Source organism: Streptomyces sp. NPDC050610 (genome assembly GCF_040654875.1).
GTDB lineage: Bacteria > Actinomycetota > Actinomycetes > Streptomycetales > Streptomycetaceae > Streptomyces.
In genome coordinates, this window is sequence record NZ_JBFAIV010000014.1 from 1 (window position 1) to 115,009 (window position 115,009).

The following is a 115,009-nucleotide window of genomic DNA, read 5'->3' on the forward strand; positions in this document are numbered from 1 at the left end:
CCGCTCGCCCTGAATCCTGAAGGAACCCGGAACTCCGGCCCACAAATACACGGCAGCGTCCCGGACCCCCGCCCCTGCGAGCCCGCCGCCTCCCGCTCGTACTCGGCCGCGGCCGCTCCGGTGGGGGCGCGTCGGCGGGCCGGCCCCGGTTCGTACGGGCTGATGGACTTGGGCGGCTCGTCATCTTTTGGCTGTGGGTGATGGAGCCTGGGTCTGTGGGGGCGCTTAATCCTCTTGGAGGATCGTCACTTCTTGGCGGGTGCGGGGGCGTTGACCGCCAGGTTGCTCGCCATCGTGATGTACGGGCGGACGCCCGCCGTGGTCGGGTAGATGTCGGTCTTGTTGCGGTCGACGATGTCGCCGATGATGCGGCCGATGCGGATCAGCGGGGCGCCCGGGGCGAGGCGTAGGGACAGGTCCCAGACAGGGCTTTCGTCTGTGGCGCCGGCGCGGGCCTTGTGGACCTGTTCGTACGGGACGGTGAAGGAGAAGCGGGTCTCGTCGGCGACCGTGACCTCGGCGGTGAAGGGCTGGGCCGCGCTCTCGCCGCGGGGGGCGGCGGTCACGTGCGGCTTGCTGTCGGGGGCGAAGGCGGTGCCGTGCAGGGTGCCCTCGACGGTGAACGCGGCGGGCTCGGTGCGCAGGGTGCGGACCTCGGCGTGGGCGGTGCGCCGCCAGGCGCGCAGGGAGAGGTTGCCGTCGACCGTCGGGTAGGGGATGGCCCAGGTGAACGGCTTGCCGGGGTGGGGTTCCTTGCCCAGCAGGCCGCGGCCCTCGGCGTACTGGGAGGCTACGCGGCGCCGGGCGTTGTCGTCGGCCCGTACGACGTGCAGGTCCCAGCGGCCCTCGGCCAGGGACAGCTCGTGGGGGGTGAGGACGGCGGTGTACGGGGCGCCGACGTCGGCCGGGGCGGTGAGCGGGAGGGTGACCTTGTCGTCCTCGCCGCGGCGAGTGAGCGTGAGCTTGAGGTCCTCGCCGGTGAGGCCCTTGCGGGCGACGAGGACGACGATGTTGCCGTCGGCGTCGACGCGGGTGGACGCGGTGGGCCGGAGCGGCTTGCGGACTATTTCCTTGATCGCGCTCTTCACGGGCGCCGCGTTGCTCGTGGCGCTGCGGCGGAAGGGGCGTACGAGCTTGCCGGCGGTGCGGCGCAGCATGAGGGAGAGCGGGACCGGGGCGGGCTCGGGCTGCCCCTCGCCGCCGCGCAGCTCCTCTATCAGCCGTTCGTAGCGGGCGGCGATGTGCTCCGGCGCGTACCGCTCGGCGGCGACGCGGGCGGCGCGGCTCATGGAGTGCCGCAGGTCGTCGTCCTCGATCAGCTTGAGGAGGCCCTTGGCGATGGCCTCGGGGTCGCCGACGGGGACCAGGAGGCCGTCCTTGCCGTCGTCGATGATCTCGCCCGGCCCGTGCGGGCAGTCGGTGGCGACGACCGGGACGCCGCAGTGCATGGCCTCGACGATGGTCATGCCGAAGGACTCTTCGCGTGAGGTGACGGCGGCGATGGAGCCCTTGGCCCATTCGGTCTCGATGGGGGACTGGGCGCCCATGAGGACGATGTGCTCGTTCATGCCGAGCTGGTCGATCCGGGTGCGCAGGGCGGCGTGCTCGGGGCCGCGGCCGTAGATGCGCAGCTTCCAGTCGGGGCGCTGGGCGGCGACCTTGGCCCAGGCGTCGACCAGGACGTGGTACTGCTTCACCGGGATCAGCCGGCCCGCGGCGACGACGAGCTTGGCGCTGCCGTCGGAGGGCTCGATGTCGGAGGCGGGCACCCCGTTGGGGAGCGCGATGAGCTTGGTCTTGACGCCGGGGAACTCCGCGCGGTGGGTCGCGGCGTCCGCCTCGGAGACGGTGGTGTGCGCGTCCAGGCGGGGGATGGCGGCGTCCTGGGCGGCGCGGATGTTGGCCTCGTGGGTGCCGTAGATCCGGTGTTCCTGGCCGATGCGCAGGTAGCGGCTCTGGCCGTACTCGGCGAGGTAGATGACGAGGCCGGGGCGGGTGGCGACCACGACGTCGGCGTCGGTGCGGGCCAGGTGGTCGGCGAGGGTGCGGTCGGTCAGCGCGTTGAACTGGGCGCCGTTCGCCTCGACCGGCGGGATCAGCGCGGTGGGCTGCTCCAGCAGCGGGTCCTCGGCGATGTTGCCGGCCACGTCGGGGCGCTTGTCCAGCAGGGAGACCAGGCGGACCTTGGGGTGCAGGGGCAGCCGGGGCGCGGCCTGGGTGCGGTAGACGGAGACGATCTCCACGTCATGGCGGGCCGCCAGGGCCGCGGCGACGTTGAACGTCGAGCGGATGGTGCCGCCGATGCCGTAGGCGTTCTGGATGAGGAAAGAGATCTTCATAGCGGTGGATGCGCGGCGCGGTGTCTTCGCGAGCGCTTTCCCTCCCCCTGGGCTGGATATCCGTATCGTCCCATGATGACCGGAGCGATGCGGTTCCGCGTATTCCGATCCCCAGGGTAAAAGACTGTTCATGGGGAATTCGGTTGCATGTACGGCTCAATATGTGGCGAGGGTCACGTCTTTGACGTCGATGGTGAGGTCGTTCGCGGGGTCGAAGACCGGTTTCACGGCGACCGTGCCGCGCAGCGGGTGCCGCAGCTCACGGGCAGGGGAGACGTCGGTCCGCTTGCGGTCCACGTTGTCGCCCGCGAGCCGGCCGAGCGCGAGCCGCAGGGTGGCGGCCGACCCGGCGCCGGGCAGCCGCAGCCGCAGTTCCCAGGTGTCGTGCGAGGTGCCGCGCCGGGTGAGGAGCCGCTCGTAGGGGAGCGTGCACTCGAAGCGCCGTTCATCCAGAACGGTGACGGCCACGGCGACGTCGTACGCGTCGTCCTCCGGGGAGAGGGCGACGAGCGCCGCCGTGCCGTCGGCGGGCAGCGGCCCGGTGCGGCCGTGCAGGGTGCCGGTGAGGGTGACGGAGTCCGGGCCGGCGGCGATGCGGTCCAGCTCGGCGTGGTGCGGGCGGCGCCAGGTGCGCAGGGTCAGCGAGCCGGCCGCGGTGGTGTAGGGCACCCAGGCGGTGGCCGCGCCGTGCGCGTCGGTGACGAGGGGCAGGGTGAGCAGGCGCGCCTGCTCGACGAGGGCGGCGGCGACCCGGGCGCGCTTGCCGTCGTCGGCCCGCTCCACGTGGAAGTCCCAGCGGCCCTCGGCGAGCCGCGTCGTGGCCCGGTCGAGCGTCGCGGTCAGCGGGCCCTTCCCGGACGCGGGCGCGACCAGCGGCACGCTCACCCGCTCGCCCTCGGCCTTGCCGTCGGTGCCGCGCAGCCGCCCGACGAGGGCGAGGCGCTCGCCGGTCGCACCGCCGCGCGGGACGCGTACGGCCAGTCCGCCGTCGGGGGTCACGCGGGTGGACGCCTTGGGGCGCAGCGGCTTGAGCGGAGCCTTGGGCGCCGCGCTCGCGGCCTCGGCGGCCTGGGCGGCCGGTTCGGGCTTGCGGCGCAGCGGCCGTACGAGCCGGGCGGCGGCGCGGCGCAGGCCCAGGTGCGGCAGCGCGGAGGCCGCGGGGGCGGGCGGCGCGGGCGGTTCGGGGACCAGTTCGGGGCGCAGCTCCCGCACCAGCTCCTCGAACCGTACGGCGATGTGCTGCGGCGCGTACCGCTGGACGGAGGTGCGGGCGGCGGCGCCCAGCGTGCGGCGCAGCGTCGGGGCGTCGATGAGCTTGCGGACGGCGGCGACGAGGGCGGCCACGTCGCCGACCGGGATGAGGATGCCGTCGGCCCCGTCCTCGATGATCTCCCGGGGGCCGATCGGGCAGTCGGTGGAGATCACCGGGACGCCGCAGTGCATGGCCTCGACGATGGTCAGCCCGAAGGATTCGGCGTCGGAGGACGAGACGGCGATGGCGGCCTTCGCCCACTCCGTCTCGATGGGGGAGCGGGGGCCCATCAGGAACGCCCGGTCGCTGAGGCCGAGCTCGTCGACGAGGGCGCGCAGCCGGGCCCGGTCGGGGCCGCGGCCGTAGATGCGCAGGGACCAGTCGGGGTATTCGTCGGCGAGCTGGGAGAAGGCCCGTACGAGCAGGTCGAAGCGTTTTCCCTCGTCGAGCCGGCCGGCCGCGACGATCACCTTGGAGTCGCCGTCGGAGGGCTCGGTCTTCGGCGCGGGCACGACGTTCGGCAGGCAGCGCAGGACGGTCCCGTCCAGCGTCGACTCCGGCAGGTGCTCGCGGTGGGTCGCGGCGTCCTGCTCGGTGACGGTCAGGAAGGCGTGCATCTTGGGGATGACCGCGTCGTGGGCGGCGCGGACGGCCGGGACGTGCGAGGAGTACGTCATGTGCTCCTGGCCGATGCGCAGGAACGGGCGGTCGGCGTCGGCCTCGGCGAGGTAGACCAGCAGGCCGGGGCGGGTGGCGATCACGACGTCGGCGTCGGTGGCCGCGAGGTACTGCGCGACGCGCAGGTCGGCGAGGCGGGTGAAGACCCGCAGCGATCCCTCGGGGTCGGGCAGCCGGGAGCTGGGCTGGTGCTGGAGCTCGTCGTCGGCGTCGCAGCCCGGCGCGTCCTTGCGGAGGTCGATCAGCGGGGTGATGCGGACCTTGGGGCTGACGGGCAGGTGGGGGGTGTCCACGCCGCGGTAGACCGAGACGACCTCGACCTCGTGGCGGGCGACCAGTGCGCTCGCCAGGTTGAAGGTGGCTCGGATCGTGCCGCCGATGCCGTAGGCGTTGTGGATGAGGAAAGCGATCTTCATGGCGTACGGACGCGGGCCGCCCGATGGACGGCGCGCGGGCCCCTCCCTGACCGGAAACGGAACAACCGCTCGTGGCGGCGTGCGGTGGGGCGCTCGCTCCTTCGAGTGACCGAACTCTAGATGTATGAGTAAAGGACTTGTCAAGCGGAGTTGTGGGAAGTGGTGGGAATTGCCCTTATATCGGAAGCGGCGGGCCGCGGCAACCCGTGCGGACGGGCCTTCACCGCCCTGTGATAGCGATGGGAGCGCGACCGTTAGAAGGTAGAGGGGAAAAACCGAAGGTCCGTTCCCTTTTGCCGTTCCCTTTCCCAGGGGGTTCGCGACAGGATGTCCGCGTACCGGATGACGAGGGGGCAATGGCGTTGAAGGCATACAGGCCGATGGCCGTCGCGGCGGCTTCCGCCGCGGCCGCGCTGATGGCGGCCGGATGCAGCGGAAGCTCCGGCGGGGACGAACCCAAGCCGATGAGCGCGAAGCGCCTGGCCCAGGCGTCCCTCGGGGCGAAAGAAGTGAACGGCTACCAGATCGAGCGGGCCTCGGCCAAGAGCGCCGCCGGCGCGGGCAGCGCCAAGGCGGACCGGTCCGAGTGCCAGCCGGTGGCGGCGCTGCTGGGCTCCGCCCCGAAACCGAAGCCGGTCCGGTCGGTGGTCAACACCTTCGCCCGCACCGGGGACGGCAAGGACTACGAGGGCCTCCAGGGCATGGTCCGGGTGGCCGCGTACAAGGGCGGCGGCGCGAAGGACACGCTGGCGGACCTCCGCAAGGCCGCGGAGAGCTGCGGGAGCGGCTTCGGGATGAAGACGGGTGAGGGCGAGGAACAGAAGTTCAGCGCCGTGCAGCAGCTCGCGTCCCCGAAACTGGGCGACGAGTCCGCCGCGTACCGGCTGGTGAACACCTCCGAGAAGGCGCCGAGCCTGGTCGCCGTGGTGCGCACGGGCTCCACCCTGTCGATGTTCTTCGTGACGAGCCTGACCGACCCGCAGCGCGTCGAGATGCCGCAGGACCTGTTGAAGGCGCAGGTCGAGAAGGTGCAGAAGGCGGAGAAGGGGCACGCCACGGCCCCCAGCAGCGGGGACGTCGAGCACGGCGACGCGGGGGAGGCCGGGGACTCGCAGGACAGCTGAGCGGGGCGCGTTCCGGTGCTCTGCCTCCTGCGGTCCGGTTTTCCGGAGTCCCGCTTTCCGGCGCCCCGGCGCGGGCGGGCCGGGCGGCTACCGCGCGGCGGCCGCCGCGGCCGACGCCTGGGCCTCGCCGCGGGCGAGGACGCGCTGGAAGACGTACGTGGCCACATCCCGCCCCGCCTGCTGCGCCTCGGTGTCCGAGGCGGGCACGGACGTGCCGTTCGTGTAACCGGAGACCGTGAAGTAGGCGTAGCGGCCCTCGGAATTGGTGGTCAGCCGACAGGCCTTCCCCCGGCAGAACTTCGGCGCGTCCCCGCCCGCGAGTGAGGCGATGTTGCCCTTGGCCTGCTCCTTGGCCTTGTCCGCCGCGGCCTTGGTGTCGAAGACCGCGACGCCGGCGGTGACCGCGACGCCGCCCTTGACGTAGGTGACGCGGATGACCTCGCGGCAGCCGTTGCCGGTGAGTACGGACCCGAGCGCGCCCTGGGTGGCGGCGGCGCAGTTCGTGGTGGAGTCGGTGGCGGCCTTGGCGTACGTACTGCTGCCCCGGGCGATCTTCTTGCCGGGGAAGAGGGTATCCGCGGAGAGCGGCGCGGTGTCCTTCTTGGCGCTGGCGATGAAGTCGCGGGGGTCCGGCGGGGGCGGCGGCGCGACATCGGAGAAGGTCGGCTCGGGCGTGGTGGACGTGCTCGGCAGGTCCTGCGGGGCGGGCAGGCCGTTCGCGGGCTTGTCCCGGTGCGAACTGGCGACCGCGGTCGCCACGATCGCCGCGATGGCGGCCGTCGCGAGGGCGCCGCCGCCGAGCAGGAACCACTTGCGGCGCCGGCCGCGCGTCGCGGTGTCGTCGGCGAGCGCGGCCCAGTCGGGCGTCGGGCCCTGCCCCGGCGACTGGTCCGGCTGCCCCTGCTGGAAAGGCTGCCCCTGCTGGGGTGGCTGCCCCGGGTACGGAGACTGCCCCTGGTAGGGCGGCTGATCCTGATAAGGCGGCTGACCGGGCGGCCGGCCCGGCTGCTGCGGTGGCTGAGATCCCCCCGGGGCCTCGTACGGCCCTCCCTGCCCAAAGCTCATGGCGCGCATCCTAAGCGAGCACGGCCCGACCGCGCCCCCGTGCGGGCGGGGACGGCGCACGCCGCGCCTGCCGTGCCCCCCGGCCCGTAAAAGCGGTTGGTCGCGGCGCCGGGGAGCAGCGAGACTTCGGGGTTATGGGACATGTGGAAGCGGGACATCTGGAGTACTACCTTCCGGACGGGCGGGTGCTGCTCGGCGATGTCTCGTTCCGGGTCGGCGAAGGCGCCGCGGTGGCGCTGGTCGGGGCCAACGGCGCGGGCAAGACGACGCTGCTGCGGCTGATCGCGGGGGAGCTCCAGCCGCATGGCGGCGCCGTGACCGTCAGCGGCGGGCTCGGCGTGATGCCCCAGTTCGTCGGCTCCGTACGGGACGAGCGGACCGTCCGCGACCTGCTGGTCTCCGTCGCGCAGCCGCGCGTCCGGGAGGCGGCCGAGGCCGTCGACCGCGCCGAACACGCGATCATGACCAGCGACGACGAAGCCGCCCAGATGGCGTACGCGCAGGCGCTCGCCGACTGGGCCGAGGCGCGCGGGTACGAGGCCGAGACCGTCTGGGACATGTGCACCGTGGCCGCCCTCGGCGTCCCCTACGAGCAGGCCCAGTGGCGTGAGGTGCGCACCCTCTCCGGCGGCGAGCAGAAGCGGCTCGTGCTGGAGTCGCTGCTGCGCGGCACGGACGAGGTGCTGCTGCTCGACGAGCCCGACAACTACCTCGACGTGCCCGGCAAGCGGTGGCTGGAGGAGCGGCTGCGTGAGACGAAGAAGACCGTGCTCTTCGTCTCCCACGACCGCGAGCTGCTCGCCCGCTCCGCCGAGAAGATCATCAGCGTCGAGCCGGGCCCGGCGGGCAGCGACGTCTGGGTGCACGGCGGCGGCTTCGACTCGTACCACGACGCCCGCAAGGAGCGGTTCGCGCGCTTCGAGGAGCTGCGCAGGCGCTGGGACGAGAAGCACGCCCAGCTCAAGAAGCTGGTGCTCAGCCTGCGGCAGGCGGCCTCGATCAGCCACGAGCTGGCCTCCCGCTACGCCGCCGCGCAGACCCGGCTGCGGAAGTTCGAGGAGGCGGGCCCGCCGCCGGAGCCGCCGCGCGAGCAGGACATCACGATGCGCCTCAAGGGCGGGCGTACGGGCGTACGGGCCGTGACCTGCCGGCAGCTGGAGCTGACCGGCCTGATGAAACCGTTCGACCTGGAGGTCTTCTACGGGGAGCGGGTCGCGGTCCTCGGCAGCAACGGCTCCGGGAAGTCGCACTTCCTGCGGCTGCTCGCCGGTGACGAGGTGGCGCACACCGGGGAGTGGAAGCTCGGCGCGCGCGTCGTCGCCGGGCACTTCGCGCAGACGCACGCCCACCCCGAGCTGGAGGGGCGCACGCTGCTGGACATCCTGTGGACCGAGCACGCCCGGGACAAGGGGCAGGCGATGTCCGCGCTGCGCCGCTACGAGCTGGAGAAACAGGGCGAGCAGCGGTTCGAGCGGCTCTCCGGCGGCCAGCAGGCCCGCTTCCAGATCCTGCTCCTGGAGCTGTCCGGCACCACGGCCCTGCTGCTGGACGAGCCGACGGACAACCTGGACCTGGAGAGCGCGGAGGCGTTGCAGGAGGGGCTGGAGGCGTACGACGGCACGGTGCTGGCGGTCACCCACGACCGCTGGTTCGCCCGCGCCTTCGACCGTTATCTGCTCTTCGGCGCGGACGGGCTGGTGCGGGAGGTCCCGGAGCCGGTCTGGGACGAGGCCAGGGTCGCGCGCAAGCGCTGAACGCTCTGCGGGAGGTCCGATGCGTCAGGTCCCCCGCCGCTCTGGCCCTGGGCGGCCCCCGGGTCGTACGGTGGGGTGCTGGGCGTTCAGAGGTGCGGTTTTGACCCGCATGGGGGCGGCCCGGTATTCTGCTATTTCGTTATGCGTATTGGCTTGGTCGTTCTCACGCGAGGGGCCCTTACGCCGGTCCACCGGGCCGATGACCAGCGGCTGCTCTCGGGTTGCGTCCCCGCAGCGCCGCCAAGGCTGTCGTGATCGTCCGGGTGGTCCAGTACAGGACCCGTCCCCTCGGTCCTCGCGGACTCGGGGAGACCCCATCACTGAAGAAGCGAAGGCTACGACCGTGCGTACGTTCAGCCCCAAGCCCGGCGATGTCCAGCGCCAGTGGCACATCATTGACGCGCAGGACGTTGTCCTGGGCCGTCTGGCCACTCAGGCCGCGTCCCTCCTCAGGGGCAAGCACAAGCCGGTGTACGCGCCGCACGTTGACACTGGTGACTTCGTCATCATCATCAACGCCGACAAGGTGCACCTGTCCGGCAACAAGCGGACCCAGAAGATGGCCTACCGGCACTCGGGCTTCCCGGGTGGTCTGCGCTCCGTCCGCTACGACGAGCTGCTGGAGAAGAACCCCGAGAAGGCCGTCGAGAAGGCCATCAAGGGCATGATCCCCAAGAACACCCTCGGCCGTCAGATGCTGTCGAAGCTGAAGGTCTACGCGGGCGCCGAGCACCCGCACGCGGCCCAGCAGCCGGTCCCGTTCGAGATCACCCAGGTTCAGCAGGGCTAGTCCCGGCCACCGCCGACCAGCAGAAAGTATCTGAGGAGAATCGTGGCTGAGACCACCGCCGAGACGCCCGTCGAGGAGATCACCGAGGACTTCGAGGGCAACGCGACCTTCGAGTCCGAGGAGACCGAGTACACGAGCGAGTCTCTCGCGTCCCGCTTCGGCGACCCGCAGCCGGCCGCCGGCCTGGGCCGTCGCAAGAACGCCATCGCCCGCGTCCGCATCGTGCCGGGCACCGGCCAGTGGAAGATCAACGGCCGCACCCTTGAGGGCTACTTCCCCAACAAGGTGCACCAGCAGGAAGTCAACGAGCCCTTCAAGGTGCTCGAACTCGACAACCGCTACGACGTTGTCGCCCGTATCTCGGGTGGTGGCGTCTCCGGCCAGGCCGGCGCCCTGCGCCTGGGCGTGGCCCGCGCGCTGAACGAGGCGGACGTGGACAACAACCGCGCCACGCTGAAGAAGGCCGGCTTCCTGAGCCGCGACGACCGCGCGGTCGAGCGCAAGAAGGCCGGTCTGAAGAAGGCCCGTAAGGCCCCGCAGTACAGCAAGCGCTAATCACGCGGCTCACGCTGCTCCCGCCTGCGCCCCGGCGGCACTTTCCGTGCCGCCGGGGCGTTCGGCTATCGGCGGCCGGCGGCGTATACCTGGTCTTCGGGCCCCGGTCACGGGCCCGACACTTTCGCGCGCCATGCGCAGCACGCCTTTTCCCAGGGGGTCGGCCCCCGCACCCCCACGCAATCTCGGAGGACACCAGTGGGACGACTCTTCGGTACGGACGGTGTGCGCGGTGTCGCCAACGCCGATCTGACGGCGGAGCTCGCGCTCGGCCTGTCGGTCGCCGCGGCGCACGTACTCGCCGAAGTGGGCACGTTCGAGGGACATCGCCCGGTGGCGGTGGTCGGGCGTGATCCGCGAGCATCCGGGGAGTTCCTGGAGGCCGCCGTGGTGGCGGGCCTGGCGAGCGCGGGCGTGGACGTGCTGCGGGTCGGCGTGCTGCCGACGCCGGCCGTCGCCTACCTGACCGGTTCGCTCGGCGCGGACCTGGGCGTGATGCTCTCCGCCAGCCACAACCCGATGCCCGACAACGGCGTCAAGTTCTTCGCCCGCGGCGGCCACAAGCTCGCCGACGAGCTGGAGGACCGCATCGAGAGCACGTACCACGCGCACGAATCCGGCGAGCCCTGGCAGCGGCCCACCGGCGCCGGCGTCGGCCGGGTGCGCACGTACGACGAGGGCTTCGACAACTACGTCGCCCACCTCATCGGCGTGCTCCCCAACCGCCTCGACGGCCTCAAGGTCGTCATCGACGGCGCGCACGGCGCGGCCGCCCGGGTCTCCCCGGAGGCGTTCGCGCGGGCCGGTGCCGAGGTCGTCACCATCGGCACCGACCCCGACGGCCTCAACATCAACCACGAGTGCGGCTCCACGCACCTCGACAAGCTGCGCGCGGCCGTCGTCGAGCACGGCGCCGACCTGGGTGTGGCGCACGACGGCGACGCGGACCGCTGCCTGGCCGTGGACGGCGCGGGCGCGGAGGTCGACGGCGACCAGATCCTCGCCGTCCTCGCCCTCGCCATGCGCGACGCGGGCACGCTGCGCGAGAACACCGTGGTCGGCACCGTGATGTCCAATCTCGGCTTCAAGTTGGCCATGGAGCGCGAGGGCGTCCAGCTCGTGGAGACGGCGGTCGGCGACCGGTACGTGCTGGAGGAGATGAAGCGGCACGGCTACGCGCTGGGCGGCGAGCAGTCCGGGCACGTCATCGTCCTCGACCACGCCACGACCGGCGACGGGACGCTGACCGGGCTGATGCTGGCCGCCCGGGTGTCCGCCACCGGCCGTACGCTCACCGACCTCGCGGGCGTCATGGAGCGGCTGCCGCAGGTGCTCGTCAACGTGCGCGACGTCGACAAGTCGCGGGTCGCGACCTCGCCGGAGCTGGCCGCCGCGGTCGGCGACGCGGAGCGCGAACTGGGCGCCACCGGCCGGGTGCTGCTGCGCCCCTCCGGCACGGAGCCGCTGGTGCGGGTGATGGTGGAGGCCGCGGACATCGAGCAGGCCCGGACCGTCGCCAGCCGGCTGGCGGACGTGGTGAAGTCGGCGCTGGGGTAACCCCGCGACTGTCAGGCCGCGGCGCGCTCGCGCTGCTTCGCCCAGAAGAACTTCTGGGCCAGGAGCGTGAGCGTGCCGGCGAGGACGATCCCCGCCAGGTTCAGCAGCAGCTGCTGCACCGAGCCCCGCATCTGGGAGAAGTCGCCGTAGCCGAGCGCGACCGCGGCGTTGGCGGCGGCCGGCACGGTCGTCACCGAGATCGCGACGCCCACCAGCGCGCCGGACTTCGCGGACGTCAGCGAGAGCACCCCGGCGACCCCCGCCAGGAACGCGACCACGAACGAGAACAGGTCCGGCTGCCAGATGAAGGCGGTGTTCGGGCGCGCCGCCTCGACCTGGGCCTGGTGGAACAGGCCCGCCGCGTCCATGAAGAGACTGAAACCGGTCGTCAGCAGCAGCGCCGCCGCGAAGCCGACGACCAGCGCGATGAGCGAGCGCCACGCGAGGCGCGGGGCCCGCTGCACCAGCGCCGTGCAGATTCCGGCCAGCGGCCCGAACTCCGGGCCGACCGCCATCGCGCCGACGATCAGGATCGCGTTGTCGAGCACCACACCGCAGGCCGCGATCATCGTCGCCACCGTCAGGAACACCAGATAGGTGACCGACAGGGTGGACTCCTCGTGGGTGGCCTCCTCCAGGTGCTCCCACACGACGGCGTCCGCGCCCTCGCCCGGCGCCTCGTGCTCGGCCCGGTCCGCCTGCCGGGACAGCGTCAGCTCGACCTCCTCGACCGCGATCGAACCGCAGTCGGGGATGCCGATGGCGCGCAGCTCCTGGAGCAGCCCGTCCGCGGCCTCCCGCGCCACGTCGCACAGTACGACGTCGCCTTCGGGGGCGCGGGCCGCGCCGGTCAGCACGGCCAGGTGCGCGGTGCCGACCGTACGCTCCACGAGCCGCACCACCTCGGTGGTGCGGTGGGCCGGAATCATCATCCTGATGTGCAGCACTGCCGGGCTCCGGGGCTGGTCGGGGGGCGAGGGGTGAGGGGCGAGAGGTGGGGGGCGGGGTCAGAGCTTGCGCAGCGACAGCCGCCGCACCTTGTGGTCCGGGCCCTTGCGCAGTACGAGACTCGCGCGGCCCCGGGTGGGGGCCACATTCTCCAGCAGGTTGGGCTTGTTGATGGTCCGCCAGTTCCGGCGCGCGTAGTCGAGCGCCTCCTCCTCGCTGACCTGGGTGTACTTGCGGAAGTACGAGGAGGGGTCCTGGAAGGCGGTGGCCCGCAGCTTGCGGAAGCGGGTGTAGTACCACTCCTCGATGTCCTCGGGCCGCGCGTCCACGTACACGCTGAAGTCGAAGAAGTCGGCGAGCCCGACGCGGGTGCGGCCGTCCTTGCCGGGCAGCGCGGGCTGCAGCACGTTGAGGCCCTCGATGATGAGGATGTCGGGGCGGTGCACGGTCAGCCGCTCGCCCGGCACGATGTCGTAGATCAAGTGTGAGTAGACCGGCGCGGTCACCTCGTCCATGCCCGCCTTCACATCCGCCACGAAGCGGGTCAGGGCGCGCCGGTCGTACGACTCCGGGAACCCCTTCCGCGACATCAGGCCCCGCCGGTGCAGTTCGGCGTTGGGCAGCAGGAAGCCGTCGGTGGTGACCAGCTCCACGCGGGGGTGCTCGGGCCAGCGCGCCAGCAGCTCCCGCAGGAGGCGGGCGGTGGTGGACTTGCCGACCGCGACGCTGCCCGCCACGCCTATGACGAAGGGGGTGCCGGGCTGCGCGCCGTGGCCGTCGCCGGCGTCGCCGAGGAAGGTGTTCAGGGTGCCGCGCAGCTGGCTGGTCGCCCCTACGTAGAGGTTGAGGAGCCGGGAGAGCGGCAGATAGACGTCCCGTACCTCGTCGAGGTCGATGACGTCGCCGAGCCCGCGCAGCCGCTCGACCTCCTCGGCGGTGAGCGGCAGCGGGGTGTTCTCGCGCAGGGCGCTCCACTGGGCGCGGGTGAGGTCCACGTACGGGGTGGCGTGGTGGTGGCGGAAGTGCGAGTGACTCTGAGTGGGCGGCACGGGTTCATTGTGCGCGGGGGGAGCGGGCGGCTTGTGGGTGGGTGCGGGCGGTCGGGTGGAGGCGGCTCTCGGGGGGCTTTCGGGTGGGTCTCGGGTGGGTGCGGGGCGTCGGGCGGAGGTGGCTCTCGGGCGGGGTCGGGCGGTCGGGTGGAGGTGGCTTTCGGGTGGGTTTGTAGTGGCGGGCGTTGAGTGTGTCTGGGGCCTGTGTGACGCCTGTGGGGGTGCTGCGGAAATTCGGCCCCCAGACATTCGGTCCGCTTGTGTACATGTCGTGTACGTGCTCTGTACGTATTGCTGAGTCACCGTTACGTTCCAGGCTGCCGACCCGTACGACCTGGGGATTGTGTGTCTGTTCTGGATCTTGTGCTGCGTCGTGGAACCCGGTCGTCCGCGGGGCGTGAGGCCACGGAACGCGAGGAGTTCGCGCACCGCGTCTGCGGCGAACTGAGCGCGGAGCTGCCGGACGAGGACCTGGGCGAGGACCTCTCCGACGCGCTCGAACGCTACGAACTGGGCTCCAAGCCGCGCTGCGAGGAGGTCGAATACCTCGACCTCGTGCAGGACGCGATCGACCGGGTGGCGCGCGGGCACTGATCCGGCGGAGCGTCGCGGGGCGGGCCGGGCCGTACGCTGCCTGCATGTGCGGAATCGTTGGATATGTGGGAGGGCAGCCCGCCCTCGACGTCGTCATTTCCGGGCTGAAGAGGCTCGAATACCGGGGCTACGACTCGGCCGGGGTCACCGTCCTCGCGGACGGCCAGCTCGCGGCGGCGAAGAAGTCCGGCAAGCTCGCCAACCTGGAGAAGGAGCTGGCCGCCCGCCCGTTGCCGTCCGGCACCACCGGCATCGGCCACACCCGCTGGGCCACCCACGGCGCGCCGACCGACACCAACGCCCACCCCCACCTGGACAATTCCGGGCGCGTCGCCGTCGTGCACAACGGCATCATCGAGAACTTCGCAGCCCTGCGTGAGGAGTTGGCGGAGCGCGGGCACGCGCTCGCCTCGGAGACGGACACCGAGGTGGTGGCCCACCTGCTGGCCGAGGAGTTCTCCGCCGGCGGCGACCTCGCCGACGCCATGCGGCATGTGTGCCGGCGGCTGGAGGGCGCGTTCACGCTGGTCGCGGTGCATGCCGACGAGCCGGACGTGGTGGTCGGCGCGCGCCGCAACTCGCCGCTGGTGGTGGGCGTCGGGGCCGGCGAGTCCTTCCTCGCCTCCGACGTCGCCGCCTTCATCGCGCACACCCGCGAGGCCGTCGAGCTGGGCCAGGACCAGGTGGTCGAGCTGCGCCGCGAACAGGTCACGGTCACCGACTTCGACGGCGTGCCCGCGGACGTACGGGCGTACCACGTCGACTGGGACGCCTCGGCCGCCGAGAAGGGCGGCTACGACTACTTCATGCTCAAGGAGATCGCCGAGCAGCCGAAGGCGGTCGCGGACACCCTGCTGGGGCGGATCGACGCGAACGGCTCGCTCACCCTCGACGAGGTCCGCATGCCGGGGTCCGTACTGCGCGAGGCCGACAAGGTGGTGATCGTCGCCTGCGGGACCGCCTTCCACGCCGGAATGATCGCCAAGTACGCGATCGAGCACTGGACGCGGATGCCGTGCGAGGTGGAGCTCGCCAGCGAATTCCGCTACCGCGACCCGATCCTGGACCCGCGGACCCTGGTCATCGCCATCTCGCAGTCCGGGGAGACCATGGACACGCTGATGGCGCTGCGGCACGCCAGGGAGCAGGGGGCCAAGGTCCTGGCCATCTGCAACACCAACGGCTCGACGATTCCGCGCGAGTCCGACGCCGTGCTCTACACGCACGCGGGGCCGGAGGTGGCCGTCGCCTCCACCAAGGCGTTCCTGACCCAGCTCGTGGCCTGCTACCTCGTCGCGCTGTACCTGGGGCAGGTGCGCGGCACCAAGTGGGGCGACGAGATCGGCTCCGTCATCCGGGAGCTGTCCGCGATCGCCACCCAGGTCGACGAGGTGCTCGGCACCATGGAGCCCGTACGGGAGCTGGCCCGTTCCGTGGCCGCGGCCGGGAAGAACACGGTGCTCTTCCTGGGGCGGCACGTGGGGTATCCGGTGGCGCTCGAAGGCGCGCTGAAACTCAAGGAGTTGGCGTACATGCACGCCGAGGGGTTCGCGGCGGGCGAGCTCAAGCACGGGCCGATCGCGCTGATCGAGGACGATCTGCCGGTCGTCGTCGTGGTGCCGTCGCCGCGCGGGCGGTCCGTGCTCCACGACAAGATCGTCTCGAACATCCAGGAGATCCGGGCGCGCGGCGCCCGTACGATCGTGATCGCCGAACGGGGCGATGTGGCCGTGGCGCCCTACGCCGATCACCTGATCGAGATCCCCGCCACGCCGACTCTGCTCCAGCCGTTGGTGGCCACCGTGCCTTTGCAGGTCTTCGCGTGCGAGCTGGCGACGGCGCGCGGCAACGAGGTCGACCAGCCGCGCAACCTGGCCAAGTCGGTGACCGTCGAATGATCATCGGGGTCGGCATCGACGTCGCGGAGATCGACCGCTTCGACGCGGCCCTGCGCCGCACACCGGGGCTCGCGGCGCGGCTCTTCCTGGAACGGGAACTGCTCCTGCCGAGCGGGGAGCGGCGGGGACCCGCGTCGCTGGCCGCGCGCTTCGCGGCCAAGGAGGCTTTGGCCAAGGCGTTGGGGGCGCCTGCGGGGCTGCTGTGGACGGACGCCGAGGTGGTGACGGAGGCGAGCGGGCGGCCGGTGCTGTCGGTGACGGGGACGGTGGCGGCCCGGGCTGCGGAGCTGGGGGTGCGGGGGTGGCATGTGTCGCTGAGCCACGATGCCGGGGTCGCTTCCGCTGTGGTGATCGCTGAGGGGTGACGGGGGCGGCCGGGCCGCCGGGTCGCGGGGTGGCGGCTTGGGGCTGGTGCCGGGTGCCGGTCGTGGGTGCGGTAGTGGGCGGGTGCGGCTCGGTGGTGGGTGCGGGGGCGGCGGCTCCGGGGCAGGGGTCCGGGACCGCATATTTACGGGCCGGCCAGGGTGTTGCCAAGGCCGGCCCCTCCCGTAAGCCGACCCGCAAATACACGTCAGCGTCCCGGACCCCTGCCCCTGCGCCCCCGCCCCCTCCCGTCCGCGCCCCGCAGCCGGGGCCCGCAGCCGGGGCGGGGGTGGGGCTCGCCCCGCTCTTGGGGTGGGTGGGGGAGGTGGGGTGTCTGCGGCCTGGTTCTGGGGGCTTGTCCCCGCGTTGAGGGGTTCCTCCTGTACCCGTCCGTAGGGTGCCTTCCGTGTCTGTCCGCGGGGAGGACTGGGTATCTCCCCGTCCCTGGGGCGGTCGCGGGTTGGTGGGTTCGCGTCGTGGAGGTGGGGGCCGGGCATACCGTGGGTGTGAGGGGAGCGGTGATCCTATGACGACAGGGTTGGCCGACAACGTCAGGAAGTACCGGCGCGTGGCTGGGCTGAGCCAAGAGGCGTTGGCTCATGAGGCGGAGCTCTCGCCGGCCGTCGTGCGCAAGGTCGAGCAGGGCGGGGACGTCCGTGTGGAGACCCTGCACGCACTGGCCCGGGCCCTCGGCGTGACGACGTCGGCCTTGTTCGCGACGGAGGCCCCGCTGCCGGTCACCGGCGATGAGGCGAACCTGCGCCACCTCGTGGAACTGCGGAAGGCGTTGATGCCTCCGGTGGGCATCGCCGCGACGTTCTCCGATCACGGGGAGGCCGGGGAACTCGCCGTCCTGCGGCGGGAGGTCAAGGACGGGCACGCGCTCTACTACGCCGACCGCTATACATCTGTGGCGAAGAAGCTGCCCGGACTCCTGCGGGCCACGGAGGCGACCGTGGCGGCGTCGGACGGCGAGGAGCGGCGGGACGCGGTGGTCGTGCGGGCCCAGGCGCTGTTGCTGGCGGGCAAGTACCTGACGCAGGTCCGGCAGTACGACATGGCGTATCACGCGCTCGCCGAGGGAATCCGGCTCGCCCGAGAGGCGGAGCAGACGCTCACCGCTGCCACCGGGGTGGTCGGCATGTGCTGGCTGCTGCTGCGGCAGGACCGCTTCGACGAGAGCGAGCAGTTGGCCGCTGTCACGGCTGCGGACATGGAGCCGCGCATCTCGGATGCCGCCCCCGGACAGTTGGCCGTTTGGGGGGAACTGTCCCTGCGGGTCGCCGCTGCGGCCGTCCGCAACAACCGGCCCGATGTGGTCCGGGAGGCCCGCCGGATGGCGGGCGCGGCCGCGAGCGCCCTGGACGCGGAGCAGCAGGACTTCCCGTCCCATTGGGGGTCGTTCGGTCCCGTCACGGCGGAGCTGAAAGCAGTCGAGGATCTGTCGATCACGGGCGACGCGCGAGGGGTGCTCCGGCGCGCGGACGACGGCCTGCTGAGCCGGAAGGCCGTGCGCAACTACGGCAAGCCGACCGCCACCAGCTGGGACCGGCACCGGCTGGACGTGGCCAAGGCCCATGCGGCCCTCGGCTCCCACCAGGACGCCATGGCGGAACTGGACCAGCTCCGGCGCTCCTCGGGCGAGTGGCTGAAGCACCAGGCCATGGCCCGCTACATCGTGAGCGACATCCTCAGGTCGCGTAAACGGACCCTGACTCAGGAGATAAGGGAGATGGCGGCTCATCTGGGCGTGACCGAGTAGCCGCCATGGACCGTGGCGGTTCCGTCGCGCCAGGTAGCGAACCGCTGTTGCCCGTACGTGGTTTGAGGTGTTGGCCGCTCGTACGGTTTCTGTGTCCCGGCGATGGATGGAGTGGTGGGAGCCGATGGAGAGCGGTGGCAACCCGCAGGACGACAGCGACAGCGGGAACAAGCATGGGGGCGGTGGGTCGGATGAAGGGGGGAACACCAACGACGGGCAGGGGCCCGCGGACGGTCAGTAGATGAGTGAGCGGGAGGCGAACGGGGGCGGGGGCGCGGGGCTGGCCTCGGTGCTTGAGGGGAAGGGCGTGCTGTCGGCGGACTGGCGGCCCGCGTTCGACGCGGTGCCGCGGCACTGGTTCGTGCCGGATGTGATCTGGCCGGGGCGGGCCGGGATGAATCGGCAGAGTGACCGGGTGGTCCGTTCCGAGGAGCCCGATGTGTGGTGGGAGGCGGTCCAGCGGGACGCGCCGATCACGACGCAGTGGGACGACGGGGCGTACCGCGGGCCGGGCAAGGGCCGGATTCCGTCCTGTTCCAACTCCATGCCCAGCATGGTCTTCTCGATGCTCGACGCCCTGGCCGTACGGGACGGGCAGCGGGTGCTGGAGATCGGTACGGGCACGGGGTGGAACGCTGCCCTGCTCTCGCACCGGCTCGGAGCGGACCATGTGGTGACGGTGGAGGTGGATCCGGCCGGGGCCGAGGAGGCGCGGGGGCGTTTGGAGGCGGCCGGGTTCGCGCCCGTGGTGGTGGTCGGGGACGGGGCGCTGGGGTATGCGGAGGGGGGTCCGTACGACCGTACGATCGCCACCTGCTCGATCGGCCGTGTGCCCCGCTCCTGGGTCGAGCAGACCAGGCCGGGCGGGGTGATCGTCGCTCCCTGGGGGCCCGCGTACGGCGGGGAAGCGGTGGTGCGGCTCACGGTCGGCGACGACGGCAGCGCGTCCGGCCGTTTCACCGGGACTTCTGCCTTCATGCGGCTGCGCGAGCAGCGGGTGCGGCGCGTTCATGTGCGCGAGTACCTCAAGGGGCGGCCCTGGCCGGCTGACGGGGTCAGGTCCGTGACGGAGCTGTCGCCGGAGGGGGTGGGGGACTGGGCGCGGATGTTCGCCATCGGCGTCCAGGTGCCGGGGGCGTTTCCGTGGATGGAGGAGTATCCGGACGGTTCGTACACGCTGTGGCTCCGGGACACGGCCGTCACCTCGTGGGCCACGGCGGACTTCGAGAAGGGCCGCAGCCGTTACGAGGTGGTGCAGGCGGGGCCTCGGAGGCTGTGGGACGAGGTGGAGGCCGCGTTCCGGTGGTGGGAGGGGCGGGGGCGGCCCGGAGTCGGGCGGTTCGGGCTCAGCGTGGCGGGGGAGCGGGAGGTTGTCTGGCTGGACTCCCCCGAGACCCCGGTGCCCGTCCTGGAGACGTCAGGCCGTCACGTCCCGCCAAGCCGCCGTCAGAGCTGACGCGACCTCCACGGAGGTGATGGGGCGGGAGCCCAGGTGGCGGGCGGCGAGGCCGTGGAGGTAGGCGCCGGTGGAGGCGGCGTCGTGGGGGGAGAGGCCCGCGGCCAGGAGGGAGCCGGTCACACCGGAGAGGACGTCGCCGCTGCCCGCGGTGGCCAGCCAGCCGGTGCCGGTGGGGTTGGCGCGTACGGGGTGGGCAGCGGTGGCGATCAGGGTGGTGGAGCCCTTGAGGAGGGCGGTGGCGCCGTAGCGGTCGGCGAGGGCCCGTACGGACGACAGGCGGGAGGCCTCCACCTCTTCGCGGGTCGTGCCGAGGAGGGCTGCCGCCTCGCCCGCGTGCGGGGTCAGGACGGTGGGGGCCTGGCGGGTCCGTAGCCGGTCGGCCGACGGCAGTAGGTGCAGGGCGTCCGCGTCGATCAGGATCGGGACGTCCGAGGCCAGGACGTCGGACATCGCCTGGTGCGCGTCCTCGCCGTCGCCCAGCCCCGGGCCGATGATCCACGCCTGGACGCGGCCGGCCTTCTTCGGCGGGCCGGGCGAGACGAAGCATTCGGGGAAGCGGGCGATGACGGCGTCCGAGCCGGGGCCGACGTAGCGGATGGCGCCGGCGCCGCCGCGCAGGGCGCCCGCAACGGTCAGTACGGCCGCGCCCGGGTAGCGGGCGGAGCCCGCCACGACGCCGACGACGCCCCGCCGGTACTTGTCGCTCTCCGCGGCGGGGCGCGGCAGCAGCGCCGCGACGTCCGCGTGCTGGAGCGCCTCGATGTCGGGTTCGGGCGGCAGCCGCAGGCCGATGTCGACGAGGCGGAGCGCGCCCGCGTGTTCGTGTGCCGGATCGATGAGGAGCCCCGGTTTGTACGCACCGAAGGTGACCGTGGCGTCGGCGCGTACCGCCTCGCCCGTCACCTCGCCGGTGTCGGCGTCCACGCCGCTCGGCAGGTCGACCGCGACGACGGCGCCTGTCGCGGCCCGGATCAGGGCTCGCGCGTCGGGGCGGAGTCCGCCCTTGCCGCCGATTCCGACGATGCCGTCGACGACGAGGTCGGCGCGGGCCACGGCGTCCGCGCCGTCGGCCGCCGGCAGGGTTCGGCCGCCGGCGGCGCGCAGGGCGGCGAGGCCGCCGGGATGCGTACGGTCGGGGGCGAGCAGGACGGCGCTCACGCCCGCGCCGCGCCGGGCGAGCCGTGCCCCGGCGTACAGGGCGTCGCCGCCGTTGTCCCCGCTGCCGACGATCAGGGCGACGCGCGCCCCGTAGACGCGGTCGAGCAGGCCGGTGCAGGCGGCGGCGAGTCCGGCGGCGGCGCGCGCCATGAGGGCGCCGTCCGGGAGTCGTGCCATCAGCTCGCGTTCGGCGGCCCGTACCTTCTCCACGCTGTAGCCAGTCCTCATGGGCCCAGTGTCCGCGAACTCGGCGGGTGCGTCAGGGCGGCGGTTCCTTTCCCGCGGGTCGTCTGGGGAGCGGGCGGGCCGGGTACGCGGAGTGCGTGCCCCCACCACTCACCCGAACCGCAAGAAGATCTCCGGTGCGCTCCTGGGAGTGCTGTGCAGCAGAGCGGCCTGAGACACTGGCGGTGATGACTGAGACACAGATGCGCGCTCGTGCCGTTGTCGACCTGGCCGCGCTGCGGGAGAACGTGCGTGCCCTGCGGGCCCGTGCGCCCCGTGCCGAGCTGATGGCCGTGGTCAAGGCCGACGCGTACGGACACGGCGCGCTGCCCTGCGCCCGCGCGGCCCGCGAGGCCGGTGCGAGCTGGCTGGGGACCGCCACGCCGCAGGAGGCGCTGGCCCTGCGCGCCGACGGCGACCGGGGGCGGCTGATGTGCTGGCTGTGGGCGCCCGGCGACCCCTGGCGCGAGGCCGTCGAAGCGGACATCGACGTCTCGGTGAGCGGGCTGTGGGCGCTGCGCGAGGCGGAGGCCGCCGCCGTCGCGGCCGGCCGGGTCGCGCGCGTACAGCTGAAGATCGACACGGGGCTCGGGCGGAACGGCTGCCAGCCCGCCGACTGGCCCGCCCTGGTCGGCGCGGCGCGCGCCGCCGAGCGGCGCGGCACCTTGAAGATCACCGGCCTGTGGTCGCACTTCGCGTGCGCGGACGAGCCCGGCCACCCCTCCATCCAGGCGCAGCTCTCGGTCTTCCGGGACAGCGTCGGCCACGCCGAGGCGCAGGGCCTGGAGCCGGAGGTGCGTCATATGGCCAACTCTCCGGCGACCCTGACCCTCCCCGAATCGCACTTCGACCTCGTGCGGCCCGGGATCGCCGTGTACGGCGTCTCGCCGTCCGCCGAGATCGGCGCGCCCGGCGACTTCGGCCTGCGGCCCGTGATGACGCTGAGCGCCTCGCTGGCCAACGTCAAGCGCGTACCGGGCGGCCATGGGGTCAGCTACGGCCACAAGTACGTCACCCCCGGCGACACCACCCTCGCCCTCGTCCCCCTCGGCTACGCCGACGGCATACCCCGTGCCGCGTCCGGCACCGGTCCCGTGCTCATCTCGGGGAAGCTGCGCACGGTCGCGGGGCGGGTGGCCATGGACCAGTTCGTGGTCGACCTGGGCGGGGACGACGCGGAGGTCGGCGACGAGGTGGTGCTCTTCGGGCCGGGCGACCGGGGCGAGCCGACCGCCGAGGACTGGGCGCTGGCCACCAACACCATCGGATACGAGGTCGTCACGCGCATCTCCGCGCGCGTGCCGCGCGTCTATGTCGGTGAGAGCGATGCCACGGGGGGCAAAGCATGAGTGACGCGACGAGCGGCCCGGGCGCGGCCGCTGCCAGGGGACTGAACTGGGGCTGGAAGCGCGGCGCGGGAGTGGCGGGCGCGGCGATAGGGGTGGTCGCGGCGGGTGCGGCGGCGGGCGTCGCGCTGGAGCGGCTCACGGTCGGCCGCGGCATGCGGCGCCGGGCCCGCCTCGCGCTGGACTCCGCGGGCCCGTACGGGACGCTGCGCGGCACACCCGGCACGGCCGTCGCGGAGGACGGCACCGAGCTGTACTACGAGGTGGACGAGGTGGCGCCGGAGGGCGCCGCCGAGGGGACGGCGCTGCGCAGGCGGCTGTTCGGGCGGCGGTCGCCGCGGCAGCCGGTCACCGTCGTCTTCTCGCACGGCTACTGCCTCGGGCAGGACGCCTGGCACTTCCAGCGGGCCGCCCTGCGCGGCGCCGTCCGCGCCGTCTACTGGGACCAGCGCAGCCACGGGCGCTCCGAGCGCGGGCGAGGCCAGCGCGAGAGCAACGCGCCCGTCTCCATCGACCTGCTCGGCCGCGACCTGAAGGCCGTCATCGACGCGGCGGCGCCCGAGGGGCCGCTGGTGCTGGTGGGGCACTCGATGGGCGGCATGACGATGATGGCGCTGGCCGCGCAGTACCCGGACCTGGTCGCCGAGCGCGTCATCGGGGCCGCCTTCGTCGGCACCTCGGCGGGCAACCTCGCCGACGTCAACTACGGGCTGCCGGTCGCCGGGATGAACGCCGTGCGGCGCGTGCTGCCCGGCGTGCTGAAGGCCCTGGGCTCGCAGACCGACCTGGTGGAGAAGGGGCGGCGGGCGACCGCGGACCTCTTCGCGGGCGTCATCAAGCGCTATTCGTTCGGGGCGAAGGACGCGGACCCGGGGGTGGCGCGGTTCGCGGAGCGGCTCATCGAGGCGACGCCCATCGACGTCGTCGCCGAGTTCTACCCGGCCTTCGCCGAACACGACAAGACCGAGGCGCTGTGCGCCTTCGACAGCGTCCCCGTGCTCGTCCTCGCGGGCGCGGGCGACCTGATCACCCCCAGCGAGCACAGCGAGGCCATCGCGGCGGCGCTGCCCGACGCCGAACTGGTCCTGGTGCCGGACGCCGGGCACCTGGTGATGCTGGAGCACCCCGAGACCGTGAACGGCCGGCTGCTGGAGGTGCTGGCCGCGGCGGGCGCGGGCGAGGCGCTGACCTCGCAGGCCGCCTCGGGCGAGGGCACGGAGCGCGGCTGAGAGGGCCCAGGGGCTCCTCGCAGGGCTCTTTTACGGGCGCGGGCGGGCGTGCCGGTGCTGCCGCCGGGCGGTCCGGCGGCAGCACCGGCGCGCGTGCGGTCCTCGTGCCCGTACGAGCAGTGCGCACGGGGCGTACGGCTCCAGATCATGGCGCTCCGGCCCGTACCATCGGCCGTTATGAACGTCCCGCACACCGAGTCCGTGGCCGCTGCCGCCACCGCACAGATCACCGTCAAGACGCCGGAGCGCATGCGCGAGCTGGGCCGCGGCCTCGCCGCGCTGCTGCGCCCCGGCGACCTGGTGCTGCTCACCGGCGAGCTGGGGGCGGGCAAGACGACGCTCACCCGCGGCCTGGGCGAGGGGCTGGACGTGCGCGGCGCCGTCACCTCCCCGACCTTCGTGATCGCGCGCGTGCACCCGCCGCTGGGGGACGGCCCGGCGCTGGTGCACGTGGACGCGTACCGGCTGAACGGCGGCCTCGACGAGATGGAGGACCTCGACCTGGACGTCTCGCTGCCGGAGTCGGTGGTGGTCGTGGAGTGGGGCGACGGGAAGGTCGAGGAGCTGTCGGAGGACCGGCTGCACGTCGTCATCGAGCGGGCGGTGGGCTCCTCGGCCCCGGCCGCTTCGGGCGATGGCTATGACGGCGGCGACGGCGATGGCGACGGCGATGGCTATGACGACGGCGACGATGTGCGGGACGTGACGCTGACCGGGGTGGGCGCGCGGTGGGCGGGCGTGGACCTGGCGGCGCTGGGCGAGCTGGGGGCTTCGGCGGGCTGAGCCCGTAGGGCCCGGTGGCCGGTATGGCGGGTTCCGTAAGCGGGGTGCCGCTCACATTCCGACAAGCCGTCGGGAAGATGTTGCGCGCGCGGTGCCGCGCGTGGTCACATGGAGGCGTATAGAGCCGGTTAGGTACACCTAACCAAGACCTGTCCGCCCCAGCAGCCCCAGGAGGCATCCATGTCGGCCAAAGAGCCCGCAGCTGCCGTGGCAGCCCGGCGTGACGAGGAACGGCAGCCCACGATGAGCGACCTGCTGGCGTCCTGCGCCGCCGCCAGCGCCGTCTCGACCCCGCCGACGGCTCCGGAGTCCGCTGCCCCGGAGAAGAACTCGGCGACCGTTGAGACGGACGGCCCGGCCGAGGCCGGACCGCACGCCGCGTAGCCGGAGCGGCCCGCGCGGGCGCTCCCGGCGTTAGCCCGAACGGGGGAACCGTCCTACGGGACCACGACCACCTTCGTACCGGTCGTGGCGAACTTCCACATCGCGGCGCCGTCCGCCCGCTGCTCGCGCACCGCACCGGTCTTCTTCGGCGCGTTCGGATTCGGCGTCGAGCCGTCGATCGCCGCGCTGAAGCCGAAGACGATGCCGCCCTGCCCGATGTGGAACTGCACGATGTGCTCGACCGCGACGCCGTCCGAGCCGGTCAGCTGCGGCGTACGGCCCCTGGGCGGGACCTCGTACGTGCCCGGCTCGGGGCTCACCGAGCTCGGCGCCACCTCGAACGTCCGCGTCGCCTGCTCGTTCTCCCCCACCAGCCACACGCGCTTCGCCTTGAGCCCGTAGACGACCCGCAGCCCGGTGCCGGACGAGGCCGGAACGGCGGTGGACTTCTTGTCCTTGCCGCCCTTGTCCTTCCCCTTGCCCTTGTCCTTGGGGTGCCCGGACGGGGAGGAGTGCGCGGCGCCGGCCTTCGCCGGGTTGTCCGGCGCGGCCGATGCCTGGAAGGCGAGGAATCCGACCACGGCGAGTGCCGCCGCGGTGAGCCCGGCCACGACCGGCCCCGAGCTGCTGCGTGCCACGCTGCGCACCCTTTCGTCCTACGTACGACTTTGCGGCTGACCGTAGCACCCGGCCGCCGCGCCGCCGCGCCGTCGGCGTGCAGGGCCGCCCCGCCCACCCCGTGTGGGCGCGAGCCGGTCGGGAACCGGGGGCCGCGCCGCGCGCCGTAGGCTGTAGGTGTGCTGCTGCTCGCTCTTGATACCGCCACCCCCGCCGTCACCGTCGCGCTCTACGACGGGGACGGCGGCACCGTCGTAGCCCAGTCGAACCAGGTGGACGCCCGGCGCCACGGGGAGCTGCTGCTGCCCGCCGTCGACCGCGTGCTGGGCGACGCGGGCGTGGGGCTCGCCTCCGTGACCGGCGTCGTCGTCGGCGTCGGCCCCGGCCCGTACACCGGGCTGCGGGTCGGCCTCGTGACGGCCGCCTCCTTCGGCGAGGCCCTGGGAGTCCCGGTGCACGGGCTGTGCACGCTCGACGGCATCGCCTACGCGGCCGGAACCACCGGTGAGCTGCCCGGCGAGTTCGTGGTGGCCACCGACGCCCGCCGCAAGGAGGTCTACTGGGCGCGCTACGCCGACGCCCGCACCCGCCTCGGCGAGCCCTCCGTCGACCGCCCCGCCGACATCGCGGACGCGGTCGGCAGCCTGCCGGCCGTCGGCGCGGGCGCGCTGCTCTACCCGGACGACTTCGCGGACATACGGCCCGGCCTGCCCCAGCACCAGTCCGCCGCCGCGCTGGCCGCCCTCGCCGCCGAGAAGCTCGCCGCGGGCGAGGAACTGCCGGCCCCGCAGCCGATGTACCTGCGCCGCCCGGACGCCAAGGTGCCGGCCAACTACAAGGTGGTCACGCCCCGGTGAGCGCCCCCGCCGCCCCGGTGTCCGTGCGCGAGATGCGCTGGTGGGACCTCGGCCAGGTGCTGCCGCTGGAGCGCGAGCTGTTCCCGGACGACGCCTGGTCCAAGGGGCTGTTCTGGTCCGAGCTGGCGCACGCGCGCGGCCCGGGCGCCAACCGCCGCTACGTGGTGGCCGAGGACGCCGAGGGCCGCGTCGTCGGCTACGGCGGGCTCGCCGCCAACGACGGCACCGGCGACATCCAGACCATCGCCACCGCCCGCGACCACTGGGGAACCGGCCTCGGCGCGCGCCTGCTGACCGAGCTGCTCGCCGCCGCCACGGCCTTCGAGTGCCACGAGGTGCTCCTCGAAGTCCGCGTCGACAACGACCGCGCGCAGCGGCTGTACGAGCGCTTCGGCTTCGAGCCCATCGGCGTGCGCCGCGGCTACTACCAGCCCGGCAACGTGGACGCCCTCGTCATGCGCCTGCCCGGCCCGTCGCCGCGGGGCGGGGACGGCCCGGCCGAGCAGGGCGCCGAGAGCCGGGTCTGACGGCCGCGACGGAGGCAGCCGGCGGGGCGGGGGACGGAGGCGGAGACGGCCCGACCATCGGCTCGTCCGGGTGAACGAGGCTCTGTTCGGGGCTGGGTACCCTGGGCTGACGGCTCAGAATCGCGCCCATGGGAGAGAAAATGACTGCCAGCGCCCCCGAGCAGCCTCTGATCCCGCAGCCGCCCGCTACCGTCACCGCGCTGCGTCAGGCCATCGCCCAGATCGCTCCGGCCGCGCTGCCCGCCTTCACCCGTGAGCTGGACCAGGCCGCGGACCAGGCGAGGCAAGGCTCCGACCTCGCCCCACTGCGACGCTTCGCCACCCAGTGGGCCGCTTACGTGCAGATTCAGCGACAGCCGCGCGTCGCCGTGCGGCTTCGCGAGCTGGAAGACCTCACCGAGTCGGACGACGCTGCCCAGGCCCGCCGGGCCGCGGTCGAGATCGGGGGCATCCTCGACGACGCCTATGCCGCTGTCGCCCGGGCGGAACGTTGAGCACCGAAGCCTGGAGCTGGGAGTACGACCCGGACCGCGAACACGTCGCGGGAGGCGTGCCGGCCGAGATCGTGACCGAGGTCGAACGTCTCGCGGGCCAGCTCGTCGAACTCGCCGCTGTCGGCGTGGACGTCACGGACATGGGCCAGGGCCCTCGGGCCGGTGGGCTGCGCCGTATGGACGCCGCCGGCGGCTGGTTCCACTTCCTGGTCGCCCCGAGGATTCAGGTGATCATCATCGTGAAGATCGTTCCGCCGTTCGGGAGCCTTTAGCCGGCCCGGCCGGCTGTGACCAAGGCCCACGGATTCCGCTGTCGCCCGGGGCGCAGGCGTCAGGAGCGGTCCTCCGCGGATGCGACGGCGGCCTGTGTCCCCTCCGGTGCGGCGATCTTGAAGTCAGCGGCCAGGACCCGCATCACCTCGTCCGCGCCGGTCAGTTCCCGTTCCTTACGGGAGCCGTCCGGGGCGGTCTTCGCGAGCGTGCGGCCGCGCAGGGCCAGGTGGCCCTCCGGGGTGATGCGAAGGGCGGTCAGGGCGCGGGAGAAGGGGGAGCGGGGGTGGGTGGCCATGTACCAGTTCATCACCTCGATGTCCGTGTGCAGGACGGGGTCGAGGGTGAAGGCGTACTGGTCGGCCCACGCCCCGGCCTCCCTGGCCTGGAGGACCCACAGGCCCAGCGGTCCGTCGTGCTCCTCCCGCACCAGGCGGTGCGACTGCTCCCCGGCCCGGAATTCGGTGTCCTCGACGAGCGGAATCGCTTCGAGCAGACTGCCGACGCCGCCGAAGCCGACGTCGGCGACGTAGCGGTGTTCCTCACCGGGGACGCGGACGAGCAGCAGCATGTGGGTGCGCGGCCGTACGGCGACGGGGTTCCCGGTCCGCACCCGCGCCGTGAGCGGCGTGACGTGGAAGCCGAAGGACCTGAGCACCGCGGCGAACAGGGTGTTCTGCTCGAAGCAGTAGCCGCCGCGCCCGCCGCGCACGAGCTTCGCCTCCAGATCGGGCAGCGCCAGCGAGGGGGCCGAGCCGAGCACGGCGGCCAGGTTCTCGAACGGGATGCTGTGCAGGTGCGCGCTGTGCAGGGAGCGCAGCACGGCCGCGGTCGCCCGCCGCTCGCCGGTCCAGCCGGTACGGGCCAGATAGGCGTCCAGGTCGGGGCCCGGGGCGTCGTCGGGCGCGGTCGCGGTGGTCGTCGTGCTCGCGGGGGCGGAAGTCGGTGGCATGCGTACGACCGTACGGAAATGAGCGGCGGGGTGCGTCGGGCCGGGGTGGCGGCCGAGCGGTCCTGCGGGCCCAGGACCCCGGGTGAGCTGCCGGGTTGCGAGATGGCGAACGCGGTGGGTTAGCCTGCGATCACAGTTGGTGACGGCGGCTTCCCGGTCGCCTTCGCCGTGCGGCGCCAGGGAGTTGAAGCACGTGAAGGACCCGCAGATCGCAGAGCTCATCCGGTTCGTCCGCGAACACTCGCCGTTCTACCGCGAGTTGTACGCCGGGCTGGCCGACGACACGGCGGAGCTGACCGCGCTCCCGCTCATCCCCATGCGCGACTACTGGGCGGCGCACGGCCTGCGCGACAGCCGGGTGATGACCGGGCCGCACACGGACGGCGTCGTCTTCAACACCGGAGGCACCACGTCCGCGCCCCGGATCTCCGTCTACACCTGGGACGAATGGCGGTCGGCGGGCCGCCTGTTCGGCGAGGCACTGGTCGCCGCGGGGCTGCGCGAGGGCGACCGGGTGGCCAACCTCTTCTACGCCGGGCGGCTCTACCCGAGCTTCGTCTTCCTCTACGACTGTGTGCAGGACCTGCCGGTGCGCACCGTGCAGCTGCCGATCAGCGGCAACGCGCCGCTCGACTTCACGGTCGGCGTCATGCGCGACTTCGCCGCCACCGTCGTGGCCGCGCCGCCCACCTCGCTGTGCCGGCTGGCGACGGAGGTCGTCGGGTCCGTGGGCTCGCTGCCGGACGTGCGGCTGGTGCTGTTCGGCGGGGAGGCGTTCTACGACGATCAGCTCGCCCTCATCGCCCGCGCGTTCCCGGCCGCCGAGGTCCGCTCCGGCGGCTACGGCAGTGTGGACGCGGGCGGCCTGGGCGGCCCGGTCCCGGACGAGCCCGACACGCGGGTGCACGAGACCTTCCCGGACAAGGTGCTGGAGCTGCTGGACCCCGACACCGGCGAGGTCGTCGAGGAGCCGGGGCGGCCGGGCCGGGTGGTCGTCACCGACCTCACGCGGCGGCTGATGCCGCTGCTGCGCTACCCCGTCGGCGACCTCGCCGAGTGGGTCGACTTCCCCCGCCGCCGCTTCCGGCTGCTCGGCCGCTCCGGCGAGGAGGCCAAGGTCGGTACGGTCAACGTGGACCTGGAGGGCCTGCACCGGCTGGTGGCGGGCGCGGACGAGGCGGGCCGGGCCGTCGGCATGCAGGCCGTGGTGCGGCACCGGGAGGGGCTGGACGAACTCGTCCTGCGGCTCGCGGGGGCGAGCGGGTCCGGGGTGGACGGTGCGGACGGGGCCGAGGGGGCTGACGGGGCCGATGCGGCGGGCCGCGCCGACCTGGAGCGGGCCCTCACGGCGCGCGTGCACGTAGAGGACTTCGCCGAGACGCTGGAACTCGGCCTGATCCACCCGCTCGCCATCGAATGGGTCGCGCCGGACGGCCTCGCCAGCAACCCCCGCACCGGGAAGCGGCTCCGGCTGATCGACGAGCGCGTCGGCTGATACGGGGGCGTCGGTGGGTGCGGGGGCGTCGGCGGGCCCGGGTGTCGGCGGGCCCAGGCGTCGATGGGTGCGGGCGTCGGCGGGCCCGCGGAGGCTCGCGCGCTCGCGCCCGTACTCATGTTCGCGCCCATGTCCGTACTAGCGCCCGTATCCGTACATGTCAGTCAGCCCCCGCCGTCCGGCCGCCGCGGGTGACTGTTCGAACGCGAACTCCCCCTCCGCACAAAGCCGTTGGTCGAAGCCTTGGCGGCCCTGTCGCGCGGCCCGTCCGCGCCCGGCGGCTGTGACCTCACCCCCGCAGTGCTCGTTGCTCTCGTGAACACCGCAAGCGACGCCGCTTGCCCAGCGAACGGAGACGCACTCGTGACGACGCTCACCGCTGCCGGGGAGGAGATCATTCCGCTCACCTTCGGCGGCCTCGCGTACGAGGGGCGGATCGTGCACCGGCCGGGCGCCCGCCTGGCACCCGTGGTCCTGGTCGGCGGCGCCTTCCAGACCAAGGCGGGCTGGGGGCGGTTGGAGCAGGGGTTCCTGGCCGACGCGACCGTGATCACCATGGACCTGCCCGGCGGCGGCGACGCCGACCGGCTGCCGCCGGAGTGCGGCTTCGACTTCCTCACCGGCGCGCTCGACCACCTGCTGAGGTCGGTCGCCCCGGGCCCGGTCAACGTCTTCGGCGCCTCCTACGGCAGCGCCGTGGCCTACCGCTGGGCCCGGCTCCACCCCGAACGCTGCGCGCGGCTCGTGCTGTTCGGCACCATGGCGCAGATGACGGAGCACGTCCGCGCGGTGCTCCAGCGCACCCTCGACCTCGCGGAGCAGGGGCGCCACGAGGAGTTCGTCGAGCAGGTGCTGGACGGCCTGGTGTGCTTCGAGCCGGACGCCGCCATCACCCGCCGCAACGTCGTCATCCGCTGCCTGACCAGCATGCTCAACAACATGACGGCGGACGAACTCGACAAGTACCGCGACAACACGACCCGGCTGCTGGACTACACCGCCGACCCCGGGGGCGAGCCCGCCGCCGTCCCCACCCTGGTCGCGACCGGCGAGTACGACCCGCTGACGACGCCGCTGCTGAGCCGGGCGGCGGCGGCCCGCTGCGGCGACGCGCACTTCACCACCATCAAGGGCGCCGACCACATGGCCCACCTGGAGCGGCCCGCCGAGGTCGTCGACCTGGCCGTGCGCTTCTTCGACGGCCGGCCGCTGAGCGGCCTGGAGTACTGCGGCCCGGTCGAGTACTTCGGGCGTACGGGCCGCCTCGCCACGGTGCCGCCGGGGCGGGTCGCCGGGCGGTAGGGCGGGTCACCGGACGGTACGAGCGGTACGAGGGGTACGAGCGGTAGCGGTCGGCGCGGGCGCGCACGGCCCGTACGCGCCCCCCGGCCCCGCGCCCGTAGGCCCGTACGCGCCCGGCCCCCGCGCCCGTACGCGCCCGCGTCCGTACAACCCGTACGCGCCCCCCGCTACTTCTCGCCCTCGCCGCCGCCCCCGCGGGCGAGCAGCCCGTCGGTGATCGCGGTGATCTGGTCGGCGACGTCGTAGTCCTCCGTCAGCTCCTGCCAGCGGTCGGCGAGCGCGGTCAGCCGCGGCAGTCCGTCCGGGTCCGCCGACGCGGGGGCGGAGAGCATCTCGGGGAAGTACCGCCGGCGGCCGGGCTGTCCGGCGCGGCGGGCCATGGCCGCCTGGAAGACGAGTTCGCCGTAGACGTAGTGCCACAGCGTCCGGTACGCCCGTACGGCCTGGCGCTCGTCGAGTCCGCAGCGCATCGCCGAGTCGATGATCTCCTCGACCATCCACAGCGCGTGCCGGTCGGTGACGTCGCCGAGGCCGAGGATCTCCACGACCCACGGCATCCGCCGCAGCACGTCGTGCATGTGGACGGTGACGGCGATGAGCCGTTCGCGCGGGTCCGCCGGCAGTTCGGGGCGGGGCAGGGTGCGTGCGGTGCCGACGAGCACGTGCATCAGCAGCTCGTCCTTGTCCTGGACGTGGTGGTAGAGGGCCATCGGCGTGCTGCCGACCTCCTTGGCCAGCCGCCGCATGCTCAGGGCCGCGACGCCTTCCTCCTCCAGGACGCGGCGCGCGGTGGCGACGATCGTCTCCAGTTCGAGTCGGCGGGGCCGCCCCACGGCCCGTTTGCCCTGTTCCTTCGCCACGTCCGTCGCCACTTCCTTCGTCACGGGCCCATTCTCTCAGCGGCTATTTTTATACGCGTATAGTAATGTCGATGGCAGAGAGATCCGCGGACAGACGCGCGGACCTGCGGAGTGGTTCCACGAGGTGGGACGGAAGGGGACGGCGTGAGCGACGAGGCCCGGCAGACGCGCTGGCTACTGGTGGTGGCGCTCACCGTGCAGTTCACGGTGGCGCTCGACATGGCGGTGGTGAACGTCGCGCTGCCCGACATGAAAGCGGACCTCGGCTTCACCGCCGAGGGCCTCCAATGGGCCGTGAACGCCTACGCGCTCGCCTTCGGCGGCCTGCTGATGCTCGGCGGCCGGCTCACCGACATAGCCGGGCGCCGGCGCACCCTGATGGCCGCGCTCACCCTCTTCGGCGTCGCCAGCCTCGGCGGCGGCCTGGTGTGGTCGCCCGGCGGGCTGATCGCCGCCCGCGCGGCCCAGGGCGTCGCGGCGGCGGCCCTCGCGCCCGTCGCCCTCGCCCTGATCACCGTCACCTTCCCGGCCGGGCCGGCGCGGTCGCGCTCGCTCGGGCTGTGGGGGATGGCCGGGGCCGCGGGCGGCGCCATCGGGGTGCTGGCGGGAGGGGTGCTGACCGAGGCCGCGGGCTGGCGGACCGTACTCCTGGTCAACGTGCCGATCGTGGTGTTCGCCTACGCGGCGGCCCGCCGTTCGGTCCCGGCCGACCGGCGCACCGGCCCGCCGCCGCGGCTCGACGCGGGCGGCGCCCTGCTGATCACGGTCGGCATGACGCTGCTGGTCCTGGGGGTCGTACGGACCGAGACGTACGGCTGGGGCTCCGCGATGACGATCGGCACGCTCGCGGTCGCGGCGGTGCTGCTGGCCGCGTTCGCCGCCGTCGAACTGCGGGTGGGCCAGCCGCTGCTGCGGATGGGGCTGCTGACCCACCGGCCGGTGCTGGCGGCCAACCTGTTCATGCTGCTGCTCGCGTCCGGGCAGTTCGCCGCCTTCTACTTCTCCTCGCTCTACATGCAGCAGGTGCTCGGCTACGGAGCGACCGCCACCGGCGTCGCGTTCCTGCCCTTCTGTGTCGGCCTGGTGGCCGGATCGATCCTCGCGCCGCGCCTCATCGCCCGGCTCTCGATGCGCTGGACGCTGGTCGTCGGCGGGGCGCTGGGCGCGGCCGGGTTCGCCTGGCTGGCCGGCGCGGTCGGCGTCGACGGCGGCTTCGCCGACTCGATCCTCGGCCCGTTCCTGCTCGCCAGCTTCGGCATCGGAATGTGCTTCGTGCCGCTGGGCACGGCCGGGACCGAGGGGGTCGCGGCCGCGGAGGCGGGCATGGCCTCGGGGCTGCTCAACAGCTCCCGGCAGATCGGCGGTTCGGTGGGGCTGGCCGCGCTCGTCACCGTCGCCGCGGGCGCGACGGGCGGCAGCCGCGCCGAGGCGCAGGCCAACGGGTACGCGACGGCCTTCGGGGTGGGCGCCGCGCTGCTGGCGGCGGCCGCGCTGACGGCGCTGCTGCTCCCGGCGCGTACGGGCGCGGAGAGTACTCGTGCGGCTGAACCGGCGTCGGGGGCGGGGCCCGGGGGCAGGGGCGAGGCCGGTGGCGGCGGCGGATCGCCGGTGACCGAGTCCGGTTCGACCGTGACCGAGTCCGGTCCTGGTCGCGACGGAGCACAGGAGGGCGCGCCGCGCTGAGCGTATTCTTGACTTCGGACGAAGCGAAGTCAGGGCTCACGCGGAGTTCCGTGGTGGGCCGCGCGTACGGGGAGGGCGGTCTCGCAGATGCACTGGTTCTGGTGGGTGTTCATCTTCTTCGCCCTGGGCGGTTTCACCAAGCTCGCGGACACCGCCCGTACCGCCTTCCGCACCCGCCACGAACGGAAGCTGGAGCTGCTGGAGTCCGGGCGGCGCGAGCGCCAGGCGGAGCGGCAGGCCGTCGAGGCGGCGAACAAGCAGCCGGAGCCGGTCTGCGGCTGCGGGCACCACCTCGCGAAACACGACAAGCAGGGCAAGTGCCATGAGACGGTCGAGGTTCCCGTCGCCTGGGACGCGGAGAAGAAACCCGTGCAGTACGAGCCGGGCGTGTGCAACTGCCAGCAGTACGTGGGCCCGCAGCCGCTGACGACGCTCTACGCGCAGGACCTGACGGACCTGGCGTAGCTGGCGGCCGGTGCGCTACGCGCAGGACCTGGCGGACCTGACACGGACCTGGCGGACCTGACGTAGCGGGCGGCCGGCGCGTCGGGCCTACTCGCCGGCGGGCCGGCCCAGCAGCATGGCGGGCGCTCCGGCCACCCGGGTCAGGAAGATCACGCAGGAGTTCGGCCCGGAGGGCTTGAGCTTCTTACGCAGTTCCTCGGGCTCGATCGCGGAGCCGCGCTTCTTGACGACCACGACCCCGATGCCGCGCTCGCGGACGATCGCCTTCAGCTTCTTGAGGTTGAAGGGCAGCGCGTCCGTGATCGCGTACGCGGTGGCGAACGGCGTCGGCCGCAGCTCGTCCGCCGTCACATAGGCGATGGTCGGATCGATCAGCCGGCCGCCCACCTGCCGCGCGACGTCCGCGACGAGATGGGCGCGGATGACCGCGCCGTCCGGCTCGTAGAGGTACGGGCCCACCGGGCCCGGCTCGGGATCGGGCAGCCCCGCGCCGCGCAGGGCGTACGGGCCGGGGAGCAGCGTCGCCGTGCGCGCGCCCGGCGCCTCGGCGCCGAACCAGAGCACGGCCTCCTTCACATCGCCGCCGTCCGAGATCCACTCCGCCTCCGCCTCGGCGGGGATGATCTCGTGCGGAATGCCCGGCGCGATCTTGAGCGCGGCGTACCGGGCGTTGCGCGCCGCCCCGACGGCCCAGGACAGGGGCGGCGAGTACGCCTCCGGGTCGAAGATGCGGCCGCGGCCGCCGCGTCGGGCCGGGTCCACGAACACGGCGTCGTACCCGGACGTGTCGACGTCGGCGACGTCCGCGCGGCGCACCTCGATGAGGTGGCCGAGGCCCAGGGCGGCGGCGTTGGCCCGTACGGCCTCGCAGGTCGCCTCGGACTGGTCGACGGCGAGCACCGAGATGCCGGCCCGCGCGAGCGCGATGGCATCCCCGCCGATGCCGCAGCACAGATCGGCGACGCTCCGCACCCCCAGCTCCGCGAAGCGCCGCGCACGGTGCGCGGCCACGGAGGCACGGGTGGCCTGCTCGACGCCGCCCGGCGTGAAATACATCCGGTACGCGTCCTCCGCCCCGAACTTCGCCACCGCCCGCTGCCGCAGCCGCGCCATCCCGAGCGCCGCCGAGACCAGTTCGGCGGGGTGATCGCGCCGCAGCCGCGTCGCTGTCGCCAGCTCCTGAGCCGGGTCATGATCACGCAACGCGTCGAGCAGCCCCTGCCCCTCATCAGTGAGCAGCGAGCCCAAGGCGGCACCACCGCCGGACGGATCAGAAGCGGAATTCAGTACAGACACCCGCCCATTCTCCCCACCCCACCCGCCAACCGCACGAGCCCCCGCACTGCGGCCTGCCGCTTGCGGCTTGTGCGGCGGGTGAGGGCAAGTGCGCCAGCCCGTCCGATGCGCGGGGGCGGGCGCCCGTCTGTCTCAGCCCGCCCGACGCGCGCGGCGTGCGCCCCGGCCTGTCCGGCGCGTGAGCGCCCGTCTTTCAGCCTGCCGGTGCGCGGGGCTGGCCTCCCGGGCTGTCCGGTGTGCGAGCGCCCGTCTTTCAGCCTGCCGGTGCGTGAGCGCCCGCCTTCGGCCCGCCCGGCGTTTGAGGGCAAGAAGCCCTGGTCGGTCCGGCGCGTGAGGAAGGCACCCCGGCCTCTTCGGCGCGCAAGCCCCCGTCTTCAGCTTGCCCGGCGCGCGGGGCAGGCGCCCCGGCCCGCTCGCTGCGCAAGCGCGCGTCTTTCAGCCGCCCGGCGTTTGAGGGCAGACAATCCCGGCCTGCCCGGTGCGCGGGGTCGGCCTCCCGGTCTGTCCGGTGCGCGAGCGCCCGCCTTCAGCCCGCCCGGCGTGCGCGGTGGGCGCCCCGGCCTGTCCGGCGCGCAGATGCCCGTTTTCCAGCCTGCCCGGCGTTTGAGGGCAGACAATCCCGGCCTGTCCGGAGCGCAGGGCTTGGCCTCCCGGCCTGTCCGGCGCGGAAGCCCGCGTCTTTCAGCCTGCCCGGCGTTTGAGGGCCGGGGCCCGGGGCAGAGCCCCGGAAGCCGGGCCGGCGTGCCCCGGCGGCACCCCCCGTTGCGTTGCGCAGAATTGCGCCGCATTGGCACTCCGCTTGACCGAGTGCTAACCGCGTCATAGTCTCGCATCTGGCACTCTCCACCGGGGAGTGCCAAACACAGCGACGGGCAGATCCGGCACCCGCGACGACGGATCACACCTGGTCGCCACCTCAGACAGTTAACCCCGTGAGATCTCCGAAGGGGGAGGTCGGATCGTGACGACCGCCAGCTCCAAGGTTGCCATCAAGCCGCTTGAGGACCGCATTGTGGTCCAGCCGCTCGACGCCGAACAGACCACGGCCTCTGGCCTGGTCATTCCGGACACTGCTAAGGAGAAGCCCCAGGAGGGCGCTGTCCTGGCCGTGGGCCCGGGCCGCTTCGAAGACGGCAACCGTCTTCCGCTCGACGTCGCCGTCGGCGATGTCGTGCTCTACAGCAAGTACGGCGGCACCGAAGTGAAGTACAACGGCGAGGAGTACCTCGTTCTCTCGGCCCGCGACGTGCTCGCGATCATCGAGAAGTAATTCACCGAAGTTTGCCTGATCTGCGCCCCTGGCTCCCCGCGTCTGAAAAGCCGGGCGCCCGGGGCGCAGTTCGTTTGAGCGATAGCGGTCACCGCCGCGTGGCCGGGGATCGCAACGAGAGGACTTGAAGCAACTCATGGCGAAGATCCTGAAGTTCGACGAGGACGCCCGTCGCGCCCTTGAGCGCGGCGTGAACAAGCTTGCCGACACCGTCAAGGTGACGATCGGCCCCAAGGGTCGCAACGTCGTCATCGACAAGAAGTTCGGCGCCCCGACCATCACCAACGACGGCGTCACCATCGCGCGCGAGGTCGAGATCGACGACCCGTACGAGAACCTGGGCGCCCAGCTGGTGAAGGAGGTGGCGACCAAGACCAACGACATCGCGGGCGACGGCACCACCACCGCCACCGTGCTGGCCCAGGCGCTGGTCCGCGAGGGCCTGCGCAACGTCGCCGCCGGCGCCTCCCCGGCCGCCCTGAAGAAGGGCATCGACGCCGCGGTCAAGGCCGTGTCCGAGGAGCTCCTCGCGACGGCCCGCCCGATCGACGACAAGGCCGACATCGCGGCCGTCGCCGGCCTGTCCGCCCAGGACAAGCAGGTCGGCGAGCTCATCGCCGAGGCGATGGACAAGGTCGGCAAGGACGGTGTCATCACCGTCGAGGAGTCCAACACCTTCGGCCTGGAGCTCGACTTCACCGAGGGCATGGCCTTCGACAAGGGCTACCTGTCCCCGTACATGGTCTCCGACCAGGAGCGTATGGAGGCCGTGCTCGACGACCCGTACATCCTGGTCCACCAGGGCAAGATCGGCTCGATCCAGGACATGCTGCCGCTGCTGGAGAAGGTCATCCAGGCCGGCGCCTCCAAGCCGCTGCTGATCATCGCCGAGGACGTCGAGGGCGAGGCGCTCTCCACCCTGGTGGTCAACAAGATCCGCGGCACGTTCAACGCCGTGGCCGTCAAGGCCCCCGGCTTCGGCGACCGCCGCAAGGCCATGCTCGGCGACATCGCCACCCTCACCGGTGCGACCGTCATCGCCGAGGAGGTCGGCCTCAAGCTCGACCAGGCCGGTCTGGACGTGCTGGGCACCGCCCGCCGCGTGACCGTCACCAAGGACGACACGACCATCGTCGACGGCGGCGGCGACTCCGCCGACGTCGCGGGCCGCGTCAACCAGATCAAGGCCGAGATCGAGTCCACGGACTCGGACTGGGACCGCGAGAAGCTCCAGGAGCGCCTCGCCAAGCTCGCCGGCGGCGTCTGCGTCATCCGCGTGGGTGCGGCCACCGAGGTCGAGCTCAAGGAGAAGAAGCACCGTCTGGAGGACGCCATCTCCGCGACCCGCGCCGCGGTCGAGGAGGGCATCGTCTCCGGTGGCGGTTCCTCGCTCGTGCACGCCGCGAAGGTCCTGGCGGACTCGCTCGGCAAGGAGGGCGACGAGGCCACCGGTGTCGCCGTCGTCCGCCGCGCCGTCGTCGAGCCGCTGCGCTGGATCGCCGAGAACGCCGGCCTGGAGGGCTACGTCATCACCTCCAAGGTCGCCGAGCTCGACAAGGGCCAGGGCTTCAACGCCGCGACCGGCGAGTACGGCGACCTGGTGAAGGCCGGCGTCATCGACCCGGTCAAGGTCACCCGCTCCGCGCTGGAGAACGCCGCGTCCATCGCGTCGCTGCTGCTCACGACCGAGACCCTGGTCGTCGAGAAGCCCGCCGAGGAGGAGTCCGAGGCCGGTCAGGGCCACGGCCACGCTCACTAGTCACCCCTGGTGACACGCGGTCGCCGAGGCGGCCGTAGCGCGCGGAGACCCGGCGCCCCTTCGGGGGAGCCGGGTCTCCGCGCTTCGGTCACGCCGACGGCTGCCGGGGCGGGGCTGCTCCGGCCCGTACGTCCGTACCGGTATGTGTGTACCGGTATGTGTGTCCGTACCAGTCCGTCCGTACAGTCCGTCCGTTCGTACCGCCCGGACTACTGCGGCCCGTATTTGCGGCCCGTGCTCGACGACACCCGAGAGAGCGCGCCGCGCGGCGCGATCTTCGCCAGGCTCGTCAGCGCCTTGTACCGCGGGTCCGGTACGGACAGCGATTTGCCGCGCGCCAGATCCCGCAGGGCCGCGTCGACCAGCTTGTCGGCGTCCAGCCACATCCACGCCGGGATGTTGCCGGTGCCCATGCCCGCCCGCTGGTGGAACTCGGTCCGTACGAAACCGGGGCAGAGCGCCATCAGCCGCACCCCGCTCCCGGCCAGGTCCCGCGCGGCGCCCTGGGTGAACTGGACGACCCACGCCTTGCTCGCCCCGTACGTGCCGCGCGGCACGAACGCCGCCACCGACGCGACGTTCACCACCCCGCCGCGCCCCCGCCCGCGCATCGAGGCCGCCGCCGCGCTCGTCAGCCGCAGCACCGCCTCGCAGTGCACCTTGAGCATCGTCAGCTCGTCGGCCATCGGCACGTCGAGGTAGTTGCCCTTGTTGCCGAACCCGGCGTTGTTCACCAGCAGGTCCACCGGGTGCGTACGGTCCGCGACGCGCTCCTCGACCGCGGCGATCCCCTCGTCCTGCGAGAGGTCGGCGCGGAGCACCTCCGCCTCCACGCCGTGCCGGTCGTGTAGCTCGGCCGCCTGGTCGCGCAGGCGCTCGGGGTCGCGCGCCACCAGCACCACGTTGTGCCCGTCGGAGGCCAGCCGCCGGGCGAAGGCGGCACCGATGCCGGCCGTCGCTCCCGTGATCAGTGCAGTCGTCATACGCGAACGTTAGTGCCCGGCGAGCCCTCGCCGCTCGCCGCCTGTCCGCCTTCTTCGGCCTTGCGGGCGACGTAGTTGACGGCCTGTCGCCTGGTCACCTCGGGCAGCGGGTCGCCCGCAGCCAGGAGGCGCGGCAGAAGTTCGCGTTCCGTGGTCACCGCGCGGAAGAAGAACGAGACCGTCACCTCGTGGTCCGGCCGGTGCACGATCTCGACGGGGTCGCCGGCGCGGATCTCGCCGGGTTCGAGCACCCGCAGATACGCGCCGGGCAGCGCGGCCCGGGTGAACCGGCGCACCCAGCCCTTCTCCTGGAGCCAGCCCGCGAACGTACGGCACGGGATGCGCGGCGAGGTCACCTCCAGCAGCAGGTCCGGGCCGACGCGCCAACGCTCCCCGACGAGCGCGCCGCTGACGTCGATCCCGGCGGTGGTGAGGTTCTCGCCGAACACGCCGGGCGCGAGCTCGCGCCCCAACTCCCGCTCCCAGAAGTCGAGTTCCTCGCGCGCGTAGGCGTACACGGCCTGGTCGTCGCCGCCGTGGTGGCGCAGATCGCAGACGGCGTCCCCCGCGACGCCGCTGCCTCCGGTGCCCTTGGGGCCCGGCGCGGCCACCGCCACCGGGCCGTCGGCGGGGCGCTTGTCGATGCCCGTACCGGCATCCCAGTCGGTGTAGTCAGCGGTCTTGGGTCGGCCGAGATTCACGGTGAGCAGACGCATGGGCAGCAGGGTAGACGAAGTGCCCCAAAGTGGTGTGCGAATATTTTCAGCCACCTCCAAGCTGCCCTTATGCTCAAAGCATGATCGAGGCTCGTCATCTCAGGGTGCTGCGTGCTGTCGCCGCCACCGGCTCGCTCTCCGCGGCCGCCCGCGAACTGGGCTGCACCCAGCCCGCCGTCAGCCAGCAGATGAAGGCCCTGGAGCAGTCGGCCGGCACCCCCCTGCTGATCCGTACGGGCCGCGAGACGCGCGTGACCGAGGCCGGAGCGGCGCTGGTGCGGCACGCGTCCGGCATCCTCTCCGGGCTGGCGGCGGCGGAAGAGGAGGTCGCGGCCATCGCCGGGCTGCGGGCCGGGCGGGTGCGGCTGGTCTCCTTCCCCAGCGGCAGCTCCACGCTGGTGCCCACCGCCCTGGCCGACCTGCGCGCGGCGCACCCCGGCACCCGCATCTCACTGGTCGAGGCCGAACCGCCGCGCTCGGTGGAGATGCTCCGCGCGGGCGACTGCGAGATCGCGCTGGCCTTCCGCTACCCGGACGTCCGCGGCGCGGACCCGGCGGCCGACGCGGAGTGGGACGACCTGGTCGTACGCCACCTGCTGACGGACCGGCTCGTCGGCGTCGTCCCCGAAGGCCACCGGCTCGCGGACGCGGATCAGCTCGCCGTGGGCGACCTGGCCGAGGAGTCCTGGATCGCGGGCTGTCCACGCTGCCGCAGCCATCTGGAGCGGGTCTGCGAGAGCGCGGGCTTCACCCCGCGGATCGACTTCGCCACGGACGACTATCCGGCGGTGTTCGGCCTGGTCGGAGCCGGTATGGGGGTGGCGGTGATGCCCGAACTGGCCCTGGAGACGCTGCGCCCCAAGGGCACCCGCACGGTGCGGGTGGAGCCCGCCGTGGAACGGGAGATCGTGGCGCTCACCCTGCCCGACCTTGACCGCGTGCCCGCGGTCGCGGCCATGCTGGACCGCTTGGCGACGGCCGCGGCGCGCTGAGGCCGCGGGGTCTGCTGGGGGCTGTCCCTGCGCGGGGCTGCGGCTCCGTCCGTGCTGAGGCACGGCCCTCCGCGTAACGGTCGGCCTTCCGCGCCGACGGGCGGTTCTCGGCGCGTACCGGCGGGCGGCCCTCGCGGGCCGGTTCGTCCGGATGGCGGATGAACGTTTCTTCAGAGGCTGGGCGCGTCTTCAGAGAGGCGTCGCGCCGGAGGCCGCGATCACCCGGTGCCGCGCCCGGCCCATGAGTTCCTCGCGCTCGTCCTCGGTGAGGCCGCCCCAGACGCCGTACGGCTCCCGTACGGCGAGCGCGTGGGCCGCGCACTCCGAGCGCACCGGGCAGCGCATGCACACCTCTTTCGCCGAGGTCTCTCGCGCGCTGCGGGCGGCGCCCCGTTCACCCTCCGGGTGAAAGAAGAGGGAGCTGTCGACGCCCCGGCACGCGGCCAGGAGCTGCCAGTCCCACAGGTCGGCGTTGGGACCGGGAAGGCGGGAGAAATCTGCCATTGCTTATCCCCTCGGAAGCGTTCTGATCCGGACGCACTGCCCATGACCGTACATCCACTGTGTAAGCAGATGTAAATATGACTCATCGCGAATCTAGTCATAGACACCTCCAAAATGGAAGAAAAATCCCAGAAGATAGGCAAATGGGGCATAGGGTGGTGTCGAGGTGGTCGGGCCGGGCCTGGCCCGTTCCGTGTCGACCCCCTCGCGTGGACTGCTGAAGGCGGTCGCCCGAGCCCGTAACTCTTTCGGGTGACCGTCGTTGAGAGTGCGAGGCGGTTGACGGATTAAGGACTCGGGCAGATGTCCGAGCGCGTCGATCGCGCAGGTGACGATCAGTACCAGCCTGGAGGCTCAAGGTGACGCGCAGCAGCTGTGAGAGCCGCGGAGGACAGCCATGACATCCGTCCTCGTCTGTGACGACTCCCCGCTTGCCCGAGAGGCGCTCCGCCGTGCGGTGGCGACCGTGCCCGGCGTCGAGCGTGTGACGACGGCGGCCAACGGCGAGGAAGTCCTCCGCCGCTGGGGCGCCGACCGTTCGGACCTGATTCTGATGGACGTGCGGATGCCCGGTCTCGGCGGCGTCGAAACCGTGCGGCGGCTGCTCTCGGCGGACCCCGGGGCCCGCATCATCATGCTCACGGTGGCCGAGGACCTCGACGGGGTGGCGCTGGCCGTCGCCGCCGGGGCGCGCGGCTATCTGCACAAGGACGCCTCGCGCGCCGAGCTGCGCGCGACCGTCACGCAGGCGCTCGCCGACCCGACCTGGCGGCTCGCCCCGCGCAGACTGCGATCGGCCGAGATGGGCGCGGCGCCGACCCTGACCGCGCGCGAGATCCAGGTGCTCGAAGGCATGAGCCACGGCCGCTCCAACGCGGAGATCGGACGTGAGCTCTTCCTCTCCGAGGACACGGTCAAGACGCACGCCCGCCGGCTCTTCAAGAAGCTCGGCGCCTCCGACCGGGCGCACGCCGTGGCGCTCGGATTCCGCTGGGGCCTGGTCCGCTGAGACCGATGCGGCGTACGGCGTTGTGAGGTCGCGGCGCGCACCACTCGTCCGGGTGGTGCGCACCGCGACCTCGCTGCGTCGGCGTCCGACGCCGAAACCCCGAGGGATGCCGCATCCTTGAGTGTGTGACTCCTCCCCGGCGGAGGCCGAGGTTCCTCACTCGGCCGGCAGCGACCTCATGACGGACGGGCTCGAACCGGTGCCGCACGGTACCGGCGCAAGTCATCGGCGGAGTCGTTGGCGCGGGGGCGGATATACCCGGATGGGGAGGCGCGAGACGTGAGTGCGAGGACATCGACGCGTAACGGTTCGATGCACAACTACGAAGGCGGTGCCATGGATCGCTGGGCGTCAAGGCACCATGGACCGATGCGCGACGACGAGAACACGGCGATCGGCGCCCTCGTCACACGCGCCGCCGAGGGGGACCGGCGGGCCACCCACGACCTGCTCGCCCTGGTGCACCCCCTTGCCCTGCGCTACTGCCGCACCCGGCTCTCCCGCCTGCCCGGCGACGCCCGCCACTTCGTGGACGACCTGGCGCAGGAGGTCTGCCTGGCGGTGCTGTGCGCGCTGCCGCGCTACCGCGACACCGGCCGGCCCTTCGAGGCGTTCGTCGTCGCGATCGCCGCCCACAAGGTCGCCGACCTCCAGCGGGCCGCCATGCGCCGCCCGGGCAGCACGGCCGTGCCGTCCGACGAGATGCCGGAGCAGCCGGACGACTCGCTCGGGCCGGAGGAGCGGGCGCTGCTCAGCAGCGACGCCGAGTGGGCCAAGAAGCTTCTCGCCAATCTGCCGGAGCACCAGCGTGAGCTGGTGCTGCTGCGGGTGGCCATCGGGATGACGGCCGAGGAGACCGGCCAGATGCTGGGGATGTCGCCGGGCGCGGTGCGGGTCGCGCAGCACCGCGCGATGAGCCGGCTCCGCGCGCTGGCCGAGCAGTAGGCGCCGGATAGCGGACGGCGGGCGAGCAGGGCGTCGGCGGCAGGTTGTAGCGGCAGGGCGCGTACGGGCAGGGGATTCCCGTACGCGCGCGTGGGCCGGGCATCGTCGACGCGTGCGCGCGCCGGGAGCGGGTGCCCGTTCAGGCAAGGGTGAGTGTGCCCGTACGGTCGTGGCGCGAGCGTCGTACGGGCACCGGTCGGCGGCCGCGGCGGCTGTTCGTACGCCGCGCGAACGCCGTATGAATACACAAGTGATGAGTCCCTCATTCGTCGTGGAATGAGACACCTGTGGCTCCCGTTAGCATGGACGTCCGCGCCGAGGCAAGACCATTGGGAAGGTGTCATGACTGACAACGTCGACGGAATGCCTGCGAAATTCGCGATGCTCGGGCTGACGTACGACGACGTGCTGCTGCTGCCGGGCGCCTCTGAGGTGCTGCCGAACGCGGTCGACACCTCGTCCCGGGTCTCGCGCAACGTACGCGTGAACATCCCGCTGCTGTCCGCCGCGATGGACAAGGTCACCGAGGCGCGGATGGCCATCGCCATGGCCCGCCAGGGCGGCGCCGGCGTCCTGCACCGCAACCTCTCCATCGAGGACCAGGCCAACCAGGTCGACCTCGTCAAGCGCTCCGAGTCGGGCATGGTCACCGACCCGATCACGGTGCACCCCGACGCGACGCTGGCCGACGCCGACGCGCTGTGCGCGAAGTTCCGCATCAGCGGCGTGCCGGTCACGGACCCCGCGGGCAAGCTGCTGGGCATCGTCACCAACCGCGACATGGCCTTCGAGCTGGACCGCGGCCGTCAGGTGCGCGAGGTCATGACGCCGATGCCGCTGGTCACCGGCAAGGTCGGGATCTCCGGCGAGGACGCCATCGAGCTGCTCCGCCGCCACAAGATCGAGAAGCTGCCGCTGGTCGACGACGCGGGCATCCTCAAGGGCCTGATCACCGTCAAGGACTTCGTCAAGGCCGAGAAGTACCCGCAGGCCGCCAAGGACGCCGAGGGCCGGCTCGTCGTCGGCGCCGCGGTGGGCGTCGGCGACGAGGCGTTCGAGCGGGCGCAGGCGCTGGTCGAGGTGGGTGTCGACTTCCTGGTCGTCGACAGCGCGCACGGCCACAGCCGGGGCATCCTCGACATGATCGCCAAGGTCAAGTCCCAGATCTCCGTCGACGTCGTCGGCGGCAACGTCGCCACCCGCGACGGCGCGCAGGCGCTCATCGACGCGGGCGCCGACGGCGTGAAGATCGGCGTGGGCCCCGGCTCGATCTGTACCACCCGGGTCGTCGCGGGCATCGGCGTGCCGCAGGTCACGGCGATCTACGAGGCCGCCAAGGCGTGCCACGCGGCGGGCGTGCCGCTGATCGGCGACGGCGGCCTCCAGTTCTCCGGCGACATCGCCAAGGCCATCGCGGCCGGCGCGGACACCGTGATGCTCGGTTCGCTGCTGGCAGGCTGCGAGGAGTCGCCGGGCGAGATGGTCTTCATCAACGGCAAGCAGTTCAAGTCCTACCGGGGCATGGGCTCGCTGGGCGCGATGCAGACCCGCGGCCAGGCCCGCTCCTACTCCAAGGACCGCTACTTCCAGGACAACGTGCTCTCCGAGGACAAGCTGGTGCCCGAGGGCATCGAGGGCCAGGTGCCCTACCGCGGCCCGCTCTCCTCGGTCGCGCACCAGCTCATCGGCGGCCTGCGGGCCTCCATGGGCTATGTCGGCTCCGCCGACGTCCAGGAGCTGAAGGACAAGGGCCGCTTCGTGCGCATCACGTCGGCGGGGCTCAAGGAGAGCCACCCGCACGACATCCAGATGACCACGGAGGCGCCGAACTACTCCCGCCGCTGACATACGGCACGGCGAAAGCCCCGGTCAGAGCCCGCGGCCCGGACTACCGGCCGCGGGCTCAGCCATGTCGGGGATACTGGAATCGGCAGACGGAGCGCCGAAGAATTTGAGAGGCCACACACGTGACTGAGATCGAGATCGGGCGCGGTAAGCGCGGCCGCCGGGCGTACGCATTCGACGACATCGCCGTCGTCCCCAGTCGGCGCACCCGCGACCCGAAGGAGGTCTCGATCGCCTGGCAGATCGATGCCTACCGGTTCGAGCTGCCCTTCCTCGCGGCCCCGATGGACTCGGTGGTCTCGCCGCAGACCGCGATCCGCATCGGTGAGCTGGGCGGGCTGGGCGTCCTCAACCTGGAGGGTCTGTGGACCCGCTACGAGGACCCGGAGCCGCTGCTCGCCGAGATCGCCGAGCTGGACGAGATCGCCGCGACCAAGCGCCTCCAGGAGATCTACGCCGCCCCGATCAAGGAAGAGCTGATCGGGCAGCGCATCAAGGAGGTGCGCGACTCCGGTGTGGTGACGGCCGCCGCGCTCTCGCCGCAGCGCACCGCGCAGTTCTCCAAGGCCGTGGTCGACGCGGGCGTGGACATCTTCGTGATCCGCGGCACCACGGTCTCCGCCGAGCACGTCTCGGGCGCGGCCGAGCCGCTCAACCTCAAGCAGTTCATCTACGAGCTGGACGTGCCCGTCATCGTCGGCGGCTGCGCGACCTACACCGCGGCCCTGCACCTGATGCGCACGGGCGCGGCGGGCGTCCTCGTCGGCTTCGGCGGCGGCGCGGCGCACACCACCCGCAACGTGCTGGGCATCCAGGTGCCCATGGCCACCGCGGTCGCCGACGTGGCCGCCGCCCGGCGCGACTACATGGACGAGTCCGGCGGCCGGTACGTGCACGTGATCGCGGACGGCGGCGTGGGCTGGTCCGGCGACCTGCCCAAGGCCATCGCCTGCGGCGCCGACGCCGTGATGATGGGCTCCCCGCTGGCCCGCGCCACCGACGCGCCGGGCCGCGGCCACCACTGGGGCATGGAGGCCGTCCACGAGGACGTGCCGCGCGGCAAGCGGATGGACCTGGGCGCGGTCGGCACCACCGAGGAGGTGCTGCTCGGCCCGTCGCATATCCCGGACGGTTCGATGAACTTCTTCGGCGCGCTGCGCCGGGCGATGGCCACGACGGGCTACTCGGAGCTCAAGGAGTTCCAGCGCGTCGAGGTGACGGTCGCCCCGTCGCAGCACGACAACCGCTGACGGTGCTTCGGCCGTAGCCGCCGAGGGCCCGGATCACCCGCTGTGCGCGGGGTCCGGGCCCTCGTTCGTAGGGGCATGAGCGGGTGCGCGCGCCGTCGCGTCAGCCGGCGAGCTTCTTGGCGGTGCTGTAGGCGCCGGCCGCACCGAGGAGGTAGAAGGCCACGTCGATGAACTCCAGGTACTCCTTCCACGCCCGGTTGATGACGTCGAAGTGGTCGAAGAGCGCCTCGAAGACCGACATGTCCCCGCCGTCGCTGAAGGCCAGCGCGAAGCCGAAGATCTGGCCGAGGTAGACGCCGATCAGGCCGAGGGCCGCGCCGACGACCGGCAGGGCGGCGTTGCGGCCGCCGAGTTTGCCGAGGGCGGCGCCGATGAGCGCGCCGGTGGCGGCGGCGAGGTAGCCGATCTGGGCGCCGTCGGTGGCCTTGAGTATCGCGCCGTAGATCGTGGAGCCGACGAGCATGGCGACGACGCCGACGACCACCGCGAGGCCGGGATTGCCCCTGCGGGCGGCCGGGAGCGGGAAGCCGCCCGGAGCGCCGTACATGCCCTGGTGGGGCGGGTAGGGCTGCTGCTCGTAGCCGCCCGGCGCCGGGGGCGGGTAGCCGCCGGGCTGCTGCTGCGGGTAGCCGTGTCCGGCCGGCTGCTGGGGCTGCTGGCCGTACGGGTTCGGCTGCTGCGGCTGTTGAGGCGGCTGTGGCTGCTGCCAGGGCTGGCTCACGGTGTTCCCCCGAGGTGAAGGTGTGGAACCGCGCTCCTGATCCGGAAGTGGCTGGAGCGCAGTATGAAAGTCGGGCCATAAGCTAACAGTTAGGACTGACGGTGCAACACGGAGTTTCTCGCTCCGTGACACGGTTGGGACGTACGGGACCTCCGGGGCGTCTGATACGTCCTGGCTACTCGGCTACACGCTTGGCCACCAGATATCCCTCGGCCGCGGCCACGGTGTAGAAGGCGATGTCGTTCCTGCCGAGCATCTCGTGGCGCCAGTACTCCACGACGGTGTCGAAGTGGTGCAGCACAGTGGTGAGGGCGCCCGGCGGGTTCCCCATGGCGTCGCTCGTCGCCTCGCTCATGTGCGCAGCGGCGGCGAGTAGTTGGGCGAGGAGGACGCCGAGCAGGGCCAGCAGGGCGCCGAGCGGCGCGAGCGCCGGAGCGCGGCCGCCGGCCTTGCCGAGGGCGGCGCCGACGAGCAGGCCGATCGCGAGCGCCCAGTAGCCGAGCTCATGGCCGCCGGGGCCGGCCAGCCCCTGGGCCCAGCCGAAGACGATGGCGCCGGTGAGCGCGGCGGCGGCGCCCGCGGCGAGGCCTCGCGCGGGCCGGCCTTCGGCCGCGGGGCGGTCGGGCGAGGGCGGAGCGGTCTCGGTTCGTGGTGCGGGCACGCTCATGATTTCGCACGCTAGCAGCGGCCAATGTCAGCGGGCGTCCGATGTGTGCGCCGGATAAAGATTCGGGCATAGGGAATAATGGCAACTTATGGCGCAAAGCAAGTCGTTCAACGGACGGGACATGGGCATCGACCTCGGCACCGCGAACACGCTGGTGTACGTGCGGGGGAAGGGAGTGGTGCTCAACGAGCCATCGGTGGTCGCGGTGAACGCCGCCGACGGAGGGGTGTTGTCGGTCGGTTTCGAGGCGAGAGAGACCATCGGGCGGACGCCCTCGAACATCGTGGCCGTCCGACCCCTGCGCGACGGGGTCATAGCCGACTTCGAGATAGCCGAGCGGATGCTCCGGCACTTCATCAAGCGGGTCACGGGCAACCGGCGGCTGGCGCGCCCGCGGGTCGTGGTCTGCGTGCCGTCGGGCATCACGGGCGTGGAACGGCGCGCGGTCATCGAGGCGGCCAGCCGCGCCGGAGCCCGCCAGGTGCATCTGGTCGAGGAGCCGATGGCCGCGGCGATCGGCGCGGGGCTGCCGGTGAGCGAGCCGACCGGCTGCATGGTCGTCGACATCGGCGGCGGCACCACCGAGGTCGCGGTGATCTCGCTGGGCGGCATCGTGACGGCCCGTTCGGTACGGACCGCGGGCGACGCGATGGACGCCGCGATCATCTCGTACGTGAAGAAGGAGTACTCCCTCGCGATCGGCGAGCGGACCGCGGAGACGCTCAAGATGAGCATCGGCTCCGCCACGGCCACCGGCTACTGGACGGCGGCGGGGCTCGGCGCCCTCGCCGAGCAGTTGGAGAAGAACGACGGCCTCTCCGACGACAACGGCGACCCCGAGGACACCCAGGGCCTGCTGCCGCCGGACCGCTGCACCATCCGCGGGCGCGACCAGGTCAGCGGCCTGCCCAAGACCCTGGAGCTGACGGCGGACGAGGTGCGGCACGCGCTGGTCGAGCCCGTGGACACCATCGTCGCGGCCGTCCGCCAGACGCTGGACGAGACCCCGCCGGAGCTGGCCGGCGACATCATGGACCGCGGCATCGTGCTGACGGGCGGCGGGGCGCTGCTGCGCGGTCTGGACGTGCGGCTCAGCAAGGAGCTGGACATCCCCGTGCTGGTGGCCGACGAGCCGCTGGACTGCGTGGCGGTGGGCACCGGCCGGTGCGTCGAGGACTTCGCGTCGCTCAAGACGGTGCTGGACGCGCAGCCGAAGCGCCTGCTGGCGACCGGTCGCTGAGCGGCCCGTGTCGGGCTGAGGGTTTCCGGCGGCGCTGGAGACTACAGGCGGTGCGCCGCGCCCGCGGGGCTCGCTCCGCGGGTGTCCAGCAGCAGCTGCGCCTTCACGGCCAGCCCCTGGAGGTCGTACGTGCGGTGCTGCTGAAGCAGCACGGTGAGGTCGGCGTCGGCTGCCGCCTCGTACAGGAAGTCCGCGCGCGGCACGGGCCGGCCCAGTACGCGCCACTGCGGCACGTGCGGGTCGTGGTAGCTCACCTGCGCGCCCAGTTCCATGAGCCGGGAGGCGATCTCGCGGGCCGGTGAGCCCTCCTGGTCGGCGACGTCGGCCTTGTAGCTGACGCCGAGCAGCAGCACGCGCGCGCCGCGCGCGGACTTGCCGTGCTCGTTGAGGAGGGTGGCGCAGCGCTGGATGATGTAGCGCGGCATCCGCCCGTTGACCTCCTGGGCCAGCTCGACCATGCGCAGCGGGTAGCCGAGGCTGCGGCCCTGGTAGGAGAGGTAGTTGGGGTCGATGGGGACGCCGTGGCCGCCGACGCCGGGGCCGGGGCGGAAGGCCTGGAAGCCGAAGGGCTTGGTCTCGGCGCACCGTACGACGTCCCACAGGTCGACGCCGATGTCGTTGCAGAAGACGGCCATCTCGTTGGCGAGCGCGATGTTGACGTGCCGGTAGTTGGACTCCAGGACCTTGACGGTCTCGGCCTCGCGGGGGCCGCGGGCCCGTACGACCTTGTCGCAGAGGCGCCCGTAGAAGGCGGCGGCGGCCTCGGTGCAGGCGGGGGTGAGGCCGCCGATGACCTTGGGCATGCTGCCGTAGCCGTACGCGCGGTTGCCGGGGTCGAGGCGGCTGGGGGAGTAGGCGAGGTGGAAGTCGCGCCCGGCGCGCAGCCCGGAGCCCTTCTCCAGGATGGGGCGCAGGAATTCCTCCGTGGTCCCCGGGTAGGCGGTGGACTCCAGGAGAACAGTGGTGTGCGGCCGCAGCCGGGCCGCCAGGGTGTGCGCGGCGTCGCCGACGGCGCGCAGGTCCAGGGAGCGGTCCTCGCCCAGCGGCGCGGGCGCGCAGATCACGGCCGTGTGGACCCGTCCCAGCTCGGCGTCCTCGGCGGTGGTGCGGAAGCCTCCCGAGAGCATTCGGCGGATCTCCGCGGCGGTGAGGGAGCCGTCCACGGGCGGCCGGCCGGCTCGTAGGTCCGCGATGACGCGCGGGTCGGGGTCGTAGCCGACGGTGTTCACTCCGGCGGCGGTAGCGGCCTGGGCGAGGGGGAGGCCGAGATGGCCGAGGCCGATGACGGCGAGATCTGCGGGCATGGCGTCGTGCCGTCCTTCCCGAGGCTATTCCGGTTGGCGTGAATTCAGACTAAGCGGAAATATGACTCATATTCAGTATTGGACGGTGGCATTGACCCGGTGTTGCCAAGCCGGGTGAAGCCTGGTCGCGCGCCCCCGCCGCGGACAGAATCGGCGGACGGGGTGCGCGAGCCCGATCACACGGGAGGCAGTGGTGAGGACAGCGACACTCGGCCCGGTCGAGCGCGGCGAAGCGCTCGCCCGGATGGCGGAACGCGAACTGGACGTGCTGGTCGTCGGCGGCGGCGTCGTCGGCGCGGGCACCGCCCTGGACGCGGCCACCCGCGGACTGGCGACCGGCCTCGTAGAGGCCCGCGACTGGGCGGCGGGCACCTCCAGCCGCTCCAGCAAGCTCATCCATGGCGGACTCCGCTACCTGGAGATGCTCGACTTCGCGCTCGTACGGGAGGCGCTCAAGGAGCGCGGGCTGCTGCTGGAGCGGATCGCCCCCCACCTGGTGCGCCCGGTGCCCTTTCTCTACCCCCTCCAGCACAAGGGCTGGGAGCGGTTCTACGCGGGCTCGGGCGTCGCCCTCTACGACGCCATGTCCATCTCCTCGGGCCATGGCCGCGGCCTGCCCACCCACCGCCACCTCACCCGCAAGCACGCGCTGAGCGTCGCGCCCTGCCTCAAGAAGGACGCCCTGGTGGGCGCCCTCCAGTACTACGACGCCCAGATGGACGACGCGCGCTACGTCGCGACGATCGTGCGCACCGCCGCCGCCTACGGCGCGGACGTCGCCAACCGCGCGCGCGTGGTGGGCTTCCTGCGCGAGGGCGAGCGGGTCGTCGGGGCCCGGGTGCACGACCTGGAACAGGGCGGCGAATTCGAGGTCCGCGCCCGCCAGGTGGTCAACGCCACCGGCGTGTGGACGGACGACACCCAGGGCCTGATCGCGGAGCGCGGCCAGTTCCACGTACGGGCCTCCAAGGGCATCCACCTGGTGGTGCCCAAGGACCGCATCCACTCCACCACCGGGCTCATCCTGCGCACCGAGAAGAGCGTGCTGTTCGTCATCCCCTGGGGACGGCACTGGATCGTCGGCACCACCGACACGGACTGGGACCTGGACAAGGCGCACCCCGCCGCGTCCAGCGCCGACATCGACTACCTCCTGGAGCACGTCAACTCGGTCCTCTCCACCCCGCTCACCAGGGACGACGTGCAGGGCGTCTACGCGGGGCTGCGCCCGCTGCTGGCCGGCGAGTCGGACGCGACCAGCAAGCTGTCCCGGGAGCACACCGTCGCGCACCCGGTCCCGGGCCTGGTGGTCGTGGCGGGCGGCAAGTACACGACCTACCGCGTGATGGCCAAGGACGCGGTGGACGAGGCGGTGCACGGCCTCGACCAGAAGGTCGCCGACTGCGTCACCGAGGACGTGCCGCTGATGGGCGCGGAGGGCTACAAGGCGCTGTGGAACACCCGGGCGCGCATCGCGCAGCGCACCGGGCTGCATGTGGCGCGCGTGGAGCACCTGCTCAACCGGTACGGCTCGATGATCGACGAGGTGCTGGCGCTGATCACCGCCGACCCCACGCTCGGTGAACCGTTGGCCGCGGCTGACGACTATCTGCGCGCCGAGGTCGTCTACGCGGCCTCGCACGAGGGCGCGCGCCACCTCGACGACGTCCTCACGCGCCGTACGCGCGTCTCGATCGAGACCTTCGACCGGGGCACGCGCAGCGCGCGCGAGGCCGCCGAGCTGATGGCGCCGGTGCTGGGCTGGGACAAGGGCCAGATCGAGCGCGAGGTCGAGCACTACGAGAAGCGCGTGGAGGCCGAGCGGGAATCGCAGCGGCAGCCGGACGACCTGACGGCGGACGCGGCACGGCTCGGGGCTCCGGACATCCAGCCCCGGTGAACGCCGTAGGCGCGCCTTCCCTGAATGCCGGACACCCGCCTCCACTGAGCGCCGGACGCAGGGCCCCGCTGAGTCGGCCGGCGCCCAGCGGTGCGGCTTCCGGCGGAACTCCGCGGCCAGAAGCGGCTTTTGTCTCACCGGGGCGGTCTGCGCGCCGCTGCTGACCCGATAGCTGACAGTCGCCGGCCGCCCGGTCGGCGACTGTCAGCGCGTACGGCCCGTTGATCTCGCCGCCGCGCCACCTCCGCGCGGTGCGGCCATCCGGGGAGCAGGGCCGTTCCGTGACGCCCGTGCGAGGCCCGGGCGTCCGGTGTGCCCTGCGGCTGGGCGCGCGGCAGCAGCTCGCCGCCCAGCAGCCGCCGTAGAAGCGATTGAGGCCGTCCTCGCGGGTGCGGCGGCCCGCCCGTACGCCCGACACGCCGACCGCCGGGGAGCGGTTCCCATGAGCGTCTTGTGACAGCTCCGCGCCGCCCGGAACCGAACCGCCGGCCACCGGCTCTCGAACAGGGGAGCGTGGCGCGGAACCGCCGCACGCCGTCAACACCACGCCGGCGTGGTCGTGCTGACGATGATGCGCGAGAGACCGGCGTGGTTCGGCGTGCGTCCATCAGGTGGGCACTCGGACCCTGGCCTTCCCCTGGTCCGCGGATGAGAGACAATGGACGCTCTGCCAGGGTGGGTTGATCGCAGAGCTGATTGCCAGAGGGGACGCATGTCGGAGGCGGAAGAGACGCAGGGCACGACAGGGCGCCTCCTGGCTGGTCGGTACCGGCTCGGTGAGGTGCTCGGCCGGGGCGGCATGGGCACGGTGTGGCGTGCGCGCGACGAGACCTTGGGCCGCACGGTCGCGGTCAAGGAACTGCGCTTCCCGTCGAGCGTCGACGAGGACGAGAAGCGCCGCCTGATCACTCGTACGCTGCGCGAGGCGAAGGCGATCGCCCGCATCCGCAGCAATGGCGCGGTCACGGTCTACGACGTCGTCGACGAGGACGACCGGCCGTGGATCGTCATGGAGCTGATCGAGGGCCGCTCGCTCGCCGACGCGATCCGGGAGGACGGGCCGCTCCCGTGGAGACGGGCGGCCGAGGCCGGCCTCGCCATCCTCGACGTGCTGCGCGCCGCGCACCGCGAGGGCATCCTGCACCGCGACGTGAAGCCGTCGAACGTTCTGATCGCCGACGACGGCCGGGTCGTGCTCACCGACTTCGGCATCGCGCAGGTCGAGGGCGACCCGTCGGTCACCTCCACCGGCATGCTGGTCGGCGCCCCCTCGTACATCTCGCCGGAGCGGGCCCGCGGCCACAAGCCCGGCCCGCCGGCCGACCTGTGGTCGCTCGGCGGCCTGCTGTACGCGGCGGTGGAGGGCGTCCCGCCGTACGACAAGGGTTCGGCCATAGCGACGCTCACCGCCGTGATGACCGAGCCGATGGAGCCGCCGAAGCACGCGGGCGCGCTGGAAGAGGTCATCTACGGCCTGCTCGCCAAGGACCCCGAGAAGCGGCTGAACGAGGCGGCGGCGCGGGCGTTGCTCACCGACGCGGTCAACGCGCCCGAGGACCAGGGCCGCAAGAGCCCCGAGCCGCCGGTCGTCGAGCCGACGCGCGCGATGGCGCTGCCCCCGACCCCGGCGCCGCCCGCCCCCTCCTCGCCACCGCCGCTGTCGCTGGAGAAGCCCGGCTCCGGGGCCTCCGGACCGCGGGCCGCGGACGCGGCGGCGGACCGGATGCGCGGCGCGCTGAAGTCCGTACGGAACGCGGCGGCGTCCGCGACCGAAGCGGCCAAGTCCAAGGCGTCCGGGGCCGCCGACCGGAACGCCTCGGCGTCCGCGCCCGGCGGCGGCGCGGGCCCGGGCACCCCGCCGCGCGCGTCGATCACGGACGTGGTGCCCAAGCGGACGCTCCTGGTGGTGGCCGTGGTCGTGGTGCTCGCCGTACTCGGCACGGTGCTCGCCTTCGCCCTCGGCGACGATGACGACTCGGGCAAGGGCGCCTCCGACTCCAAAGACGACAAGGCCACGTCCTCCGGCTCGGCCCCGGCGGCCGACGGCGGGAAGAGCCAGAAGGACACCGGCCGGCCGACCGGCGCGGCCTCGACGGACGGCGCGGCCGGGAAACCGGCCCGCACGGCGGACCCGGGCGGCCTGCCCGAGGGGTACGAACCGGTCAAGAACGGTGAGTACCACTTCAGCATCGCGATGCCCAAGGGCTGGAAGCAGACGGCCACCGCGGGCGATCATTCCGGCGCCATATACAGCGCGGCGGGCGGCTTCCCGCGCCTCCAGGTCGACTTCGGTTCGCAGCCGCAGCCGGACGCGGCGAAGTCGTGGCAGGCGGCGGAGAGCGGCGCGAAGAACGGCGGCATGAAGGGCTATCAGAGCCTCGGCATCGACACCGTCGACAAGTGGGCAGGTCACGACTATCCGACCGTCGCGGACTGGAATTTCGAGCGCGACCAGAGCGGCAAGCGGGTCCAGGTCGTCAACCGCGGCTTCAAGGTCGACGACAGCCATGGCTACGCCATCATGATCACTTGTGAGAAGGACAAGTGGAAGGACGCCCAGTGCCGGGAGCTGCGGGAGGCCGCTTTCGCCTCCTTCAAACCCGAGGGCTGAGCGGGGCCGCACCGGGCCTTGTCCGAAATGGCTCACAGGGCGCGTACGAAGCGACGTACTGGACCGTACGGTCCCAAGGGGGCGGCTGGGCACGTATCGTGAGAGCCCGTGGACCGTACGCAGCCACAAATAGCAGTGAAACGACCGCACTTGGCGGTTGCTGACGGGGTCTGTCGAGGTTTCGGGCGATAGCTGGTGCGAGATGGCGAATCTCGCGCTTGGGGAGGCGTCGTGGACGACTACGCGGGTCGGGTCCTTGCCGACCGCTATCGCCTTCCGCTGCCGCCGTCCGACGAGTTCGAACTCGTCGAGACCCGGGCCTTCGATGCCTACAGCGGGCAGGAAGTCCTCCTCCGGCAGATCCCGCTGCCCGAGGTCGTCGACGCGGAGGTCGTCGGCGAGGAGGGCGGGCGCGGCGGGCGGACTGCCGGCCCGCGCGGCGGACGTACGACCCAGGGCACCGGCGACCCGGCCGTGCGCCGGGCCCTCGAAGCGGCCGGCGCCGCGGCCAAGGTGCCCGACCACCCCCGGCTCGACCAGGTCTTCCACGTCTTCGCCGAGGCGGGCAGCCTGTGGATCGTCAGCGAGCTCATCCCCGCTCGGCCGCTGGCCGCGCTCCTCGCCGAACGCACGCTGACCCCGCACCGCGCCGCCGAGATCGCGGCCGATGTCCTGACCGCCCTGCGCGCGCTGCACGCGCACGGCTGGACCCACCGCAACATCACCGCCCGTACGGTCCTGGTCTGCGACGACGGCCGGGCAGTCCTCACCGGGCTCGCGGCGGGGGCGGCGGAAGAGGCGCTCTGCGGCTACGACCCGGTGCCGGCCGTGACCCTCAAGGGCGGCGGCAGCGCCCCGCGGCCCGCCGTGCCCGCGGGGTCGGTGGAAGGCGGGGACGGCGCCGCCGGCTCCGAGACGGCGGGGCGGCCCGTGGGGCCATCCGTCGGCGGCCGGGCGGCGATAGCCGCGGCCCGCGCGGCCGACGGCGGCGACGGCAGGCGTCCTGCCGCGCCCGCCCGCAACGGATCCCCGTCCCAGGCCCCCACCGGGCCCGCCTACCGCGACCAGGGTGCGGCGGGCGGCTTCCTGCCCCAGCCCGGCGCGCCCGCCGGAGCGCAGGGGCCCCCGCAGGGCGGTGCGGCCGGGCCGGACCCGCGCGCCGTGCGGGCCGGGGCGATAGCCGCCTACCAGGCGGGAACGCGAGCCGCCGCCGCGCGGGCGCACGCCGACCCCGAGGCACCGGACGAATCAGCCCACGTCCCGGACGAATCAGCCCACGCTCCGGGCGGGTCCGGGACGTGGGGCGGTGGCAGCGCCGCGAGCGGCACCGCGCCCACGGGGTCCGTGCCGAACAGCGGCGCTTGGAGCGCGGACGCCCTCATGAAGACCGGATCGCAGAGCGCGCTCCGGCGGACCGCGGGGCACACGGGTGAAGATGGCGGGTCTCAGGCCCCTTCGGGCGCGCCCATGGCCGAAGGGGCCGCCGGGGCAGCAGGGGCCGCCGGAGCCGCAGGGGCCGGTGAGGCGGGCGGGCCGGTCGAGTCCGCCGTTCTGGGCGGCGACGGCCGTGCGCCCAGGGACTCCACGGAGCCGTGGGGCCACAGCGAGAACGGCCACCAGGGGCGGGGCCCGCAGACGGCCCTGGGCGCGGAACGGGCGCGGCAGGCCCGGATGGTCGTCGTCGGCCCCGTCACCGAGCGCTGGGCTCCCGAGCAGGCCGGACCGGTGCACGAGAACTGGCGGCTGGCGCCGCCCGTGGGACCCGCCGCCGACCTGTGGGCGCTGGGCACCCTGCTGTTCCGGGCCGTGCAGGGACACGCGCCGTACCCCGAGGAGACCGCCGCCGAACTGGTCCAGCTCGTCTGCGCGGAGCCGCCCGCCTACGCCGAGGAGTGCGGGGCGCTGCGCCCCGTCGTCGAATCGCTGCTGCGCAAGGACCCGACCGAGCGGCCCGACTTCGAGGAGCTGCGGGGCTGGCTGCACTCCTTGATACGGTCCGCCCCGGAGCCGGAACTCGGCAGCCGCACCGTCACCGTGCCGTCGATCGGCCCGGGCGCGCCCTCCGACCCGCGACGGCTGCCCATCAAGCGGCGGCGCGGGGAACTGGTGCGCAGGCGGCGGACCGGCGCGCCGCCGGCCGCCCCGCACGGCCGGCACAAGAAGGCCCATAAGACGCCGCACCGCACCGTGACCAAGCATCCGCGCCCGCCGCGCGCGCAGCAGTTGAAGCTGGAGCACACCGAGCGGCCGGAGCGGACCGTCCGGCCCGCTCCCGAGCGGCAAGGGCGCGCCCCCCGCCGGCTGGGGCGGCTCCTGCTGCTCCTCATCCTCGTGGTGCTGGCCGGGGTCATCGCCTACGCCCTGCTGTTCATGCCGCGCGGGGAGAAGAACGCGGGCCAGGCCCGTACGGACCGTACGGGGGCGGCCGGCGCGCAGAGCGCCGCACCCGACGGCACCGGTGCGAAGAGCGCGCCCCGATCCTCCGCCGCGGCCTCCATGGGGGAGCGGGAGCCCCAGACGTCCGAGCCCGCCGGCGTCGCCAAGGGCTTCACGCTGCGCCAGGACCCGAAGGGGTTCGCGGTGTCCGTGGACAAGAACTGGCAGCGGCGCGGCGAGAACGACCGCGGCCAGGTCGTCTACATCGGCGGGGACTACGAACTGATCGTGGTCCCGGGCCGGGACAAGGTGTCGGAGTACGGCGCCGACCCGATGGCGTACCAGCAGGACAAGGAGCCGGAACTGGCTCCGTACCGCTCGTCGTCCTGGTCGGGCGCCTCGGGGCTGCGCCGCATCGACGTGGGCGGAACGGCGATGGCGGAGGGCACGTTCAACTGGAACGACAGCAGCGGGCGCCAGGTGTACGTGCGCAACGCGGCGATGATCCTCGACGGTCGATACCACCTGCTCCAAGTGATCGGCCCGGCCAACGACCAGCGCGCTGTGGACCGGTTCTATGACCAGGCCACCGCCACCTACCGCGCGGAGGCCTGACCGGGGGCCGGCTCTGAGAACCGTTCGCGCAGCCGGTATTTGAGCACTTTGCGCAGCGTCTCGTTGCGCGGCAGCGCGTCGACCACCTCCAGCTGTTCCGGGATCTTGTGCACGGAGAGCCCCGCGGCGCGCAGGTACGCGGACGCGGCGCCGAGGCTGAGCGGGGCCGCTCCCGCCGGTTGCTGGACCACGGCGCAGACCCGCTCCCCGCGGTCCCGGTCGGGGAGGCCGATGACGGCGACGTCCTCGACGTCCGGATGCTCGTAGAGGAGCCGCTCTATCTCCTGGGCCGAGATGTTCTCGCCCTTGCGGATGATGATGTCCTTCTCGCGGCCGGTGAGCACCAGGTGGCCGTCGGGTGTGAGGTGGCCGAGGTCGCCGGTGATGAGGAAGCCGTCGCGGTCGAAGGCCTCGGCGGTCTGCGCGGGGTCCAGATAGCCGCGGCAGACGGCTTCGCCGCGCAGCCGTACGGCCCCGTCCCGCCCGGCCGGCAGGGGGGTGCCGTCCGCGCCGACGATGCGGATCTCCATGCCGTCGGGCGGCCGGCCCTCGGTGGTGGCGAGGTTGTGGGGCGTGTCGCCGGGCGCCCCCATGGTGATCATCGGGACTTCGGTCATGCCGTAGCCGTGGGTGAGCTGGCAGCCCATCTCGCGGACCACCTCGTGGTAGAGCTCGGGCGGCTTGGCGGCGCCGCCGCCCGCCATGAGCCGGAGGGCGGGCAGGAGCCTGCGTCCGGGGTCCTTGCGCTGCTCGGCGAGGAACATCGAGTAGAAGGCGGTGGAGCCGCCGGCGACCGTGACGCCGTGGCGGCGGTAGGCGTCGAGCGACCCGGGCATCGAGAAGTGCTCCAGCATGACGGCCGGGAAGCCGCGGAGCAGCAGCATCACCGTGTAGTCGGGCCCGGCGACATGGGCGTACGGGAAGGCCATCGAGCCGACGTCCTCGGCGCTCAGGCACAGGGCGCGGGCGAGGCAGGCACCGGCGGCGATGAGGCTGCGGTCGGTGTGCAGGACCCCCTTGGGGTCGGAGGTGGTGCCCGAGGTCCAGTAGATCCAGCGGACCGCGGCACCATCCGACGGCGGCTCGGGGAGGACTGCGGGGTCGCCCTCGGGGAGGGTGGCGTATGCCTCGAAGACGCGTGGGGGCATGGGGAGTTCGTGGGCGAGGCGGTCGGCCATCGCCGTGTGGTCGAAGCCGCGCCAGGTGCCGGGCACGGCGAAGAACTCGGCTTCGGCCGCCCGGAGCGCGTAGCCGACCTCGCGGTCTCGGTAGAAGGGGATGAGCGGGGTCTGCACGGCCCCCAAACGGGTCAGGGCGAAGGTCAGGACGGCGGTCTCGATGCGGGTGGGCAGCTGCCAGGCGACCCGGCTGCCGGGGCGTATGCCGAGGCCGTGGAGGCCGGCGGCGACGTGCTCGGCCCAGTCGCGCAGGGTGCCGAAGGTCAGCTTCCGGTCGTCGCCGGCCGATGCCGCGGCGTCGATGAGGACCAGCGCCTCGGGGGTGCGGGCCGCGCGGCGGTCCAGGAGCTCCCACAGGGTGCGGGAGTTCTCCAGTTCGCGGGCGAGTCGTGTGCCGTTCCTGGGATCGGTGTGCTCGCGCATGAGTGCAGCCTCCGCTGATCTGATGCCCCGTCAGAATCTCCGCGAAGCGTAAGCCGCAGCGCCTTGTCGGTCCAGAGGCGGCGGGGCTAGCCTGCCTATCTGACGACCCATCAGAAAATGCTGTCGGAAGCAGCCCGCGGCACAGTGGGCATCGCCCTGCGTGAGGGGAAACCATGGAGCTACCGCGCATCGTCAGCGTCGACGACCACGTGATCGAGCCCGCGCACCTCTTCCGGACCTGGCTGCCGGCCAGATACCGGGATCGCGGTCCCCAACCGCTGACGGAGGGGATCGGCGAACTGGAGTACACCGGCGGGAAGTACGTCATCACCATGGACCCGGCCGGCCCCCCGACCGACTGGTGGATCTACGAGGACCTCAAGTTCCCGTACAAGCGCAACATCGCCGCCGTCGGCTTCGACCGCGACGACATGACGCTGGAGGGCATCACCCGGGCCGAGATGCGGCGCGGCTGCTGGGACCCCGCGGAGCGGCTGCGGGACATGGACCTCAACCACGTGGAAGCGTCCCTCTGCTTCCCGACCTTCCCCCGCTTCTGCGGGCAGACGTTTGCCGAGGCGCACGACAAGGAAGTGGCCCTCGCCTGCGTACGGGCCTACAACGACTGGATGGTGGAGGAGTGGTGCGGCGACAGCGGGGGGCGGCTGATCCCACTGTGCATCATCCCGCTGTGGGACATCGACCTCGCCGTGGCGGAGATCAAGCGGAACGCGGCACGGGGCGTGAAGGCCGTGACCTTCAGCGAGATCCCCACCTACCTGGGGCTGCCGAGCATCCACTCCGGCTACTGGGACCCGTTCTTCGCCGTCTGCCAGGAGACCGGCACCGTCGTCAACATGCACATCGGCTCGTCCTCGCAGATGCCCGCGGCCTCCCCGGACGCGCCGCCCGCCGTGCAGGCGTCCCTCTCCTTCAACAACGCCATGGCGTCGATGATGGACTTCCTCTTCAGCGGCGTACTGGTGAAGTTCCCCACCCTCAAACTCGCCTACAGCGAAGGGCAGATGGGCTGGATTCCCTACGCCCTGGAGCGCGCGGACGATGTGTGGGAGGAGCACCGGGCGTGGGGCGGGGTGCGCGACCTGATCCCCGAACCGCCCTCCTCCTACTACTACCGGCAGATCTTCTGCTGCTTCTTCCGCGATAAACACGGGGTAGCGTCACTCGATGTGGTGGGCCGGGACAACGCGACGTTCGAGACCGACTACCCGCATGTGGACTCGACCTTCCCCCACACCAAGGAGGTCGCGCTCGACCATATGAAGGGCCTCGACGACGAGACGGTCTACAAACTCATGCGGGGCAACGCCATCCGGATGCTCGACCTGGACCTCGACCGGGAGCCCCGCCGCTGATGGACCTTTCCCGCACGGAGGAAGAGGAGGACTTCCGGCGGCGGCTGCGCGCCTGGCTCGCTCCGGCGCTGGCCGGGCTCCCGGCGAAGCCCGAGGCCACCGACTGGCCGGGCCGCCGGGCCTACGACTGCGCGTGGCAGCGGGCGCTGTACGACGCCGGATACGCCGGACTGCACTGGCCCCGCGACGCCGGAGGCCAGGGGGCCACGCCCACACAGCACCTGATCTTCCTGGAGGAGACGGAACGGGCGGGCGCTCCCTATGTGGGGGCCAACTTCGTGGGGACGCTGCACGCGGGGCCCACCATCGCGGCCGAGGGCACGCCCGAGCAGCGGGCACGCTGGCTGCCGCCGATCCTGCGCGGCGACGAGGTGTGGTGCCAGGGGTTCTCGGAGCCGGACGCCGGGTCCGACCTGGCGGCGCTGCGGACCCGGGCGGTCCGCGACGGCGACTCCTACGTCGTCAGCGGCAGCAAGATCTGGACCTCGCACGCCGAGATCGCCGACTGGTGCGAACTGCTGGTCCGTACGGACACCTCGGCCCCCAAGCACCGGGGCATCTCCTGGCTCGCGATGCCGATGGACGCGCCCGGCGTCACCGTCCGGCCGCTGCGGACGCTGGCCGGGTCCGCGGAGTTCGCCGAGGTGTTCCTCGACGAGGTGCGAGTGCCCGTGTCCCACCGGATCGGCGCGGAGAACGACGGCTGGCGCGTGACCATGGTGACCCTCTCCTTCGAGCGCGGCACGGCCTTCGTCGGCGAGGTCGTCGCCTGCCGCCGCGTGCTGGGGGAGCTGGCCCGTACGGCTCGCGCGAACGGGCTCTGGGACGACGCGGTGCTGCGCCGGCGGCTCGGCCGGCTGTCCGCGGATTTCCGCGCGCTGTGGCGGCTCATCCAGTGGAACGTCAGCGAGGCGCAGCGGTCGCTGCGCGGCGGCGGCAGCGGGGTGCCGGGCGTGGGCGGCTCCGTGTTCAAGCTGCGCTACTCGCAGGCCAGGCAGGAGCTGTACGACGCGGCGGCCGAGGTCTTGGGGGAGGGGGCGCTGGACGTCGACCACGAGTGGGTGGCGGACCGGCTGTCGTCGCTGTCGTACACGATCGCGGCCGGTACGTCCCAGATCCAGGCGAACATCGTCGCCGAGCGCATCCTCGGTCTTCCGAAAGGGCGGTGATCATGGACTTTCAGCTGACCGAGGACCAGGAGGCGCTGCGGTCCGGCGTGCGCGAGCTGCTGGCGGGCCGGTTCCCCCGGGAGCGGCTGCGCGCGGCGGTGGACGGCGCCGGGCCGGTGGTCGACCGGGGCCTGTGGCGCGAGCTCGGCGAGGCCGGGTTCTTCGGGCTGCGGCTGCCGGAGGACGAGGGCGGCGTGGGGCTCGGGCTGCCCGAGGCCGTGCTTCTCTTCGAGGAGGCGGGCCGCGTGCTGCTGCCCGGCCCCCTGATCGCCACCCACCTCGCGGCCGGCCTGGTGGCGGGGGCGGCGAGCGGTGAGCGGGTCGTCGGGATGTGCGACGCGACAGCGGAGGAGCGGTTCTGGGAACACCCGGCGGACTGCGACGAATTGATTTTCCTCGGCGACGATGAGCCGTACAGCGTCGACCCGTCGGCTCCGGCCGTGACGCCGGTCCGCTCCGTGGACCCGCTGACCCCGCTGGCCCGCGTCGTAGTGCCCGAGGGGGGCCGCCCGCTCGCGGGTGACGCTGCCCGCCTCCGCCGGGAAGCGGCCCTGCTGACCGCCGCGGAACAGTTGGGCAGCGCTGTCCGCACGGTCGAGACCGCGGTCTCGTACGCCAAGGAGCGCACTCAATTCGACCGGCCGATCGGGAGTTTCCAGGCGGTGAAGCATCTGTGCGCGCAGATGCTCGTACGCGCGGAGGTGGCCAGAAGCGCGGTGTACGCGGCGGCGGTCACCCAGGAGCCCGGGGATATCGCGGCGGCCAAACTGCTCGCCGACGAGGCCGCCGTCCACAACGCCCGCGACTGCCTGCAAGTGCACGGCGGGATGGGCTTCACGTGGGAGGCGGACGTCCATCTGCACCTCAAGCGGGCCTGGGTGAGAGCGCAGCGGTGGCAGTCGACGGCAGCCGGTGAGGAAGCACTCGCGGAAGAGCTGCTGTCCGAGGGGAATGTCATGGTGTAGGGGCTGTCAGGCGAAATGGCCTATCTACACCATATAAGTAGTCACCGAGCGTTGATACCGGGTTGTGTCCTAAGGGTGACTCGTCACAGGGGGGAGTCGGTCCCGGGCTCAGGTACGCTCCCTTGGGTGCGAGTGGTTCTGAGGCGCAACCCCCCTGGCGTTGCCGACGAGGCGACTCCGGAAGCGGGAATGTGTGCCGCTCCCGCCGGGTGGAGGCCCGTAAACCTCGATTGTTCGACTCCCCGTGGCGCGCGTCGCACAGTATGCAGCACGCATACTCCTTTGCGCCGGAATATGCCCGAAGCGCTTGTTGGGGTGACTGAACGTCAACCATGCTGTCTCGCACGGGGGTCACGGTCCGTGATCTCTCAGAGGTGCGAGGCGATGTGTCCGCCGGTTCGGATGGTGTGAGCGGTGCAGGTGCTTCAGGTGCAGATGGAGATCAGGCCCGACCCCGCGGAGGTGGGGCGAGCCCGGAGGTGGGCCCGTTCGCGGCTTGCCGGTTCTGGGATAGGCGCGGACGAGCCGCTGGCCGACACGCTCCTCCTGCTGATCTCGGAACTGGTCACCAACGCGGTGGTGCATACGGGCTGCCCGGCCGTGCTCCGCATGCTCTTCCCGGTCGTCCGCGCGGGCTTCGGGGGTGAGGGGCGACGCGACGGTGACAGCCGTGGTGGGGCCGCCGCGATGGAGGCGGGTGCGGGCGCCGGCACGGTCCGGGTGGAGGTCACCGATATCAGTGAGTGTCCGCCGCGTCAGCGGCACGCGGACGGCGAGGAGACGGGCGGTCGTGGCCTGGAACTGGTCGACGGGCTCGCCGACAGGTGGGGCTGGCGGCCGGAGGGCACGGGCAAGAGCATCTGGTGCGAGGTGGACCGCGCGCAGTCGCTCTTGATGGGGGCTTGTGACTCACCTCGCGCCGTGACAAAAGGTGCATAACTAATAAAGTCCAGACCAGGTGTTGACGTGGCGTGTCCAGGTGATCACTCTTGGGTTGAGCGATTCGTCGCGAGGGGACGTCGAGAATCCGGCGACGACCGGACGGTCTCGGCGAGTGCGGGTCGCGGCCCGGCGCGTCCGCATGGTCTGAGCGTCGGAGCCGGGTGGCGGTGCGGTGTGCCGTGCTCGGGGCGCGCACGCGCGCACCGCTGCCCGACCGTCCGGCCTGTCGCGGGGCCGGAGCGGATTCACAGGATGGCCACCGGCGCGACCGGCGCGCCCGTTCCGCCGACGAACGGCTCCGGTACGGCCGACAGGAAGAACGCGTAGCGGCCTTCCTCCGCGCACGCCGTGGAGAGCTCTTCCAGATTCCAGTTCTGGCCTTGCGGCATGCCCATCTCGACGAGGTCGAGAGCGTGCACGGGCATCCAGAGATCGTCTATCTCCGGCGGGAAGATCTCGAAGGTGAGGGTGTCGTTGGCGACGGCGGCCACATCGCGGGCGTGGAACCACTCGGGCGTCCGGATGGAGAGTCCGGGCGAGGGGAAGGCGTAGGCGTGCTTGTCGCCCGTCAGATAATGCTGGATCTGACCGGTCCGGATGAGCAGGATGTCGCCGGAGCGGACCTCGGTGCCGGACAGCTCCTCGGCGGCTGCCAGGTCTTCGGGGGTGACGGCGTGTCCGCCCTCCAGCCGGTCGAGGCCGCGGGCACGGGCGACGTCCAGCAGGACGCCGCGCGATACGAGAGGTCCGGCCTTCTCGATGCCGTGGAACGCGGCTCCGCCGTGCGCGGTGATCGAGTCCGCCGGGCGGCCGTTGTAGAGCCTGCCGCTGTGCGAGACATGGGTGAGGCCGTCCCAGTGGGTGCCTGCCTGTAGGCCCATGGTCACCACGTCGTCGCTGGTGGCGACGGTGTCGGGGCCGAACATCTCCAGGTTGACGGCGACCATCGTGTGCAGCGGGTTGACCCGGCCGGGGATCATCCCGGTCTGCACTCCGTCCTGTCGCAGCGGGACGGCGAGGGGGACGCGGCGCCCGCTCCGTACCGTCTCGGCGGCCGCGCGGACGGCGTCGGCGGTGATGAGGTTGAGGGTGCCCATCTCGTCGGCCTCGCCCCAACGTCCCCAGTTGTTGACGCGCTTGGCGATGTCGTGGAACTCGGGCGGCAGTGCCATGGGTCCTCCTGGGATCGGTTGGCCTCTGGGTCTTGTGCTCGGCACGCGTCTGCTCAAAAATCTAACGGTCCGTCAGAAAACGCGGGAAGGGGCGCGACGTGGGGAACTTCTTGGCAGGCAAGGTGATCGCCGTCACCGGGGCCGGCCGCGGCATCGGACGGGCGGTGGCACTCGCCTGCGCCGCCCAGGGCGCGAAGGTCGTCGTCAACGACTACGGCGTGTCCATCGAGGGCGGCGAGCCCACCAGCGAGGTCGCCGCGTCGGTGGTGAAGGAGATCGAGGCGTCCGACGGGGAGGCCGTCGCCGTCGCGGACGACGTCTCGACGATGGAGGGCGGTCAGCGCATCGTCGATGTGGCCCTGACGCGGTACGGGCGGATCGACGGCGTCGTGTGCGTCGCCGGAATCCTGCGCGAGCGCATGCTCTTCAACATGTCCGAGGAGGAGTGGGACCCGGTCATCGCCACCCACCTCAAGGGCACCTTCACCGTCTTCCGGGCCGCGTCGGCGGTGATGCGCAAGCAGGGCAGCGGCACCCTCATCGGTTTCACCAGCGGAAACCACCAGGGCAGCGTCGCCCAGGCCAACTACTCCTCGGCCAAGGGCGGCATCATCTCCCTCGTGCGCAGCGCCGCCCTGGGCCTCAGCAAATACGGAGTGACCGCGAACTGCGTCGCCCCCGTGGCCCGCACCCGGATGTCGGCGAACGTGCCGATGGAGCTCAAGGAGATCGGCGAACCCGAGGACGTGGCCGCACTCGTCGTCTACCTGCTGAGCGAACGGGCCCGCGAGGAGAAGATCACCGGGCAGGTCTATACGATCGCCGGCCCCAAGATCGCGGTCTGGGCCCAGCCCCGCGAACTGCGGTCCGCCTACGCGGACGGCGCGTGGACCCCCGAGAAGATCGCCGACTTCCTGCCCGGCACGGTCGGCACGGACCCCATGCCGATGCTGGCGCAACTGGAGGCGATGGCGGCCGCCGCGGCGGCCAAGGAGCGCCCCAACGCCTGATGCCGCGCGGGGCGCCGCCGCCCACCGCCGGCCCGAATCGGCGGCCCCGATCCGCAGCCCGGCCAGCGAACAGTCTGCGAAGAGCCGGGCGAACCCGCGCGGTCCGCGCGGAAGGAAGGAGACGCTGTGGATTTCGCCTTCGGGCCACAGGACGAGACCTTTCGCGAAGAGGCACGGGAATGGCTCTCGGCACACCTGACCGGCGAGTTCGCGGAAGCCGCGGGCCACGGCGGACCCGGCAGCGAACATGAGCTTCCGCAGGCCCGCCATGCCTGGGAGCGCGAACTCGGGGCGGCCGGCTGGATCGGGCTCGGCTGGGACCGTACGGCAGGCGCCTACGGAAACCGCACCGCGACCCTGACCCAACAGGTCGTCTGGGCCGAGGAATACGCCCGCGCGGGGGCGCCCGGACGCGTTGGCCACATCGGTGAGAACCTGCTCGCCCCGACCCTGATCGCCTACGGGGACGAGAAGCAGCGGGAGCGGTTCCTGCCCCCCATCGCCCGGGGCACGGAACTGTGGTGCCAGGGCTACAGCGAGCCCGACGCCGGCTCCGACCTGGCCGGACTCCGGACCACGGCCACCCGCGATGCCGCGCCCGGCGGCCCGTACCGCGTCACGGGCCAGAAGATCTGGACCTCACTCGCCCAGGACGCCCACTGGTGCTTCGTGCTGGCACGGACAGAGCACGGCTCCCGACGCCATCACGGGCTCTCCTTCCTGCTCGTGCCGATGGACCAGCTGGGTCGCATCGAGGTCCGGCCTATCCGGCAGATGTCGGGGACCGCCGAATTCAACGAGGTGTTCTTCGACGGGGCGCTGGCGAGCGCCGACCACCTCGTCGGCGGGGAGGGCAACGGCTGGCAGGTCGCCATGGGCCTCCTCGCCCTGGAGCGCGGAGTCTCCACTCTCGTCCAACAGATCGGTTTCGCCGCCGAGTTGGACGAAGTGGTCCGTCTCGCCCTGGAGCGCGGCACCGCAGCGGAACCGGTGCTGCGCGACCGGCTCGTACGGCAATGGGCCGAGCTCCGCACGATGCGCTGGAACGCTCTGCGGACGCTGGGCAGCACGGATGTGCCCGGCGCTCCCAATGTCGCCAAACTGCTGTGGGGCGGCTGGCACCAGCGGCTCGGCGAGCTGGCGATGCGAGTGCGGGGCACGGCCTCGGCCGTCGGCCCCACCGCTTGGAGCGCCGATCGCCCGTACGAACTCGACGCCCTGCAACGCCTCTTCCTCTTCACGCGTGCCGACACCGTCTACGGCGGCTCGGACGAGATCCAGCGCAACATCATCGCCGAGCGGGTGCTCGGCCTGCCGAAGGAGTCCCGATGACCGCGTACGGGCACTGGATCGACGGCTCCTGGTGCGAGCCCGCCCAAGGGCACTATGCAGTTGTCAATCCGGCGACCGAAGAGGTCGTCGGGGAGGCCCCGGAAGCGACGCGAGCCGAAGTCGCCGCTGCCGTGACCGCCGCGCGGGCCGCCTATGACGGCTGGTCCCGCACCGACCCGCGCGAGCGCGCGGCCGTGCTGGACCGGGTGGCCGATCTTCTTACCGAACACGGCGGGGACCTCGTGCCCCTGCTCCAGGCCGAGACCGGCGCGACCATGCGCCTCGCTTCGACCATGCAGGTGCCCACCGCGGCCGACCGCTTCCGCCGCTACGCGCGCGGAGCCCTCGAACCGGATGTCGTCCCGCTGGCGCCGCAGCCCGTGAAGGCCAGCGCGCTGGCCCCCGGCGGACTCATCGGCGCCGCCGCCGTACGCCGCCCCATGGGCGTGATCGGATGCATCACCTCCTACAACTTCCCCATCGTCAACCTCGCGGGCAAGGCGGCGCCCGCCCTGGCCATGGGCAATACCGTGGTCGCCAAACCCGCACCCCAAGATCCGCTGGCCTGCCTGGAGTTGGGGCCGATCCTCAAAGAGGCCGGACTGCCGGACGGCGCCTTCAACGTCGTCACGGGATCGGGCGCCGCCGCCGGGGAGGAACTCGTGTCCCACCCGGACGTCGACATGGTCAGCTTCACCGGGTCCACCGCGGTGGGAAAGAAGATCGCCGAGGCCGCTGGGAGGTCGATGAAGCGCACCCTGATGGAGCTGGGAGGCAAGGGCGCGGCCATCGTCCTGGGGGATGCCGACGACAAGACGGTCGCGTCGGCGATCAGGGCGGTCGGTTCGGTCTGGTCATTCCACAGCGGACAGATCTGCACGGCCCCGACCCGTGTGCTCGTGCATCGATCGCTGTACGAGAAGGTCGTCGCCGGTCTCAAACAGTACGCGCGGGCGCTGACAATCGGGGACCCTGTGGATAACTCCACGATCGTCGGCCCGTTGATCTCCGCGGCCCAGCGCGATCGCGTCGAGGCGTACATCGCCGGCGCCCGCGAGCAGGGCGCCCGTATCGTCGTAGGCGGCGCGCGCCCCGACCTCAAGCCGGGTTTTTACGTTCCGCCCACCCTCATCGCCGATGTCACGCCCGATATGACGGTGGCGCGGGAGGAGCTCTTCGGGCCGGTCGTCGTCGCGATTCCCTTCGACGACGAGGACGAGGCCGTCCGTATCGCCAACGGCACCTCCTACGGCCTCTACGACTATGTCTTCAGCTCCGACGCCGGCCGGGCCTGGGCTCTCGCGGCCCGCCTGCGCAGCGGCAACATCGGCATCAACACCGTCCAGCGGCATCCCGAGACCCCGTTCGGCGGTTTCAAGGACAGCGGCGTCGGCCGCGACGGCGGATCGTTCGGCCTGCACGCGTACAGCGAGCTCCAGTCCGTCGTCTGGCCCTCCTGACCAGCGGCGTCGCACTGGTACAGCGGCGCATCGGCACAGCGGCGGGACCCAGGAACCGGATTCCGCCTTCCGCCTTTCGCCTTCCGCACCGGATTCCCCTGTGGATCTCCTCTCCGGCCTTGGTCAAGGCCACCTAGAAGGGACGGCAACATGCGAGGCGTCATCTTCGACGGCAAACAGCCCCAGGTCGTCGATGATCTGGAGATCCGCGAGCCGGGCCCCGGCGAGGTGCTGGTCGCGGTCGTCGCGGCCGGCCTGTGCCACAGCGACCTCTCGGTCATCGACGGAACCATCCCCTTTCCGGTGCCGGTGGTGCTCGGCCACGAGGGCGCCGGAGTGGTGGAGACGGTCGGCGCGGGCGTCGTGCATGTCGCGCCCGGCGATCACGTCGCCCTGTCGACCCTCGCCAACTGCGGCACGTGCGCCGAGTGCGACCGGGGCCGCCCGACCATGTGCCGCAAGGCCATCGGCATGCCGGGGCAGCCGTTCACGCGGCACGGCGCGAAGCTCTTCAACTTCGCCTCCAACTCCGCCTTCGCCGAGCGCACGGTCGTCAAAGCCGTCCAGGCCGTCAAGATCCCCGACGAGGTGCCGCTGACCTCGGCGGCGCTCATCGGCTGCGGGGTGCTGACCGGCGTCGGAGCGGTGCTCAACCGGGCCGAGGTCGGCCAGGGCGAGTCGGTCGTCGTCATCGGCGCGGGAGGCATCGGACTCAACGTCCTGCAGGGGGCGCGGCTCGCCGGGGCGTCGACGATCGTCGCGGTGGACGCGAATCCGGCGAAAGAAGCGGCGGCCCGGACCTTCGGCGCGACCCACTTCATCGACGCCTCCACCACCCCGGACACCTCCGCCGCGGTGAAGGGAATCCTGCCGACGGGCGCGGACCACGCCTTCGAATGCGTCGGCAACACCAAGCTGATCCGGCAGGCGGTGGACCTCCTCGACCGGCATGGGAAGGCCGTCCTGCTCGGCGTGCCACCGGCCGACGCGCAGGCGTCCTTCCTCGTCTCGTCCATGTACCTCGACAAATCGATACTCGGCTGCCGCTACGGCTCCTCGCGCCCGCAGCGCGACATCGCCCTGTACGCGCGTCTCTACCGCGAAGGCCGACTGCTGCTGGACGAGCTGATCACGGAGACCTATCCGGTCGAGGACTTCGCGAAAGCCGCCGACGATGCCCACCACGGGCGGGTGGCGCGCTGCGTGCTCACCTTCTGACATTCCGTACCCGCTGCGGCCGGACGCCGGGCGTGCCCAGGGGGCCATTCCGTAGGAATGGTCGACGGGGCGGCCCCCAGGGGGCGCGATAACGGCCGACAGTGACGAGGGTCACGCCGGCGTCTCCGGGTGGGGCGCCCGTACGAACGGGGTGGGTGGTGCGTACGGGGTGGTCGGTGCATGTTGGCGTCAACAGGTCCGATTCGTCAGGTGATTGGGGTTTTGTCGATGCCGGTGTGCGGTACGGGCGGTAGCCCCGGACCGGTGGCGCGGGCACCGGTGCCTGCTGTCGCCCGTTGAGAGCCCCGACGGCCGGCCCATTTGGAGCGGAACCTTCCGGCCCCACAAGGAATCATTCTTGGTGAGAGGGGCGGATATGACTCAGCAGACGGGGCCTGGCGCTATACCGGCGGAGGCGGACGGGGAATCGGCGTGCCCGAAGACGGCCGCTGCCGCCGCCCCCCGGACGGACCTGGACACCGCCCCCGGACCGGACGGCGCACGGGTTGACCTGACGAAGGCGAGACCCCGGCAGCCTGGGAAGACCGCCGGAGACCGGGAGACCGGGGAAGATCAGAAAAGCGCGGAAGATCAGGAAACCGCGGCGGACCGGGAGGCCGCGCAGGACCTGAAGACCGCGGAAGATCTGAAGGCCGCAGAAGACCTGAAGACCGCGGAGGGGAAGCCGCCGGAGAGTGCCAAGGGCGTAACGGACCTGGAAGGCGTCACGACCTCCGAGGTCTCAGAGTCCGCCGAGGACGGTTTCGGGTCGGCTTTCTGCTCCTCGATGGCGACGCTGTGCGCCGAAGCCGTCATCGCCGGGACGCTCGCCGTCTTCGTCGTGCTCGCGCGCGAACACGACGGCCTCCCCGGCAGCGCCGCGGTGATCGTCGGCGCGGTGCTCGCCCTCGGGCTCGTCGGCGTGCTGCTGAGCGGCTTCGTAACCGCCATCGCGGTCATGCCCGCCCTGTCGCTCGCGCGCTGGTGGGCGCGGCGCAAGGAGCGCACCGACAACCGGTGGCGGGCCCTCGCGGCCGTACCGGTGGTGTCGGCGGCGCTGGTCGCCGTGTTCGGGGCGGTGGCCGCGCTGGGCAGCCGGGCGCTCGCGCAGCCCCTGACCTACCTGGAGTGGTGGGCCGCTCTCACCGCCGCGCTCGCGCCCGCGACGGTCGTCGCGCGGACCGCAGGGGGGCGGGCCAGGGAAGGCCGCAGCGGACGCCTCGTGCGGCGCGTCGCGCGCAACGCCGCCGTGGCCTGGCTCGGCGTCGCCGTGCTCGGCACGGCCGCGTACGGAACGGGGCTGGTGAGCATCTACAAGCCGCCCCGGCTCAGCGCCTCGGACATCGAGGGCATCTGGAGCGACGGGCACGGCGGCATGGTGGAGCTGGCCAAGGACGGGAAGGCCGTCGCCGACGGGCTCGACAACTTCGTGTGGGACGGCACCGGCAAGGACAAGCCGAAGGACTGCGAGGGCACCGGGACGTGGAACTCGGTGAAGGACGGCGGCCACGTCCAGGGCGTCTCCATGCGGATCAACGCGTGTGAACTGGTGCGGGAGTGGAGCGTCGGCGGCACCGCCAAGAAGCCGCGGATCTTCCACGAGATAGGAAAGCCGGGTTCCGGCAAGCGCTACGTGCTGACGAAGACGACGAAGAAGAAGGCGGCCGAGCAGCAGGCGCGGCAGAAACACGGCTCCCACGCCGGGGCCCACCAGCACTGACGAGCGGGCCCGGCCCCGGATCCGCGTGGGAGCGGTTCAGAGGCTTTCGAAGGAGCCGAACGTTCCCCGGTGGAAGAGCAGCGGGCCCGTCCCGGCCGCCCCCTCGTCCTCCGCGGCGCCGAGCGCCTCGACGCGCCCGACGACGATGAGGTGGTCGCCGCCCGTGTGCACGGTGTGAATGGCGCAGTCGATCCACGCGGGCACGCCCGTGAGCAGCGGTGATCCGGTCGCCGGCGACGGCTCGTACGGCACCCCGGCGAACTTGTCCGCGCCGCTCACGGCGAAGCCCCGGCACAGGTCGCCCTGCCCGGTGCCCAGGATGTTGACGCAGAAGACCCCGGCGCGGGCGATGCGCGGCCAGGTCGTGGACGTACGGGCCACCATGAAGGCGACCAGCGGCGGGTCGAGGGAGAGCGACGAGAAGGACTGGCAGGCGAAGCCCGCCGGGCCGGAGGGGCCGCCGCCGTCCGTCCCGGCCGCCCCTTCCGTCCCGCCCGCCGCGGCGGGCGCGGTGACGATGGTGACGCCGCTCGCGAAGTTGCCGAGAACGCGCCGGAACTCGGCCGCCTCGACGGGGGAGCGTTCGTCCTCGCGGACGGCTCGCAGTTCGGGGCGGGGGAGTGGATCGACCGGCCGACCGGCTGAGGTGGACGCACCCACCGACCGCAGATAGCGCACGGCGGTGGCTGCCATCCCTGCGTGTCCCATCATGACTTCATTGAATCTGAAGAGATTTTGGATGGGAAGTGATGGGCGGAGCGTGACACTTGGTTAGCCTCCTCGGTATTCGGGGGTGCGTCGCTCGACGAAGCTCGCGACGCCCTCCTGTGCGTCCGATGTCGTCATATTGATCTCCTGCGCGGTGGCCTCGGCCGCGAAGGCGGTCGTACGGTCGGTGTCGAGCGAGGCGTTGACCAGCTGTTTGGTGAGGGCGAGCGCGCGGGTGGGGCCCGTCGCCAGCCGCTCCGCCCATTCGCGCGCGACCTTCGCCAACTCGGCATCCGGCACGACCCGGTTGACCAGGCCCAGCCGCTCGGCCTCGGCGGCGGGCAGCGCGTCGCCGAAGAACATCAGCTCCTTCGCGCGCTGCGGGCCCACCAGGCGCGGCAGGAGGTACGCGCCGCCCCCGTCCGGTACGAGCCCGCGCCGCACGAAGACCTCGATGAACCGGGCCGACTCCGCCGCCAGCACGAGGTCGCAGGCGAGCGCGAGGTGCGCGCCGAGCCCGGCCGCGGTGCCGTTGACGGCGGCGACGACGGGCTTCTCGCAGTCCAGGACGGCGCTGATCAGCCGCTGGGCGCCGCGCCGGATCGTACGGGCCACATCGCCCGCGACGCGTTCGACGCCGGCGGCGGCGGGGGCGCCGCGGAGGTCCGCGCCGGCGCAGAAGCCCTTGCCGGTCGCGGTGATCACGACGGCTCGCACGGCCTGGTCGGCGGAGGCCTCGTCGAGCAGCGAAATGATGCGTTCTCGCTGGTCACGCGTGACGGCGTTCATCGCTTCGGGGCGGTTGAGGGTGATCCACGAGACCCCATTGTCAGTGGTGTGCCGTATCAATGACTCAACGGATTCTTCGGGGGAGGAAGTCATGGGGGAGCGGCTCCGGGTTCTTGGGTCAGTGGCAGACGGCGAGCGCGTCCAGCGCCACCGCGCCTTGGCCGCGTTCCAGCACCATCAGCGGGTTGATGTCGAGTTCGGCGAGGGTGTCGCCCAGTTCCAGGGCCATGCGCTGGACGCGCAGCACGACTTCGACGAGCGCGTCCACATCGGCCGGCGGCGCCCCGCGGACACCGTCGAGCAGGGCGCGGCCGCGCAGTTCGCCGAGCATCGCGCGCGCCTGGTCCGCGCCGAACGGCGGTACGCGCACCGCCGCGTCGCGCAGCACCTCCACCAGCACGCCGCCGAGACCGACCGTGACCGTGGGGCCGAAGAGGCTGTCGGGGGTGACGCCGACGACCATTTCGACGCCGCGCGCGACCATCTGGCAGACGAGCACGCCGTCGAGCGGCACCCCTTCGTAGCGAGCGATGTCGGTGAGCTCGCGGTAGGCGTCCCGGACCTGGCTGGCGGAGGTCAGACCGACCTTGACCAGGCCGAGTTCGCTCTTGTGGGCGAGCTGCGGACCGGACGCCTTCATGACGACGGGGTAGCCGACCAGGCCGGCCGCCCGTACGGCCGCCGCCGCGCTGGTCACCAGCTGCTCGCGTGGTACGCGAATGCCGTACGCGCGCAGCAGCTGCTTCGCGGCGTGCTCGCTGAGCTGCTCGCCCGGGCGCATCAGCGCCTGCGCCTTGCGAGCGGAGGGGGAGAGGGTGCGCGGGGCGTCCTCGAAGGGGGAGCGGTAGTTCGCGGTGAAGCGGTGGTGGCCGAGGTAGGCGCGGACGGCGGTGATGCAGTTGGCGAAGGTGCGGAAGGTGGCGACGCGGGAGGAGCCGAGCAGTGTGGTGCGGTAGGCGTCCTCGGTGCCGACGGGAGACCCCCACACCACGCACACCAGCTTGTCGGTCTGTTCCGCCGCGTCCACCAGGTCCTGCGCGAGTTTGTCGCTCATGGGCGGGAAGGGGCCGGTGATCGGGCAGATGAGGACGCCGACGGAGGGGTCGGCGAGGATAGCGTCGATGATCTTGCGGCCGCGCCAGTCGCCCACTGGGTGGCCGCCGTTGTCGACCGGGTTCGCGACGCTGAGGTAGTCGGGTATCCACTGGTGGAGTTCGGTCTGCTTCGCCGCGCCGAGCGTGGGGAGTTCGAGCCCGGCGGCGGTCGCCAGGTCCGAGAAGTGCGCGCCCGTGCCGCCCGAGATCGAATACACCACGACGCCGTCGGCGCGCGGCGGACGGGCGCGGGCGAGCAGGGCCGCGGTGTCCTGGAGCTCGTCGAGCCCGTCGACGCGGATCACGCCGAACTGCCGCATGGCGGCGTCCACCACCTCGTCCGCGCCGGTGAGCTTGCCGGTGTGGGAGGCGGCCATCCGGGCGCCGGCCTCGGTCCGGCCGACCTTGACGGTGACCACCGGCACCTTGTTGCGTGCCGCCCGGTCGGCGGCGAGGAGGAAGCCGCGGCCGTCCTTGAGCCCTTCCACATAGGCGGCGATGGCGCCGACCTCGGGGCAGGTGGCGAAGTAGGAGATGAAGTCCGCGGTCTCCAGGTCCGCTTCGTTGCCGGTCGGGGCCCAGTGGGAGAGCCGGATGCCGAGTTCCTGGAGGGTGAAGACGGGGCGGCCCTGGTGGCCTGACTGGGTGATGAGGGCGATGGCGGGGCCGTCGAGGTCGTCGCGGAACTTCTCGAAGGCGTTGAGGTTGGTGTTCGGGCCGAGGAGGCGGATCCCGGAGCGTTCGACGGCGGCGGCCAGCCGCTGCTGCGCGGCCGCGCCCGCCTCGCCGGTCTCGGCGAAGCCGGAGGCGAAGGCGACGGCGAAGCGGACCTTCGACTCGGCCAGTTCCTCGATGACGGGGGTCGGGTCGCCGACGAGGAGAACGGCCAGGTCGACCTTTTCGGGGAGGTCGGCGACGCTCGGACAGCAGGGGAGGCCGAAGACGCTGGTACGGGTGGGGTGCACGGGGTGTAGCCGGGCTCCGACGCGCTCGGCCCAGGCGATGAGCTGCCGGGTGATGCCGGTGTTGGGGCGCCCCTCGGCGTCGGAGGCGCCGACGACGGCAACGGAGGAGGGCCGGAAGAAGCGGTCCAGGTCGGGTACGTCCGAGTGCAGGGCCCGGCCGCTGACGTCCACGTCCTCGGCCGGTGCGGCCCTGCCGTGGACGGCGGGCGCAGCCTGCTCTCCGCAGGCCAGCACGCGGGCCGTACGGGAGGTGGTGGTGAGGGTGCCGTGAGTCGATCCAAGCATCGTTCTCGCCCACTCCTGCTCGATGGCCAACATAACTGACGCTTAGTCAGGTTACTGAACTGACGCTGAGTCAGGAATGGGGTTGCATGGGAAAGAGATCCGAGCCGAGCCCCTTGCGCAACCCCTTACCCATCCGTTGAACTGACGTACCGTCAGAAAATGGGGAAGTGCGGGGAGCGTTCAGCGGAGATCGGGAGGCGAGAGGAGAGAGGCGGGCAGTAGGGAGCGGCGAGCAGCGGGAAGCGGGCGGCAAGCAGCGGGAAGCGGGAAGCGGCAAGCAGGCAGCGGGAAGCGGAACCAGAAGCAGAAGCAGAAGGGCGGGCGATGCAGACGATCTGGCTCAGCGGGGCCGAATGGTTCGCGGTGCTGCGTATCGGCCTCGGGCTGTGGTGGCTGGAGAGCTGGCGGCACAAGGACAAGAAGGGCTGGTTCGAGCGCGGTACGGGCATCGCGTGGGCAACCGATGTGGCGGGCAAGCACCGCTGGGGCTTCGTGCGGGCCGGGTTCGAGAAGGTCGTGAGTCCGCGGCCCAAGGCCATGGCGTACATCGTCGTCTACGCCGAACTCGCCCTCGGACTGGGGCTCGTGGCCGGCCTTCTCACGCCCGTAGCGCTCATAGGCGGCCTCCTGCTCAATCTGCTCTACCTCGTCCTCATGGTCCACGACTGGGCCGAGCAGGGGCAGAACGCGATGATGGCGCTCATATCGCTCGTCGCCCTCTTCGCCATGAGCTGGCAGACCTGGTCCCTCGACGACGCGATGGGGTTGTTCCTGTGAGCGCGGCACGCTTCGACCTGCCCGAGATCGATGCCTTCACCCGCCCCTACTGGGACGCGGCTGCCGATGGCTGCCTTCTGATACGTCGTTGTGCCGCCTGTTCGCTGGCCCATCACTACCCGCGCGAGTTCTGTCCCCGCTGCTGGAGCGAGGAGGTCCGCTGGGAGGAGGCGAGCGGCCGGGCCGTCCTCTACACCTGGTCGGTGGTCCACCTGAACGACCTGCCGCCCTTCGGCGACCGCGTCCCGTACACCGCCGCCGTCGTCGACCTGGCCGAAGGGCCCCGGATGATGACCGAGATCGTCGACTGCCCGGAGGGAGAGCTGAGCGTCGGCATGCCGCTGCGGGCGCACTTCCGTACGGAGTCGAGCGAGCCCCCCGTGACGGTGCCCGTCTTCCGCCCCTGTTGAATGCGGTACGGATCGACTTGTCCGGGAGCGTCGAGGACCGAGCGACGGGCATCGGGGCGCTACGGGGGTAGGGAGTGCGCGAGCATGGCGAACACGACGGCAGCGGAACCGCTGCGCCCGGCCGACCTGCGGGGCTACGGCCTGCGGCTGCGGACATGGGAGTACGCGGACGCGCCCGTAGCGCTGCGGGGCCTCAACGACCCCGAATTCCTGCGCTGGAACACGCCGCTCGTCCCGGTCCGGGACGAGGCCGGCGCCCGCGACTTCATACGCGGCCGCTTCGAAGGCTGGGAGCGCGGCGACGCGGCGACCTACGCCGTCACCGAGGACGACGAGATCGTGGGGCAGGTGGCCCTCAACCTCATCGACCGCACCTTCTCGAACGCCCGCGTCGGCTACTGGGTGCTCGCCGAGGCCCGCGGCCGGGGCGTCGCCGCCCGCGCGCTGGAGCTCTGCACCCGCTGGGGCTTCAGTGAAGTCGGCCTCAACCGGCTCGAACTGGGGCACGCCATGGGCAACATCCCGTCCTGCCGGGTGGCGGCCCGCTGCGGGTACGCGTACGAGGGCACCCTGCGGGGAGCCATGTTCGAGGCGGGATCGAAAGACGTTTTCCGGGACGTCCACCTTCACGCGAGGCTCGCGACCGACCCGCCGCCGTCCGGCTTCTCGGAGGCCGGCCGCCTGGAATCCGGCCATTCGGACTCCGGCCGCCTGGAGCCTGGCTCCTCGGATTCGGCTGACGCCGCCGGGGCGGAGACGGGAGTTGCGGGCGAGGGCGGCGAGGCGGGCGAGGCCGCGGGTTTGGTGGCTCCGGCGGGTACGTAGGCTCGGTTTCCTCGGCCCGCTCAGGTTGGGGCGGTGTGTGCGAGGGGGCCGCCGCCGTGAGGGGCGGGAGCGGTGAGTGGGCGCCTCGTCAGGGCCAGAGGAGTTCGGTGGTCCAGCCGTTGTCCGTAAGGCGGTAGTTGAGGCGTACGTGGCGGCGGTCGGCGTCGCGCTGGAAGAACTCGACTTCGGTGGGGGCCAGCACGTAGAGCGTCCAACTGTCCACTTGAGCATTCGGTTCGCGCCGCGCGCGCTCCCATGCCGCGGCGGACGCCTCCTCCAGCTCGCGGCAGGAGCCGAGGACATCGCTCTGCCGGCCGACGAGGGCCGCGGCCAGTGCGCCTGTGGACCGTTGGTGCAGGTCGGCGGCGCTCTCCTCGGGGGCAGCGGCGGTCACCGTTCCCTGGACGCGTACCTGCCGTCCCAGGGCCGCCCAGTAGAACCCGAGCGCCGCTTCGGGGCGCGCCGCCAGGTCGCGGCCCTTGCGGCTCGTACGGTGCGAGCCGAAGTGCCACCCGCGCTCGTCGGCGTCGTGCAGCATCACGATGCGTACGGACGGGGCGCCCGTCGCGTCCGCGGTCGCGAGCGTCATCGTCTGCGGCTCGGGCGCCCCCGCTTCGGCGGCCTCGCGCAGCCACCGCTGGAAGAGGGGCAAGGGATCGGCGGGGGCCGCGGCGGGGTCGAAGGGCGGCAGCTCGCCCTCCACTACCCGCAGGGAGCGCAGGAGGGCGCGGAACTCCGCCTGTTGCCGATTCGGCTCGGTCGTATCGGTCGGCTCGGCTGGCTCGGGGGCCTCGGGGGCCGCGGAGGTCTCGGCCGGCTCAGTCGGCTCGTTCGGCTCGTTCGGCTCGATCGGCTCGTTCGTATCGGGGTTCTCAGGAATCTCAGGAATCTCGGGGGTCTCTGGGGTCTCTGGGGTCATGCGCACCATCTAAGCAATGGAGGTTTGGATCGGCGGAAGCGACTGAGGAGGGCCGCGAACCGCGGGTTCACCCCCGGCCCAGTACCACCGTGCCCGAGGAGCAGAACCAGCCGCCCGTACCGGAGGCCACCGCGACCTCCGGGAGGCGGCCTCCGGCCTTGCGGACCTGGCGGCCTTCGCCTGCCTCGCCCCGCAGTTGCCGCGCCGCCTCGACCAGCAGGAACAGCCCTCTCATGCCGGGGTGGCAGGCGGAGAGTCCGCCGCCGTCGGTGTTGACGGGCAGTTCGCCGCCGATGGTGAGCCGCTCCTTCTCCGCGAAGGCGCCGCCCTCGCCCTTGCCGCAGAAACCGAGGTCCTCCAGCGTTACGAGCGTCATGTAGGTGAACGCGTCGTACAGCTCGGCCACGTCGACGTCGCCCGGGCCGACACCCGCCCGTTCGAAGGCGGCGCGGCCCGATACGGCGGCCGGGGAGACGGTGAAGTCGTCCCACTGCGACATGGAGGTGTGCGAGACCGCGGTGCCCGAACCCAGTACCCATATGGGGGCCTTCGCGGTGTCCGGGACATACTCCTCGGCCGCGAGCAGCACCGCGCACCCGCCGTCGGACCGTATGCAGCAGTGCAGCTTGGTGAACGGGTCGGCGATCATGGGGCCGCCGAGGACGTCGTCGACGGTGATGGGGGCGCGGTACATCGCGTCGGGGTTGTGCGCGGCGTTGGCGCGCGCCTGGACGGCGATGTCGGCCAGCTGCTCCAGCGTCGTGCCGTATTCGTGCATGTGGCGGCGGGCGGCCATCGCGTATTTGGCGATGAGCGTGTGGCCGTACGGGACCTCGAACTGGAGGGGCCCGCGCGCACCGAAGGACAGGTTCGAGGTGCGCCGCTTGGCCTTGATGTCGGCGCGGGCGGTGGAGCCGTACACGAGGAGGACGGCGCCCACGTGGCCGGCCGCGATGGCGTCCACGGCGTGCGCGGCCATGACTTCCCAGGTGGAGCCGCCGACCGAGGTGGAGTCCGTCCACGTGGGCCGCAGCCCCAGGTATTCGGCGACCTCCACGGGGGCGAGCGTGCCCAGCCCCGCCGAGGCCAGCCCGTCGATGACCGACCGGTCGAGCCCGGAGTCCGCGAGGGCGCGGCGGGCGGCCTGGGCGTGGAGGGCGTAGGGGGTGGCTTCGTCGACGCGGCCGCAGTCGGCGAGCGCCACACCGACGACGGCCACCTTGCGGCGGCCTGTTGTGGCTGCTGAGGCCCCTGGAGTGCCTGATGTCATAAATCTGACGGTACATCAGATGCGGTTCCCGGCGGCACCCCGCGCGACTCTCCGAATCGCCTCCCGGCTCTAGGAAAGTGCGCCCCGGCTCCCTACCATGACGACCCGTCAGAAACGGGAGGAGTCCGCCGATGGACGCCGCGTTCACCGAGGAGCAGGACGAAATCCGCCGCACGCTGCGCGAGCTGCTGGCCAAGCGGTGCGGGCCGGACGAGGTCAAGACCGCGGTCCGTACGGAGGCCGGGTACGACGAGAGGCTGTGGCGGCAGCTCGCCGAGCAGCTGGGACTGCCAGGGCTGGCGGTCGGCCAGGAGTACGGCGGCGTCGGCTGCGGCCCGACCGAGCTGGCGCTGGCCTGCGAGGAGACCGGGCGGGCCCTGCTGCCCTCGCCCCTGCTGGCCACCGCCGCCCTTGCCGCGCCCCTCCTCGCCGAACTCGGTACGGACGCCCAGTGCGCCGAGCTGCTGCCGCGCCTCGCCTGCGGTGAGCTGACCGCCACGCTCGCCGTGCCGGGCGGCGCGCTGCCCGCGGCGCTCGGACTCACGGGCCCCAACGACGGCGACTGGGCCGGCGGCGGCCGGGCGGGCGGCGTGCAGGCCCGCCCGTACGAGGGGGGCTGGCGGCTGTACGGGCAGGCCGAGCAGGTGCTCGACGGGCACAGCGCGGGGCTGCTGATCGTGGCCGCGCACGCCGGCGGGTACGCGCGCAGCCGCACGCTCCTGTTCGCTGTACGGGCCGGAGCCGCGGCTACCGGAGACGTGGCTATGGGAGCGCGGACCGTACGGGCCGGAGACACGGCATCGGGAACGAGGACCCCAGGGTCCGGCGAAGCGCCCGCGACAGGCCCGGCCGCACGGTCCGGCAAGGCGGCCTCCGTGGCAGGTTCGGCCGTACGGTCCGGAGGCGCGCCCGGCGCGCGGGCGGGCACCGGGGCCGGTGCCGGTGCCAAGCCCGGTGCGGGGCCCGCCGGCCTCGTCCGTACGCGCCTCACCGCGCTGGACGAGACGCGGCCCCAGGCCCGTATCGAACTCCGCGACACCCCCGCCGAGCTGCTCGGAGCCAGTGACGAGGCGGATGTGCCGGGGGCGCTCGCGCGGTTGGGCGGCGGGGTCGGCGCCGTGCTCGCCGCGGAGGCCGTCGGAGCGGCCGACCGCGCGCTCACGCGGACGCTCGAATATGTGCGGGCGCGGGAACAGTTCGGCCGGCCGATCGGCTCCTTCCAGGCGGTCAAGCACCGCTTGGCGGACCTCTACGTAGAGGTTCAGGCGGCCCGTTCGGCGGCGTACTACGCGGCTTGGGCCGCGGGCCGGGCGGACGCCGAGCCCGGCGCGGGCGGGCTCGCGCTCGCGCAGGCGCTCCAGGCGCTGCGCACGGTCGCGGCGGAGACGGTGCAGTTGCACGGCGGCATCGGCTTCACCTGGGAGCACGACGCGCATCTCTATTTCAAACGTGCCGCCGGCGACGAGTTGCTCTTCGGGCCCGTGCACCGGCTGCGGGCGCGCGCCGCAGATTTGGCCGGGCTGTTCGTGCCGGGTGCCGCAGAGGCCCGGAACGGGCCGGTCGGGAACCGGCTGGTCGGGAACCGGCTGCCGGGCGCGGCCGGTCCGGCGGGCCCGGACGCGCCGGCCGATGCCGCCGCCGTGGCCGTCTGATGGCGCCGCCAGGGGTACGGCTCATGCAGAAGGTGTCCGCCACCAGGACCTTCGCCAAGGTCGCCCCGTACGTGGTCCCGGCCATGGACCGCGCCGTGCACCGGCTGACGCGCGGCAGAGTGCTGCTCAGCGCGCGGATGCTGCCCGGCGTCATCCTGACGGCCACGGGTGCCAGAAGCGGACAGCCACGGAGTACGCCGCTGGCCTGCATGCCGCAGGACGACGGCGCCTGGCTGCTCGTCGGCTCCAACTTCGGCCGGCCCGGCCACCCCGCCTGGACCGCGAATCTGCTGGCGCACCCGGAGGCGCGGGTGAGCTGGAAGGGCCAGGACATCGCCGTACGGGCCCGGCTGCTCGGCGGGGCGGAGCGGGCGGCGGCGTGGGCGGCGGTGCTGGAGTTCTGGCCGCCGTACGGGAAGTACCAGGAGCGCGTGGAGCGCGAGATCAGGCTGTTCCGGCTGGAGCGGCGCTAGTCGGCGGACTCCAGGCGACGGGCGAGTTCGGCGTCAGCGGACTCCCGGTGGCCTGCACGTCGGGCACGTCGGGCACGTCGGCACGTCGGCAGCCTTCGCGCCAGCGGGCTCAGTAGGCCTCAGCAGGCCTCAGCGGGTTCCCGGCAGCCTTCAGGCCAGGGATGCCATGACGACGCTGTCATGACAGACGTCCTGACGGGAGGCGGAGGCGGATGCAGATGCAGATGCAGATGCGGATGAGGCAGGGGCGGAGGCGGTCGCGTCCCCATGGACGGATCCACCTTCGCTCACATCGGACCGCGATCGAGGTTTGGATCCTCGCGAGCGACTGAGGCGCGCGTTTTTTCTCGGCTGTCCATGTGGCCGGCTGTCCCGGATGCCGCAACGGCGGATCCCTCGGCCACCCCGAGAGATCCGCCGCTGCGGTGACAGGACGTTGGCGGAGCGGCCGCGCGGTCGGGCGCGGTGCTCCGAAGTCAGCGCGCGGGCGCTTACTTCGTCGGCTTCTTGCCGGTGATGCCCAGGTGCACGAGCAGGGCCAGGCTGGGCTTGAGTTCGGCCTGCTTGACGCCCCAGCTCTGGAAGCCCTTCTGGTGCGAGGCGACCGCGGCGAGCATCGCGACGAGGGAGCCCGCCATGGCCGCGGGGCTGACGTCCTTGTCCACCTTGCCCTTGGACTGGAGTTCCTTGACCGAGTCCGTGAGGGAGTTGGTGACGGCGTTGAGGATCTTCATGCGGATCTTGTAGAACCGCTTGTCGCCCTCGGCCGCCCCCAGGTCGACGACGCGCAGAATCGCGTCGTGTTTGCGCCAGAAGCCGAGGAAGCCGTCCACGAGTTCCTCGGCGGTCTGCCAGCCGGACTTCCCGGCCCACGAGCGGCCGGCGACGAGATCGGTGAGGCTCGCGCCCTCCGTCGCCATCTCCTCGGCGATTTCGAGGACGGCGCCCTCCACGTCGGGGAAGTACTGGTAGAAGGTGGCGGGCGAGGTGCCCGCCTTGCGGGCGACGTCGATGACCTTGACGTCGCGGTAGGGCTCGGTGCTGAGCATTTCGCTGAGGCAGTCGAGCAGCTTCTGCCGCGTCGCCTGGCCGCGTCGCCCGGCCACTCGGCCGTCGACGGTGCGTACTTGTCCTGTCATGCCGTCAGCTTACCGAGGGGTGATCGGATCGCGATTCGGCTGCCTGCAAATGGGGGCCGGGGGGCGGACCGCGGTGTACGGGCAGTTCAGGGGCGTTTCAGCAGGTGCGCGGGGGGCCGGAACGTGTTGGTCCGTACTAGTGAATCGTCTTATCAACAGGCTGGGGATAACTTTCACGGGCAACGCTCCGTGACCGCTCGGGAAATTGACCAAATGTTCGATTCCAAGGGCGGGCGTGAACCGTGATCCCCCGATAACGTGTGGCGCAGGACACTCTTCGCACGAGAGGACCGGACCCATGGCCGCGTTTGCGGACGGAGCGCCCTGTTGGGCCGATGCGGCTCTCCCCGATCTCGAAGCGGGCAAGCGATTCTACGGTGAGCTGTTCGGCTGGGAATTCGGTGCGGCCCAGCCCGAATTCCACAACTACACACGGGCTTTGCTGGACGGCAAAGCCGTGGTCGGGCTCATGCCGAAGCCCGACGGCCGGATGCCCACCGCGTGGGACATCTTCTTCGCCACGTCCGACGCCGCCGCCACGGCCGCCAAGATCCGGGAGGCGGGCGGCCAGGTCATCGAGGAGGCGATCGCCGTCGGCGACCTCGGCACGATGGGGCTCGCGGTCGACCCGGGAGGCGCGTTCTTCGGCGTCTGGCAGCCCGGCGCCCACAAGGGGTTCGGGCTTCAGCGCGAGCCCGGCTCGTACGGCTGGGTCGAGTGCTGGACCCGCGACGCCAAGGCTGTCGACCCCTTCTATGAAGCGGTCTTCGGCTACGGCAGCGTGGACTACAGCGACGACGCGGGCCTGGACTTCGTCGTCTGGACGCCCGCCGGGCAGCCGTCCGACGGGGAGCACGCGGCCCTGGGGCGGGCCGTCATCGACGACACCTTCCCGGCCGAGCTGCCGGCGCACTTCCTCATCTACTTCACGGTCGACGACTGCGACGAGGCGGTGCGGACCACGACGAGGCTCGGCGGCCGCGCCATCCGCGAGCCGCAGAACACGCCCCACGGGCGTTTCGCGGTGCTGGTCGACGACCAGGGGGCGACCTTCGCCGTCATCGATTCCTCCAAGGCGGCGACGTAACGGCGGCGCTCGCCGCCCTTTTCGGCAACGGTCATCCGGCCCTCCCTGGTCGTGGCGGCCGGGGCATCTGCTCCGTACCGGCAGCCGTAGTACAGCGGCCGGTCCACCCGCCGCACAGGCCGGGCTTCGGCGAGCGGGCACGCGTGCCCGCCGGACCGCGGACGGCGCGGTCCGGCGGGCGCTTTCACGCGGGGCGGCGCATGGGGCGGAGTGCAGGGCGGGACGCGGGGCGGGCGTGCGGGAGCGGCCCGCCGGTCGGCCCGTACGAGGACGCGGGACGGCCTGCCTGGGTCGCCTGTACGGGCGTGGGACGGCCTGCCCGGCCCGCATGGCCCCCGCCCGTACAGAGCAGCGGGGAGCCGGGCGCCCCGCCGGGCTGTACGGTCGCAAGCGCGGTCCGCCCCGCCGGGTCGTACGCCGGCAGGCGCGGCCCGCCCCGCCAGACCGTACGAATCCGACCTTCCGCCCGAACGTGCCCAGGCGCTCCGTACGGGGTGAGCCGTTCCGGATGTGGTGGAGACACGGCGAAACGCACCCGGGTTCGCAACCGGGGCCTCGGCCAGGAAGAATCGGGATGCGTACCCCGGGATAATTCGCGGTGAGACGCTGCACGGGGCTGGAACCCTTCGAGCCCCCACGGGGAGGTGGCAGGCCAGTGGTGGAGCAGCTGACGCAGCACGACCCGAGGCGGATCGGTCCGTTCGAGGTGCTCGGCCGACTCGGCGCCGGTGGCATGGGGCTGGTCTATCTCGCCCGCTCGGCCTCGGGCCGGCGGGTCGCGATCAAGACGGTGCGGACCGAGCTGGCCGAGGACCAGCTGTTCCGCGTCCGGTTCACCCGCGAGGTGGAGGCCGCCCGCGCCGTCAGCGGTTTCTACACCGCGGCCGTCGTCGACGCCGACCCGCGGGCCGCCGTGCCGTGGCTCGCCACCGCCTATGTGCCCGCGCCCTCCCTCGAAGAAATAATCAATGAGTGCGGCCCCCTCCCGGCCCAGGCGGTGCGCTGGCTGGCGGCCGGCATCGCGGAGGCGCTGCAGTCCATCCACGGCGCGGGGCTGGTGCACCGGGACCTCAAGCCGTCGAACGTGCTCGTCGTCGAGGACGGCCCGCGCGTCATCGACTTCGGCATCGCCAGCGGGGTCTCCAACACCCGCCTGACCATGACGAACGTCGCCGTCGGCACCCCGGCCTACATGTCGCCCGAGCAGGCGCGCGACTCGCGCAGCGTGACGGGCGCCAGCGACATCTTCTCGCTCGGCTCGACCCTGGTCTTCGCGTCCACCGGCCACGCGCCCTTCCACGGCGCGAACCCGGTCGAAACCGTCTTCATGCTGCTCCGCGAGGGCCCCGACCTGAGCGGGCTGCCGGACGAACTCCGTCCGCTGCTCGACTCCTGCATGCAGATGGCGGCCGACCAGCGGCCCAGCCCGGCCGACCTCCAGTCGCAGCTCGCACCGCACCTCTTCGCCTCCGAGGCGGACGACAGCGGCACGGCGTCGGCCTGGCTGCCGGACAGCGCGGTCACGATGATCGAGGAGCGGCGGGGCGGCCGGTCCGGCGCGGGCTCCGGAGGCAGGGGCGCCCGCGGGGCCGGCAGGCCGGCCCCGCCGCCGCGTCCGGCGCAGCCTCCCGCGGCCTCGTTCGCCCAGCCCTCCTCGGCACCGCTGCCGCCGTACGAGCCGCTGCCCGCCTACCAGCCTTCGGCGACCGGCGGGCCGCCGCCCGAGCCGGGGCAGGAGTTCCTCTCCGGCCGGCCGCCCAGTCACGCCGCCGGCCCGGCCCCTTCCCACGCCGCCGGGCACGGTGCGGCGCCCCACGGCGCGCCTATGGCGGGCGGCGGGCCCGTCAGCGTGGGCGACTGGGAAAGCGCCTACCAGGGGCAGGGCGGCGACGAGCACGGCGGGCCCGACCGGCGGCCCGCGCACGGCGGCCTACAGGGCTCGACCGGTCTGGACGACCCGCGCGGCGCGCCCGGCCGGCACGCCGCCGCGCAGGCGGCGCCCGCGCCCGTACGGGACGTGTCGGACGGGCCCGTACGGCTTTCCGGGTCCCAGGTGCCGATCGGGCCCGGCCCGCGCGCCGACGCGCGCGAATCGCAGGCGCCGTCGGACGCGGGCTCCGCGACGGGCTGGGTGCGGCCGCCGAGCGGCGTATCGCTCGCCGTGCCCGCACAGGCCCCGGCGGGCGACACGCCCGCCCCGCCCACAGGGCCGCCCGCGGCCGAGGGCGGCGAGCACGATCAGGGCGCGCGGGGGCGCTGGCGGCCCTGGCGGTTCCGGATGTCGAATGACGTCTGGGGGACCCCGGCCGTCTCCGGAGACCTCCTCTACGTCACGTCCTTCGAGGTGCACGCGCTCGAAGTGGCGAGCGGCCGGCGGCAGTTCAAGACGCGGGACGTGGCCTGGGCCATGGCCGTCGCGGGTGGCCGCATCCACGCCTCGGACGGCCCGACGCTGTACGCGCTCGACGCCGCCGACGGCTCGGAGCGGTGGCGGCTGGCGACCGACGGCTGGATCTACTCCCTCGCGGTCGACCGCGGCACCGTCGTCACGGGGACGCGCGGCGGCGGCGTCCAGGCGTGGGAGGCGGCCAACGGCGAACTGCTCTGGGAGATCAGCGGCGCCCAGACCGACTTCGAGACGCCCGAGTACGGGCCCGTCGTCCACGAAGACCTCGTGTACGTCTGGGCGGACGCCCGGCTGCGCGCCCTGGAGGTCCGTACGGGCGCGGAACGCTGGTCGTACCCGATCGGCGACGCGGGGTCCTGCGGCGGAGTGCCGATGCGGCTGCTCCCGGCGCCCGACGGGGCCGTGTACGTGGCCGCGGGCACCCGCGTCCTGGCGATCGACGCGGCCCGGGGCGACGTGCGGTGGCGGTTCGAGGCCCCGGCGGTCTTCCTGAGCGCCCCCGCCTTCGCGCCCGGCCCGGCGGTCACGGGCGGCGGCGTCTACATCGCCGACTACCTCGGCACCGTGTACGCCATCGACGCGGCCACCGGCCGCGACCGCTGGCGCATCGCGACGGAGGCTCGGCAGTCGATCGAGCCGGTGCTGGTGGCCGGTGGTTCGGTCCACCTGGGGAGCGGCAGCGCGCTCTACACGCTCGACGCGGTCACGGGCACGCCGAAGTGGCGGTTCGCGGCCGGCGGCGAGGTGGTGGGCTCGCCGGTCGTGGCGGAGGGCCGGGTGCACTTCGGCTCCGCCGACCACTGCCTGTACACGGTGGACGCCGGGGGCGGGCAGCTGCGCTGGAAGCTGGCGACGGGCGGGGAGATCACGGGGTCGCCGGTGGTCGCGAGCGGCGTCGTCTACGCCTGTAGCAAGGACCGCTGCGTGTACGCGCTCGACGCGGGCAAGGGGACGGGGCTGGCCAGGAGCGGCGGGCGCTAGGGGGCCCCTCTCCGGCCCTTCCAACGGCCCGTCCGCTCGGCCCGGCCGCCCGGTGCGCGCGGTCAGCGGCCGTCGCGCGGAGGCGGTGCGGGCCGGTTCTCCTCGGCGGCGGGCGGGCGCTCGAACTCCTGGGTGTCGGCCAAGGGAGCGTTGGCCTGGGTCTCGTCCGCTCCACGGTCACGGTTGTGGTCCCGGTCGTGGCCGTGGTCACGCGAGGCGCCGTGCGGCGCGCTGTACGGCTTTTCCTCGCGCGGCTGCTCGTACGGCTGCTCGTACGGCTGGGCGTATGCCCCCTCGTGCGGCTGCGTGTACGCGCCTTCGTGCGGCCGCTCGTACTGCGGGGGCTGCTCGTAGTGGGGCGGCTGTTCAGCCGGCCGCTCGTACGGCATCGGCTGCCCGTACCCCGTCGGCTCCTGCTGCGCGGGCTCTTGCTGCGCGGGCTCCGGCTCGGGTGCGCGGCGGCGACGGCGGTGCGTGCCGCGGCGGCCGCTCATGAGGACGGCCGCGAGGAGCAGCAGTACGCCGCCGCCGAGGGCGATCGCGACGCCCATGTTCAGCCCGTTGCCGTCGCTGTCGACCGTGAGATCGCCCGCTTGCTGGCCCTGCCGCACCATCCACAGCACCGTGAACCCCAGCGTCACCAGCCCCGCGAGGGCGATGAGCAGTCGGGACCGCAACAGCAGCCCGATCAGCGTCACGAGACCCACGAACACCATCGGCAGGAAGATCGAGCCCATCAGCTCGGCATGCGTCCCCGTGATGCCGTCGAAGAGGTCCTGGACGCGATAGTCGCGCCCGTGACGGCCGTCGTACCAGGCACGGAAGGGGCTCCATACGGCGGCCGCCGCTCCAATGAGGGCCAGGACGGAACCGAGTGCGTTGCGCACCACGGGCATTCGCCTCACTCTCTCGTTTCCGATTGCCCTGATCCTGACGCTACGCCCGGTTTCGGCCGCTCGCCATGCGTGGCCCGGCCACCGTCGGCCGCTGCGCTAACGTGACGCGAGCCCGTCAATCAAGGCAGTGGGATGTACGGGTATCCACAGGGGGAGGAAGAAACATGGCACGCCGCCATCTGCGGCTCACGGCCGTCGTCGCGCTCGTTCTGGTCTCGCTCACCGGCTTCAGCCGAGGGCACGGGCACGGTCACGGGAGCCACGGCAGTTACGGCAGTTCAAGCCGCCACCGCGACGGCGGTGGGGGATGCAGCAGTTCCCATTCGAACCACAGCTCAGGGTCGGGCTCGGGCTCCGGATCGGACTCCGGATCGAGCTCGGGCTCCGGCTACGACTACGGGTCCTCGGGGTCGTCCGGCTCCTCCGGCTCGTACGGGTCGGCCGCCGGAAGCCGCGGCGTCGGCGGCGGCAGTACGCACAGCGCCTCACCCGACCGCGCCGCGCGGCCGGAGGCGAAGATCGTCCAGTGCATCTCGGACGACGCGCGGCACGAGGCCGCGACCATCCGGGTGACGAACCGCGGCAGCGCCCGGGCGACCTACACCGTCACCGTCGACTTCCGCGACCGGCAGGGCGCGTCCGCGTCGCTCGGCAGCGCCCGCCTCACGCTGGGCGGCGGCGCTTCGGGGACCGTGCGGGTGTCCCCGACGACGCCGTCGAGCGACCTGGCGTCCTGCCGGGTGCGTTCCGTCGGCTGACGCCCGCCCGGTGCCGCCCCGAGCGGACAGTTGCCGCGTGCGCGACAGCCGCCCGTACGGGGCGACGCACGCGGCAGCCTTCCGTACGGGGCAACGCGCGCCGTCAGCGCACGCGGTAGCCGTCCGTACGGGCGCGGCCGGCGAACAGCTCCGCCTGCCGGTCCGGCGGCAGGTTTCCGAGGGCGATCAGCGGCGGCGCCAGGGTGAGGGCCTGCGCCCGCGCAGCCTCCCTGGTCGCCCAGAGGGCCCGTACGGTCCCCTGTACGGCCTCCGTCGGGTACGAGGCGATGACGGCCGCCGCGCGCAGCGCCGCCCCGACGGCCTCGCCGGGCGCCACCACCTCGGACACCAGCCCCGTCTCGTACGCGCGCTGCGCGGAGAGGCGTTCGGCGGTGCCCATCAGGGCCATCCGCGCGACCTCGCCGGCGGGCATGCGCTGCGCCATGTAGATGGATTCGTACGCGCTGACCATGCCGTAGGCGGTATGCGGGTCGAAGAACGTCGCGTTCTCGGCGGCGATGACGAACTCGGCCTCGCCCAGCAGGTAGAACGCCCCGCCGCAGGCCATGCCGCCGACGGCCGCGACGACCGGTTTCCACAGGTCGGCGGCCTTGGGGCCGATGGCGATGAGCGGATCGTCCATGGAGAAGGGGGAGCCGGGCTGCGGGACGTCGACGGTGCGGTCGATGCCGGTGCAGAAGGCGCGGTCGCCCGCGCCGGTGAGGACGACGGCCCGCACGGAGTCGTCGAAGCGCAGGGCGCGCCAGACGGCGGTCAGTTCGGCGGCCGTCGCCAGGTCGATCGCGTTGTGGCGGTCGGGGCGGTCGAGGGTGACGAGCGCGACGCCGTCCGGCCGCTTCTCGGTGCGTACGGTCGGGGCCTTCTCGGCGCTCACGGCCCCGGCCCCGGCCCCGGCGTCGGTGTCTGTGTCTGTGTCTGTGTCGGCGTCGGTGTCGGTTTCGGCGTCGGCGGTCATGGGCGCTCCAGCATCCAGCGCGGGACGGTGACGCCCTCGGCGAGTTCGGCGAAGACCGCCTTGACGGGGGCGCCGATGCGGAGCTTGGCGGGGTCCACGGAGTTCAGCGCGGCGTCGGGGGCGGCGACCAGGTTCCCGACCAAGCGGATGTTGGGGATGTCCGCCAGCTCGACGATGATCGCGTTGTACGGGGCCTGTTCGGCGTAGGCGGGCAGCAGCGGCGGGTGCGGGAAGACGTACGACCAGATGCGGCCGCGGCCGGACGTCCTGACCCAGATGCTGTCGAAGGACTGGCAGTGCGGGCAGCAGGGGCGGGGCGGGAAGCGCGGTTCGTCGCAGTCGGCGCAGGCCTGTACGCGCAGTTCACCGCGGGCGGCGTACTCCCAGAAGGGCGCGCCGTCCTCGTCGACGACGGGCAGCAGCAGGCCGTTGTCAGTGGTGGCCTTCATGATGGACGACATGAGAATTCAACTCCTCAGCAGCAGCGCCGAAGTGGGGACTCCTTCGCCCGCGGTGACCAGGCAGGTCGCCGCGTCGGGCACCTGCGCGGTGGAGGTGCCGCGGAGCTGTTTGACGCCTTCGGTGATCAGGTTGAAGCCGTGGACGTACGCCTCGCTGAGCCCGCCGCCGCCGGTGTTGACGGGCAGCCGGCCACCGCTTTCGAGGGCGCCGCCTTCGGTGAAGGCCGCTCCTTCGCCGCGCCCGCAGAAGCCGTAGCCCTCCAGGGACAGGGGGATGAGGGGGGTGAAGGCGTCGTAGATCTGGGCGACGTGCACATCTTCGGGCCCGAAGTCGGCGGACTTCCACAGGTGTCGGGCGGCGGTCCAGGCGGGGCCGGTGAGGGGGTCGTCGTTCCAGTAGTTGACCATGCCGTGGTGCTGGGCGGGGAGGCCCTGGGCCGCGGAGTGGACGTACACGGGCTTGGTGCGGCAGTCGCGAGCCCGTTCGGCGGAGACGAGGACGCAGGCCAGCGCGCCGTCCGTCTCCAGGCAGTTGTCGAAGAGGCAGAGGGGGTCGCTGATCCAGCGCGAGGTCATGTACATATCGCGGGTCAGGGGGCGTTCGTACATCATTGCGGCCGGGTTCTGGTTCGCCCGGTTGCGGCAGGCGAGGGCGACGTTGAAGAGGTGGTCGCGGGTGGCTCCGTACTCGTGCATATAGCGGCGGGCCAGCATCCCGATCTCGTCGGCGGGGCGCAGGAGTCCGTACGGGCGGGTCCACTGTCCGGGGGTGGGGAGTTGGACGGTGGTGTTGGACCAGGGGCGGGGGCCCGAGCCGCGCTTGCGGGAGCGCCAGGCCACGCCGACGGACGCCTGTCCGGTGGCGATGGCCGCGGCGAGGTGGGCGAGGGTGGCGCAGGAACCGCCGCCGCCGTAGCCGACCTTGGAGAAGAAGGTCACGTCGCCCGCGCCGATGGCCTTGGCGATCTCGACCTCGTCCGTCTCCTCCATCGTGTACGAGGCGAAGGCGTCGACCTGGGACGGGGGTATGCCCGCGTCGTCGAGGGCGGCGACGATCGCGCGGCAGGCCAAGGTCCGTTCGGATTCCGGTAGTTGTTTGGCGAAGGGGGTCTGGCCTATTCCGACTATCGCCGTAGCGTCCTTGAGCGTTGCCGCCATCGCCACCTCCGTGGTCGGTTCCTGCCGCGGCCGGTCCGCGGTCGTGTCCGCGCCGGTGCCTGTGTTCTTGAGCGGGTGCGTACTCGGGGTGCGCGTACTCGCTGTGTTCGTCGTCACTGTGTGCGTACTCGCCGTGCTCGCACGGGTAGGCATGGGCGTGCGCGCGGGTGGGGTCATGCCTGCGTCGCTGCTGACAGGGGGGAAGGCTACCGCTAATCTGACGGGTAGTCAGCTAGTGGTGCGGGAGGTCATACGATGCGCGGTGACGTGGAGTTCGGCTCGATTCCCAACCTGGTCCGGGTGGCCGCCGAGCGGTACGCCACCCGTGAGGCGGTCGCCGACGGGCGCGCCCGCGTCACGTACGCGCAGCTCGGGCGGAGGGTCGAGCGCGCCGCCGCGGCCTGCGTCGCCGCCGGCGTCGAGCCCGGCGACCGGGTCGCCGTCTGGGCCCCCAACACCCTCGACTGGATCGTCAGCGCCCTGGGCGCGGTCTCGGCGGGCGCGGTGCTCGTGCCCGTCAACACCCGCTTCAAGGGCGCCGAGGCAGCGGACGTCCTGCGGCGCACCCGCGCCCGGCTGCTCTTCGTCACCGGCACGTTCCTCGGCACCTCGTACGTGGCCTCGCTGCGGCGGGCGGCCGGCAGCGAACCGGAGCGCGCGACGCAGGGCGGGGCGGGGGCGCGGGGAGAGACAGAGACGCAGGGCCGGACTGGGACACAGGGCGGCACAGGACGGGGCGCGGGGGAAGGCTCCGGCGAGGGCTCCGGGCCGGGCTCAGGAGCGGGCTTCGGGTCGGGTTCAGGGGAGGGGGCCCGGCTGAGCTCGGTGGACCAGGCGGCTCGCGGTCCGCTCCCCGGGCTGCCGCATCTGCGCGAGGTCGTCGTCCTGTCCGAGGACGCGCCCTCGGACTTCCGCACCTGGAAGGAGTTCCTGGCGGCCGGGGATGCGGTGGACCCCCAGACCGTACGGGCACGGGTGGCCGGAATCCGGCCGTCCGACCCCTCCGACATCATCTTCACCTCGGGCACCACAGGGGCGCCCAAGGGCGCGGTCATCACCCACGCCCAGACCCTGCGCGCCTTCGGCGTCTGGGGCGAACTGGCCGGTCTGGAGGAGGGGGACCGCTATCTGATCGTGAACCCGTTCTTCCACACCTTCGGCTACAAGGCGGGCATCATCGCCTGCCTGATGCGGGGCGCGACGATGATCCCGCAGCCTGTCTTCAACGTGGACACCGTGCTCGCCAACATCGCGGCCGAGCGGGTCACGGTGCTGCCCGGCCCGCCCACGCTCCACCAGTCGCTCCTCGACCACCCGTCGCGCGGGCAGCACGACCTGTCGCCGCTGCGGCTGGTCGTCACGGGCGCGGCCGTCGTGCCGCTGCGGCTCGTGGAGCGGCTGCGCGGGGAGCTGAAGATCGGGACGGTGCTGACCGCGTACGGCATGAGCGAGGCCACGGGCATGGTCACCATGTGCCGTCGCGGCGACCCGGCGGAGGTCATCTCCGGCACGTCGGGCCGCGCCATCCCCGATACCGAGGTCGTGGTCGTCGGCCCATCGGGGGAGGCCCTGCCGCCGGGCGAGCCCGGCGAGATACTCGTCCGCGGCTATCAGGTGATGTCCGGCTACTTCGAGGACCCGGGGGCGACCGCCGAGGCGATCGACGGCGACGGCTGGCTGCGCACCGGCGACATCGGCGTGCTGGACGGCGACGGCAACCTGCGCATCACGGACCGGATCAAGGACATGTTCATCGTCGGCGGCTTCAACGCCTACCCCGCCGAGATAGAGCAGATCCTCACCCGCCACCCGGACGTCACTGATGCCGCGGTCGTCGGCATACCGGACGCGCGGCTCGGCGAGGCGGGCAAGGCGTTCGCGGTGCGGCGCGCGGGCGCGACGCTGACCGCCGACGACCTGATCGCCTGGTCGCGCCGGGAGATGGCGAACTACAAAGTGCCGCGGGAGGTGGAGTTCGTACCGGAGCTGCCGCGCAATGCGAGCGGCAAGATCCTCAAGACCCTGCTCCGCCAGGGTGCGCGGTAGCGCCGGTACCGTCCGCCAATCCGGCCGCCGGCCGGAGGGCCGTAACCGGGCAGCCCCGGAGGGCTGCCGGCGGGCGCGGCTCACCGGACCGGTCTACGGGACCGGCCCGGCTCACCGAACTGTTCCGACTGCCTGTTCCGGCGGCCTGTCCCGCCGGAACAGTCGGCCGGTCCGCCGGACCAGCCCACCGGAAGCCCACCGAACTGCCCCCGGCCCACCGAACCGATCCCGGCCCACCGAACCGGCCCTGGCGCACCGACCGATCTAGGCGCACAGAACCGGCCCCGATACATCGACCGACCCCTGCCTACGGACCAACCGATCCCTGCCTACGCACCGGCCGGCCCCGGCTCACCGGTCTCGTGCACCGGCAGTCGCCCGAGGCGCTGTGTTGAGCGAGACGCGACCCGCTACATCTCGCTGCCGGTCGCGTGCTCGTCCGCCGGTATCGCGAGGGCGGCGTGGGTGTCCTGGGGGGAGGGCCGGGTCGCATGCTCGTCCAGGGCCGTCATGAGGCTGAGCGCGGCCGTGGCGGCGAAGAGAACAGATGCGAGGGCCTTCTTCGTGCGGGTCATTCCAACTCCTCCAACTGGCGGGAGTGCCATTCGCCGAATGAATCTATTGACAACAATCGGTCGACTCAGGCCAAGTGGCCCGAACCTTCTGTAATTTTGGCGCGATCGAACCTGCGTGCCCCCCCAATATGCGTAAAGACCGGCCCCGACGACTCCCCCTCCGTGCCGTCGAGGCCGGTCCCTACGTCATTCCCCCGAGTCCGCTATGGCTTCGGTTACTTCGGGTCCGCCGATCCCGCATGCTCATCCTGCGGCGTGATGATCGGACGAGGTGCCCCCGCGTGCTCGTCCCGGCTGGCGTTGAACGGGCGCGTGCTGCCCGCGTGCTCATCCTGCGGCGTGATGATCGGACGGGGCGCCCCCGCGTGCTCGTCCTTGGCCGCGATGATCGGTCGGGTGCTGCCCGCGTGCTCGTCCTGCGGGGTGATGGGGCCGGTGGGTGGCTTCTGACCTTCGCTCATCTGACTCAACTCCATTGAACTGTGGGCGGTGGGGTTGAAAGAACCCGCCCGGCGATCTCCCCCGTGGGCCGCCGGGCGGGTGCCTCAGGGCCGCTCACCGTATTGGTGAGGCCCTGATCTCGACCCGCCTGCCCCCCGACGCGACGGATCGACATAAGAGAGAGTGCCGGTCGGCGATAAACGAATGATGAACGATCCGATGACGGTTCGGACGGCTCCCACGGAGGCCCCCGCAGACGCCCCCACGGGCGCCCCGCCGGGCGGCTCAAGCAGCCGCCACGGGCGGCACGCGGGGCTCCTGCCACCGTCGACCCGCCGGGCGGCTCATACCGCCGCTACGGGCCTCCTGGCCGCTGCCACACGCCCCCTGGCCGCTACCACAACGACCCCTCTGGGCCGCTGCCACACGCCCCGCTGAACGCCGCCACAACGCCCCCTGGGCGCCGCCTGGGCCGCCGCCTGGGTCGCCGCCACGCGCCCCCTGAGAGCCTGCCGCAGCCGCCCCTCCCGGAGGCTCCCGCAGACGACCCCGCCGGGGCGGGTGTCAGATGTCAGACGGCTGCCATGGGTGACAGCAGCTCCCGCACCTCGTCCGCCTCGACCGTCTTCAGGCGCTCGTGGATCGAGAGCGCCTCCTGCCAGCACGCGCGGGCCCGGTCGGTCTGCCCGATCCCGGCCAGCGCCCTGCCCAGTACTGTCAGCACGATGGCACGCCGCCAGTCGCCGCCGATACCCCGCAGCCCGAGCGCCTGCTCCGCGTGGCCCGCGGCCTGTGCCGGGCGGCGCGCGGCGAGGTGGGCCTCCGCCAGCCGGTAGTGCGCCATGCCCTCCCACAGCGGCTGGCGGCTCTCGTGGAAGATGGTGAGGGCCGCCGTCAACTGGCTGAAGGCGTCCGCGAAGTGGCCGGCGCGGGTCAGTGCCAGCCCCAGCGCGTACTTGGCGTTGGCGAGCCGGAGCGTGAGGCCGAGGCTGTTGTAGATGTCGATGCCGCGCTGCGCCAGCTCGACCGCGCTGCCGGTGCGGTTCATCGCGAGCCGTACGCGCGAGAGGTTGCACAGCGCGCTGGCCTCGCCCGGCCGGTTGTCGTCGGCGCGGAACGCCTCGATCGCCTGCTGGAGGTAAGCCTCCGCGTCCTCGTACCGCTGCTGGTAGAGCGCGATGATGCCGCGCTGGTTGGGCACCCGGCAGGTGGGCACCGGGTCCTCGGCGGCGAGCCCGAGCAGCATGGCGCGCTGGGCCTCCTCGTCGGACTCGGCGAACTTGCCGACGAGGCTGCGGACGTGGGCCAGGAACGTACGCGCCCGGCCTTCCGCGAGCGTGTCCCGCGCCGCGTGCGCGGCCTCGCTGATCGCCGAGGCGGCCCGCTCGTACTGGCGCGAGTTGGCGCCGGACTCGGCGAGGTCGACGGCGGCCATCAGCAGGTCCGCGCCGCGCCGCAGCATGCCGCCCGCGGCGGACTGCTGCGCGCACGCCAGGAGGCAGTTGGCCTCGGCGAAGAGCCAGTCCAGCGCGGCGTCGCGGTGCGGGAAGGTCAGGCCCCGGCGCTCGGCGGGCGCCAGGTGGTCGACGAGCCGGTCGCCGGGGCGCTCGATCGCGTATACCCCGGCCGCGGTGGACAGGTAGAAGTCCAGCAGCCGCGACATCGCCGCCACCCGCTCCGACGGCGGCTGCTCGTCGCGCTCCGCGCATGCACGCGCGTAGAGCCGTACGAGGTCGTGGTAGCGGTAGCGGCCGGGCGCGGCGGACTCCAGGAGCGAGGTGTCGACGAGGGACTCCAGGAGTTCCTCGGCGGCCTCGGTGTCCAGGTCGAGCACGGCCGCGGCCGCCGCCAGCGAGATGTCGGGCCCGTCCGCCAGCCCCAGGAGGCGGAAGGCGCGCGCCTGGGAGCGCTCCAGCTGGCCGTAGCCCAGCTCGAAGGTGGCCTTCACGGCGAGGTCGCCGGCGCGCAGCTCGTCGAGGCGGCGGCGCTCGTCGGCGAGCTTGCGGGCCAGTACGGAGACGGTCCAGGTGCGGCGGGCGGCGAGCCGGGAGGCCGCGATGCGGATGGCGAGCGGGAGGAAGCCGCACGCGGCGACGACGTCCATGGCCGCGTCGCGCTCCGCGCCGACGCGTTCGTCGCCCACGATCCGGGTGAAGAGGACGAGCGCCTCCTCCGGGCTCATGACGTCGAGGTCCACGAGGTGGGCGCCGGCCAGGTCCACCATCCGGGAGCGGCTGGTGACGAGGGCCGCGCACCCTTCCATGCCCGCCAGCAGCGGGCGGACCTGCGCCGCGTCGCGCGCGTTGTCGAGCAGGGCGAGCACGCGGCGGCCGTCCAGCGTCGAGCGGTAGAGGGCGGCGCGCTCCTCGACGCCCTCGGGGATGGCGGTGTCGGGGATGCCCAGGGACCGCAGGAAGGAGCCGAGGACCGCTTCGGGGTCGGCGGCGGAGGGGCCCGCGCCCTGGAGGTCTACGTAGAGCTGGCCGTCGGGGAAGTGGTGGCGGGCGGCGTGGGCGACGTGCACGGCGAGCGTCGTCTTGCCGACGCCGCCGATGCCGGCGACGGCCGACACGGCCATGATCCGGCCCTCGGCCGTGGCGAGCTGTTCGCTCAGCTCGCCCACGAAGGCGGCCCGGCCGGTGAAGTCGGAGACGGTGGCGGGCAGCTGGGCGGGGCGGACGAAGGCGGGGCCGCTCGTGGCGGGCCGGTCCTCGTCGGGGATGACGGGCGCGGCGAGGTCGGCGTCGGCCTGGAGGATGCGGTGCTGGAGTTCGGCGAGTTCGGCGCAGGGGTCGACGCCGAGTTCGTCGGCGAGCAGCCGCCGGGTGTCCGCGTACACGGCGAGCGCCTCGGCCTGGCGGCCGCTGCGGTAGAGGGCCAACATCAGCAGTTCGCGCAGCCGCTCGCGCAGTGGGTGGGCGGCGGTCAGGGCGGTGAGTTCGGAGACGGCGTCGGCGTGCCGGCCCGCTTCGAGGTCGAGGTCGAGGCGGGTCTCGACGAGGGAGAGCCGCCACTCCTCCAGCCGGGCGCGCTGGGTCTCCGCGTACGGGCCGGGGACGTTGGCGAGCGGTTCGCCGCCCCAGACGTCGAGGGCGTCGTTGATGAGCGCACGGGCGCTGGTGCGGTCGCCGGCCTGGCGGGCCTTGTCCGCCTCGGTCGCGAGCTGTTCGGCGCGGTCGATGTCGAGGCCGCCGACGCCGACCTGCATGGCGTAGCCGCCGGATTCGCTGATCAGCGCGCCGGAGTCGGGCCGGAAGGTCTTGCGCAGCCGTGACGCGTACGTACGCAGGGCGGCGAGCGCCGCGTGCGGGGGTTCGTCGCCCCATAGGGCGTCGACGAGTTCGGCCGCGGTGGCGGTGCGTCCGCCGCGCAGCAGTAGGGCGGCGAGCAGCGCGCGCTGCTGCGGTGATCCGGTGTTGAGCTGCTCCGCGCCGCGCCAGGCCCGTACGGGCCCGAGCACGGTGAATCGCAGCGGCTGCCGGTGCCCTGTGTCGCCGGCCATGGTGACCCCCTGCCTGTGCTGCTTGGTCGCACCGGTCAGTTTGCCTTGTCCTTGCCCTTCGCGGCAGGGGGGACAGGGCGTCTGCACAATGCCTGCCAGAGTTTGGCCGCATCCCGATAGCCGACAGATAGCTGACGGATCGTCAGATCGGCGCTACCGTGACAGCCATGGAGAGCTTCCCGAAGATAATCTCGGTGGATGACCATACGGTTGAGCCCCCCAGCGTCTGGCGGGATCGACTCCCAACGAAATACCACGACATAGGGCCGCGTATCGTCCGGGCTCCGCTCAAGGAAATGACGTTCGTGGGCGGCAAGTTCGCGCCGAAGATGGGCGCTCCCGGGGACGACGGCCCGATCGCCGACTGGTGGGTGTACGAGGATCTGCACCGTCCGCTGACTCGGCTGGATACCGCCGTCGGATATGACAGGGACGACATCAAACTCGAAGGCATCACCTACGAACAGATGCGTCCCGGTTCGTACTCCGTGCCCGAGCGGCTGGCCGACATGGACGTCAACCACGTTCAGTCGGCGCTCTGCTTCCCCACCTTCCCGCGCTTCTGCGGGCAGACGTTCACCGAGGCGAAGGACCGCGAACTCGGGCTGCTGGGCGTGCGGGCGTACAACGACTGGATGGTGGAGGACTGGTGCGGCCCGGCGGCCGACGGCAGGCTGATCCCGCTGACGCTGGTCCCGCTGTGGGACGCCGAACTGGCGGCGGCGGAAGTGCGGCGCAACGCCGCGCGCGGCGTGCGCGCCGTGTGCTTCAGCGAAATCCCGCCACATCTGGGGCTGCCCTCCATTCACACGGACGAGTGGGATCCGTTCCTGCGGGCCTGTGACGAGACCGGGACGGTCGTCGCGATGCACATCGGCTCCTCCAGCCGGATGCCGTCGACCTCCGCGGACGCGCCGCCGGCGGTGGGCTCGACGATCACCTTCGCCAACTGCTGCTTCTCGATGGTCGACTGGCTGATGTCGGGCAAGTTCGACAGGTTCCCGAACCTGAAGATCATGTACGCGGAGGGCCAGATCGGCTGGATTCCGTACATCCTCGAACGCGCGGACGTGGTGTGGGAGGAGAACCGCGGCTGGGGCGGCGTCGCCGACAAGGTGCTCAGGCCGCCGTCGGAACTCTTCGCGGACCACGTCTACGGCTGCTTCTTCGACGACGCCTTCGGCCTGAAGAACCTGGACGCGATCGGCGTCGGCAACGTCCTGTACGAGACCGACTACCCGCACTCCGACTCGACCTGGCCGCGTTCCCGCGAGGTAGGCGAGGAGCAGATGGGGCACCTCGCGCCGGACGTGGTGGAGCGGATCGTGCGCGGCAACGCCATCGAACTGCTCGGGCTGACGCCCGACGGGCGGTGGGCGGAGGCGCGGCGGTAGGCGATGGAGTGGCTGTAGGCGGAGGCTCGGCGGTAGGCGGGGGAGTGGCTGTAGGCGGAGGCCTGGCGGTGAGTGGAGGCCCTGCGGTAGGCGGTCGGCGGTGGCCTGGCGGTGGCCTGGCGGTGGGCGGAGGCGCGGCGACAGGCGGGGGACCGACTGGGAGCCGCCCGGGAATCGGAGCGCAATTGCCAAGGGATAGATGTGTCTTGAGGAGGCGGAGTGGGTAACGGGCTGTGGGTTCTTCCGGAAGGGCGGCTCGCCTACGGGATGCAGCTCCCCGTCCAGGCGCAGAGCCCCGTCTTCGCGGAGCCCTGGGAGGCCGGCGCCGGCCCCGAGGACCTGCTGGCGGTCGCCCGCGCGGCGGACCGGCTCGGGTTCGCGTACATCGCCTCGTGCGACCACGTGGCGATTCCGCGGCGGCTCGCCGACGCGATGGGCACCGTCTGGTACGACCCGGTGGCCACCCTCTCCTACCTCGCGGCGGCCACCGAGCGCGTACTGCTGCTGAGCCATGTCGCGGTGGCCGGGCTGCGCCATCCGCTGATCACCGCCAAGCAGTACGCGACCCTAGACCGGCTCTCCGGCGGGCGGCTGGTGCTCGGGGTGGGCGCGGGGCACGTACAGGAGGAGTTCGAGGCGCTGGGCGTGGAGTTCGGGGCGCGGGGGGCCGTACTCGACGAGACGGTCGACGCGCTGAAGGCGGCGCTCGGGCCGGTTGAGTTCGCGGAGTTCGGCGGGGAGCGCTTCGCGTTCAGCGGGCTGGGGCAGGCGCCGCGGCCCGCCAGGACGCCCCGGCCGCCCATCTGGGTGGGCGGCTCGTCGCCCGCGGCGGTGCGGCGCGCGGCCGTACGGGGCGACGGGTGGCTCCCGCAGGGCGACCGGCGCGACCAGCTCCCCGCCAAGATCGCCGAGCTGCGCCGGCTGCGGGAGGCGGCCGGGGTCGCCGACCCCGTGGCGATCGGCGCGATCACCGAGGCACTCTATGTGGGCGAGCCCTCCTGGGACGTCGGCCGCCGGACGCTGCGCGGCAAGGGCGAGGCGCTGGCCGAGTCGCTGCGCGCGTACGGGGCGATGGGCGTGCACCAGATCCAGGTGCGCTTCCGGTGCCGGGACCGCGCCGAACTCCTCGATCAGATGGAGTCGTTCGCGGCGGATGTGGCGCCGGGGTTGGACGTCTAGGGGCGGGTATTCCCCCTTTCGCAAGTCCGGGGCGACGTCCCGGGGGCCGCTCCTCGAACTCCGGAGGGGCCTGGAACTGCCCGGCCTCCTCGACTGCTGGGGGCCTGTTCTGCCCGGCTTCCCCGATCGCCGGAGGGGCTGGACAGGGCCCGTCCGCCGCGGTGGTCGGTGAGCTGGATCTGGATAGGGACCAGCCGCCGCGGTGGCCGGTGTGCTCGATCGGGCCCGGTCGCCGTGGTGGACGGCTGGGTCACCGCGATGCCTTGGAGGCGGATATGGGCAAGTTGGACGGACGCGTGGTGCTCATCACGGGCGCCGCGCGCGGGCAAGGGGAGCAGGAAGCGCGGCTGTTCGCCGCCGAGGGGGCGAAGGTGGTGCTCGCGGACGTACTGGACGAGGCGGGCGAGGCCGTGGCCAAGGATCTCGGCGAGGGGACCGCCCGGTACGTCCATCTGGACGTGCGCGACGAGGCGGAGTGGGTGTCCGCCGTGGCCGAGACGAAGGAGGCGTTCGGGAAGCTGGACGGGCTCGTCAACAACGCCGGCATCCTGCGCTTCAACGAGCTCGCGAACACCCCGCTGGAGGAGTACCTGCAAGTGGTGCAGGTCAACCAGGTAGGGGCCTTCCTGGGGATGAAGACGGCGGTACCCGAGCTGGAGGCGGCGGGCGGCGGGACGATCGTCAACACGTCCTCGTACACGGCGGTTACCGGCATGGCGCTGCTGACCTCGTACGCGGCGACGAAGGCCGCGATCGTCGGGATGACGCGCGTCGCCGCGATGGAGCTGGCGGCCAAGGGCATCCGGGTCAACGCCGTCTGCCCGGGGGCCGTCGACACCCCGATGACCAATCCGGCGCAGCTCGATCCGGGGGCGGACGCGGAGGCGTCGGCGGCGGGAGTGGCGGAGCTGTACCGCAAGGTGGTGCCGATGGGGCGGATCGGCCGGCCGGAGGAGGTGGCCAGGCTGGCGCTGTTCCTGACCTCGGAGGACTCCTCGTACATCACGGGGCAGCCGTTCGTGATCGACGGCGGGTGGCTGGCCGGGGTGTCGGTGTTCTGAGCCGTTCCCCGGCGGCTATCTGATGGGCCGTCAAGTATTGACGACTACCCTGCCCGGTGCCACAGTCGACCGTAATCCGAAATCTGACGGAGCGTCAGAAGAGTAGCGGGGCGAACCCCGCGCCCCTGGAGGAGAGAACCTTGGAATTCGGGCTCTTTGTGCAGGGATACGTGCCGGCCCGCCGGGCGCAGGCCGATCCCGAGGCCGAGCACCACGCGCTGATGGAGGAGACCGAGTACGTCATCCAGGCGGACAAGTCCGGGTTCAAGTACGCCTGGGCCTCCGAGCACCATTTCCTGGAGGAGTACTCCCACCTCTCCGCCAACGACGTCTACCTGGGGTACCTCGCGCACGCGACGGACCGCATCCACCTGGGCTCGGGCATCTTCAACCCGCTGCCCCAGGTCAACCACCCGGCCAAGGTCGCCGAGAAGGTGGCCATGCTCGACCATCTCTCGGGCGGGCGCTTCGAGTTCGGCAGCGGACGCGGAGCGGGCAGCCACGAAATCCTCGGCTTCATACCGGGCGTCACCGATATGAACTACACCAAGGAGATCTGGGAAGAGACGATCGCCGAATTCCCCAAGATGTGGCTCCAGGACGAATACCAGGGGTTCAAGGGGAAGCACTGGCAGTTGCCGCCCCGCAAGATCCTGCCGAAGCCGTACGGGAAGTCCCACCCCGCCATGTGGTACGCGGCCGGGTCCCCGTCGTCGTACGCCATGGCCGCCAAGAAGGGGCTGGGCGTACTGGGGTTCAGCGTGCAGAAGGTCGCGGACATGGAGTGGGTCGTCGACTCCTACAAGACGGCGATAAAGGAAGCCGAGGCCATCGGCGACTTCGTCAACGACAATGTGATGGTCACCTCCACGGCGATCTGCGCCGAGACCCATGAGAAGGCCGTCGAGATCGCCGTCGGCGGCGGGCTGAATTACCTCCAGTCCCTGCTCTTCCGCTACCACGACACCTTTCCGCGGCCGGAGGGGATTCCGGAGTGGCCGGAACTGCTTCCGGAGTACAGCACCGAGATCATCGAGCTGCTGATCGCCGAGGAGCTGATGATCTGCGGGGACCCGGACGAGGTGTTCCGGCAGTGCAAGCGGTGGGAGCAGGCGGGGGCGGACCAGCTCTCGTTCGGGCTGCCGATCGGGGTCTCGTCCGAGGACACGCTGAACACGATCCGCCTGATCGGCGAACACGTGATCCCGAAGATCGATACGGACCCGGTGCACCGGACGACGCGGTTCCGGCAGTCGTCGGGGACCTGAGGCCGCAGGCGCGCTGACCACCTGGCCGCTGCCACCGGCCGTTCCTTGAGCACCTGGCCCCCCGACCCCTGACCCCTGCCATCTGCCGATCTCCGACCCCGTGACCCCGGCCCCTCGACCCCTGAGCGACCACCCATGGACGCCGGGACGGCGCCTCCCGGGCCGCCGTCCCGGCACCCGCACCGACACCTCGCCGATGCCGATGCCGATGCCGATGCCGACGCCCGCACCGACTCCGGCGAAGACCGGTGACGAGGGCCGGCGCCCCGGCGACGAGAGCGACGCGGACGACGAGGACGACCAGAACGACCAGAACGACGAGGACGACGAGGACAACGAGGACAACGAGAACGACCAGCGAGGCGACCGAGAACCCCGAACGCCGAGAAAGGGACCTGACGCATGCTCGACCACCTCATCCGTTCAGCGACCGTCGTGGACGGCACGGGCGCGCCCGCGCGCGTGGCGGACCTGGGCATCCGCGACGGCCGGATCGCGGTCATCGCCGAGCCGGGCGCCGTCGCCGAGGAGGCCCGTACGAGCGAGGACGCGGCGGGCCTGGTCCTGGCGCCCGGATTCGTCGACCCGCACACCCACTACGACGCCCAGCTCTTCTGGGACCCGTACGCCACCCCCTCCATGAACCACGGCGTGACGACCGTCGCCGGCGGCAACTGCGGCTTCACCCTCGCCCCCCTCAACCCGGCACGGCCCGGGGACGCCGACTACACGCGGCGCATGATGAGCAAGGTCGAGGGCATGTCCCTGGCCGCGCTGGAGGAGGGCGCGCCCTGGACCTGGACGGGCTTCGGGGAGTACCTCGACGCCCTGGACGGGCGGATCGCCGTCAACGCGGGCTTCATGGTCGGGCACTGCGCGCTGCGCCGGTACGTCATGGGGCCCGACGCCGTGGGCGGGCAGCCCGACGAGAAGCAGCTCGCGCGGATGCTCGAACTCTTCCACGAGGCGATGGACGCGGGCGCGTGGGGCCTGTCCACGACGCAGTCGTCCACCCACTCGGACGGCGACGGGAAGCCGGTCGCCTCCCGGCACGCACTCCCCGCCGAACTCCTGGCGCTCTCCCGCGCGGTCGGCGAGCACGAGGGCACGCAGATCGAGGCGATCGTGACGGGGTGCCTCGACCAGTTCGCGGACGACGAGATCGACCTGCTCGTGGACATGACGGCCGCCGCGGGCCGGCCCCTCAACTGGAACGTGCTGACCATCGACGCCGCTGTCCCCGAACGCGTGCCGCGCCAGCTCGCGGCCAGCGAGCGGGCCCGCCTGGCGGGCGGCCGGATCGTCGCGCTGACGATGCCGATCCTGACCCCGATGAACATGTCCCTGGGCACCTTCTGCGCCCTGAACCTCATCCCCGGCTGGGGCGACGTCCTCGCCCTGCCGGTGCCCGAGCGCATCGCGAAGCTCCGCGACCCGGACGTACGGGCCGAGATGCTGCGCCGCGCCGACAGCAAGGAGGCCGGCGTCTTCCGCCGGCTGGCGAACTTCGGCCGGTACGTGATCGGCGACACCTACTCGCCCGCCAACGAGGGGCTGAGCGGACGGGTGGTGCGCGACATCGCCGCCGAGCGCTCGCAGGAACCCTTCGAGTGCCTCGTGGAGATCTGCGCCGCCGACGAACTGCGCACCGTCCTATGGCCGATGCCGACCGACAACGACCCCGACAGCTGGGAACTGCGCCGCCGCACCTGGGAACACGAGGACGTCATGCTCGGCGGCTCGGACGCCGGCGCCCACCTGGACCGGATGTGCGGGGCCCCGTACACGACACGCTTCATCGGCGACTGCCTGCGCGGCCGCAAACTCGTATCGCTGGAGCGGGCCGTACAACTGCTGACGGACGACCCGGCCCGGCTGTTCGGCCTGCGCTCGCGCGGCCGCATTGAGGAGGGCTACCACGCCGACCTGGTGCTCTTCGACCCGGAACGCATCGACGCCGGCCAGGCCACGCTCGTCCACGACCTGCCGGGCGACAGCCCGCGGCTGGACTCCCGGGCGATCGGCATCGTGAGCGTACGGGTCAACGGCGTGGAGACCATCCGCGACGACGAGGTGACGGGAGCGGTACCGGGCGTGGTGCTCCGGTCGGGTCGGGACACCCGGACGGTGGACACACGGGGGTGACGGCGCTGCGGGCGCTGCCGGGGGCCGCGGCTGCCACCGGCTGCCCGCCCCCGGGTTGGGACGACGCTACGGGCGCCCCGTCGCGCTTACGGACGCCCAGCCGCTCTACGGACGCCCCGCCCGGCCCTCGATGGCGTCGAAGATGTCGGCGTCCGTCTCGCGCTGCCACTCGGGCAGGTCGGCGTAGTCCGCGACGTATCCGGGCTTGGGGTCCTCGAAGTGCTGGTGGATCTGGGCGATCCAGCACGTCGCGACGTAATGCCCGCGCTGCTCGCGGGTGAGCTTTCGCGTCGCCCCGCCGCTGATCGCGACGAACTGACGCACCTGCTCGTACACGGCCGCGGCCGCTGCCCGCTCCCAGTCCGGGGTGTCGTCCCAGGGCGTGATGTAGCCGGGCTTGGGCTCGCCGGGGTAATGCTTGGCGACCCCCGCGATCCAGGCCTCGCGGAATACGCGCCCGTTGTCGTTGGTCAAGATGCTTTCCTCTCGGCTGCGTCGGTGCGGTTCGCTCAGGCGTCGTGCCCGGTCGCGGCGTAGGCGATGAAGGCGTGCCATGCGGATGGGCTGATGGTGAGGATCGGGCCGTGTGGGTTCTTGCTGTCCCGGATGGGGACGACGCCGTGTGTCTGCGCCGTGGCGGGTGACCATTCGACGCACTCGCCGCCGTTGGCCTGGCTGTAGCTGGACTTACGCCAGTCGGTCAGGGGTGTCGTGTTCGGCGTGACGCTCTCGCTGCTCATGTTTGAGCTCCTCAATGGGCGTCGTGCCCGGTCGCGGCGTAGGCGATGAAGGCGTGCCATGCGGATGGGCTGATGGTGAGGACCGGGCCGTGTGGGTTCTTGCCGTCGCGGATGGGGACGGGGCCGTGTGTCTGCGCCGTGGCGGGTGACCATTCGACGCACTCGCCGCCGTTGGCTCCGCTGTATGTGGACTCCGCCAAGTTCTCTCAGGGACGGACCTGTACGTCATGTGTAACAGTCCTTCGAAATTGAGTCGATCAACTCTGCGGACTCGTCCGGCGGGCAGGCCATCGCTTTGAGCAGATCATAGGCATCTTGGGTTGTCATCACATCGTCTCGTTCGGCAAGTAGATACCCCCTGGGGAAGCCGTCGATGTGCACTACGTCAGCGCCTTCGCTGAACGACAGGAGCCCGAATGGACTGGCCCAGCCGTGATGTTTCCCGACATCTCGGATGACCTGGACCCGGTGGGTCGGTGTCTCGGCGATGCGGCGCAGGTGAGCGAGTTGGTCCCGCATAACGGCAGCGCACCCCACGGTGTTCCTCAGTACCGCCTCGTTGAGAACGAGCCACAGCCGTGTCGGGATTTCCCGGGTCAGGATGCGTTGCCGCGCCATGCGGGCGGTCACCAGGTCCTCAAGGTTGGTCGGGCGACCGCACTGCAGCACCGTTCGTGCGTACTCCGGGGTCTGTACCAGCCCAGGGACCAACTGAGGGTGAAACATCCGCACCGCCGTCGCTGTCCACTCCAGCTCGGCATACGGGCGGAACCACGGCGGGAACGCGTATCGAAGTGCCAACGGCCACAGTCGTTCGAACCTTCCGTTGGCGTACGGGAAGACCCGATCGCATGCCTGGGCGAATTCCAGGGCGGGCACGCGTTCCCCGGCCTCGATTTTGGCCACGAGCGAATACCCGCAGTTCGCTTCGCTCCCCAGTTCCTCGCGCTTCATCCCCAGGCGCCCGCGCTCCAACCGCACTTCGTGACCGAAGTGTTTCAGTGGAGACGCGTTCGAGTCGCTCGGGTCTTGGACCTTGTCTTCGACGTACATACGAACCACCTGATGTGGGTGGACAGTTGCGATTGTCCAGGCCGTCTACCTGTTGGGCGTACGCACCTTCACCGACTCTTATATCTACAGACAGTGAGTGCGTCATGACGGAAGGTACACGGATATGTGCGATCGAATCCCCAAGGTCCCAGAACCGGTTGGCACGAGCGAGGTCGAGGCGGTGCTTCGGGCTGGGGGCTGCTGGGCCATGGTTCCCGCCGGGTGGCCGCGTCAGTTCACGGCGACGCGGGACGTGCTGGCTCGGGTGCGGTACGAGCTGCAGCGGCTGGAGTGGCTGTTCTCATGAGGAGCGAGGCTCGGGAACGACTGTCCCGGCAGATGGCCGCGCGAGGCGTGGACGGCATTCTCGTGGTGCCCAAGGAATCGGGCGGCAGTGCGGTCGGGGAGCCGGGTTCCGGCAGTCGTGCTCCGTTGCCCGGCTCCATTGCCTTTCCGCCGTGCCAGTGCGCTCTGCACCGCGCGGGAAAGGGAAAGCCGGATACGAGTGTTCGGCTGAGGCCCAAGGAAGCGGAGGACGCGGGGGAGGGGCCCAGAAGGGAGGGGCACCACCTGCCCGTCCGCAGTTTCCCCTATGTGCCGTTCCGGATCGCACAGGACCCGACGGCGTGGCCGGACTACAGCGCCGTGTGCGTTTCGGGAGTCGAGGAGCATTGCGGAATTGAAAGCCCCCATGCCCAGCACCCGGACCGGGTCGAGGAATGGATGCGGCAGCACACCCTGGAGACGGGGCATCTTCGCTACTGCCGGAGCGTTCGCGACTTCGCGGTGCTGAAGCGGCCACCGGAGTACGACGCTCGGCCGGCCCTCGGGGGAGCGGGCGGGGCCGGGAACGAGTGTCCGGTGAGGCCGACAGAAAATGGTGGCGCGTGATTCGGGTATCGGCTGTCCTCGTGAGCCTGACGTCGGCCGTGGGCATCCTGGCGCTCACTCTCGCTGCCGCCGGGCGCCGCTGACCGCTGCTTCCCCTCCCCATCAACTGGCAGGCCGGGCAAGGAAGCCGTCGAACGGACCGTAAGGGGGGCGGTTCTCGACACCGCCCTACGCCCGCTTCGACGCCCGTACCAGCAGCACCACGCGTACGTTCGCGAACCACTCCACTCGCGCCGGGCGGTAGCGGTCCCACAGGAGGTCTTCCGTGCGGGACGGCATGCTGTCGGTGCCGTCCCCGCTGCGGTCTGTGGAGACCACCCAGATGCGGCGGAAGTCGTGGGCGCACGCCTCCGGGTCCTGGCAGTCGTCGGGGGCGTAGCGGCCCAGGCGGCGGGCGGAGTGGCCGGTGAAGACGTCGGTGGGGCGGGTGCGGGAGGGGAGGTGGCGGAGTTCGTAGGCGATGGCCCTCGGTTCCGCGCCGTTGCCGCTGTAGGCGAGGCCGTCGCCTTGGCGGGAGCGGGTCTCGACCATGGCGGCCGCGCGGCGGAAGTCCGGTTCGCCCGGGTGGCGGCGGACCACTTCGTGGACGTGGTCGAGTGCCGAGATCGCCGCCAGCGCGGGCACCAGCGCCGCCGCCAAGACGGTCAGCGCGCGGCGGCGGGTGACGTACGGGCCCAGCACCCGCACCGCCCCGCACGCCGCCAGCAGCGCCCAGGCCGGGAGGGTGAACAGCAGGTAGCGCTGCTGGAAGAGGTGGAGTTCGCCCGTGGTCAGGGCCGTTATGGGCAGCGGCAGCAGCGCCCACCAGGCGAGCGGTCCGACGCGGTCGCGGGCGGCCACCAGGGCCGCCAGCGCGCAGGTCAGAGCCACCGCCGCCACCGCCGGCGAACCGAAGAGCAGGTAGGGCATCGGCACGATGGACTGCCACCCCGCGGCGTTCCAGGCGACCTGGTCCGCCTGGCCGCCGTGCACGCCCAGCGCCACCAGCGGCAGTACGGGCAGCAGCCCGCAGCACGCCGACACCGCCCACGCCCCCGTCCGGCGGCCCGCCCGCGCGAGCGCCCAGTGCGCCGGGAGCACCGCCGCCGCTGCCGGATGGGAGAGGACGGCCAGCGCCGCGCCGGCCCCGTACAGCAGCCAGCGGACGGGCCCCGGCCGGTCCAGTGCGCGCAGCAGCGCCAGCGTCGCGGCCACCGCGAACAGCGCCGCGAACGCGTACGGGCGGGCCTCCTGCCCGTACTGCGCGACATTCGGCGCCAGCGCCAGCAGCACCCCCGCGGCCACCCCCGTACGCGCGTCGAACAGCCGCCGCCCCAGTAGTACGGTCAGGCCGCCCGCCGCCCCCATGGCGAGGGCCGAGGGGAGGCGGAGCGCGGTGGCGGAGTCGCCCGCCACAGCGATCCAGCCGTGCATGACGAGGTAGTACGGGGTGAGCAGGGCGTCCGTGTGGTGCAGCAGGCGCGACAGGTCGGCGTGCGGGAGCGTCGCCGCCCACCACGTCGAGTACTCGTCGTGGTCCAGCGGCCGCCGCCCGATTCCCCACAGGCAGACGGCCAGTACGAGCAGCGCGACCAGCGCCGGGGGCAGGCCGCCGAGCAGCCGGGCGCGTGGACTTACGGCCTCGGCGGTCCGAGCGGGCTGGGCAGGGCGGGCAGGCTGGGCGGGGACTTGGGGCAGCGGCTCCGGCGCCAGAACGACGAGTCCCTCGTCGACCGGCTGCTCCGTGCCGAGCGGCGTCCCCTCCTGGGCGCTCACTCCTCCCGGCCGAGGAAGATCGGGTTGGTCAGCGCCGCCATCGCGCCCGGCAGCCCGGACGCGCCGCCGTCCGCCGGGGCGTGCCGCACCTCGGCCCGTACGTACGCCGCGTACGAGGCCGTGGTCCGCCACTCCGCCGTGCCGGAACCGGACTCGGGCAGCGGGGCGCTGAAGAGCCGGCCCTGGTCGGTGACGAAGGACGCGGTGCAGCCGGGCGCGCCCGTCACGTCCAGGCGCACGGTGATCTCGGTGTCGTGGTCGACCTCCAGGCGTCCGCCGATGCCCGCGTGCGCGCCCCGGCCGCCCGTCGCCGTGAACTTCAGGTCGACTTCCGATGACTCGCAGATCCAGCTGCGGCCCGCCCGGATGCCCTCCTGGACGGCCGTACGGGAGAGGTCGTCGGCGAGTACCACCGTCTGCGGGAGGCCGACGGCGTCGGGTTCGCGGTGGGCGTCGCTGTTGCCCATGGCGGGCAGCCACGGCCGGCGGTGGCGGACCGAGGCGACGAGGGTGTTGTCCCACTCGGCGATGGACGCCTCGTCGTCGGGGGTGAACGGGCCGTTCCAGACCTCCACCGCGTCGGCGTCGTTGAAGCCGAACTTCCAGCCGCAGCCGATGCACGTCGCGTGCGGATGGGCGGGCACCACCAGGCCGCCCGCCTGCCGGATCCGCCGGGCGAAGCGGCCGAACGCGTGGTCGCGGGCGCGGTAGCGCCAGTCGATGAAGACGCCGGGCTCGGTGCCCAGCGCCACGACGTGCCCGTTGCGCGTGGTGATCTCCTCGCCGGTGAGGATCAGCAGGTCATCGCCCCACAGGCCCTGCCACGCGCCGTGCGCGGCGGTGGTGTTGTGCTCGGTGGTCGTGATCCAGTCGAGCCCCGCCGCGCGGGCCGCCGCGGCGATCTCGGCGGGGGTGCGCTTGCCGTCCGAGTAGACGCTGTGCAGATGGCTGTCGCCCCGGTACCACGTCCGGCCGCGCCCTTTAGCGCGCTGCGGCGGATAAACCTGTTCCGGGGTGTCGCCCGACGGCCCGTATCGGAGGGTGACCGTCACGCTGTACTCCATGCCCTGCGGCGCGACGGTGTACGGGCCGAGCGCGACGTGCCAGGTGCCCGCCCGCACGGGACCGGGGAGGTAGCCCGGCGTCGCCTCGGCCGCGCTGATCGCGAACTCCGTGCGCGCGCCGCCCGACCAGCCGCGGAAACCGCGCCCGCCGAGCGCCGTGCCGCGCTCGTCGAAGATCCCGATGTCGCAGGCGTTGCCCTGGGTGCCGGGCGGCACGGCGGGTTTGTCGTACGTATAGGACACGGCGAGCTCGCGGACGCCTGGCGGCACCTCTACGGGCAGGTAGACGAAGTCGGGGGCGCCGGTCGGCAGGTGACCGGTCACGCGGCGGACCTCGTCGGCGCCGGGGGCGCGGTCGGCGGCTTGGGCGAACTTCACGGGATCGAGCGTAATTGCGCCGGTAGCGCCCGCGATAGCCGCGAGCTTGAGAACGTCCCGCCGTTGCATACGGACCCCCTGCGTTGAACCTCGTCGGACTGCTTCGATCTGACTTGAGTCGAGCTGAGCCGCGTCTGAAGTGTCGCGAGCCGCGTCTGAAGTGTCGCGAGGACACCGTTGTACGCCCGGGTGGCGCGCGGGGGAACGGGCCGCGGACGGCGAGTTGCCCTCTGAAGGGGGCCGAGTGTGTCCAGGTGACCGGACGGACTCCGCCGTCCGGTGTGCCCGATGGTGTGTCCGGTCGGTGGTGTGCCCTGTGGTGCGTCCAGTGGTGTGGCGAGCAGTGGTGTGGCGAGAGCGCGTCCGGGACAGGTCTTCCGTACGTTCCTCGGGCATACCGTGAACGCGGCACCCATGGCCGCCCTTTCCATGGCTGTCGCCCCCATGGCTGCCGTTCCCTGTGACGGAGGTGTTTCAGTGCGGATCGCCACCACGATTTTCCTGACCGACGAGACGATCAGCCCGGTACGGCTCGCGCGCGAGCTGGAGCAGCGCGGATTCTCCGGTCTCTATCTCCCCGAGCACACCCATATACCCGCCAGCCGCGACACCCCGGCCCCCATGGGGGAGCCGCTTCCGCGCGCGTACGGGCGCACCCTGGACCCGTTCGTCGCCCTCGGCCAGGCCGCCGCGGTCACCGAACGCCTCGATCTGGGCACCGGCATCACCCTGGTCGCCCAGCACGACCCCATCGACCTGGCGAAGCAGGCGGCCACCCTCGACTTCCTCTCCGGCGGCCGCTTCACGTTCGGCGTCGGGTACGGCTGGAACGTGGAGGAGGCCGCCGACCACGGGGTGCGATGGTCCACTCGCCGCGAGCTGACGCGCGACCGGATGGCGCTGATGAGGGCGCTGTGGGCCGCGGAACCGGAGGCGTACGAGGGCGAGTTCGCGTCCGTACGGGCCAGCCTCGCGCACCCCAAGCCGGCGACGCCGCCGCGCGAGCGCGCCGGGGCCAAGCCGCTGACCGGGCCGCGCACGCTGATCGGCGGCGCGGCCGGGCCGAAGCTCTTCGCGCACATCGCGGAGTACGCGGACGGCTGGCTGCCGATCGGCGGCGGCGGCCTGAAGGAGTCGCTGCCGGTGCTGCGGCAGGTGTGGCGGGACGCGGGGCGCGAGGGGGACGGGCCGCAGATCGTGCCGTACGCGGTGCTGCCGTCGGAGGGCAAGCTCGCGCGCTACCGGGAGCTGGGCGTCTCCGAGGTTGTGCTGCAACTGCCCGCGGCGGGCGAGGCGGAGGTGCTGCGGACCTTGGACGAGTACGCGCAGTACCTCTGACACACCCGCGGCGCGGGTACGGGCGAGGGCGCGGGCACGGGCGCGGGCGCGCGTACAGGCGTGAACGTCGGCGCGGGCGCGCCCCACCCGTCCGCCCCACCCCGTCCGCCCCACCCACGTCGCCCCGCCCACCCCACCCGCTCACCCCGCCCGCACCAGACCGGAATCGCGCCCTCCCGCACACCTGGAGGGCGCCTCCATCTGACGTGATCAGCTCCACACAAACGGCCCGCCCGTCGCAGTCTCCGTGTCAGTGCTCGCTCGTATCCTCAAAGGATGACTTCGAGCGCGCAGCCACCCGACCAGGCCGCACCGACCGCCAACGCCATGCGTCGTGCGCTCAAACGGGCCCGCGACGGCGTGGCCCTGGACGCCGCCGAGGCCGCCGTGCTGCTCCAGGCGCGCGGCGCGGACCTGGCGGACCTCACCGCCTCCGCGGGCCGGGTGCGCGACGCCGGCCTCCAGGCCGCGGGCCGCCCCGGCGTCATCACGTACTCGCGCAGCGTCTTCATCCCGCTCACCCGGCTCTGCCGGGACAAATGCCACTACTGCACCTTCGTCACCGTCCCCGGCAAGCTGCGCCGCGCCGGACACGGGATGTTCATGTCCCCCGACGAAGTTCTCGACATCGCCCGCCGCGGCGCCGAACTGGGCTGCAAGGAAGCGCTCATCACCCTCGGCGACAAGCCCGAGGACCGCTGGCCCGAGGCGCGCGAGTGGCTGGAGGCCGAGGGGTACGACGACACCATCGCGTACGTACGGGCCATGGCGATCCGCATCCTGGAGGAGACCGGACTCCTCCCGCACCTCAACCCCGGCGTCATGTCCTGGACCGACCTCCAGCGGCTCAAGCCCGTCGCCCCCTCCATGGGCATGATGCTGGAGACCACCGCCACCCGCCTGTGGTCCGAGCCCGGCGGCCCGCACTACGGCTCCCCGGACAAGGAGCCTGCCGTCCGGCTGCGCGTCCTGGAGGACGCCGGCCGCTCCAACGTGCCGTTCACCAGCGGCCTCCTGATCGGCATCGGGGAGACGTACGAGGAGCGCGCCGAATCCCTCTTCGCGCTGCGCAAGACGGCCCGCGCCTACCACGGCATCCAGGAACTCATCATCCAGAACTTCCGCGCCAAGCCGGACACGGCGATGCGCGGCATGCCGGACGCCGAGCTGGCCGACCTGGTCGCCACCGTCGCCGTCACCCGGCACATCATGGGCCCCGCCGCCTGTCTCCAGGCCCCGCCGAACCTGGTGGACTCCGAGTACGCGCAGCTCATCGAGGCCGGCATCGACGACTGGGGCGGCGTCTCGCCGCTCACCCCCGACCACGTCAACCCCGAGCGCCCCTGGCCGCAGATCGACGAGCTCGCCGAGCGCTCCGCCGCCGTCGGCTTCGAACTGCGCGAACGGCTCGCGGTCTACCCCGAGTTCATCCAGCGCGGCGAGCCCTGGCTGGACCCGCGGCTGCTCCCGCACGTACGGGCGCTGGCGGACCCCGAGACCGGCCTCGCCCGCCCGGACGCGGTGGTGGAGGGCCACCCCTGGCAGGAGCCCGACGAGGGCTTCTCGCTGGGCGCCTCCGGCCGTACGGACCTGCACCACACCATCGACACCGAGGGCCGTACGGCCGACCGGCGCGACGACTTCGACGACGTGTACGGCGACTGGGAGGCGCTGCGCGAGGCCGCGGCCCCCGGCATGGTCCCCTCCCGCATCGACGCGGACGTGCGCGCCGCGCTGTCGGTCGCCGCCGACGACCCGACCCGGCTCACCGACGCCGAGGCGCTGGCGCTGCTGCACGCCGACGGCCCGGCGCTGGACGCGCTCTGCCGCATCGCCGACGACCTGCGGCGCGCGACCGTCGGCGACGAGGTCACGTACATCGTCACCCGCAACATCAACTTCACCAACGTCTGCTACACCGGCTGCCGGT

At 72.3% G+C, this 115,009-nt stretch carries 95 protein-coding genes (1 of these 95 cut by a window edge); 58 read left to right on the top strand and 37 right to left on the bottom strand.

Translation table 11 applies throughout. The features are described from left to right. Positions 1-245 precede the first annotated feature (245 nt). Positions 246-2,339 carry a glycosyltransferase gene (locus tag AB0I22_RS18640; RefSeq protein ID WP_363131885.1) on the bottom strand — a complete coding sequence of 698 codons (2,094 nt, stop codon included), beginning with the start codon at positions 2,337-2,339 and terminating at the stop codon, positions 246-248. A 156-nt stretch (positions 2,340-2,495) separates the two neighbouring features. Next, positions 2,496-4,685: a glycosyltransferase family 4 protein gene (locus tag AB0I22_RS18645; protein ID WP_363131886.1), complete on the bottom strand. Its 2,190-nt coding sequence runs from the start codon at positions 4,683-4,685 to the stop codon at positions 2,496-2,498. Between the two features lie 356 nt (positions 4,686-5,041). Between AB0I22_RS18645 and AB0I22_RS18650 the strand changes: the two genes are divergently transcribed. Further along, complete coding sequence (locus tag AB0I22_RS18650; protein ID WP_363131887.1) at positions 5,042-5,809, top strand: hypothetical protein; 768 nt, start codon at positions 5,042-5,044, stop codon at positions 5,807-5,809. Between the two features lie 87 nt (positions 5,810-5,896). Here AB0I22_RS18650 and AB0I22_RS18655 read toward each other — a convergent pair whose 3' ends face one another. Further along, a complete protein-coding gene (locus tag AB0I22_RS18655; RefSeq protein ID WP_363131888.1) occupies positions 5,897-6,874 on the bottom strand; it encodes a hypothetical protein in 978 nt (325 codons plus the stop codon). A 134-nt stretch (positions 6,875-7,008) separates the two neighbouring features. On the opposite strand from AB0I22_RS18655, the gene AB0I22_RS18660 reads away from it, so the two are divergent. The 4 genes from AB0I22_RS18660 to glmM all read left to right on the top strand — a co-directional run bounded on the left by AB0I22_RS18660 (position 7,009) and on the right by glmM (position 11,530). After that, positions 7,009-8,628: an ATP-binding cassette domain-containing protein gene (locus tag AB0I22_RS18660; RefSeq protein WP_363131889.1), complete on the top strand. Its 1,620-nt coding sequence runs from the start codon at positions 7,009-7,011 to the stop codon at positions 8,626-8,628. Positions 8,629-8,971: 343 nt separating this feature from the next. Then, positions 8,972-9,418 (top strand): 50S ribosomal protein L13, encoded by a 447-nt coding sequence (gene rplM, locus AB0I22_RS18665; protein ID WP_363131890.1) that lies wholly within the window; start codon positions 8,972-8,974, stop codon positions 9,416-9,418. Positions 9,419-9,460: 42 nt separating this feature from the next. Then, positions 9,461-9,973: a 30S ribosomal protein S9 gene (rpsI, locus tag AB0I22_RS18670; RefSeq protein ID WP_363131891.1), complete on the top strand. Its 513-nt coding sequence runs from the start codon at positions 9,461-9,463 to the stop codon at positions 9,971-9,973. 198 nt (positions 9,974-10,171) lie between these two features. Further along, positions 10,172-11,530, top strand: coding sequence for a phosphoglucosamine mutase (gene glmM, locus AB0I22_RS18675; protein WP_363131892.1), 1,359 nt, complete (start codon positions 10,172-10,174; stop codon positions 11,528-11,530). 11 nt (positions 11,531-11,541) lie between these two features. Here the strand turns inward: glmM and AB0I22_RS18680 are convergent, their stop codons facing one another. Both AB0I22_RS18680 and coaA read right to left on the bottom strand, forming a co-directional pair. Further along, complete coding sequence (locus AB0I22_RS18680) at positions 11,542-12,477, bottom strand: DUF389 domain-containing protein (RefSeq protein ID WP_363131893.1); 936 nt, start codon at positions 12,475-12,477, stop codon at positions 11,542-11,544. A 60-nt stretch (positions 12,478-12,537) separates the two neighbouring features. After that, positions 12,538-13,527 carry a type I pantothenate kinase gene (gene coaA, locus AB0I22_RS18685; protein ID WP_363131894.1) on the bottom strand — a complete coding sequence of 330 codons (990 nt, stop codon included), beginning with the start codon at positions 13,525-13,527 and terminating at the stop codon, positions 12,538-12,540. Positions 13,528-13,890: 363 nt separating this feature from the next. Between coaA and AB0I22_RS18690 the strand changes: the two genes are divergently transcribed. The 5 genes from AB0I22_RS18690 (at position 13,891) to AB0I22_RS18710 (ending at position 19,600) form a co-directional block, all read left to right on the top strand. Further along, positions 13,891-14,121 (top strand): hypothetical protein, encoded by a 231-nt coding sequence (locus tag AB0I22_RS18690; protein ID WP_363131895.1) that lies wholly within the window; start codon positions 13,891-13,893, stop codon positions 14,119-14,121. Positions 14,122-14,165: 44 nt separating this feature from the next. Next, positions 14,166-16,019: a glutamine--fructose-6-phosphate transaminase (isomerizing) gene (glmS, locus tag AB0I22_RS18695; RefSeq protein ID WP_363131896.1), complete on the top strand. Its 1,854-nt coding sequence runs from the start codon at positions 14,166-14,168 to the stop codon at positions 16,017-16,019. Continuing rightward, positions 16,016-16,384, top strand: a complete 369-nt coding sequence (locus AB0I22_RS18700; protein ID WP_363131897.1) for a holo-ACP synthase — start codon at positions 16,016-16,018, stop codon at positions 16,382-16,384. Before glmS ends, AB0I22_RS18700 begins: the two co-directional genes overlap by 4 nt. 524 nt (positions 16,385-16,908) lie before the next feature. Continuing rightward, the gene (locus AB0I22_RS18705; RefSeq protein WP_363131898.1) at positions 16,909-18,144 is read left to right on the top strand and encodes a helix-turn-helix transcriptional regulator; all 1,236 of its coding nucleotides are present in this window, start codon (positions 16,909-16,911) and stop codon (positions 18,142-18,144) included. Positions 18,145-18,385: 241 nt separating this feature from the next. Next, complete coding sequence (locus tag AB0I22_RS18710) at positions 18,386-19,600, top strand: methyltransferase domain-containing protein (protein WP_363131899.1); 1,215 nt, start codon at positions 18,386-18,388, stop codon at positions 19,598-19,600. Here the strand turns inward: AB0I22_RS18710 and AB0I22_RS18715 are convergent. Continuing rightward, a complete protein-coding gene (locus AB0I22_RS18715) occupies positions 19,562-20,989 on the bottom strand; it encodes an NAD(P)H-hydrate dehydratase (RefSeq protein WP_363131900.1) in 1,428 nt (475 codons plus the stop codon). The genes AB0I22_RS18710 and AB0I22_RS18715 overlap by 39 nt on opposite strands. Before the next feature lie 185 nt (positions 20,990-21,174). On the opposite strand from AB0I22_RS18715, the gene alr reads away from it, so the two are divergent. From alr to AB0I22_RS18735, 4 genes are all read left to right on the top strand, one after another. Beyond that, positions 21,175-22,335: an alanine racemase gene (gene alr, locus AB0I22_RS18720; protein ID WP_363131901.1), complete on the top strand. Its 1,161-nt coding sequence runs from the start codon at positions 21,175-21,177 to the stop codon at positions 22,333-22,335. After that, complete coding sequence (locus tag AB0I22_RS18725) at positions 22,332-23,561, top strand: alpha/beta hydrolase (RefSeq protein WP_363131902.1); 1,230 nt, start codon at positions 22,332-22,334, stop codon at positions 23,559-23,561. Before alr ends, AB0I22_RS18725 begins: the two co-directional genes overlap by 4 nt. Before the next feature lie 177 nt (positions 23,562-23,738). Then, entirely contained in the window at positions 23,739-24,344 is a 606-nt protein-coding gene (gene tsaE, locus AB0I22_RS18730) for a tRNA (adenosine(37)-N6)-threonylcarbamoyltransferase complex ATPase subunit type 1 TsaE (protein WP_363131903.1), read from the top strand. Between the two features lie 180 nt (positions 24,345-24,524). Then, a complete protein-coding gene (locus AB0I22_RS18735) occupies positions 24,525-24,728 on the top strand; it encodes a hypothetical protein (protein WP_363131904.1) in 204 nt (67 codons plus the stop codon). Positions 24,729-24,781: 53 nt separating this feature from the next. On the opposite strand, the gene AB0I22_RS18740 is transcribed toward AB0I22_RS18735, so the two are convergent. Continuing rightward, positions 24,782-25,366, bottom strand: a complete 585-nt coding sequence (locus AB0I22_RS18740; RefSeq protein WP_363131905.1) for a hypothetical protein — start codon at positions 25,364-25,366, stop codon at positions 24,782-24,784. A 159-nt stretch (positions 25,367-25,525) separates the two neighbouring features. On the opposite strand from AB0I22_RS18740, the gene tsaB reads away from it, so the two are divergent. The 4 genes from tsaB (at position 25,526) to AB0I22_RS18760 (ending at position 27,496) form a co-directional block, all read left to right on the top strand. Further along, on the top strand, positions 25,526-26,203 hold the full coding sequence (gene tsaB, locus AB0I22_RS18745; protein WP_363131906.1) for a tRNA (adenosine(37)-N6)-threonylcarbamoyltransferase complex dimerization subunit type 1 TsaB: 678 nt from the start codon (positions 25,526-25,528) through the stop codon (positions 26,201-26,203). A 32-nt stretch (positions 26,204-26,235) separates the two neighbouring features. Further along, positions 26,236-26,730 carry a ribosomal protein S18-alanine N-acetyltransferase gene (gene rimI, locus AB0I22_RS18750; RefSeq protein WP_363132044.1) on the top strand — a complete coding sequence of 165 codons (495 nt, stop codon included), beginning with the start codon at positions 26,236-26,238 and terminating at the stop codon, positions 26,728-26,730. A 140-nt stretch (positions 26,731-26,870) separates the two neighbouring features. Then, positions 26,871-27,224 (top strand): hypothetical protein, encoded by a 354-nt coding sequence (locus tag AB0I22_RS18755; protein ID WP_363131907.1) that lies wholly within the window; start codon positions 26,871-26,873, stop codon positions 27,222-27,224. Next, complete coding sequence (locus tag AB0I22_RS18760) at positions 27,221-27,496, top strand: hypothetical protein (RefSeq protein ID WP_363131908.1); 276 nt, start codon at positions 27,221-27,223, stop codon at positions 27,494-27,496. Before AB0I22_RS18755 ends, AB0I22_RS18760 begins: the two co-directional genes overlap by 4 nt. A gap of 59 nt (positions 27,497-27,555) precedes the next feature. Here the strand turns inward: AB0I22_RS18760 and AB0I22_RS18765 are convergent, their stop codons facing one another. After that, positions 27,556-28,446, bottom strand: coding sequence for an arylamine N-acetyltransferase (locus AB0I22_RS18765; protein WP_363131909.1), 891 nt, complete (start codon positions 28,444-28,446; stop codon positions 27,556-27,558). Positions 28,447-28,639: 193 nt separating this feature from the next. Here AB0I22_RS18765 and AB0I22_RS18770 point away from each other — a divergent pair, with 193 nt between their 5' ends. Beyond that, positions 28,640-29,941, top strand: coding sequence for a phenylacetate--CoA ligase family protein (locus tag AB0I22_RS18770; RefSeq protein WP_363131910.1), 1,302 nt, complete (start codon positions 28,640-28,642; stop codon positions 29,939-29,941). Positions 29,942-30,304: 363 nt separating this feature from the next. Then, a complete protein-coding gene (locus AB0I22_RS18775; protein ID WP_363131911.1) occupies positions 30,305-31,243 on the top strand; it encodes an alpha/beta hydrolase in 939 nt (312 codons plus the stop codon). A 167-nt stretch (positions 31,244-31,410) separates the two neighbouring features. Here the strand turns inward: AB0I22_RS18775 and AB0I22_RS18780 are convergent, their stop codons facing one another. Next, a complete protein-coding gene (locus AB0I22_RS18780) occupies positions 31,411-32,127 on the bottom strand; it encodes a helix-turn-helix domain-containing protein (RefSeq protein WP_363131912.1) in 717 nt (238 codons plus the stop codon). Positions 32,128-32,247: 120 nt separating this feature from the next. Between AB0I22_RS18780 and AB0I22_RS18785 the strand changes: the two genes are divergently transcribed. Both AB0I22_RS18785 and AB0I22_RS18790 read left to right on the top strand, forming a co-directional pair. Next, positions 32,248-33,786 (top strand): MFS transporter, encoded by a 1,539-nt coding sequence (locus tag AB0I22_RS18785; RefSeq protein ID WP_363131913.1) that lies wholly within the window; start codon positions 32,248-32,250, stop codon positions 33,784-33,786. A gap of 87 nt (positions 33,787-33,873) precedes the next feature. After that, on the top strand, positions 33,874-34,251 hold the full coding sequence (locus tag AB0I22_RS18790; RefSeq protein WP_363131914.1) for a hypothetical protein: 378 nt from the start codon (positions 33,874-33,876) through the stop codon (positions 34,249-34,251). A gap of 87 nt (positions 34,252-34,338) precedes the next feature. On the opposite strand, the gene AB0I22_RS18795 is transcribed toward AB0I22_RS18790, so the two are convergent. Continuing rightward, positions 34,339-35,538 carry a methyltransferase domain-containing protein gene (locus tag AB0I22_RS18795; RefSeq protein ID WP_363132045.1) on the bottom strand — a complete coding sequence of 400 codons (1,200 nt, stop codon included), beginning with the start codon at positions 35,536-35,538 and terminating at the stop codon, positions 34,339-34,341. Positions 35,539-36,508: 970 nt separating this feature from the next. Here AB0I22_RS18795 and groES point away from each other — a divergent pair. Beyond that, positions 36,509-36,817: a co-chaperone GroES gene (gene groES / locus AB0I22_RS18800; protein ID WP_363131915.1), complete on the top strand. Its 309-nt coding sequence runs from the start codon at positions 36,509-36,511 to the stop codon at positions 36,815-36,817. 136 nt (positions 36,818-36,953) lie between these two features. Further along, positions 36,954-38,576 carry a chaperonin GroEL gene (gene groL, locus AB0I22_RS18805; RefSeq protein ID WP_363132046.1) on the top strand — a complete coding sequence of 541 codons (1,623 nt, stop codon included), beginning with the start codon at positions 36,954-36,956 and terminating at the stop codon, positions 38,574-38,576. 209 nt (positions 38,577-38,785) lie between these two features. On the opposite strand, the gene AB0I22_RS18810 is transcribed toward groL, so the two are convergent. After that, a complete protein-coding gene (locus AB0I22_RS18810) occupies positions 38,786-39,559 on the bottom strand; it encodes an SDR family oxidoreductase (RefSeq protein WP_363131916.1) in 774 nt (257 codons plus the stop codon). Beyond that, complete coding sequence (locus AB0I22_RS18815; RefSeq protein WP_363131917.1) at positions 39,556-40,275, bottom strand: MOSC domain-containing protein; 720 nt, start codon at positions 40,273-40,275, stop codon at positions 39,556-39,558. The genes AB0I22_RS18810 and AB0I22_RS18815 overlap by 4 nt, the downstream gene beginning before the upstream one ends. An 80-nt stretch (positions 40,276-40,355) precedes the next feature. On the opposite strand from AB0I22_RS18815, the gene AB0I22_RS18820 reads away from it, so the two are divergent. Then, complete coding sequence (locus AB0I22_RS18820) at positions 40,356-41,267, top strand: LysR family transcriptional regulator (RefSeq protein ID WP_363131918.1); 912 nt, start codon at positions 40,356-40,358, stop codon at positions 41,265-41,267. 189 nt (positions 41,268-41,456) lie between these two features. On the opposite strand, the gene AB0I22_RS18825 is transcribed toward AB0I22_RS18820, so the two are convergent. Next, positions 41,457-41,771 (bottom strand): WhiB family transcriptional regulator, encoded by a 315-nt coding sequence (locus AB0I22_RS18825; RefSeq protein ID WP_363131919.1) that lies wholly within the window; start codon positions 41,769-41,771, stop codon positions 41,457-41,459. A gap of 397 nt (positions 41,772-42,168) precedes the next feature. Between AB0I22_RS18825 and AB0I22_RS18830 the strand changes: the two genes are divergently transcribed. The 4 genes from AB0I22_RS18830 (at position 42,169) to AB0I22_RS18845 (ending at position 46,820) form a co-directional block, all read left to right on the top strand. Continuing rightward, on the top strand, positions 42,169-42,780 hold the full coding sequence (locus AB0I22_RS18830; RefSeq protein WP_003948568.1) for a response regulator transcription factor: 612 nt from the start codon (positions 42,169-42,171) through the stop codon (positions 42,778-42,780). A 369-nt stretch (positions 42,781-43,149) separates the two neighbouring features. Continuing rightward, entirely contained in the window at positions 43,150-43,725 is a 576-nt protein-coding gene (locus AB0I22_RS18835; RefSeq protein WP_363131920.1) for a sigma-70 family RNA polymerase sigma factor, read from the top strand. 342 nt (positions 43,726-44,067) lie between these two features. Further along, positions 44,068-45,570: an IMP dehydrogenase gene (guaB, locus tag AB0I22_RS18840; protein WP_363131921.1), complete on the top strand. Its 1,503-nt coding sequence runs from the start codon at positions 44,068-44,070 to the stop codon at positions 45,568-45,570. Positions 45,571-45,692: 122 nt separating this feature from the next. Continuing rightward, a complete protein-coding gene (locus tag AB0I22_RS18845; protein ID WP_363131922.1) occupies positions 45,693-46,820 on the top strand; it encodes a GuaB3 family IMP dehydrogenase-related protein in 1,128 nt (375 codons plus the stop codon). Positions 46,821-46,920: 100 nt separating this feature from the next. On the opposite strand, the gene AB0I22_RS18850 is transcribed toward AB0I22_RS18845, so the two are convergent. After that, positions 46,921-47,541 (bottom strand): hypothetical protein, encoded by a 621-nt coding sequence (locus tag AB0I22_RS18850; protein ID WP_363131923.1) that lies wholly within the window; start codon positions 47,539-47,541, stop codon positions 46,921-46,923. 175 nt (positions 47,542-47,716) lie between these two features. After that, positions 47,717-48,208 carry a hypothetical protein gene (locus AB0I22_RS18855; RefSeq protein WP_363131924.1) on the bottom strand — a complete coding sequence of 164 codons (492 nt, stop codon included), beginning with the start codon at positions 48,206-48,208 and terminating at the stop codon, positions 47,717-47,719. Positions 48,209-48,296: 88 nt separating this feature from the next. On the opposite strand from AB0I22_RS18855, the gene AB0I22_RS18860 reads away from it, so the two are divergent. Then, entirely contained in the window at positions 48,297-49,448 is a 1,152-nt protein-coding gene (locus tag AB0I22_RS18860) for a rod shape-determining protein (protein WP_363131925.1), read from the top strand. Between the two features lie 41 nt (positions 49,449-49,489). Here the strand turns inward: AB0I22_RS18860 and AB0I22_RS18865 are convergent, their stop codons facing one another. Beyond that, positions 49,490-50,752 carry a nucleotide sugar dehydrogenase gene (locus tag AB0I22_RS18865; protein ID WP_363131926.1) on the bottom strand — a complete coding sequence of 421 codons (1,263 nt, stop codon included), beginning with the start codon at positions 50,750-50,752 and terminating at the stop codon, positions 49,490-49,492. A 193-nt stretch (positions 50,753-50,945) separates the two neighbouring features. Here AB0I22_RS18865 and AB0I22_RS18870 point away from each other — a divergent pair, with 193 nt between their 5' ends. From AB0I22_RS18870 to AB0I22_RS18880, 3 genes are all read left to right on the top strand, one after another. After that, positions 50,946-52,652 carry a glycerol-3-phosphate dehydrogenase/oxidase gene (locus AB0I22_RS18870; RefSeq protein ID WP_363131927.1) on the top strand — a complete coding sequence of 569 codons (1,707 nt, stop codon included), beginning with the start codon at positions 50,946-50,948 and terminating at the stop codon, positions 52,650-52,652. Positions 52,653-53,364: 712 nt separating this feature from the next. After that, on the top strand, positions 53,365-55,263 hold the full coding sequence (locus AB0I22_RS18875) for a serine/threonine-protein kinase (RefSeq protein ID WP_363131928.1): 1,899 nt from the start codon (positions 53,365-53,367) through the stop codon (positions 55,261-55,263). 231 nt (positions 55,264-55,494) lie between these two features. Beyond that, positions 55,495-58,254 (top strand): protein kinase, encoded by a 2,760-nt coding sequence (locus AB0I22_RS18880; RefSeq protein WP_363131929.1) that lies wholly within the window; start codon positions 55,495-55,497, stop codon positions 58,252-58,254. Here AB0I22_RS18880 and AB0I22_RS18885 read toward each other — a convergent pair. Continuing rightward, positions 58,236-59,855 carry an AMP-binding protein gene (locus AB0I22_RS18885; protein WP_363131930.1) on the bottom strand — a complete coding sequence of 540 codons (1,620 nt, stop codon included), beginning with the start codon at positions 59,853-59,855 and terminating at the stop codon, positions 58,236-58,238. The genes AB0I22_RS18880 and AB0I22_RS18885 overlap by 19 nt on opposite strands. A gap of 173 nt (positions 59,856-60,028) precedes the next feature. On the opposite strand from AB0I22_RS18885, the gene AB0I22_RS18890 reads away from it, so the two are divergent. From AB0I22_RS18890 to AB0I22_RS18905, 4 genes are all read left to right on the top strand, one after another. Next, on the top strand, positions 60,029-61,231 hold the full coding sequence (locus tag AB0I22_RS18890; RefSeq protein WP_363131931.1) for an amidohydrolase family protein: 1,203 nt from the start codon (positions 60,029-60,031) through the stop codon (positions 61,229-61,231). Then, positions 61,231-62,400, top strand: coding sequence for an acyl-CoA dehydrogenase family protein (locus tag AB0I22_RS18895; protein ID WP_363131932.1), 1,170 nt, complete (start codon positions 61,231-61,233; stop codon positions 62,398-62,400). Before AB0I22_RS18890 ends, AB0I22_RS18895 begins: the two co-directional genes overlap by 1 nt. Positions 62,401-62,402: 2 nt before the next feature. Beyond that, positions 62,403-63,365, top strand: coding sequence for an acyl-CoA dehydrogenase family protein (locus AB0I22_RS18900; protein ID WP_363131933.1), 963 nt, complete (start codon positions 62,403-62,405; stop codon positions 63,363-63,365). 414 nt (positions 63,366-63,779) lie between these two features. Then, positions 63,780-64,304, top strand: a complete 525-nt coding sequence (locus tag AB0I22_RS18905; RefSeq protein ID WP_363131934.1) for an ATP-binding protein — start codon at positions 63,780-63,782, stop codon at positions 64,302-64,304. A gap of 248 nt (positions 64,305-64,552) precedes the next feature. Here the strand turns inward: AB0I22_RS18905 and AB0I22_RS18910 are convergent, their stop codons facing one another. Next, positions 64,553-65,479, bottom strand: a complete 927-nt coding sequence (locus AB0I22_RS18910; RefSeq protein WP_363131935.1) for a cyclase family protein — start codon at positions 65,477-65,479, stop codon at positions 64,553-64,555. Positions 65,480-65,577: 98 nt separating this feature from the next. On the opposite strand from AB0I22_RS18910, the gene AB0I22_RS18915 reads away from it, so the two are divergent. The 5 genes from AB0I22_RS18915 (at position 65,578) to AB0I22_RS18935 (ending at position 72,219) form a co-directional block, all read left to right on the top strand. Next, positions 65,578-66,489 (top strand): SDR family oxidoreductase, encoded by a 912-nt coding sequence (locus AB0I22_RS18915; protein WP_363131936.1) that lies wholly within the window; start codon positions 65,578-65,580, stop codon positions 66,487-66,489. A gap of 126 nt (positions 66,490-66,615) precedes the next feature. Then, entirely contained in the window at positions 66,616-67,821 is a 1,206-nt protein-coding gene (locus tag AB0I22_RS18920; RefSeq protein ID WP_363131937.1) for an acyl-CoA dehydrogenase family protein, read from the top strand. Beyond that, positions 67,818-69,281, top strand: a complete 1,464-nt coding sequence (locus tag AB0I22_RS18925) for an aldehyde dehydrogenase family protein (RefSeq protein ID WP_363131938.1) — start codon at positions 67,818-67,820, stop codon at positions 69,279-69,281. The genes AB0I22_RS18920 and AB0I22_RS18925 overlap by 4 nt, the downstream gene beginning before the upstream one ends. Before the next feature lie 150 nt (positions 69,282-69,431). Further along, a complete protein-coding gene (locus tag AB0I22_RS18930; RefSeq protein WP_363131939.1) occupies positions 69,432-70,499 on the top strand; it encodes a Zn-dependent alcohol dehydrogenase in 1,068 nt (355 codons plus the stop codon). Positions 70,500-70,875: 376 nt separating this feature from the next. Continuing rightward, a complete protein-coding gene (locus tag AB0I22_RS18935) occupies positions 70,876-72,219 on the top strand; it encodes a hypothetical protein (protein WP_363131940.1) in 1,344 nt (447 codons plus the stop codon). 36 nt (positions 72,220-72,255) lie between these two features. Here AB0I22_RS18935 and AB0I22_RS18940 read toward each other — a convergent pair whose 3' ends face one another. The 3 genes from AB0I22_RS18940 to AB0I22_RS18950 are packed head-to-tail and all read right to left on the bottom strand — an operon-like array spanning position 72,256 to position 76,060. Then, positions 72,256-72,930 (bottom strand): flavin reductase family protein, encoded by a 675-nt coding sequence (locus AB0I22_RS18940; RefSeq protein WP_363131941.1) that lies wholly within the window; start codon positions 72,928-72,930, stop codon positions 72,256-72,258. A gap of 60 nt (positions 72,931-72,990) precedes the next feature. After that, on the bottom strand, positions 72,991-73,809 hold the full coding sequence (locus tag AB0I22_RS18945; protein WP_363131942.1) for an enoyl-CoA hydratase-related protein: 819 nt from the start codon (positions 73,807-73,809) through the stop codon (positions 72,991-72,993). A 25-nt stretch (positions 73,810-73,834) separates the two neighbouring features. Continuing rightward, on the bottom strand, positions 73,835-76,060 hold the full coding sequence (locus AB0I22_RS18950; RefSeq protein WP_363131943.1) for an acetate--CoA ligase family protein: 2,226 nt from the start codon (positions 76,058-76,060) through the stop codon (positions 73,835-73,837). Positions 76,061-76,384: 324 nt separating this feature from the next. Here AB0I22_RS18950 and AB0I22_RS18955 point away from each other — a divergent pair, with 324 nt between their 5' ends. The 3 genes from AB0I22_RS18955 to AB0I22_RS18965 all read left to right on the top strand — a co-directional run bounded on the left by AB0I22_RS18955 (position 76,385) and on the right by AB0I22_RS18965 (position 78,072). Then, on the top strand, positions 76,385-76,837 hold the full coding sequence (locus AB0I22_RS18955; protein ID WP_363131944.1) for a DoxX family protein: 453 nt from the start codon (positions 76,385-76,387) through the stop codon (positions 76,835-76,837). Then, positions 76,834-77,247, top strand: coding sequence for an OB-fold domain-containing protein (locus tag AB0I22_RS18960; RefSeq protein ID WP_363131945.1), 414 nt, complete (start codon positions 76,834-76,836; stop codon positions 77,245-77,247). Before AB0I22_RS18955 ends, AB0I22_RS18960 begins: the two co-directional genes overlap by 4 nt. Before the next feature lie 84 nt (positions 77,248-77,331). Further along, positions 77,332-78,072 (top strand): GNAT family N-acetyltransferase, encoded by a 741-nt coding sequence (locus AB0I22_RS18965; protein ID WP_363131946.1) that lies wholly within the window; start codon positions 77,332-77,334, stop codon positions 78,070-78,072. Between the two features lie 88 nt (positions 78,073-78,160). On the opposite strand, the gene AB0I22_RS18970 is transcribed toward AB0I22_RS18965, so the two are convergent. Together AB0I22_RS18970 and AB0I22_RS18975 are read right to left on the bottom strand one after the other, a co-directional pair. Further along, positions 78,161-78,991 carry a pyridoxal 5'-phosphate synthase gene (locus AB0I22_RS18970; RefSeq protein ID WP_363131947.1) on the bottom strand — a complete coding sequence of 277 codons (831 nt, stop codon included), beginning with the start codon at positions 78,989-78,991 and terminating at the stop codon, positions 78,161-78,163. A gap of 67 nt (positions 78,992-79,058) precedes the next feature. Beyond that, positions 79,059-80,261: an acetyl-CoA acetyltransferase gene (locus AB0I22_RS18975; RefSeq protein WP_363131948.1), complete on the bottom strand. Its 1,203-nt coding sequence runs from the start codon at positions 80,259-80,261 to the stop codon at positions 79,059-79,061. A 131-nt stretch (positions 80,262-80,392) separates the two neighbouring features. On the opposite strand from AB0I22_RS18975, the gene AB0I22_RS18980 reads away from it, so the two are divergent. Continuing rightward, entirely contained in the window at positions 80,393-81,913 is a 1,521-nt protein-coding gene (locus AB0I22_RS18980; RefSeq protein WP_363131949.1) for an acyl-CoA dehydrogenase family protein, read from the top strand. Next, positions 81,913-82,386, top strand: a complete 474-nt coding sequence (locus tag AB0I22_RS18985) for a nitroreductase family deazaflavin-dependent oxidoreductase (RefSeq protein WP_363131950.1) — start codon at positions 81,913-81,915, stop codon at positions 82,384-82,386. Before AB0I22_RS18980 ends, AB0I22_RS18985 begins: the two co-directional genes overlap by 1 nt. A 491-nt stretch (positions 82,387-82,877) precedes the next feature. Here AB0I22_RS18985 and AB0I22_RS18990 read toward each other — a convergent pair whose 3' ends face one another. Continuing rightward, positions 82,878-83,525, bottom strand: coding sequence for a TetR family transcriptional regulator (locus AB0I22_RS18990; protein WP_363131951.1), 648 nt, complete (start codon positions 83,523-83,525; stop codon positions 82,878-82,880). A gap of 298 nt (positions 83,526-83,823) precedes the next feature. Between AB0I22_RS18990 and AB0I22_RS18995 the strand changes: the two genes are divergently transcribed. Then, a complete protein-coding gene (locus AB0I22_RS18995) occupies positions 83,824-84,612 on the top strand; it encodes a VOC family protein (RefSeq protein WP_363131952.1) in 789 nt (262 codons plus the stop codon). A 655-nt stretch (positions 84,613-85,267) separates the two neighbouring features. Continuing rightward, positions 85,268-88,000: a PQQ-binding-like beta-propeller repeat protein gene (locus tag AB0I22_RS19000; protein ID WP_363131953.1), complete on the top strand. Its 2,733-nt coding sequence runs from the start codon at positions 85,268-85,270 to the stop codon at positions 87,998-88,000. A 62-nt stretch (positions 88,001-88,062) separates the two neighbouring features. Here the strand turns inward: AB0I22_RS19000 and AB0I22_RS19005 are convergent, their stop codons facing one another. Further along, positions 88,063-88,890 (bottom strand): hypothetical protein, encoded by an 828-nt coding sequence (locus tag AB0I22_RS19005; protein ID WP_363131954.1) that lies wholly within the window; start codon positions 88,888-88,890, stop codon positions 88,063-88,065. A 170-nt stretch (positions 88,891-89,060) separates the two neighbouring features. Between AB0I22_RS19005 and AB0I22_RS19010 the strand changes: the two genes are divergently transcribed. Next, positions 89,061-89,654: a hypothetical protein gene (locus AB0I22_RS19010; RefSeq protein ID WP_363131955.1), complete on the top strand. Its 594-nt coding sequence runs from the start codon at positions 89,061-89,063 to the stop codon at positions 89,652-89,654. Positions 89,655-89,757: 103 nt separating this feature from the next. Here AB0I22_RS19010 and AB0I22_RS19015 read toward each other — a convergent pair whose 3' ends face one another. The 3 genes from AB0I22_RS19015 to AB0I22_RS19025 are packed head-to-tail and all read right to left on the bottom strand — an operon-like array spanning position 89,758 to position 92,249. Next, positions 89,758-90,630, bottom strand: a complete 873-nt coding sequence (locus AB0I22_RS19015; protein WP_363131956.1) for an enoyl-CoA hydratase/isomerase family protein — start codon at positions 90,628-90,630, stop codon at positions 89,758-89,760. Continuing rightward, positions 90,627-91,091 carry an OB-fold domain-containing protein gene (locus AB0I22_RS19020; protein ID WP_363131957.1) on the bottom strand — a complete coding sequence of 155 codons (465 nt, stop codon included), beginning with the start codon at positions 91,089-91,091 and terminating at the stop codon, positions 90,627-90,629. The genes AB0I22_RS19015 and AB0I22_RS19020 overlap by 4 nt, the downstream gene beginning before the upstream one ends. A 6-nt stretch (positions 91,092-91,097) precedes the next feature. After that, complete coding sequence (locus AB0I22_RS19025) at positions 91,098-92,249, bottom strand: lipid-transfer protein (RefSeq protein WP_363132047.1); 1,152 nt, start codon at positions 92,247-92,249, stop codon at positions 91,098-91,100. A gap of 255 nt (positions 92,250-92,504) precedes the next feature. Here AB0I22_RS19025 and AB0I22_RS19030 point away from each other — a divergent pair, with 255 nt between their 5' ends. Continuing rightward, positions 92,505-94,295, top strand: a complete 1,791-nt coding sequence (locus tag AB0I22_RS19030; protein ID WP_363131958.1) for a fatty acid--CoA ligase family protein — start codon at positions 92,505-92,507, stop codon at positions 94,293-94,295. Positions 94,296-94,705: 410 nt separating this feature from the next. On the opposite strand, the gene AB0I22_RS19035 is transcribed toward AB0I22_RS19030, so the two are convergent. The 3 genes from AB0I22_RS19035 to AB0I22_RS19045 form a co-directional block, all read right to left on the bottom strand. Beyond that, on the bottom strand, positions 94,706-94,870 hold the full coding sequence (locus tag AB0I22_RS19035) for a hypothetical protein (protein ID WP_363131959.1): 165 nt from the start codon (positions 94,868-94,870) through the stop codon (positions 94,706-94,708). Between the two features lie 215 nt (positions 94,871-95,085). After that, on the bottom strand, positions 95,086-95,331 hold the full coding sequence (locus AB0I22_RS19040) for a hypothetical protein (protein WP_363131960.1): 246 nt from the start codon (positions 95,329-95,331) through the stop codon (positions 95,086-95,088). 551 nt (positions 95,332-95,882) lie between these two features. Continuing rightward, a complete protein-coding gene (locus tag AB0I22_RS19045; RefSeq protein ID WP_363131961.1) occupies positions 95,883-98,813 on the bottom strand; it encodes a BTAD domain-containing putative transcriptional regulator in 2,931 nt (976 codons plus the stop codon). Positions 98,814-98,980: 167 nt separating this feature from the next. Here AB0I22_RS19045 and AB0I22_RS19050 point away from each other — a divergent pair, with 167 nt between their 5' ends. From AB0I22_RS19050 to AB0I22_RS19070, 5 genes are all read left to right on the top strand, one after another. Continuing rightward, positions 98,981-100,207 carry an amidohydrolase family protein gene (locus AB0I22_RS19050; RefSeq protein ID WP_363131962.1) on the top strand — a complete coding sequence of 409 codons (1,227 nt, stop codon included), beginning with the start codon at positions 98,981-98,983 and terminating at the stop codon, positions 100,205-100,207. Positions 100,208-100,474: 267 nt separating this feature from the next. Beyond that, positions 100,475-101,386, top strand: coding sequence for a TIGR03619 family F420-dependent LLM class oxidoreductase (locus tag AB0I22_RS19055; protein ID WP_363132048.1), 912 nt, complete (start codon positions 100,475-100,477; stop codon positions 101,384-101,386). Positions 101,387-101,661: 275 nt separating this feature from the next. Further along, positions 101,662-102,447 carry an SDR family NAD(P)-dependent oxidoreductase gene (locus AB0I22_RS19060; protein ID WP_363131963.1) on the top strand — a complete coding sequence of 262 codons (786 nt, stop codon included), beginning with the start codon at positions 101,662-101,664 and terminating at the stop codon, positions 102,445-102,447. 140 nt (positions 102,448-102,587) lie between these two features. Continuing rightward, entirely contained in the window at positions 102,588-103,715 is a 1,128-nt protein-coding gene (locus tag AB0I22_RS19065) for an LLM class flavin-dependent oxidoreductase (RefSeq protein WP_363131964.1), read from the top strand. Between the two features lie 402 nt (positions 103,716-104,117). Beyond that, positions 104,118-105,860, top strand: a complete 1,743-nt coding sequence (locus AB0I22_RS19070; protein ID WP_363131965.1) for a D-aminoacylase — start codon at positions 104,118-104,120, stop codon at positions 105,858-105,860. A gap of 105 nt (positions 105,861-105,965) precedes the next feature. Here the strand turns inward: AB0I22_RS19070 and AB0I22_RS19075 are convergent, their stop codons facing one another. From AB0I22_RS19075 to AB0I22_RS19100, 6 genes are all read right to left on the bottom strand, one after another. Next, positions 105,966-106,334 (bottom strand): hypothetical protein, encoded by a 369-nt coding sequence (locus AB0I22_RS19075; RefSeq protein ID WP_363131966.1) that lies wholly within the window; start codon positions 106,332-106,334, stop codon positions 105,966-105,968. Positions 106,335-106,369: 35 nt separating this feature from the next. Beyond that, positions 106,370-106,600, bottom strand: coding sequence for a DUF397 domain-containing protein (locus tag AB0I22_RS19080; RefSeq protein ID WP_363131967.1), 231 nt, complete (start codon positions 106,598-106,600; stop codon positions 106,370-106,372). Positions 106,601-106,611: 11 nt separating this feature from the next. After that, complete coding sequence (locus tag AB0I22_RS19085) at positions 106,612-106,800, bottom strand: DUF397 domain-containing protein (RefSeq protein ID WP_363131968.1); 189 nt, start codon at positions 106,798-106,800, stop codon at positions 106,612-106,614. 25 nt (positions 106,801-106,825) lie between these two features. Beyond that, the gene (locus tag AB0I22_RS19090) at positions 106,826-107,653 is read right to left on the bottom strand and encodes a helix-turn-helix transcriptional regulator (RefSeq protein ID WP_363131969.1); all 828 of its coding nucleotides are present in this window, start codon (positions 107,651-107,653) and stop codon (positions 106,826-106,828) included. Positions 107,654-108,712: 1,059 nt separating this feature from the next. Then, positions 108,713-110,299 (bottom strand): glycosyltransferase family 39 protein, encoded by a 1,587-nt coding sequence (locus AB0I22_RS19095; RefSeq protein ID WP_363131970.1) that lies wholly within the window; start codon positions 110,297-110,299, stop codon positions 108,713-108,715. Then, positions 110,296-111,810 (bottom strand): CehA/McbA family metallohydrolase, encoded by a 1,515-nt coding sequence (locus AB0I22_RS19100; protein WP_363131971.1) that lies wholly within the window; start codon positions 111,808-111,810, stop codon positions 110,296-110,298. Before AB0I22_RS19100 ends, AB0I22_RS19095 begins: the two co-directional genes overlap by 4 nt. A gap of 408 nt (positions 111,811-112,218) precedes the next feature. Between AB0I22_RS19100 and AB0I22_RS19105 the strand changes: the two genes are divergently transcribed. Both AB0I22_RS19105 and AB0I22_RS19110 read left to right on the top strand, forming a co-directional pair. Then, a complete protein-coding gene (locus AB0I22_RS19105) occupies positions 112,219-113,079 on the top strand; it encodes a TIGR03619 family F420-dependent LLM class oxidoreductase (protein WP_363131972.1) in 861 nt (286 codons plus the stop codon). 276 nt (positions 113,080-113,355) lie between these two features. Beyond that, positions 113,356-115,009: the 5' portion of a bifunctional FO biosynthesis protein CofGH gene (locus tag AB0I22_RS19110; RefSeq protein WP_363131973.1), read on the top strand. 947 nt of this gene lie beyond the right edge of the window; the window shows 1,654 of its 2,601 coding nt (coding positions 1-1,654); the start codon lies at positions 113,356-113,358; its stop codon lies off the right edge, out of view.

Coding starts and splice junctions, on each gene's coding strand:
- AB0I22_RS18640 (WP_363131885.1), bottom strand. CDS start 2,339: ATGAAGATCTCTTTCCTCATCCAGAACGCCTACGGCATCGGCGGCACC.
- AB0I22_RS18645 (WP_363131886.1), bottom strand. CDS start 4,685: ATGAAGATCGCTTTCCTCATCCACAACGCCTACGGCATCGGCGGCACG.
- AB0I22_RS18650 (WP_363131887.1), top strand. CDS start 5,042: ATGGCGTTGAAGGCATACAGGCCGATGGCCGTCGCGGCGGCTTCCGCC.
- AB0I22_RS18655 (WP_363131888.1), bottom strand. CDS start 6,874: ATGAGCTTTGGGCAGGGAGGGCCGTACGAGGCCCCGGGGGGATCTCAG.
- AB0I22_RS18660 (WP_363131889.1), top strand. CDS start 7,009: ATGGGACATGTGGAAGCGGGACATCTGGAGTACTACCTTCCGGACGGG.
- glmS (WP_363131896.1), top strand. CDS start 14,166: ATGTGCGGAATCGTTGGATATGTGGGAGGGCAGCCCGCCCTCGACGTC.
- AB0I22_RS18700 (WP_363131897.1), top strand. CDS start 16,016: ATGATCATCGGGGTCGGCATCGACGTCGCGGAGATCGACCGCTTCGAC.
- AB0I22_RS18705 (WP_363131898.1), top strand. CDS start 16,909: ATGACGACAGGGTTGGCCGACAACGTCAGGAAGTACCGGCGCGTGGCT.
- AB0I22_RS18710 (WP_363131899.1), top strand. CDS start 18,386: ATGAGTGAGCGGGAGGCGAACGGGGGCGGGGGCGCGGGGCTGGCCTCG.
- AB0I22_RS18715 (WP_363131900.1), bottom strand. CDS start 20,989: ATGAGGACTGGCTACAGCGTGGAGAAGGTACGGGCCGCCGAACGCGAG.
- alr (WP_363131901.1), top strand. CDS start 21,175: ATGACTGAGACACAGATGCGCGCTCGTGCCGTTGTCGACCTGGCCGCG.
- AB0I22_RS18725 (WP_363131902.1), top strand. CDS start 22,332: ATGAGTGACGCGACGAGCGGCCCGGGCGCGGCCGCTGCCAGGGGACTG.
- tsaE (WP_363131903.1), top strand. CDS start 23,739: ATGAACGTCCCGCACACCGAGTCCGTGGCCGCTGCCGCCACCGCACAG.
- AB0I22_RS18735 (WP_363131904.1), top strand. CDS start 24,525: ATGTCGGCCAAAGAGCCCGCAGCTGCCGTGGCAGCCCGGCGTGACGAG.
- rimI (WP_363132044.1), top strand. CDS start 26,236: ATGCGCTGGTGGGACCTCGGCCAGGTGCTGCCGCTGGAGCGCGAGCTG.
- AB0I22_RS18755 (WP_363131907.1), top strand. CDS start 26,871: ATGACTGCCAGCGCCCCCGAGCAGCCTCTGATCCCGCAGCCGCCCGCT.
- AB0I22_RS18765 (WP_363131909.1), bottom strand. CDS start 28,446: ATGCCACCGACTTCCGCCCCCGCGAGCACGACGACCACCGCGACCGCG.
- AB0I22_RS18790 (WP_363131914.1), top strand. CDS start 33,874: ATGCACTGGTTCTGGTGGGTGTTCATCTTCTTCGCCCTGGGCGGTTTC.
- groL (WP_363132046.1), top strand. CDS start 36,954: ATGGCGAAGATCCTGAAGTTCGACGAGGACGCCCGTCGCGCCCTTGAG.
- AB0I22_RS18810 (WP_363131916.1), bottom strand. CDS start 39,559: ATGACGACTGCACTGATCACGGGAGCGACGGCCGGCATCGGTGCCGCC.
- AB0I22_RS18815 (WP_363131917.1), bottom strand. CDS start 40,275: ATGCGTCTGCTCACCGTGAATCTCGGCCGACCCAAGACCGCTGACTAC.
- AB0I22_RS18820 (WP_363131918.1), top strand. CDS start 40,356: ATGATCGAGGCTCGTCATCTCAGGGTGCTGCGTGCTGTCGCCGCCACC.
- AB0I22_RS18825 (WP_363131919.1), bottom strand. CDS start 41,771: ATGGCAGATTTCTCCCGCCTTCCCGGTCCCAACGCCGACCTGTGGGAC.
- AB0I22_RS18830 (WP_003948568.1), top strand. CDS start 42,169: ATGACATCCGTCCTCGTCTGTGACGACTCCCCGCTTGCCCGAGAGGCG.
- AB0I22_RS18835 (WP_363131920.1), top strand. CDS start 43,150: ATGCGCGACGACGAGAACACGGCGATCGGCGCCCTCGTCACACGCGCC.
- guaB (WP_363131921.1), top strand. CDS start 44,068: ATGACTGACAACGTCGACGGAATGCCTGCGAAATTCGCGATGCTCGGG.
- AB0I22_RS18855 (WP_363131924.1), bottom strand. CDS start 48,208: ATGAGCGTGCCCGCACCACGAACCGAGACCGCTCCGCCCTCGCCCGAC.
- AB0I22_RS18860 (WP_363131925.1), top strand. CDS start 48,297: ATGGCGCAAAGCAAGTCGTTCAACGGACGGGACATGGGCATCGACCTC.
- AB0I22_RS18865 (WP_363131926.1), bottom strand. CDS start 50,752: ATGCCCGCAGATCTCGCCGTCATCGGCCTCGGCCATCTCGGCCTCCCC.
- AB0I22_RS18875 (WP_363131928.1), top strand. CDS start 53,365: ATGTCGGAGGCGGAAGAGACGCAGGGCACGACAGGGCGCCTCCTGGCT.
- AB0I22_RS18885 (WP_363131930.1), bottom strand. CDS start 59,855: ATGCGCGAGCACACCGATCCCAGGAACGGCACACGACTCGCCCGCGAA.
- AB0I22_RS18890 (WP_363131931.1), top strand. CDS start 60,029: ATGGAGCTACCGCGCATCGTCAGCGTCGACGACCACGTGATCGAGCCC.
- AB0I22_RS18895 (WP_363131932.1), top strand. CDS start 61,231: ATGGACCTTTCCCGCACGGAGGAAGAGGAGGACTTCCGGCGGCGGCTG.
- AB0I22_RS18900 (WP_363131933.1), top strand. CDS start 62,403: ATGGACTTTCAGCTGACCGAGGACCAGGAGGCGCTGCGGTCCGGCGTG.
- AB0I22_RS18910 (WP_363131935.1), bottom strand. CDS start 65,479: ATGGCACTGCCGCCCGAGTTCCACGACATCGCCAAGCGCGTCAACAAC.
- AB0I22_RS18925 (WP_363131938.1), top strand. CDS start 67,818: ATGACCGCGTACGGGCACTGGATCGACGGCTCCTGGTGCGAGCCCGCC.
- AB0I22_RS18930 (WP_363131939.1), top strand. CDS start 69,432: ATGCGAGGCGTCATCTTCGACGGCAAACAGCCCCAGGTCGTCGATGAT.
- AB0I22_RS18935 (WP_363131940.1), top strand. CDS start 70,876: ATGACTCAGCAGACGGGGCCTGGCGCTATACCGGCGGAGGCGGACGGG.
- AB0I22_RS18940 (WP_363131941.1), bottom strand. CDS start 72,930: ATGATGGGACACGCAGGGATGGCAGCCACCGCCGTGCGCTATCTGCGG.
- AB0I22_RS18945 (WP_363131942.1), bottom strand. CDS start 73,809: ATGACTTCCTCCCCCGAAGAATCCGTTGAGTCATTGATACGGCACACC.
- AB0I22_RS18950 (WP_363131943.1), bottom strand. CDS start 76,060: ATGCTTGGATCGACTCACGGCACCCTCACCACCACCTCCCGTACGGCC.
- AB0I22_RS18955 (WP_363131944.1), top strand. CDS start 76,385: ATGCAGACGATCTGGCTCAGCGGGGCCGAATGGTTCGCGGTGCTGCGT.
- AB0I22_RS18965 (WP_363131946.1), top strand. CDS start 77,332: ATGGCGAACACGACGGCAGCGGAACCGCTGCGCCCGGCCGACCTGCGG.
- AB0I22_RS18970 (WP_363131947.1), bottom strand. CDS start 78,991: ATGACCCCAGAGACCCCAGAGACCCCCGAGATTCCTGAGATTCCTGAG.
- AB0I22_RS18975 (WP_363131948.1), bottom strand. CDS start 80,261: ATGACATCAGGCACTCCAGGGGCCTCAGCAGCCACAACAGGCCGCCGC.
- AB0I22_RS18980 (WP_363131949.1), top strand. CDS start 80,393: ATGGACGCCGCGTTCACCGAGGAGCAGGACGAAATCCGCCGCACGCTG.
- AB0I22_RS18985 (WP_363131950.1), top strand. CDS start 81,913: ATGGCGCCGCCAGGGGTACGGCTCATGCAGAAGGTGTCCGCCACCAGG.
- AB0I22_RS18990 (WP_363131951.1), bottom strand. CDS start 83,525: ATGACAGGACAAGTACGCACCGTCGACGGCCGAGTGGCCGGGCGACGC.
- AB0I22_RS18995 (WP_363131952.1), top strand. CDS start 83,824: ATGGCCGCGTTTGCGGACGGAGCGCCCTGTTGGGCCGATGCGGCTCTC.
- AB0I22_RS19010 (WP_363131955.1), top strand. CDS start 89,061: ATGGCACGCCGCCATCTGCGGCTCACGGCCGTCGTCGCGCTCGTTCTG.
- AB0I22_RS19015 (WP_363131956.1), bottom strand. CDS start 90,630: ATGACCGCCGACGCCGAAACCGACACCGACGCCGACACAGACACAGAC.
- AB0I22_RS19020 (WP_363131957.1), bottom strand. CDS start 91,091: ATGTCGTCCATCATGAAGGCCACCACTGACAACGGCCTGCTGCTGCCC.
- AB0I22_RS19025 (WP_363132047.1), bottom strand. CDS start 92,249: ATGGCGGCAACGCTCAAGGACGCTACGGCGATAGTCGGAATAGGCCAG.
- AB0I22_RS19030 (WP_363131958.1), top strand. CDS start 92,505: ATGCGCGGTGACGTGGAGTTCGGCTCGATTCCCAACCTGGTCCGGGTG.
- AB0I22_RS19035 (WP_363131959.1), bottom strand. CDS start 94,870: ATGACCCGCACGAAGAAGGCCCTCGCATCTGTTCTCTTCGCCGCCACG.
- AB0I22_RS19040 (WP_363131960.1), bottom strand. CDS start 95,331: ATGAGCGAAGGTCAGAAGCCACCCACCGGCCCCATCACCCCGCAGGAC.
- AB0I22_RS19045 (WP_363131961.1), bottom strand. CDS start 98,813: ATGGCCGGCGACACAGGGCACCGGCAGCCGCTGCGATTCACCGTGCTC.
- AB0I22_RS19050 (WP_363131962.1), top strand. CDS start 98,981: ATGGAGAGCTTCCCGAAGATAATCTCGGTGGATGACCATACGGTTGAG.
- AB0I22_RS19055 (WP_363132048.1), top strand. CDS start 100,475: ATGCAGCTCCCCGTCCAGGCGCAGAGCCCCGTCTTCGCGGAGCCCTGG.
- AB0I22_RS19060 (WP_363131963.1), top strand. CDS start 101,662: ATGGGCAAGTTGGACGGACGCGTGGTGCTCATCACGGGCGCCGCGCGC.
- AB0I22_RS19070 (WP_363131965.1), top strand. CDS start 104,118: ATGCTCGACCACCTCATCCGTTCAGCGACCGTCGTGGACGGCACGGGC.
- AB0I22_RS19080 (WP_363131967.1), bottom strand. CDS start 106,600: ATGAGCAGCGAGAGCGTCACGCCGAACACGACACCCCTGACCGACTGG.
- AB0I22_RS19090 (WP_363131969.1), bottom strand. CDS start 107,653: ATGTACGTCGAAGACAAGGTCCAAGACCCGAGCGACTCGAACGCGTCT.
- AB0I22_RS19100 (WP_363131971.1), bottom strand. CDS start 111,810: ATGCAACGGCGGGACGTTCTCAAGCTCGCGGCTATCGCGGGCGCTACC.